This window comes from Nonomuraea composti (assembly GCF_012034275.1).
GTDB classification, from domain to species: Bacteria; Actinomycetota; Actinomycetes; order Streptosporangiales; family Streptosporangiaceae; genus Nonomuraea; species Nonomuraea composti.
On record NZ_JAATEP010000019.1, the window covers coordinates 55,760 to 166,708 of the forward strand.

A 110,949-nucleotide genomic window follows, 5' to 3' on the forward strand; every position below is an offset into this window, starting at 1 on the left:
GAGTCGCCCAGGCTGAGGGAGCTGGCGGCCCGCGTGGACGCCGGGCAGGCGGCGCCGTCCTCCCGGCTGGTGCCCCTAGGGCATGCCGAGGACGGCTCGCCGGCGTCCCACGGGCGCGTGGCGCAGGGGCCGCCGGTGTTCTGCTGGCCCGGGCTCGGTGGTTATCCGATGAACCTGCGCGCGCTGGCCCGCCACGCCGCCCCCGGCCGCCCGTTCCACGGTGTCCAGGCGTACGGGCTGAACCCCGGCGAGGAGCCGTACCCGTCGATCCAGGAGATGGCCGCGGCGGACGTGGCCGAGATCAGGCGCGTGCGGCCTCGGGGGCCGTACACGCTGTGGGGGTACTCGTTCGGCGCGCGCGTCGCCTTCGAGGCGGCCAAGCAGCTCGAACGGGCCGGTGAGCGCGTGGACGAGGTCGTGCTGATCTGCCCCGGCAACCCGCGCGTGGCGGCCGGGAGCCGGGAGCGGGCGGCGTCCTACGCCGACCCCGCGTATGTGACGATCCTCTACTCCGTCTTCACCGGCACGGTCGCGGGCCCCGGCCTGGAGCGCTGCCTGGAGCAGGCCAGGGACGAGGAGAGCTTCGTCGCGTTCGTGCACGGCCTGCTGCCCGAGCTGGACCGGCCGCTGATCCGCCGGATCGCCCGGCTGGTGGCCAGGACCTACGCCTTCCCGTACCCGTTCGACGGGCTGGCCGCGCCCGTGACCGTCATCAGGGCCGCCGGCGACGAGCAGCCGCACATCGACGGGAAGGTGTTCGAGCTGGCCGCCGACCACTACGGCGCGCTCAGGGAGCCCGGCGTCGCGGAGCTCGCCCACACCATACGCACGAGCACGAACGCCACCCGCACGAGCACCAAGGAGTCGTGATGCCGCACGTCACCATCCAGCACTTCCCCCTCGACCTGGCCCCGGAGCGGAAGCGGCGCCTGGCCGACGCGCTGACCGCGCTGGTCGTGCAGGAGTTCGGCACCTACGAGGGAGCCGTGTCCATCGCGCTCGAACCGGTGGACCCCGGCGACTGGGCCGCCGCCGTGTACGAGCCGCGCATCGCCGGCCGCCCCGAACAGCTGATCAAGGCGCCGGAGTACCGCCGTTGAGCGGCATCCCGCTGGTGGTCGCGGAGGAGGTGGCGCAGGCGCTGGCCGAGGGCCGGGCGGTGGTCGCGCTGGAGTCGAACGTGATCACGCACGGCCTGCCGTACCCGGACAACGCCGCCACCGCCGTCGAGGTGGAGTCGGCGGTGCGGAAGGGCGGGGCGGTGCCGGCGACGATCGGGGTGGACGGCGGCCGGCTGCTGATCGGCATGGGCGAGGCGGACATCGAGCGGTTCGCCGCGACCCCCGGCATCCCGAAGGCCGGCAACCGGGACCTGCCGGTGGTGCTGGCGCGCGGCGGGCTCGGCGCCACCACCGTGGCCTCCTCGCTGGTGGCGGCCGAGCTGGCGGGCATCCCGTTCTTCGCCTCCGCGGGCATCGGCGGGGTGCACCGGGGCGCGCAGGCGACGATGGACGTCTCCGCCGACCTCATCCAGTTCACCCGTTCCCGGGTGGCGGTCGTCTGCGCCGGGGCGAAGAACATCCTCGATCTCGGGCTGACCCTGGAGTACCTGGAGACGCAGGGGGTGCCGCTGGTGTCGTACCGGTCTGACGACTTCCCCGCCTTCTACTGCGCCTCCAGCGGCCTGCGCAGCCCGCACCGGATCGACGATCCGGACGTCGTCGCCCGCGTCGTCGAGCACCACTGGGCGGCGGGCGGCCGCGGCGTCGTCGTCACCAGCCCGCCCCGCCCGGAGGACGCCGTGGACCCCGAGGTGGCCGAGAGCGCCGTGCGCGCGGCGCTGGCCGCCGCCGAGCGGGACGGCGTCAAAGGCAACGCGATCACGAAGTACCTCATGCGGGCCGTGGACGAGGCCACCGGCGGGCGGACCTCGCGGGCCAACATGGCGGTCCTCGTCAGCACGGCAGAAACCGGCGGCGTGCTCGCCGCCGCGCACGCCCGCCACCGATCCGCTCTCCGATAAGGACGTCTGACATGCCCGTGGAGTTTCTCGGCATCGCCTACACCAACAACGCCTCGGAGACCACGGCCCGTTCCGGGCTCTCCTTCGACAAGGACTACACGCTCAGGCTCGCCCGCGCCCACGAGGACCACGGCTGGGACCGGGTCCTGTTCGCCTACGGCTCGGACACGCCGGTCCCGACGCCGGCGGCGGGCTGGCTGGCGGCGAAGGTGGAGCGGCTGCAGATCCTGCTCGCGCACCGGCCGAACGTGTCCTACCCGACGTACGCGGCCCGCTCGTTCGCGACGCTGGACCACATCGGCGACGGGCGGCTGACCATCCATTTCATCACCGGCGGCAACGACCACGAGCAGCGGCGCGAGGGCGACACGCTGACCAAGGACCAGCGTTACAGCCGGACCAGGGAGTACATCCAGATCGTCAAGAAGGTGTGGACGCGCAGGGAGCCGTTCGACCACGAGGGCGAGCACTACCGCTTCCACGACTACGTCAGCGACATCTTCCCCGTGCAGGACCCGCACCCGGGCGTCTCCTTCGGCGGCTCCTCCCCCGCCGCGTACGCCGCCGGCGGCGCGGAGGCGGACATCTACTGCCTGTGGGGCGAGCCGCTGGCCGACACCGCCCAGCAGATCGAGTCGGTGTGGGCGGCGGCGCGCGCGGCCGGGCGGCGCGACCGGCCGCGCATCCAGGCGGCCTTCCGCCCGATCATCGCCCCGACGGAGGAACTGGCCTGGGAGAAGGCGCACCGCACGGTCGAGGCCATCCGGGTGCGGCGGGCGGTCAGGCAGCCGCCGCGCGGCCATGCGCCGGACGGGCCGGAGAACACCGGCGCGCAGCGGCTGATCGCCATCGCCTCCAGGGGCGAGCGCTTCGACCGGGCCCTGTGGACGCCGACGTCGGCCGCCACGGGCGGCGAGGGCAACTCCAACGCCCTGGTCGGCACCCCGGAGACGGTGGCGAAGGCGCTGCTCGACTACTACGACCTGGGCGTGGACATCATCTCCGCCCGCGGCTACGACCTGCTCGGCGACGCCGTCGACTTCGGCCGGCACGTCATCCCGATCGTCCGGGAGGAGGTGGCCAGGCGCGACCGGGAAGACGCCGAGCGCGGTCCGCACCTGCTGGAGAAGATCACCGCCGGGATCTGAGGTCCGGGCGCCCGCGCTCGGAGGCGTGGACGCCCGGCCCTCCAGGCGTCCACGCTTCGGCTCGGCGGCGCCGGCGGAGGTGGTGCCGTCCCCGAGGACTCAGCGTCGCGGCGCGCGTGACCCGCGTTCAGGACTGGCCGGGAAGGAGGGGCACGCGCAGGCGGGTGCGCAGGTGGCGGCGCAGGGCGCCGAAGCCGGGGCCGTGCGGGGGGCCGCGTCAGGGCCGCGCAGGCCGAGCGCGATGTTGCCGGCGACGCGTTTCCACGGCAGCAGCCGGTGCTCCTGGAACACCACGGCGGCGCGGCCGCCGGTGCGCACCTCGCCGTCCGCGCCGGAGTCGAGACCGGCCAGGACGCGCAGCAGCGTGCTCGTGCCGGAGCCGCCGGCGCCGGAGGGCGAGCATGCCCGCCACGCCCAGGAGCACCCGTGGGGTCATCGGTCGCGCCCGTGCGGCAGGTCCCAGCCGGCGGGCAGGCCCTCGGTCGTCTCGCGGAAGGCGGGCAGCCGGTACAGGTCGCGGGCGTAGGGCCACAGGTGCTCGAAGTCGCGCAGCTCCCGCTCGCTGATCAGATGTCCGCGGTTGTACGTGGCGTCGAAGCGGGCCGGCGTCACCCACAGCCGCACGTCGGCCTCGGTGACCGTGTCGCCGGGTGGACGACGCGGGCGAGCGGGTGTTCTTCACGCTGCCGCGCGACCGGGAGGGCCTGGAAGGCCGCCGTGGTCGGCTCCCCGGCCACGTGGCCGAGCGCCTGGACGGGCTGCCGCAGCAGGAGTTCGCGGGCAGGACCGTGGTGCCCGTCGTCACCGGCGGCGCGCAGGCGCACCGGCCGGCCGAGGAGCTGCGGCCCCGGCTGCGGGCACTGGCCGACGAGGTGAACGCGGCCCCGCTGCGCGCGGTGGCCTGACACCGTTCGCACATCCGGCCACGGCGTTGGCTAGCCGCCGGAAACGCACGGGACCGGCAGGGCGGGGAACGGGTTGTCGGGCAGGAGCAGGACGCGGCGTGCCCGGTCGGGCTGGCCGGCCGCGTCCAGGTGGAGCAGGGCCGACCCGATGCCCGCCGCGCCGACCATGTAGCCGGTGTCCGCGCTCACCTCGCCGGGCCGCACCCGGCGATACGCCTGGTACCAGCGGTAGCCGCGCCCGTCGTGGTCGTCGGCCCTGGCCACCAGGTCGGCGGCGAGCGTGCGGGCGAACTCCAGGCAGGAGGCCCGCCCGGTGACCGCCCACAGCCCCACGAACAGCTCCACCAGGCCGGCCGTGCCGCAGCACTGGCAGGCCGAGTTCCAGTAGCCGGGCGTGCGGCGGGGCGGGGCCGAGCTGTCGACCACGCCGTGCGCCAGCCGCTCCACCCAGTCCAGGTCTTCGAGGTCGCCGCTCACCCGGTGCAGCTCGTAGAACATCCTGGCCACCCCGGCGGCGCCCGAGCAGAACCCGGCGTAGTACAGCTCCCCGGAGCGCGGCACGTGGTGCGGGACCAGGGCGCGGCCGTCGCCCGTCACGCTCACCTCGCGGACGAAGGCGGCTCCGCTGCGGGCGGCGCGCAGGAAGCGTTCGTCGGCGGTCACCCCGTACAGGCGGGCCAGGAGGAAGGCGATGCCGGCCGAGCCGGTCAGGAAGCCGGGGGTGATCGCGTCGGAGGGCAGGCCGTCGAGGCCGCCGTGCCGGTGGCCGGGCACGGGCAGCCCGGCGATGCGCAGGCCGGCGCTGACGGCCGCGGCCTCGTACGCGGGCTCGCCGAAGCGGGCGGCGGCGCGCAGCAGGCCCAGCACGATGCCGCCGTCGCCGCGCTGGGCGGGGTCGAACGTCCAGCCGAAGCCGTCCACGCGGGTGTGCCCGCTCGCCACGATCAGGTCGGCGATCGCCGCCGCCTCCGCGTCGAGCCGGTCGTGGCCGAGCGCCCAGCCGGCCTCCATCAGCGCGATCATGGTGCCGGTCAGCCCGTGGTGCAGCGTCAGGTCGCTCTCCCGCCGCCAGGTGGCGGCCAGCCACCGGGCGCCGCGCCGCGCGTCCTCCAGGTACGCCTCCTGCCCGGTGGCGGCGGCCAGCTCCAGGAAGAACAGCACGATCCCGGCCGCTCCCGAGTACAGGGACCGGGGCCGCGGCGGCAGCGCCGACCTGCCGTGCCGGTCGGGGTTGGCCCGCCAGTGCGTGCCGTGCTCGTCGTCCACGGCGGCGGATCTGATCCAGCGCGCGGTCGAGATGGCGGCCGTCATCGGAGAGTGGGCACGAGCGCTCATGGGGCGGATCTCGTCCAAGCTCATGACGAGACTCTGGCACATCCAGGGGGAGATTGCAGGGTTTTCCGATTATTTCCATAGGTTTTGTTGGGAACCTTTGACCGGCAGGCGGGCGAGCGGGACGTGGTGCTGGCCCGCGTGCATGTCCCGGTCGCGCAGCGAGCCCTGGGCGAGGGGCCGCGGGAAGGAGATCTTCACGACGTTCAGCGACGGGATCCGGAAGATCTGGACCGTGCCCTCCTCGACCCGGTACAGCTCGGCGATCACCCGCTCGTTCAGGAACGACTCGTCCGCGGCGATGCGGTAGCCGGCCGCGTCGCGCATGAACAGCTCCATGGTGACCCAGAACGGGCCCGCGTTCTTGGAGCGCACCTCGTGCGCGAGGTCGGCCAGGGTGATCTCAGGCATCGGCGTGCTCCCCCATCTCGACGCGGAACAGGCTCGCCGGGTCGGCGCAGTCCACGACGTGGTTGAGCGCGAACTCGTACGCCGCGCCGCGCTCGACCTCGGCCGGCGAGAACGGGAACGCCAGGCTCGGCAGGTAGCCCATCGCCGGGGTCGGCAGGTGCAGCATCAGCGGGTTGGCGACCTTGGCGATCGCGGTGGCCGTCGCCTGGTCGGGCGCGTTGACCAGCAGCATCACGCCCACCTCCCGGGGCGGCCCGGTCTCGGGCTCCAGCTCGCCCAGCACCGCGTTGTGGCCGTAGAGGCGCAGGTCGAAGGCGTACTCGTCGTCCGCCAGCCCCAGGGTCTGGCGCACTCGCCGCCTGATCATCGTGCGCATCAGGTCCGCCCAGGCGTCGATGTCGGCGAGGATGAGGGGGTCGCGGATCGCGGTGAACGACAGGGTCTCGTAGCCGGTGACCCGGGCGCCCTCCAGCTTGATCGTGTACTGGCCGGCGGGGTGGAAGCGCGAGCCCTCGACGCGGACGATCCGGTCGTCGAGCGCCACGTAGCGCGCGTCCCGGACGTCGAGGGTGCCGGCGGGCTCGCGCATCTCGAACGGGTTCGCGCTCTCGTAGAGCATGTGGGCGGCCACCGTGATCGGCGTGCAGGACACGGCCGGGTCGAGCGGCTCGATGGTGAAGCCGCCGGCGTCGATGGTGGCGAGCACGCCGCCCGCGCGCGGGTCCGTGGTGCACTGGCCGCCGCACTCGACGATCTTGGCGGCGTGCCACGCCGGTCCGGCGGGCATGCCCTTCATGAGCGGGTAGGCGGCGGCCACGGCCGTGTCGGTGGCCCGGCCGGCGAGCACGACCTGGGCGCCGGCGCGCAGTGCCGCGACGATCGGCTCGTGGCCCATCGCGCCGACGATGTGGGTGCAGCTCTCGAGCGTCTCGGCCCGCAGCGGCCCCATCGGCGGCAGCGGATGGATCCGGCCCGCGTCCAGGTGCTCCTTCAGCTCCGCCGCGCTCTGCTCGCTGTAGACGCGCGCGACCTTCAGGCTCAGGCCCTCCCGCGCCATCACCTCGGCGGCGATCCCGGCGACCCAGTCGACGCCGCTGTCGGTGCCGCTCGTGCCGCAGGAGCCCACGATCACGGGTATGCCCGCGCCGGCGGCGGCCGTCAGCAGGCTGCGCAGGTCGCGGGCCACCGCCTCGGCCGTCGTCTTGGGGGTCGAGGAGCCGAGGTAGTACGGGCCGGAGTCGGTGGACCCGGCGTCGATGCTGATGACGTCGGCGCCCAGCGCGATGCCGCGCTCGATCGTCGCGTGGTCCCAGCCGGCGCCGAGCATGCCGCTCGGCGCCAGGACCCGGACCTGCTTGACGGGTTCGCTGCCCATGTCCTTCTTTCTCTCTGTGTCATCGGTCTCTCTGTGTCATCGGTTCAGGGGGAGCCGTGCCCGGCTTCCGAGCGCCGCCGCAGGGCGCTGACGCGCGCGACCACCAGCACGGCGACGGCCGCGAGGATCGAGACGTGGATGAGCATCAGTGACCAGCTCGTCAGGTCGACCATGCCGCCGACCACGGCCGGGCCGAGGAAGCCGCCGCCGACCCAGCCGACGGTGTAGAGCCCGGTGTAGGTACCGACGACCCCGCCGGACGGGGCGAGGTTCCACAGGACGACGACGGCGTTCACGAGGAACGCGGACGCGCCCGCCGCCGCGACGCACAGGCCGAGCATGACACCGGTGGGCGTGTGCACCACGGTGCCGAGCACCAGCCCGGCGGCGAACACCGTCATCCCGGCCATCATCACGCGCAGCCGGCCGAAGCGCTCGGCGAGCACCGCCACCGGGTAGGCGGCCACGATGAAGGCGACCCCGCTGGGCAGGGTCAGCCCGCCCGCGTCGCCGCGCGACAGGCCCAGCGCCTCCATGCCGTACGGGGTGATGAGCGCCCGGGAGGCGGCCCAGGCGCCGCCGAAGACGAGGATGGACACGATGAGCAGCAGCCGGCTGCGGTCGGGGTCGCGCACGATGTCGAGCACGACGTCCCGCACCCGGGCCTGCCGGGAGGCGGCGCGGGGCCGCTCGCGGTCCTCCGCGAGCGCGGCCTGGTAGCCCGGCGAGCGGCTGTCGCGCAGCTTCAGGCCGAGCACGGCCGCAGAGGCCACCATCAGGGCCGCGGGGATCGCGAACGACGCCGCGGGGAAGTCGTCGATCAGGAAGATGCTGATGAGCGCCGCGACCATCACCGTGAGGCTCGACGCGATCTTGACCACCGCGTTGGCCCGGCTCCGCCGCTGCGGCGGGATGAAGTCGGGCAGCAGGGACTCGGCGATGGGCTTGAAGGAGTTCGCGGTCAGCGCGTAGGCGAACATCACCAGGATGAGCGGCGGCAGCGCGGCCGCGGCGTGCGGGATGGCGAGGAACAGCAGCGCCGCCAGCGGCATCCCGACGACGAGGTACGGGATGCGCCTGCCCCACGCGGTCCGGGTGTTGTCCGACCGGTTGCCCATCCACGGCTGGATGAAGATGCCGAGCAGGTTGTCCATCCCCATGAGCAGGCCGACGAGCGCGGCGCTGGTGATGTGCTCGCGCAGCAGGGGCGGCACCTGCGAGTCGTAGAGGTTCCACGTGGATTCCTGGGCGAAGACCGCCAGGGAGATGAAGAAAGTGATCCGCCCTGTTCGCGTGCGCGGGCCGCTCGTCGTCGCCATGGGACGCCCTTCCGACTGCCGGTGTGGCGCGCACCACACTAGTTTTGCTATAGCAAAACCGTCAAGCATCGCAATCCAGCTTTGCCATGGCAGATAGACTGCCGGTATGGCGGACACGACCTTGCAGGGCCTGACGACCAGCACGCTCGCCGACCGCGCGTACCGCGCCATCCGTGACGCGATCACCACGGGAGAGCTGCGTCCCGGCCAGAAGGTCACCGAGCGGGGGCTCGCCGAGCGGCTGTCGGTCAGCCCGACGCCGGTGCGCGAGGCCATCCGGCGCCTGGAGCAGGACGGCCTGCTCGAACGCACGGGCCCGCGCACCGTGCAGGTGGCGACCTTCGGCGACGTCGCCGTCCAGGACCTCGCCGAGGTCGAGGTGGCCCTGCGCGGCATGGTGGCCCGCTTCGCCGCCCGGCGCGCGACCCCGGAGCAGCTCGACCGGCTCGACGCCATCCTCGACGAGGCCGACGACCTGCTGATCCTCATCAAGCAGCGCCACCAGGGCGGGCAGCAGCCGTCGCGGCACCTCGGCCGACTGCTCGACGCCATGCAGCGCTTCAACGAGGTCGTCGAGTCCTGCGCCGGCAACCCCGTCCTCGTGCGGCTGCTCGACCAGACCCGCGTGTTCTCCTGGCCCGAACGCCGGGCCAGGCTGCTCGAACGCATCAGCCACGACGCCGAGTTCGGCCTGCACCGCTACACCAGCCATCGCGCGCTGGTGCGGGCGTTGCGGGCGGGCGACTCGGCGGCGGCGGAGGCGCTCGTCATCGACGACGCCCGCGGCGGGCTCGGCGACCTCCTGGCCGCCCCCGCGGCGAAGGCTTCCGTCGCCTCCCCCTGAAGACCTTCGACGCACCGCCAGGAAACCAGACGCGGCAAGCTTTTCGCCGGCCACCGAGCCCCGCACCTCTCTGCCCGGCCTCCCCCACCTCGCCACCTGGTGGTCCTGCCGCTCGGCGTCCTGGCGGTCATGGCGACGGTGACGTGCGGCGAGCCGAGGTCACGCGGCGTACGCAGGTACGCGGTTCAGGCGGGGTACGCCGGTACGCGCATCACCCGCCCTGGGCCGGCACCTCCACCGACAGCCGGAAGCGGCCGTCGCGGGCACCGGCCTCGAACGAGCCGGAGGCGGCTTCGGCCCGCTCGGCCACCCCGGCGAGCCCTGAACCCCGCTGCGAGCCGTGGCCGGTCTCGCCGCGCACACCGTCGTTGACGATCTCCAGCCGCACTCTCCCGCCCTGCTGAGAGAGCGTGAGGGTGCAGGAGCCGGCCTCGCTGTGGCGCAGCAGGTTCGTGGTGCCCTCGCGGACGGCCCAGGCCAGGGCGTTCTGGGCGGGCGCGGGCAGCGGCGGCAGGTCGGCCACGTCCAGCCGGGTGTCCACTCCCGCCGCGCCGAGCAGGGCCGCGGCCCCGTCGATCTCCGCGCGCAGCGACACGGTGTGCTCGTCGCGCGTGATCGCCCGTACGCCGTGCAGCGCGTCGCGGGCCACCCCCGTCAGGCTCTCGATCTCGGCGTGGGCGGCGGCGCTGTCCTTGGCGAGCAACCGCAGCGCCAGGTCGCCCTTGAGGGAGATCGCCGACAGGCTCTGGCCGAGCAGGTCGTGCAGGTCGCGCGAGACCCGGATCCGCTCCGCGCCGACCGCCGTCGCGGCCAGCTCCGTACGGGCCGTTTCCAGCTCGTCCACCAGCCGCACCAGCCGGGCCCCGCCCGCCAGAGCCACGGCGAACAGGGTGGGGACGATCACGGCGTACAGCTCCAGGATGACGATCTGCCAGACGCTGAACCCCGGTGTCGGCAGCGTCGCGACGAGCTGGAGGGCCGCGAAGACCGACAGCTGGGCGGCGGCCGCCACCAGTCGCGGCAGGCCGCGCAGGAGCATCAGCGTCGAGGCCATGGTGAGGGTGCTGATGCTGACCCAGTTCAGGCCCAGCGCCCAGACCGGGGCATAGGTGAGCAGCAGCACCGCCGTGAGGCTCCAACGCCATCCCGCGGGCCGCTCGCCCCGGGCGTCGGCCAGGCTGTGCCGCAGTTGGAGCGCGAGGATCACGGCGGCGAGCAGGATCGCGGGCAGCGGGCCGGTGGGCGGCGAGCCGTCGGCGCCAAGGCTGGTGTAGACGGGCGCCTGGGCGGCCAGCGGCACGTGCAAGGCGATCAGGAGCCGTCGCGGATGCCGCAGCACCCATCGCGGCGGGATCGAGGCCGTCACGCCCGCACCTCTCGCGACGTGATCGAGGCGATCACGCACCGCACCTCACGCGACGCGATCGAGGCGACCACACCCCGCACCTCACGCGACGCGATCGAGGCCGTCATGGCCGTACCTCGATCGTCTCGGTGGTGTCGCCGGCACGCACGACGAGTCGCACCCGGCCGTTCAGGGTGGTCGCCGTGATCGTGCAGGTGCCGGCGGGTGTGGCGCGCAGGAGGCGGGTGAGCGTCGCGCGCAGGGCGCCTCGTGAGCTCGGGGCGATGGTGTCGGGGACGCCGCCGCGTGGCAGGTCCAGGCGGGTGACGATGCCGGCCGCGGTCAGCAGGCTGGCGGCGGTCTCCAGTTCGGCGCGCAGCGATGGCTGACGGTAGCCGCGCACCCGCCGCCTGGCCTCGGCCAGCGTGCGCCGGGACTCGTCGGCGAGCCCGGTCAGATCCTCCGCCGCGGCGGCCGGCTCACGCTCGGCGACCTTGCTCGCCGCCCGGTCGCCGCGCGCCGCGATCGACTCCAGCGCGCCGCCGAGGCTGTGGCGCAGGTCGTCGTCGATCCTGCGCCGCTCCTGCATGACGGCCCGCTGGGCCAGCGCCTCCCTGGCCGCCTGCAACCGGGTCAGTGCGGCGGCCAGCCACGTGAGCAGCAGCAACGCCGCGCTGCCGCCCAGCACCGAGAACGTCAGCCACGGCGCGGCCGCCCACGACAGCCCGAGCGCGTGGGCCACCGGCGCCGTCGCGCCCACCACCGCCACGTATCCCAGGTACGACCATGGCGCGGGCAGGACCAGCAGGAACGACACCACCAGGGCCGTGTACGCCCGCGGCCACATGTTCCCGGCCAGCGGGGTGGCCCCGAGGACGACCACGGTCATCGCCGCCAGCGACCAGCCGCCGAGGGGTGGCCGGTGCGCCCGGGCGGCGTACCGGACGTGGCGCAGGTGCAGCGGCAGGTAGGCCGCGGTCGCCGCGAGGCTCCACAGGCCGGTGCCGACGCCGTTGCCCACGTAGCTGAACGCCAGCCCGACCTGGACCAGCGGCAGCAGGGCGCTGCAGGCGACCGCGCCGGCCGGAGCCAGCCGGACGAGGCGCTCGGACCTCCACAGCTCCGCCACTCCCCCACCCGCCTGTCGTCGTTGCCCGGGTGACCAGAGTAGAGGCCGCGTCCGGGTGCGGGACGCGACCCGGGTCGAGGTCGCGGCCGGGCGGACATTCCGATGACCTGGAGCGCGCGCCACGAGCCCGCGCGAGACCGGCGGCGGCCCTCACGCGGAGGGCCGACGTTTCCAGGTTTGCTGATGTGTCCGGCAGGGCCGCAGGCGCGCCCGTAGGCTCCCCGCGCAAACGATCTGACCGTACATCTGGAGACATGTTGCACGCCTGGCATGGAGCGCTCGCCGTGACCCTCGGAGCCGTCCTCACCCTGCACGGCACACCGGCGCCCGTTACAGCGCAGAGGGCCGCCGCGGCCGGGTGCGCCGCGTTCGTCGTCGGCCAGCCGGAGGTGGCCGTGTCCGACGCCACCCGGGACCGGCTCGGCCTCGACGGCTGGCCCGACGGCCCGTTCGGCGTCACCGCCCTGGGCGGGGGCACGTACTACTTCCACATCGCGGCGGCGTTCGGCGGCAGCGTCGCCTCGCGCCCGCAGCGCAATGTGACCGTCAAGGGCACGCTGGCCGACCCGGTACGGGACGGCGTCGCCTTCTCCACCCAGCTCCAGGGCGTGCCCACCGGTTACATCTGGGCCGGCGGCGGCGCGGTCTACCGTGATCCCGGCACCGGGATCGTCCTGCAGACCCTCCACCTGGAGCGGCGCGTCGCCGGCGACCAGTTCTACGCCGAGCTCCACCTGGGCCGCCTGAACCCGGCCACCGGCGTGACCACGTACCTCGGCAAGGTGGTGCAGCCGGACATCCCGATCGACCGGGCCACCTGGAACGCCGACCTGGGGATCCCGCAGCTCACCGTGGTGGAGGGCGGTGACGGGGTCGCGTACCTGCACCTGTACTTCGCCGACCACCGCCTGGCCGACGGGCAGCAGGTGCCGGCCGGCCTGTCGGTGGCCCGCGCGCCCCTCAAGGACGTGGTCGCGGCCGCCCAGCAGGGCACGGTGGTGCCGTGGCACAAGTACAGCGGCGGCGGCAGGTGGGACGAGCCGGCCTGGGGCGGCTCGTCGGCCGACATCAACCCGGGCCGGCCCATGGCGTGGGGCCCGCAGGTGGTCCGTAGCAAGGCGATGAACGCGTACGTCATGGCCGCCGGCGTCTCGGAGCGCGAGATCGTCCTGTCCACGTCCGGCGACGGCCTGGACGGCTGGTCGGAGCGTTTCCCGGTGGCGCGCGACCCGGGCTACTTCAACGCGTACGTGACGCCCGTCGGCAACGGCCCCGACCCCGCCGACCTGGGCACCGACTTCTCCCTGTACTACCTGCAGTGGCCCAGCCTGCAGCCGAACTGGGACAACGCCCGCGTCATGCGCCGCAAGGTGACCTGCGCGGACGGCGAGACGCCGGTGCGCAAGCCGTTCACCCGGTACGTCAAGGACCACCGCCACCTCGTCACCACCGGCACGCCGCCCGCCGGCTACACCCGGGAGGGCAACTGGACGCTGTGGTCGGCCCCGCAGCCCGGCACCCGCGCCCTGTACAACTGCCGGGCGGGCGCCAATGACTACTTCATCTCCGTGGACCCCGGTTGCGAGGGCAAGCAGACCACGATCGTGCAGACGGAGGGCTGGATCCACGAGACGCGCCCGTCGAGCGCGTACGTGCCGCTCTACCGCTGCCACATCCCCGGCTTCGGCGACCATTTCGTGTCGGCGGCGCCCACTTGCGAAGGTACGGGCGTCACCAACGAGGGCCTGCTCGGCTACGCCCCGCCGGCGGCCTGACCCCGGGCTCTGGGCCGGCGCGCGGAGCGTGCGGCGGACGGCGTCGCGCAGCCGGCGGTGCGCTCCGTCGGCGGCCTGGCGGGGGTGCCAGGCCCTGCCGATGGTCAGGGGCGGCAGCGGCAGGGGGATGTCGAGGAGGCGCAGCCCGAGGTCGGTGGCGGTGTGGGTGAGAGGTGACTCGGGCTCGCCGGGGGGCGCGGCGGGCACGAGGCAGACGACGTCGCTGCGGGCCGCCGGCGCCATCGCCGCCAGGTGGCTGGGCAGGACGGCGGTGACGCGGCGGTAGAGGTTCCGCTCGGCCAGGGCGGCGTCGAGGGGCCGGTGAAGCGGTCGCGCCGGCTGACCACGACGTGTTCGGCGGCGGCGAGCCGGGCCGCGTCCAGCGGCCGGCCGGCGAGGGGGTGTCCGGGGCGGACGGCGGCCGTCATCCCGAGCGTGACCAGCTCTTCGACCTGGGTCTCCGGGTCGACGTGGTCGATGGAGCCGACCTCCAGGTCGATCCGGCCGTCGCGGAGGGCGGGGCTGGCCTCCCCTTCCTCGGCGAGGAGCCGGAACGAGACGCCGGGCGCCTCCTGCCCGGCCAGGCGCAGCAGCCCGGGGGCGAGCGCCGTGCCGGCCAGGTCGGCGGCCTGGAGGGTGCGGCGGAGGCGGGCGAGGGTGCGGCTCATGGCGGCCGGTGAGGTGGGTAGCCGGGCCGCGGCGCGGGTGACGCTCTGCTCGGTCAGCGGGGCGTCGAGGGCGACGGCGAGATTCGCGTCGAGGGCCGCGTGGGGGCTGTCCACCAGCATCATTCCATTTCGAGCAACAATCCCTTCGTCATCACTGCCCCCACCGGGAACATCGGCCGTCACCTGCTCACCCGGCTCACCGGCTCACCGGCTCACCCGGCTCCTCGGCTCCGGCGAGAAGCTGCGCGTTATCGTGCGCGACCCCGCGCGGCTGCCGGACGCGGCACGCGGGCGCGTCGAGGTGGTCACCGGCTCGCACGGCGACGCCGCGGTGGTCGAGCGGGCCTTCGAGGGCGCGGACGCCGTCTTCTGGCTCGTCCCCCCGGACGCGTCCCTGACGCCGGAGCAGGCCTGGGCCGGCTTCACCCGCCCCGCCGCGAAGGCGCTGGCCGCCCAGCCGGGCACCGGCCAGGGGCGGGGCCGGCGCGTGGCCCGCAGCCGGGCGCGCAGCTCGTCCAGCTCCGCGTCGCTGACCGTGATGACGGGTGTGGTGCTCGGCATGGGCTCTCCTCGGTGTGCCGGGTTCAACGGGCCTCGGGGACGCCGCTGCCTTCGTAGGAGCCGAGGCCCTCGACCAGGCCGAGGAGCCCGGGGTGGTCGGCGCTGCTCAAGGAGATCCGGCTCGGACTCGACGTGCCGTGGGTCGGCACGCCGCACCGCGAGGCCGGCCCGCGTACCGCCGCGAACGCCGACCCGTACGAGCTGCTCGACAGGTTCCGGCCGGCCCGGTTCAAGGCGTCCGGGGTCATCTTCGAGCGCGCCATGGCGCGCGGCGAGCTGCCCGCCGGCGCCCTTCAGGAGAAGTCGAGGGCCGTGCCGTACAGGCGGGACACCTTGATCTTGATGATCACGCGCTCCTCGCGGGCCTGCTGCTCCAGGAAGGCGGCCGGATCCGGCTGCTCGCCCGCGAAGGCCAGCAGCTCGTCCGGATCGGCGGACACTTCGGCCTCGCCCTCGGCGACGGCGAAGGACCAGACGTCGGGGCCCTGCACGTGCAGGGAGACGTGCGGGTCGTTACGCACCTGGCGCGCCTTGAGCCGGCCGGCCGTCGTGGAGATCCTGATGATCCGGCCGGCCGGGTCCCATCGGTACAGGACCGTGGACATGGCGGGGTGGCCGCTGCGCTTGACCGTCGCCAGCACGCCGAACTGCTGGCCGTCGAGCAGCTTCACCAGCTCCTCGTCGGTGAGTGCGCGAGGGGCGGGCCCCGACTGGTTCTCGTCCATGTCCTCTTCCTCATCATCCGGAGACGGAGTGCGATCTCTCAAACAAGGACCTTAGCGGATAGTTCCGTTGCAGACAACTTCCGTGGTGATGCGGCGTTTTCGATCACCGATCGGCGCCGGCCGGGGCGGCAGCCGCCTTCCCGTCGCGCTCGCGAAATCGGCGCCATCCGGCGAGTGAGACGGTGGTTGTTGAAATCACCGCGGCTGAGGACAATCGATGAGCAAGCGCTTGGGAGCGCTCCCATGCTCCAGGAACGACTCGTCACCGATCGAGCCCCGGAGGAATCGTGCGCCATCGTCTCGCCCGCGTCTCACTGATCGCAGCCCTCGCCCTCGGCCTCACCGGACTGGGCGGCGCCCTCGTCTCCACACCCGCGTCCGCCGACACCCAGCTCACCCTGATCGGCTCCCACCTCCAGTACGAGAGCTGCCGGATCACCGGCGAGCTGGGTCAGCGCGCCGGCTGGTGGACTGTCTGGTGGTGCAGCTACGTCGATTACAGCACGCCCGCCGGCTACGAGCTCTGGGCGTACAAGGTCGTCTGACCGGCCCTCGTTCACGGAAGGGCGCCCTGCCGAACGGGCGCCCTTCGCCCCGCCGGGAAATGCGCGTCAGCAGAGACCGATGTACCAGGCGTTATCGGCGGTCTGGCGTTCCGCGATGTACTTGTCCTCCCACGGGTCCACGCACGTGTATTGGTTGGGCCCGGAGATGTTGTCTATCTCGATAAAGATTCTGGTGTCGCCGCAGTGGTAATAGCGCAGATCCGCGCCCCACGCCTCACCCGTGAGGTAAGCGCCGCACCGTGCACCGACGGGTGCCGAAAGGACGCCCACGTCCCCTGACGTCTGCGCGGTCGCGGCCGTGGCAGGGGTGAGTGAGGCGGCGAGCATTCCGCCGGCAAGAAGCAATCCACCCAAGGCGCGTCTGAAAGTAAGCACAGTTATCTCCTTGACCGCAGTATCGATGGGCTCTTCTGAGCCGAAAGGCCCGAGGCCGACCCCGCAATGGGGGTCCTGCGCCCTCCTTAAGCGTTCGGGATTCCCTTTCACGGCCGGGCCCGCCTCCATAAGAAGATCAGCACGCGGCCCTTTACGCAATAGGGTGAACCTGAATGGGCGGCACCGCCCGCACCGTCAATCACGCCGGCACAGGGACCACGAAGCACATGGAGGTGCAGCGATGGACACATCCGCGTACTTATCAGCAGTTGTCGAGCAGACGAACATTCTCGCCGATTGGCTGCACGACAGGGACGCGACGGCCCCGGTGCCGACCTGCCCGGAGTGGACGCTGGCCGACCTGGTCGACCATGTCGGCGGTACCCAGCGGATGGTGGCGATGCTCGTGGGCGAGCAGCTGGCCGAGCCGAGCAAGGCGTTCGCCGCCTACGTCCCGGCTCCGACCGATTCGAGCCAGTGGCGCGCCTGGCTGACCGACGGCGCGGCCGAGGCGAAACAGGCGTTCGCCTCGGTCACGGACGACACACCGGTGTGGGATCCGTCGGGCGCCGCCGCGGGCGTGCCGTTCTGGTCGCGTCGCCTGTTCGGCGAGGCTTGCGTGCACCGCGCCGACGCGGCGGCGGCGCTCGGCCTGCCGTACGAGCTGGCGCCGGAGCTCGCCGTCGCGGCGCTCGAGGACTGGCTGGACACCCTGACGTCCCGCGGCTACTGGGAGAACCGGCCCGGCTTCGCCGACGCGATGCGCGGGAACGGCCAGACCCTGCACTTCCACGCCACCGACGCACCGGGCGAGTGGGTGGCGCGCCGGGAGCCGGACATGGTCGTCCTGGAGCACGGGCACACCAAGGCGGACGTCGCGGTACGCGGCCCGGCCACCGACCTTCTGCTCGTGATCAGCAGACGCCGCCCGCTGGACGCGACGCCCACCCTTGACGTGCACGGAGATCGGGCCCTGTTCGTGCACTGGATCGAGCACATGGACTGGGTCACCGGCGACTGACGCGGACGAGGGAGCATCGACATGAGCGAGCCAGGCATGGACGGACGCCTCGAAAAAGCCAAGCTGTCCTACGAACGGGCCGTCTTCGCCGGCGACATCGGCGAGCTGGCGGCGGCGGAACAGGACCTCGACCAGGTCGAAGCCGACCTCGCTCTGGCCCGCGGACGTATCCTGCACGCGCGCTTCCTGCACGACCGGCGCGAGGACCCGCGCGAGTTGCCCCTGTTCGAGCGGGCGACCGATCTGTACCGGACGCTGGGCGACGCGGCCGGCGAGGCGGAGTCAGTGTTCTGGCAGGGCTGCTACCACCAGGTCGTACGCGACGATCCCGGCCGCGCCGTCCCCCTGCTGCGGCAGTCGTACGACCTGGCGACGGCGGCCGGCAACCGCCACACCCAATCGGAGGCCCTGCGGCACCTGGGAATCGCCGACCACGCGGCGGGCCGCCTGGACGCCGCCCGCGAGCACCTGGAGACCTCGGCCCGCCTGCGCCGCGAGATCGGGCTCCTGGCCGGGGCCGCCGCCGACCAGGTGGGCCTGATCTACATCGCCACTGCCCAGGGCCGCTTGGACGACGCGCTGGCCCTGGCCGAAGAGGCGTACGCCACCGCCGAGGCGTGCGGGGCCCGCCGCATCATGCGGCAGGTCGAGGAGGCCCGCGACCAGATCAGGCCGCCGGCCGGGGATCACGGGACGGGCTCGGAAGGAACGGCCGTGCTCACCGAGGAGTGACCCGGCGGCGCTGGGCCGCGAGCTGCCGCCCGTCCTGCGCGAGGAGCTGTTCGCCGCGTTCAGACGCACGTCCAGCGATACATCCCGCGGCTGAGCCGCACCGCCTCGCGGGCCAGGTCCCGCAAGGCGGTGATGCGCTCCACCTCGTACGGGTGCAGCAGCTCGTCCTCGGCGTACTCGCGCACCCGCTCGTCCGGCACGGCGGCGAGCGCGGCGACCGTCTCCGGCATCACCCGGTCCACGCCCGACGCCTCACACCCCCATGGCCGAACACCTTATCGAGACGATCCCCGTGCCCGGCGGTTCGCCGTCGTCCGCGATCAACCGGCGCGCTGGGCGAGGCACAGGACGCTCAGGTAGCGGCGGGCCACCCGGTCGCCCATGCGCGTGCGGACGCGTTCGGCGACGGCGTCGAGCAGGGGCTCGCGGACGCCGGGGTCGAGGGCGCGGTACAGCGAGGTCGTGCGGAGGAGGTCGGCCAAGCCGGCTCCGTCGAGCCACTGGACGGTCGGGTAGCGGCGCACGAGCGGCGGGCCGAACAGGTCGCCGGGCGCGTGCCAGCCCTGGTCGGTGGTGCGGGCGTCGTCCTCCAGCGGCGGGTGGCCCCAGCCGGGGTTGCCCGGGCTGAAGCGCTCGTGGAGGTCGGCGGTCTCGGCGTACATCTCGGGTTCGCCGGGCCGGCGGACGACGACGTGGCTGAGCAGCGCCGTCCAGCCGCCGGGGCGGAGGACGGCGTGCGCCCGCCGCCAGCCGATCTCCGGGTCGACCCAGTGCCATGAGGACGCCGCCACGAGGAGGTCGAAGCGCCGGCCGTGGTCGTCCCATTCCTCGAACGTGGATCTCTCGATGGTGACGTCGCCGGTGAGCCGCCGGGACGCGAGGGCGGCCAGCTCCGAGCCCGGCTCGATCGCGGTCACCGCGCAGCCGAGCGCCGCCAGCGAGCGGGTCGCCTGGCCGGTGCCGCAGCCCACCTCCAGCACCGGCGACCTCTCCCCCACCCCGGTGATGGCGGCGAGGTCGGCGAACAGCGCGTCGGGGTATCCGGGGCGGGCCCGGTCATACAGGTCGGGCACCTCGTTGAACACCCGGCCGAGGTCACGTCGGCCGGGGCGCGTCTGCGGGTCATCTGCCACGACCGACCACGCTACGGTGTGCGGCGCCGTAAAACGTCGGTCGTCAGGAATATCTTCACTGACCATGAGCACCCCCTACGCGTGGTCGGCCGTCTTCCCGGAGCGGGCCGGGTCCCCGAAGGTGCGGCGCCGTCGCCGACCGGCACCTACGCGCTGCGCCCGCCGGCCGCCGAGGCGGACGTCCGCCGGCTGGAGGAGCGGCTGGGGGGTGGGGCTGCCGCCGAGCTACCGGCAGTTCCTCCTGTTCGCCGACGGCTGGAGCGACGCCGGCGACGAGTACTGCCTGCGATCCACCCAGACCGTGGGCTGGTTCCGCGACCTCGAGCCGTGGTTCGTCGACTCCTGCTTACCCGAGGGCCACACTCCCCGGAGCGTGCCCGACGAGCTCTACTTCGTCTACGGCGACAAGCAGGACTGCGTCCACATCAGGGAGGAGTACCTGCCCGACCTCCTCCTGGTCGGGCACTGGGACGACGGCTGGGCCCCGCTCAACCCCCGTGTCACGACCGCGGGCGGCGAGTGGGAGGCCTGGTTCCACGCGCCCTGGCTGCCCGGTGCGAACCGCTACCGGTCCTTCTGGGACCTGATGGAGGACGAGAACCGCAGGCTCGCAAGCCGCTGACCGTGCCCGACCCGTTTGCGGCGCTGATGGTGTCCATCTCTATGAGACAGCGACAAGAGAGCACCAGGAGCCGACATGCGTGCGACACCGGCAGCAGCCACAGGCATCGATCCAGACGGGCGGGGCGGGGGTGCCGCCCTGCGCCGGTTGCACGTGGCCGGCGCGCCGCTGGTGGTGCCGAACGCCTGGGACGCCGCCTCGGCCCGGATGATCGAGGCGGCCGGCTTCCCCGTCGTCGCGACGAGCAGCGCGGCCATGGCCGCCGTGCTCGGTCACGACGACGGGGAGCGGGCGCCGGTCAGTGAGGTGCTGGCCGCGGCCGCGCGGATCGTGCGGGCGGTGCGCGTGCCGGTGACGATCGACTTCGAGCGCGGGTACGGGCTGGCGCCGGCCGAGCTGGTCGAACGGTTCGCCGCTACCGGGGCCGCCGGGTTGAATCTGGAGGATTCCCACCCGGCGAGCGGCGACATGATCGACGTGGCCGAGCAGGCGGACTTCCTGTCCGCGGTCCGCGAGGCGGCGGTCGCGCAGGGCGCGGACCTGGTGATCAACGCCCGTACCGACCTGTTCCTGCGCCGGTCCGGGCCGGCGCGGGAGCAGGTCGCGGGCACGCTCGCGCGCGGCGCCCGCTATCTGGAGGCCGGCGCCGACTGCGTCTACCCGATCGGGGCCGCGGACCCGGAGGTGATCCGTGCCCTGGCCGAGGGCCTTCCAGGGCCGGTCAACGTCGCGTACGGGAACGGAAGGTTGTCGCTGGCCCGGCTCGCGGAGCTCGGCGTGGCGCGGGTGAGCTTCGGACCGGCCCTGCAGCGGCACCTGTACGACACGTTCGGGTCCGTGATGCTCCCGGCCGTCGCCTCGGACCGGACCCCCTTCACGCGCTGGCGCCACGCCTGCATGCAACCTGGCCCCGGGCCGGCGGCATCTCCTCCTGTGAAGTCGTCGATCGGGGAGTCCGATGAGCGTGGATGAGGAGTACACCGCCCATGTGCGTGGCCGGTTGTCGTGGTCGTGGAAGATCGCCTGCTCGTTGTGCCAGGACCGGCACCGCGCGGACGACCTGGTCCAGGCGGAAGGGGGGCGGCCTTGCAGCGGATCTCCGCCTGAGGACGAGCGGGCCCTAGGCGGGCGCGTGCGGGGCCTCGTCGCCGGCGGGCGCGTCGTCCGCGGCTTCCGGGGGTTCGCCGGTGAAGTGGCGCAGCTCCCGGCTGAGGACGGCCGTGGCGGCGGTCAGGCCGAGCAGCCCGCCCAGCACGAGGAGTGCCCCCGCGCCGCCCAGCGCCGCGGCCAGCGCGCCGCCGATGACGGGCCCGAGGGGCTTGAGCACCATCCCGCCCATGCTCAGAACGGCGCCCATCCGGCCGAGCATGGCCTCCGGCACCATGCGGGCGATCACCACGTTCATCACGACGTTCAGGGAGGGCGTCGACAACGTGATGAACACCAGCGGGATCATCGGCCACCACGCGCCCCAGGGCAGCGCGGTGGCCGCCAGCGCGGCGCCGAAGACGGCCACGACGGCCGGCAGCAGCTTGCCGGGCGGCAGGAGCCGGCTGACGCGGCCCGACAGCAGCGCGCCGGCCAGCCCGCCGATGCCGAGGCCGGCCAGGACCGCGCCGGTGACGCGCGCGTCGCCGCCGCGCTCGCCGACGAGCACGATCAGCGGGATGAGGAACGCTCCGCCGAGCAGGTTGAGCACCATCACCGCGGCGGTGACCTCGCGCAGGCCGCGCCGATGCCACAGCCAGGCGACGGCTTCGGCCGCTTCCTTGCGCATGCTCCGCCGTTCCTCTTCCCGGGGGGTGACCGCGGGGCGGCGCGGGACCTTCGCGAAGGCGTACAGGAGCGTGGCGGCGAGGAAGGTGAGGGTGTCGACGACGAAGGGCACCGCCCGCCCCAGGCCGTACAGCAGGCCGCCGAGCGGCGGGCCGATCAGCCCGGCCGCGTGGGTGCGGGCCTCCTCCTGCGCGTAGGCGGCGTGCAGCTGGCCTGGGGGGACGATGCCGCGGATCGCCGTGTCCTGGACGGGGCCGATGAACGCGGCGCACAGCCCGTCCAGGACGGCCAGCGTGACGAAGTGCCAGAGCCGCACCTGACCGGTGACGATCAGCGCCGTCAGCAGCGCGGAGGCGGCCGCCTGGAGACCTTGAGCCGCCAGGAGCGTGCGGCGGCGGTCCCACCGGTCCACCCACACGCCGGCCGGCATCTGGACCGCGACGAACGCGACCGTGCGGGCGCCGGCCACGATGCCCGCCGCACCCGGCGAGCCGGTGAGCGCCAGCACCAGCAGCGGCATGGCGAGCCTGGTGAGCTCGGACCCGAGCTGGGAGATCGCGCTGCCGGCCCACAGCAGCTGGAAGCGCGCGTTCCTGCGCAGCGGGACGTGGTCGGTCACGAAATGTCTTCCTCGCGGGGCCGGGGGCACGCTCGATTCCAGGCGGGTACGGGCGGGACTCGGAGAAGATACCCGCCCGGGATGGCCCTGTCCATCGAAAGGGCGCGCGCTACCCTCGCCTCACCAGGTGACCGGCAGCTCGTGCAGCCCGTAGATGACGGCGTCGGTCTTGAACGGCAGGTCCTCGGCCGGCCCGGCCAGCCGCAGCGTGGGGATGCGGCGGAACAGCGTGTCGAAGACGATCTGCAGCTCCATCCTGGCCAGGTTCTGCCCGAGGCACTGGTGCGGGCCGAAGCCGAAGGCGAGGTGGTGGCGGGCGCCGCGCTCGACGTCCTCGACGGCCACCCGGTTGGTGACCCCGCCGGCGATGGTGAAGTAGCGCAGCAGCTCCTCCACGGCCATGGGCGTCCTGGCCCGGTCGGCTCTGATCAGGGCAGCTGGTCCGGGTGGGTGAGCAGGCCGGCCACGCCGAGGGAGATCATGTTCGCGGTGGTCTCGTGCCCGGCGGTCAGCAGCAGGAACGCCAGGCTCAGCAGGGCGCCGTGGTCGAGGGCGCCCTCCTGGCGCTGCCGGGCGATCTGCCGGCTGAGCAGGTCGTCCCCGGGCTCCGACTCCTTGCGGGTGACCAGGTCGTCGAGGTAGGCGCGCAGCTCGGCCATGCCTCGCCGGCGTTCCTCCAGCGAGGTGCGGCTCACCATCATGGCGGTGCGGCTCTGGAAGAAGTCGTGGTCGGCGTAGGGGACGCCGAGCAGCTCGCAGATCACCAGGGACGGCACCGGCAGGGACAGCGCCCGCACCAGGTCGACCGGTCGGGGTTCGTCATGGATGACCTTTCTGTCGGGGAAGGGAGAGGGGTTGGCGGGTCACCGCAGCGTGAGCGGGGTCTCGGAGGTGATGCGGGTGAGCTTGCGCGGGTTGCGGACGTAGTAGAGGCCGGTGATGCGGGCGTCCTCGACGCGGACCGCGATGACCCCGTCGAGCTCGCCGTCCACCCGCAGGAGGAGCGCCGGGTTGCCGTTGACCGTGGTGGGCTCGCTGGTGAGCGCGATCCTGGCCCTGCCGAGGCCGCCGACGATCAGCTGGGCGACCTTGCCGGCGCCGACGACCGGGTGCGGGGCGGCCTGCTTGACGCCGCCGCCGTCGCTCATCAGGACGACCTCGGGCGCGAGCACGTCCAGCAGCCCCTGGAGGTCCCTGGTTTCGAGCGCCCGCCGGAACGACGCCACGACCGCCCGCACCTGGCCCGGGGAGACCGCCTCGCGCGGCCGTCGGGCGTCGACGTGCCGGCGGGCGCGGTGCGCGATCTGCCGCACGGTCGCCGGCGTCTTGCCGACGGCGGCGGCGATCTCGTCGTAGCCGACGCCGAAGACCTCGCGCAGCACGAACACGGCCCGCTCGGTCGGCGCCAGTGTCTCCAGCACCAGCATCAGCGCCATGGACACGCTCTCGGCGAGCTCGGCGTCCTCGGCGACGTCGGGCGCGGTGAGCAGCGGCTCCGGCAGCCAGGGCCCGACGTAGTCCTCCTTACGGCGCTTCATCGTGCGCAGCCGGTCGAGGGCCCGCCGGGTGGTGATCCGGACCAGGTAGGCGCGCCGGTCGGCCACCTGGCCGAGGTCCACCTTCGTCCACCGCAGCCACGTCTCCTGGAGCGCGTCCTCGGCGTCGGCGGCCGATCCGAGCATCTCGTAGGCGACGGTGAACAGCAGGTTGCGGTGGCGGAGGAACGCCTCGGTCGCCGGGTCCGTCGTCGCTGCGCTGCGCTCGTTCATGCGTGGCTCCCGCCTGTTCGCCCGTCACTGCCGGTCCATGCACAAGGCGCCGGCGCCCGCCGCCGTGTGACAGCCGTGACGGATGACCCACGTCACATGAACGCTGTGTCACAAAGCCGGGGGCGCCGACGCCGCATGGTCGTCAGAACGGCGCGCACGCAACGACAGGAGTGAACGAGGTGGTCGTCGGGGACGGCCGGATCGTCGTCGATCGCACGATGCGCTCGCCCTCGCACCCGGACGTGTACGCCGCCGGCGACAGCGCCCACGCCATCGGCGACCACGGCCGGCCGTCGGCACCGCCTGCCGGCCGCCGCCCCGGGTGCCCGTGCGGTCGCGGCCGGCCCGGTCACGAGGCCGGCTGGCGGGGCAGGCCGGGCGGGTTGATCCGCGACTCGGGGATGGCCTCGTTGGCCAGCCCCCACCGTTCCAGCACCTGCTGGTACGTGCCGTTCCTGATGACCGTGTTCAGGGCTTCGTGCAGCGGCTCGACCAGGCCGTTGCCCTTCTTCGTCATGGCGGCGATGAGGCCCTGGAGGTCCGGCCCGGCCCCGGAGAACGTGCCGGCGATGCGGGAGCCGCCGCTGACGGCGATGTTGTAGGCGATGTTCGGGTTGGGGCCGAAGTACGCCTGGACGCGGCCCGACTTGAGGGCGAGCAGCACGTCGCCGTACTTCTCGTAGTAGAGGATCTCGGCCGGCTTGCGGCCGGCGGCGCGGTTCTGCCGGTCCCAGTCGAGCAGGATCTTCTCCTGGTTGGTGCCGGAGCCGACCGACACGCGCAGCCCGGCGATGTCGGCGGGGCCCTTGATGGCCTTGATGGGGCTGCTGTCGGGCACCTGCCAGGCGAGCTGGTCGATGCGGTACGTGGCGAAGTCGTAGGTGTCCTTGCGTTCCTCGGTGACGGTGACGTTGCTGAAGACGGCCTCGTACTTGCCGGACTTGGCGGCCAGGAACAGGTTCTCCCAGGAGCTGGACTGCGGGGTGAACTCCAGGCCGAGCACGTCGGAGACCAGCTGGGCGAGGTCGGTCTCGACGCCGATGAGGGTGGTGTCGTCGGTGGCCGGGGACACCAGCGGCGGCGAGCCGCTGGCGCTGAACCCGACGGTCAGCTTGCCGTCGGCGGCGATCTCCTTGGGCACCTTCGCCGCGATGGCCGTGACCTTCTGGGTGCGTACCCGGTTCTGCTCCGGGCTCAGGTTGATCTTCTTGCCGGCGACGACCGGGGGCGGGGCGGTGGTGGCCGGTTCGGTACCGCAGGCGGTCAGAACGGCGGCGGTGAGGACGGCGAGCAGGAGGGGCGAAGCGCGCATGGGTGGCGTCCTTGGGGTGTCAGAGGACCTTGGCGAGGAAGGCGCGGGTGCGCTCGTGGGCGGGGGCGTCGAGGACCTGGGCGGGCGGGCCGAGCTCGACGACGCGGCCGGCGTCCATGAACGCCACCGCGTCGGCCACCTCGCGGGCGAACCCGATCTCGTGGGTGACCACGATCATGGTGGTGCCGGCGCGGGCGAGGCCCTTGATGACGTCGAGCACCTCGCCCACCAGCTCGGGGTCGAGCGCGGAGGTGGGCTCGTCGAACAGCAGCAGCTTGGGCTCCAGGGCGAGCGCGCGGGCGATGGCGACGCGCTGCTGCTGGCCGCCGGAGAGCGTACGGGGGTAGGCGTCGGCCTTGTCGGCCAGGCCGACGCGGGCCAGCAGCCGCTCGGCCAGCGGCTCGACCTCGGAGCGCGGCCGGCGCTGCGCCGACAGGGGCGCCTCCATCAGGTTCTGCCTGACGGTGAGGTGCGGGAACAGGTTGAAGGACTGGAAGACGAAGCCGATCTGGGTGCGCTGGCGCAGCACCTCGCGTTCGGGCAGCTCGTGCAGGCGCTCGCCCACCTGGCGGTAGCCGAGCAGGCGCCCGTCCACCCGCACCGAGCCGCGATCCACCTTCTCCAGGTGGTTGATCGTGCGCAGCAGCGTCGACTTGCCGGACCCGGACGGGCCGAGCACCACCAGCACCTGGCCTCTGGGCACGTCGAGGTCCACGCCGCGCAGCACGTACAGGGGGCCGAAGCTCTTGTGGACGCCGCGCAGCTCGACCATCGCGCTCATGCCCGCCCCTTGCCGTAGTGGCGCTCGACGTAGTGCTGCGCGATCGACAGGACGGTGGTCAGGGCGAGGTACCAGAGGGCCGCGACCAGCAGCAGGGCCATGACGCGGCCGTTGCGGTTGTAGATCACCTGCACCTGGTAGAACAGCTCGGGCAGCGCCATGATGTAGACGACCGAGGTGCCCTTGACCAGGCCGATGATCTCGTTCCCGGCGTTGGGCACGATCGTCCGCATGGCCTGCGGCAGGATGATCCGCAACAGCCGCCGGCCCGGCGGCAGCCCCAGCGCGGCGGCGGCCTCCCGCTGCCCGGCGTCCACCGACAGCAGGCCGCCGCGGACGATCTCGGCGGCGTAGGCGGCCTGGTGCAGGGCCAGCCCGAGCACCGCCGCCGTCAGCGGCCCGACCAGGTCCATCGTGCCGAAGTCGAAGAACGCGGGGCCGAACGGCACCCCGACCGACAGCCGCGGGTAGAGCAGCGCCAGGTTGTACCAGAACAGCAGTTGCAGGATGAGCGGCACCGACCGGAACAGCCACACGTACCCGAAGGCCACCGACGACAGCAGCCGGTTGGGCGACAGGCGCATGAGCGCCAGCACCGTGCCGAGGGCGAAGCCGAGGCCGATGCCGAGCGCGGTCAGCTCCAGCGTCAGCAACACCGAGCGCACCACCGACGGCGCGAACAGGTACTGCCCGACCACCTCCCACTCCCAGGCCGGGTTCGTGATGAGGGCGCTGGCGGCCATCGCCAGCACCACGAGCACGCCGGCCGCGGCCAGCCAGCGCAGCGGGTGGCGGGCGGTCACCACCTCCAAGGGCCGCCGCGCCTCCTGCCGGGCGGGGGCCTCGACCTCGGGCAGCGTCATGACCGGCCCTCGATCCGGGCGGAGGCTTCGCCCCTGGGCGGCGTCATGACCGGCCCTCGATCCGTTCGCGTGCCGGCACCCGCACCGTGCGGAACTCGGTGGTGCGGCGCAGGCGGAAGCCGAGCCGTTCGTACAGGCGGATCGCGGGCGTGTTGGCGGCGGCGGCGTGCAGGAACGGCGTCTCGCCGCGCTCCCTGATGCCCGCGGCGACCGCCAGCACCAGCCGGGTCGCCAGGCCCCTCCCCCGGTGCGCGGGGTCGGTGCAGACGGCGCTGATCTCCGTCCAGCCCGGCGGGCGCAGCCGCTCCCCCGCCATCGCCACCAGCGCGCCGCCGTGCCGGATCCCCAGATAGGCGCCCAATTCGATGGTACGCGGCCGGAACGGGCCCGGCCTGGTCCGCTCGACGAGGTCCAGCATCTCGGGCACGTCCGCCGGCCCCAGCCGCACTACGCCCGGATCGTGCCTGCCTCCGATGTGTTCACCGGTGAGCTGGACGCCGGGAACGTTCCTCGCCTCCTGCCAGCCGGGCGGGGGCAGCAGCGCCGGGCCGGTCAGCGGCACCTCGCCGCCCTCGCCCGCCAGCGCCGCCGCGTCCCGCCAGTCGGCGGGGCCCGCGTCGGCCGGCATCGACAGGAACGGGGCGACCTCCACGGGGTAACGCAGCACCCGGCCGCGCCGTTCGGCGAGGTGGGCGTGCGCTCCGAGCAGCGCGGCCCGGACGGGATCGTTCAGCGCGTCTATGGGTGCGGCCGGTAAGGGACGGAATTCCACATGCATGAGCCGGGGCCTTTCTCACGTCCGTCAGCGGCCCCAGCTCAGCACAACGCGGAAAAACCGTCAAGTCCTACTGGTTTAGTTGGTTATTTTGGCAGGGTGGTGGACCCAGACGTTGGGCTCGGCGTAGACGGCGTGGCCGTGGGCGAGGCTCGCGTGCACGGGCACGAGCGCGCCGGGCACGATCACCTCCCCGTCGGTGTCGAAGGGCAGCCCGGTCCAGGCCCGCCACTGGGCGAGGGAGCCGGTGACGGTCATGGACGCGGGCGCGAGGCCGATGATGGTGCCGCCGGCGCGGACGTGGGTACGCAGCCACGGGTCGGCGGGCAGGCCGTCCTCGGGGCGGGTGCGGCGCGCGTAGTCGGCCATCGGGGTGCGGGGTTCGTGATGCTTGCGGGTCGGGCGGACGGGGGCGGCCACGTGGGCGAGCCCGGCCGCGCGGGCGGCGGTCTTCAACGCGTCCAGGAGGCGGGCGGGCAGGCCCGTGCCACGGTGGTCCGGCTGGACGGTGATGGCGAGCAGGCCCAGGGTGTCGGGCGGGGTGGCGTGCTGGAGGTCGGCATGAGCCCAGGTGAGCAGGTCGTCCCAGCCGCCGTCCGGGAGCTTGCCGCGCTCCGGCGTCATCAGCGCGAACGGCACGGCGGCGCCCCGGGCGACGACCTGGCCGTGGTCGTCGGTGGCCACGACGGCGAACTGAGGGAAGCGCTCGTGGAGCCTGACTTGGGCGCTCCACCTGGCGGCCAGGTCGTGGGCCAGGAAGAGCGGCAACTGCTGGGCCCGGCCCTGGTGGGCGGGCTGGTCCGTGATGGTGGGGGCGAGGTCGGGGCGTTCGGCCAGGGTGGTGATGCGCACGTCCGGTCGTCGCCGGGCCACTTGTGGTGCTTCGGCCGGGCGTTGGTGGGCGCCGCCGATGTCAGCGATGGCCGGCGGGCCGCCGGACATCGGGCGCGGCGGGGCGAGAGGCGGGCCGGGCGTGGCGCTCGCCGTGGCTCCCGGGTCGGCGAGCAGGTGGGCGGTGGCGGCGGGGAGGTCGAGGTAGCCGTTCAGGCAGCGGGCGGGCTTGCCGTGGGCCTGCTCGGCCGTGCAGGGGCGGGCGGTGGACAGCAGCGCGTCGCGCACCGCCAGGGCGTCCGGCCGGTGGCCGAGGTGGCGTTGCAGGCTGAGCAGCAGCGCGACGGCCCCGGTGACCAGGGCGACCGCGACGCAGGTGCCCTTCTGGGCCTTGATGCCGCCGTCCGGGTGCGGGCCGTAGACGGCTTCGCCGAGGGCGGTCAGGCCATGGCCGGTGTAGGCGGGGCCGTGGTTGCTGAAGAAGAACATGCGGCCGTCCGCGCGGTGCGCGCCCACCGCCAGGACGCCGGGCAGGTTGGCCACGGCGATGCTGTTCTCGCCGTAGTTGTTGCCGGCCGGGGCGGTGACGAGCACCCCCTGGTCGAGTGCACGGGCGACGGCGCGTTTGAGCAGGGGGTCGGCGTCGTCGGAGGCGGTGGAGAAGGCGTAGGTGACCTGGATGAGGTCGGCTCCGGCCTCTACCAGCTCGTCGATGGCGCGGGCGGCCGAGAGCGGGTCGGCCGGGTGCTCCTCGGACAGGTTCGGAGACAGGAACAGGGCCCGGCAGCGCGGGGCCAGGCCGGGCAGGATGCTCCCCGCCTGGCCGGACAGCACGCCGGCCGTCCAGGTGCCGTGCTCGACCCCTTGCGCGTCCGGCTCGGCGGGCGGCTCCCACCAGGCGGGCAGCCGCCGCACCCGCGCGCCGGCCAGGCTGGGGTGCGCCAGGTCGGGCACGCCGTCGATGACGCCGATGGTGATGCCCGGATCTCCGCCGCCGGTGCGCCGCCGCAGCTCCTCGATCCCGGGGATGGCTTGGGTGGGGTGGCGCGGCGGGCTGGACGGCGGGTCCGGGGCCGGCCGGGCCGCTGGTGGAGCGGCGGGTGCCACCGTGCCGGCCGTCGCCGGCGGGGCGGGCGGCGGGGCGGGCGGCATGGTCGCGGTTCCCGGCGCGGGGGTGGGGTGGGCATCGGCCATCGGCGTTTCTCTCCAGCGGCTCGGGCTTTCGACGGTTCCCGGCGGGTCAGGCGGCCGACAGCTTGGCCTGCTCGTGGGAGTAGGGGTTGAAGGCGGCCGGGTCGCCGGTGTTGGCGGCGAACAGCAGGTGGGCGCGGAGCCTGGCCCGCTCCTGCGGGGTGGCGGCGCTCAGGTCGACGGTGGCGTAGGGGTCGATCGGCTCGTCGCGGCGCACCGGCGGCACCTGCGGGGGACGGCTCATACGGGGTCTGCCTTTCTCGGACGGCGGCTGCGGGCGGATGCCGAGCCCCCGAGAGGGTGAGCGTGGGATCAGGCTTCGGGCCAGGAGCGGACCTGGCCGATGGTGACCGGCAGCACGTCCTTGACGTCGATGGTGAAGCGGTAGACGCGCTTGGCCCGCTTGCTGTTGTCGGGGTCGAAGAAGCGCAGCTTGACGTCCCAGCAGTCGGAGTCGGGGCGGCCGTACGGGCTCTTCTCGACGTCGATGTTCTGCAACGCCATGCCGCGGCCCAGGGCTTCGGCCAGCGTCTGGCGGGCCTGCACGGCGTTCGTGGCGGCGTAGTTGAGGGCGCGGTCGCGGCTGGTGGCGCCGAAGTTGCGCAGGTCGTAGTAGATGCGCTGGAGGAAGTCGGCGACCGCGCCCGCCAAGCGGTCCTGCTCGGGCACCGCGCCCGGCTGGTTGTGGGCGGGCACCGCGCACTCCGCGACCACCGCGTGCGCCAGGGAGGTGACCGACCAGCCGTACAGGCCGCGGGTCAGGTTCACCTCGATCACCGGCACGTGCTGCCCGTTGAACAGCCTGACGGTGCGGCCCGGAAGCGTGCCGGGGACGGAGATGCGGTCCACGAACTCGGGGTCGTCCTCGGCTCGAAGCTGGCGGTCCAGGAAGTCGGTCAGCCGCTCGTACACGCCGGGGCCGTAGCCGCCGACCGGCTCGATCGCGTAGATCGGGGTCAGGTCGAGGTTCAGCGTCCAGATCAGCGGGCGGGCCTCGGAGGGGTTGTCGCGCAGGTAGGCGACCATCTGGCGGGGGTCGTACGGGTTGGCGGGCACGCCCTGCCCGTCGATCTCGACGTCCGGCATGAGCTGCTTGAACGTGTCGCGGCGGGCCTCGGTGCCGAAGTCGTAGCCGAGCGAGCCGAGCGCGTACACCTGCCTGCGCGCCGCGGGCGCCGCCGGCTCGGCGGAGGGCGTCACGCCGGCGCCGAGCGGGGTGGCGGCCACCACCGGCGCGGGCGCGTACGTCTCGGCACCACCGCACCCGCACCCGGCCTCCGCCGCCGGGGAGGCACCGCACGACAACGCCACGGCGCTCTCGTCCGGCGGCGCGGCCGAGACATCCGTCAGGCCGGCGGGCGTGACGGGCGAGGAGGTGGTGGAGGGGGTCGCAGCACAGGTCTCGGCAGAGGTCTCGATGGAGGCCGTCACAGCAGTCACCGCTTTCGTGATGTCGAGTGTTCCGTTGAGATAGCGCGCACACGCGGCCTCAGGGCCGGCCTCGGGTCGGCCGGGCCCGGGCGGGGCGTGGGAGGTGCCGGCTGCACCGCCGTGAGGGCCGTCCGGACCGGTGGCGGGGTCGCACGGGGTGGCGGTGGCGCGCAGCAGCTCGCCGATCGCCGGCAGGTCGGGCTTGCCGCCCTGGCGCAACTGCAGGCAGGCGAGCAGCGCCGCCACGCCGGACACGACGGGGGCGGCCAGGCTGGTGCCGCTCATCGTCGCGGTGCCGCCGCCGGGCAGGGCGACCGGGATGTCGTGGCCGGGCGCGAGCAGGCCCTGGCGGCGGCTGCCGGGCCCGAAGTTGCTGGACGGCAGCACCCGGCCGTGGAAGTCGCAGGCGCCGACGGCCAGCACCCCGTCCAGCGCGGCGGGTACGTGATCGCACAGGCAGCCGTCGTTGCCGGCGGCGGCCACGATCAGCACGCCCTGGTCGCGGCAGCGGCGTACCGCCCGGGTCAGCACGTCCTCGGCCTCGGCGGCGTCGGCGAGCTGGCCGCCGCTGATGTTGACGACGTGCGCGCCGGCGTCGGCGGCCAGCTCGATCGCCCGCGCCAGATCCAGCTGGGACGTGCGCCGCCCCTCCGCGAACACCGGCACGCTCACCACCCGGCAGCCCGGCGCCACCCCGGGAACGGGCCCGTCGTGCCGGCCCAGCAGCACACCGGCCACCGCGGTGCCGTGCGCCACCTTACGGCCCGCCGCTTCCTCGCCCGGCCACAGGTCGCGGATCTGGGTCAGCTTGGCGCCGGTGAGGGCCGGATGCGTCTCGTCGACGAGGCCGTCCACGATGGCGATGGTGATCCGGTCGTCGCCGGTGGTGCGCCGCCACAGCGCTTTCAGGCCGGGGATCGCGGACAGTTCGGCCATGTCGCTCCTGTCGCTGAGGGGAGGTGCGGGGAGGTGCGGGGGCGTTCCCGGGCGGGCGGAGCGCCCGGCGCCGTCATCCGGCGGGCGGGCGAGGCGCCGGGCGCTCGCCCTTTCACCTGCTGTTACTCATCGCCCTCGCCCGCGAACGGGATGCGGTAGAAGTCGATGGACTGCTCGACGCCCGCGAACGGGATCCTCGGGTTCCCGTCCCAGGACTGCTCGACCCCGGCGGACGGGATGGGGATGCGGGGCCAGAGTCCGGACGCCTCGACGCCGGCCTGCTCGGCCGCCGGGACGCCGGTGATGGTGCGCTGGACGGGGGTGGATTGGATGGGCAGCGTCATGGTGCTTCCTTTCGGGTTGAGCGATGGCTCGCCGTGACGTTGTCTCGGAGCTGTCCGAGGCGGGCTACTCGTGGCCGTCGCCGGCGAACGGGATGTCCTTCCAGGTGACGCCGGCGAACAGGGACGGGGTGAGGCCGTCGGCCGCGGTCGCCGAGGCGGTGGGGAGGGTGCGTTCGACGGGGGCGGCCAGGCGCGGCGTTAACGTCTGCGGCATGGTGATGGGATCCTTCCGTTCGGGTGAGCTCCCTGTCGGCCCACACCAACGATGCGCACCTACCGTAATGAGCGAATTACGCTGAGTGATATAGCCATGTCAGCTAGGCCCTACTGGCGCGGAGCAGGCAGTTTTCGCTCCTTGTCAGGCGGGCGGCCATGTGCGGCCCAGCCCGTACGACACGCTCCGGGCTCGTTCGTCATCGACCTGCTGCGACGACCGTCCGCTCAGTCGCCGGCCAGGGCCGCGCCCAGCGGGGTGCGTGCGTAACGGACGGATCGGCCCGTGCGCGTCCGCGTGACCAGGCCGGATTCGCGCAGCACCGTCAGGTGGCCGCCGACCGCGCCCAGGCTGAGCCCCAGCTGCCGGACCAGTTGCGTGGTCGTCGCCGGCACCTCCAGCGCCCGCAGCACCTGCGCGCGGTGCGGGCCGACCAGCCGCGCCAGCGCCGCCGCGCCGCCCTCAGGGGGTGGCGGCGGTCCCAGCAGGCTCGCGACGCCGCGCGCCGGATACACCAGGGCGTACGGCCAGGGCGGCTCGACGTAGCTGATGAGGGTGCCGAAGACGGTCGGCATCAGCAGCAGGCCCTTGCCGCCCAGCCGGTGCCGCTGCCACGCGTCCCGGGGGCCGGTGCGCACCTCGATCACGCCGTCGGCGCCCTCGGAGCGCCAGCGCACCCGCGGATCCAGGTCGGACAGCGCCGCGGCCCAGCCGTACATGGCCAGGTGCCCGGCGCGGTGCACCAGGTCGCGTTCCAGCACCGTACGCAGGCGCGGCCAGTCCGGCTCGACCAGCGCGTGCCAGGTCGCCTCGATCGCGTCCGCCAGCCGGGTGAGCACGTCCGGGGCGGACAGGATCTCCTGGACGCGGCGCGGCGGCGCGGGCAGGCCCGCCAGGTTGCGGACGATCTCCGCGCGGGCCTGGTGCGGCGGGGTCGCCCGCACCACGGCGAGCTCGGCCGCGAAGTCGCCGCCGCGGCCCGGCGGCGGCGGATGGATGAAGTCGGCGTTGTAGGCCCCTCGGCGGAACAGCGCCGTCAACGCCGCGACCGCGGGCGTCTCGCGCAGCAGCCGCGCGTACCGGGGCGCGACACGCTCCGCCCAGGGCCGCAGCGGCCCGGCCGGCTGCTTGCCCGCCGCCACCCGCAACGCATTCATCGCCTCCCCGAGCGGCGAGATCGCGTAACGGGTGTGGGCCACGTCGACCGGCCCGACTTCGATGGCCAGCATCTTTCGCCTCCACACGAAACCCTAACGCCCGCGTCGGGCCTGCCCGGAGACTGGCCCGCGTGACGACGCTCCAGAACGCGCCCGATCCCGCACAGGGACTCGTGCCGCAGGCCGCCCCCGAGTCCGCACGGGAGCCCGCGCAGGGGTCCGGGCAGCGGGCCCCGCACGAGTGCGCGCAAGTGTCCGAGCAGGAGCCCACGCACGAGGCCGCACACCGGTCCGTGCACCAGCCCAGTCAGGTCCGCGCGTGTCGGCCGGTGCAGGAGGAGGCGCAGGTGCGGGCCGGCTACCGTGAGGTGTTCGCGGTCGGGCAGTTCCGTGTGCTGTTCTCCGGGTACGTGCTCTTCCTCGGCGGCGAGACCGTGAAGATGCTCGCGCTCTCGGTGACCGTCTACGCCGGCACCGGCTCGCCGCTGCTGGGCGCGCTGGCCTACGTCACCGGTTTCCTGCCTCACGCTCTTGGCGGGACGCTGCTGCTGGCCTACGCCGATCGGTGGCCGCCGCGGGCCGTGATGGTGGGTTATGACCTGATTCGGGCCGTGCTCGCCGCCGTGCTCGCCGCCGGCTTACTCTCTCCCGTCGGGATGCTGGTGCTGGTGTTCGTCGCCGGCGTGCCCGGCGCGGTCGCCTCCGCGGCGCGCGGCGCGTTGCTGCCCGAGCTGCTCGACGGCGATCGGTACGTGCTCGGCCGGGCCCTGTTCTCCATGGCCGCGGGTGGTACGCAGGTGCTCGGGTTCGCGGCGGGCGGGATGCTGATCGCGGTGCTCGGCCCGTGCGGTGCGCTCTGGGTCACCGTGGTGAGCTGTCTGCTGTCGGCCGCACTGCTGCGCCTGCGGCTGGCCGAGCGACCGCACCGCGCTGCGGCGACCGCGGAGGGCGGGGTGCGTGAGACGTGGCGGGTCAATCGTGAGCTGCTGCGCCGGACCACGGTGCGTTCGTCGTTGCTGGCCCAGTGGCTGCCGGCCGCGCTCGTGGTGGGTGCCGAGGGGGTGCTCGTTCCGTACGCCGACCGGATCGGCGTGCCGGGTGCGGCCGGGATGCTGTTCACCGCCGTAGCGCTCGGCATGCTCGCCGGTGATCTCGTGATCGGGCGGCTGGTCGCCCCACGATGCAGGGAGCGGCTGGCTGGGCCGCTGGCGTTGTTGCTCGGGGCGCCGTTGCTCGGGTTCGTGCTCTCGCCCGGGCCGGTTGTGGCCGCGTTGCTGCTGGCCGGGTCCGGGTTCGGGGTCGCGTACCAGCTGGGGCTGGCCCGGCGGTTCCTGGAGGTGGTGCCGGAGGGGAACCGCGGGCAGGCGTTCGGGCTGGCGTTGACCGGGACCATGACGGCGCAGGGGGTGTTCGCGGCGGGCGGTGGGGCGCTGGGTGAGGTGGCGGCGCCCGGGCTGGTCGTGGGTGCGGCGGGCGCGGCGTCCCTGCTGTCCGTCCTGGCGCTCTGGCGCGTGCTCACGTCATACCCCCGCGTCGCATCCTCGCGCCGCACCGCCGCGCCCCGGAAGTCCGGCGCGAGGCCGTGAGGATGGGGCGCGGCCGTGAGGATGGAGCCCGGCCGTGAGGATGGAGCCCGGCCGCGAGGATGGGCGCGGGCATCACGCCGGAGCGCCGCCATCACGCCGGAGCGCCGCCATCACGCCGGAGCGCCGCCATCGGGCCGGCGTGCGGCGGTGACCCCGGGCGCGGGCCATCCACCTGGACCGTCCCTCTCAGGACGGGCCGGAGTGCGGTCACGGACTGATGCGGGTCCAGCGTTGGTTGGTGGCGCCGCTGCAGGACCAGATCTGGAGCTTGACGCCGTTCGCCGTGGAGTAGTTGGGCACGTCCAGGCACTTGTTCGCCCCCACGGCGGTGATGCTGCCGTCGGTGTTGAAGCGCCACTGCTGGTTGCTCTGGCCGTTGCAGTCCCAGATGGCGACCCCGGCGCCGTCGGCGGTGCTGCGGTTGGACACGTCCAGGCACTTGCTGCCGTAGACGCGCAACTCGCCGCTCGCGGTGGGGCTCCACTGCTGGTTGGGCTGGCCGTTGCAGTCCCAGATCTGGGCTTGGGCGCCGTTCGTCTGGGATGCGCCGGTGACGTCGAGGCAGCGGCCCGAGCCGACGCCTCTGATGGCGATCGCGCCCGAGGGGTTGTCCCCGGGCTGGCCGATGCTGCCGGAGACGGACTGGAGTGCCGCGTACCAGGCGGCGGCCATCTTGTCGTAGCCGCCGGCGGTCGGGTGGATGCCGTCGATCAGGTCGGAGGTGGTGAGCTTGCTGTGCATGTCGACCAGGTGGACGTGCTTGCCGCTGCTCACCTTGCTCTGCACGATGCCGGGGATGGCGGCGTTGAACGTGCGGGCGGCGGCCTCCTGCCCGGAGTTGGACAGCGGGATGATGGTGGCGACGAAGACGTCCGCGGACGGCACGGCCGTGGTGATGTGGTCGATCAGGGCGGACAGCCGTTGCGGGGCGCCGGAGACGTTGTAGTTCTGCAGGATGTCGTTGGTGCCGATGTGGAGCAGGACGGTACGCGGCGTGTACGTGCGCAGCCAGCCGGCGATGTTGGCGTCGATCTGGTCGATGCGCCAGCCCGGGTGGCCTTCGTGATCGTGGTCGCCGAGGTTGCCGGGCCCGTTGAACTGGGAGCCGACGAAGTCGACGGTGTAGCGGCCGGCGGCGAGGCGTTGCCACAGGCCGATGCGGTAGCCGCCCGGCACCTGGGTGCCCTCAGTGATCGAGTCGCCGAGCGGCATGACGCGCACTCCCCCGTTCGACTCGGCGCCGGCGACCCCGGTGCCCAGCATCGTGCCGGTCGCGGCTAACGCCACCACCGTGAGCACGAGGGCCCACCATCGTCTCCAGGTCCGCGGTTCGCTTGGTCGCATGGGTCCGCCTCCGTTGTTAGCGCTAACAACCCGCTGAGCGGTCGAGCTCCCGCCTTCGGGTTGAGGGAAGTGGTGGCGGACGGAGCAAATCCGAGTCCGAAAGGTACTGTCAAGAGTGCCGTAGCTTGCGCGGGCCGGAGGGCGTCCTTCGGCTCGCACTCACCGTGGCTTACCGAGGTGAGATGCTTTCAGCCGGTGCATGCGTGCCCATGAAAGTTTCATGATCCCGCGCAGGGAGCGTCCGGCCAGAGCGTCACATGACGGCCGAAAGTTGCGGTCGCGATCTTGACAGTTTTCGGGGCGATCCTCACACTGATGGCCCTAAGTGATCTCGCCACGGAAGAGAACATGACTCACAGCGACGGAGGGGCGGGCTCGCCGGCCCCCGAAGAGGTTCCGAGCCCGAGGATCAACCCGCACATCCCCCACCCGGCTCGGATCTACGACTACCTTTTGGGCGGCAAGGACCACTTCGCCTCCGACCGCAAGGCCGCGGAAGCGCTCATCGAGGTGTCTCCGGGCACGCGCGAGGGCGTGCGCGCGCATCGCGCGTTCCTGGGCCGGGCGGTGGGCTATCTGGCGGCCGAGGCCGGGATCACCCAGTTCCTGGACATCGGCACCGGGATCCCCACCCAGGACAACACCCACACGATCGCCCAGAAGGCCGTGCCCGAGGCCCGGGTGGCCTACGTGGACAACGATCCGATCGTGCTGGTGCACGGCCGTGCGCTGCTGACCGGCGACCCCGCGGGCCTGACCGACATGATCGAGGCCGACCTGCGGCAGCCGGAGAAGATCCTGGCCGATCCCGCAGTTCGGCGGGTGATCGACTTCACCCGGCCGGTGGCCGTCATCCTGGCCGGGGTCATGCACTTCATCACCAACGAGGAGGACCCGTACGGGCTGGTCGAGCAGCTGAAGGCCGCGGTGCCGAGCGGCAGCCACCTGCTGCTGTCGCACATCACGCTCGACTTCGCCGAGCAGGTGCGCCGCGAGGACTTCACCAAGCCCTACGACAACAGCACCGCCCCCATGGTGCCGCGCACCTACGACGAGACGCTGCGGTTCTTCGAGGGCTGGGACCTGGTGGAGCCGGGCCTCGTCGAGGTGGTGACGTGGCGGCCGGACCTCACCGAGTACCAGGAGCAGATCCCCGGCGGCCACGCCTGGGCCTACGGGGGCCTGGCCGTCAAGCCGTGAGCGTTACTTCCGCGGCTTCTGCTTGACGGACTCCTGATAGACGTCCGCGTACGTGCGCGAGTCCTTGATGAGCCCGTCGGCGAAGGCGGCGACGTCGTCGCCGATGAGCTCCAGCACGCCCTTGCCGGCCGCCGCGCCCTCCTCGAAGAAGTCGACGAGCCCCGACAGCAGGTCTCCTTCGGTCAGTTCGAGCGGCCCGACCTTGAAGTAGTACCGCTGGATCTCCTTGTAGACGATCTGGTAGTCCGGCGGCAGCGCCTTGACCCGGGCCAGGTGCGCCCGCCACTGCCTCTTGCCTTCGATGATGTCCTGGATGCCCACGTCAGCCTCCCAGCCGGCCCAGTTTCCTTGCGACATTCCTGTTCAGCTGCGCGCGCCACCGGTCGCGAAAGGTGCGGGCGCCTTCTCCGCCGGCCAGTGCCGCGCAGAAGCCCGCGATGTCGTCGCCCAGCACGTCGTGAATGCTCTGCCCGTCGGCGGCCGTTTCTTCGAGCAGCCCGAGAGCGCCGTCGAAAATGGGCATCAGGTTCCGGCCGGTGAAATCGCCGTACAGGAAAAGGTGGCTCTTGATCTGTTCCCAGGCCGCCCGGTGATCGGGCGGCAGGGCCGCGGCCCGCGCTTCGAAGGCTTTCCATTCGCGGGTGAGATCGCTGCCGGTGATGGTTTCCCAGAAGCTCATCTTCCGCCCTCCTTGAGCTTGTCGATCCGCGATGAGACGTACTCCCATTTCGCCCAGAAGGTCGCCAGCTCTTTGCGCCCCGCGTCGTTGAGCGCGTAGAACTTCCGGGGCGGGCCCTGCTCGGACGGTCGTTTCGTCACCTGGACGAGCTTGTTCTTCTCCAGCCGCAACAGGATGGTGTAAACCGTTCCTTCGACGACGCCGTGGAAGCCGAGTTCGTTCAGCCGGCGGGTGATGGCGTACCCGTAGGTTTCCTCGCGGCCGATGATCTGCAGCACGCAGCCCTCGAGCGTGCCTTTCAGCATCTCCGTCAGGTCGTCCATCGTGGTCCTTTTCGATCTCTCCAGTGGTACTCGGTAGCACCAAGTACCACTACACAGTACCACAGAGTAGCGCGCTCGTACCGGCGCAGAAGGCACGAAACTTCCGCGCTTCGCGACCGGTGATCGCTAGGCTGCGGCAATGGAACCCGGAACCGGTGTGCCCGAGCGCCCCGTCAACGTACAGCGCCCTGACTGGATCACGCCCGTCACCGAGCCTCTCGACCCGGCGGTCGCGGTGAACGACTACGACAGCTTCGCCGAGGAGTACGCGGCGGAGAACGAGAACAGCCTCCTCAACGCCTACATCGAGCGGCCGGCGATGCTGGACCTCGCCGGAGACGTGTCCGGCCGCCGGATCCTCGACGCCGGCTGCGGCTCGGGCGCCCTCACGGCCCGGCTGCGCGAGCGCGGCGCCATCGTCACCGGCATCGACGCCAGCGCCGGGATGCTGGCGGTGGCCCGGCGGCGGCTCGGCGACGACGCGGACCTGCGGGTGGCCGACCTGCGGGAGCCGCTGCCGTTCGGCGACGACGAGTTCGACGACGTCATCGCCTCCCTCGTGCTGCACTACCTGGAGGACTGGGGGCCTACGCTGGCCGAGCTGCGGCGCGTGATCAAGCCCGGCGGGCGGCTGATCGCGTCGGTCAACCACCCGTTCGTGGAGTGGCTGTCGGAGGATCCCCGGCCCGTCTATCGCGACACCACCAGCTACACCGATCTGTGGACGTTCGGCGGGAAGCAGTACCCGCTGACCTTCTGGCGGCGGCCGCTGCACGCGATGACCGGCGCCTTCACCGACGCGGGCTTCCGCCTCTCCGCCATCAGCGAGCCGAAGACCGCCCCGGACGCCCCGGAGCCGTTCGACGGCATCAGCTTCATGTGCTTCGTCGTCGAGGTGCCGCAGTCGGCCGCGTGACCGGCGGGCAACTGCCGACTGCGGCAGGAGATCGACGGCCGCCTTCAGCATCGTCGCCGACGCGGTGACCCCCGGAGTTCGCGCACTCCGGGGGTCACCGCCGGCCTCGCGGCACCCGCACGGCGTCAAGGCGTGGGCGCTCGGTCCGGCCACCGCCCGGCGCCTCTGGGCGGTCTCGGCCGGCCCGGTCGGAGCCGGCCGCCGGGGCGCGCGTCAGGGCTGGGCATCGAGCCAGTCCTGGAAGGTGGGCCCGGCCAGCTTGGCGTGCGGGCCGGGCAGGAAGGCGCCGGCGGCGGCGAGCTCGGCGTCCGGCATGCCGGCGCCGTCGACGCCGACGACCTTGATGCCGCGCCGGGCGCCGAGCAGCCGGGCCGCCTCGGCCATGATCTCCTGGCGGGGCCCGGCGATCTCGGGGATCGGCGTGCCGGGAGCGGGCTCCTCGGGGGCCAGGGCCAGGGCGATCAGCTCCTCGGCGACGGCGCGGCAGGCCACGAGCTGGGTGGGCAGGGCCGGGACGTAGGCGACGTCCCCCTGCTGCCAGTCGAGGAGCTGGCCGACGAACTCGTGGAACTGCGCCGCCCGCAGGACGCGGACCGGCAGCGGGCCGGGCAGCAGGACCTCCTCGTGCACCTTCTTGGCGGCGAGGAAGCCGGCGGTGGCCTTGTCGGCGCCGATGATGGACGCCATCGCGATCCGAGCGGCGTGGGCTTTCTGCCCGCATTCGTGCAGGTTGCGGGCGGAGGTGCGGAAGAACTCGGTGGCCGCGTCCTGGTCGGAGTCGTGCCAGGAGGCGACGTCGATGATGACGTCGGCGCCGGCGAGCGCTGCGGCCAGGCCCTCGCCGGTGATGACGTCCACACCGGTGGCGCGCGACATCGGCACGGCGCGGTGCCCCTGCTCGGTCAGGACGTCGACGACGTGGCGGCCCAGCCGCCCGGTCGCGCCCGCGACCGCGACGGTGTAAGTGGTGCTCATGGTGGTGGTGCCTTTCTCAGTCGGTGTAGTTCTGGCCGGGCGGCATGCCGGGGATGGGCTTGGCGATGAGCGCGGCGGGGGTGAAGAAGCCGATGTGGGCGATCGCCATGATGAGCGACCACATGGCCCGGTGGTCGTAGTGCGCCGCCGCTCTGGCGTACATCTCGTCGGGCACGCGCTCCCCGGAGGGGTTCGAGGTGAGGGCCGCCTCCACCAGCTCCAGCGCGGCGCGCTCGGCGGGGGTGAAGCAGGTGGCGTCGCGCCAGGTGGCCACGACGGTGATGCGCTCCTCCGGCTCCTCGATCCGGCGCAGCCTGCTCGACATCCTCGCGCCGGACGTCGTCGCCCTGAGCGACGGCGGCGGAGTCAGGCACGCCCTGCTGCGGCCCGTCGTGGGCATCGAGAACGTGGCGCGCCTGCTGGCCGTCGGCTGGTGGAAGCGCGACGCGGACAGGTCGGTCGAGCTGGTGCAGATCAACGGCGGCCCGGGCCTGCTCGTGCGGGTCGACGGCGAGATCGACGGCGTGGTGGCGGTACGCGTGGAGAACGGCTACGTCACCGGCGCCTACCACGTGCGCAACCCCGAGAAGCTGTCGCGGGTGGAGCGGGAGATCGCGGTGACGCGCCGCGCGTGACGAGCCGCGAGATGACCCAGGTCAGGCTCGCCCCCCTGCGAGGGTCAGCCGCCGGGGCCGGTCCGCTGGATGGGGGCGCCGTCGCCGTTCTCGGGCAGGTCGCCGCGCCGCACGAGGCTCGGCGGGGGCGCCGGGGTGCCGCCGTCGCCGACGGCCGGGCGGGCGCCTTCCGCCGCCCGCTTCAGCACCGCCCGGTCCACCTGGCCGACGGGGCAGACGAGCTTGACGTAGTGGTCCTTGCGGACGGCGACGTACGCCTGCCGGCCCTCGTGCACGGTGTACCAGCCTCCGCCGTCGTCACGCTCGCAGGTGCCCACGCACTCGTACGGCGTGCGGTCCACCCGCAGCTCCACCTGCTCGCCTCCGGGCCCGGTGTAGACGGCACCGAAGCCGTCCTCGCCGACCCCGCCCACGGACTGCTCGGCCAGCTCGAAGCCGGGCAGGTCGACGACGTACATCAGCTCGGGCGCCACCCCCTGCGTCCGCGCCCGGTCGATGACCTCCTGGCTGAGCGCCGCGCCGCTGCCGCAGCCGGCCACGACCAGGGCGGCGGCGACGAGCGTGGCAAGGGACCGCGACGCCAGGCCGGCCGGCTCGGGATCCTGGTACCCGGCCGGCGGCCTGCCGCCGCCGTGCTCCTTGCCGGTCATGAGATCGCCGCCAGGTCTCGGGCCGTGACAGGGCGGAAGGTGGGCAGCGCCGCCACCAGGTCGGCCTGGGTGACGCCGGAGCCGTTGAGCATGACCAGCGCGCCGCCCGTCCGGGCGAACAGGGTGACCCAGCCGGAGTCGGCGCCGGTGCGAACCCAGCGGTCCCCCGGAAGGGCGGTGCAGTGCAGGGCCGCACCCAGGTTCTCGGTGACGGCCAGGCAGGAGTCGCGCGGGCTGCCGGCCGAGGCGGGCCAGACCGTGACCTGGATCTCGGAGAATCCCCGGTCCGGCGTGGCGTCCCGCCAGTACTCCAGCCACGTGGACGGCCGCGGGCCGACGGCGTTGAGATCCACGTGGACCAGCCGGTAGCCTCCGATCCGGGGAGCGATCAGCGGCACGCCGGACGTCTCGAAGCCGCGGACCTCGAGCCAGGCCCGGATCTGCGGCTCGCGCTGCGCCGCGCACCAGGACACGAGGGGCACGACGGTGACCAGGGCCACCGCCCACCAGCGTACGGGCGAGGTGAGCGACCACACCGCCAGCGCGAAGCCGGCCACGCCCCCGGCCACGTAGACGGGGACGACCAGGACGGGCAGGCGGCCGATCAGCTCCGACTCCGGCACCGGCGCCAGCACCGCGAGGGCGCCGATGAGCAGCCAGGCCACCGCGCCGCCGGCGGGACCGGTCACGCCCCAGCGCGGCAGCCGGGCCAGCCGCGCAGCCAACGCGCCCAGGCTCATCGCCGCGAGGAGCGTGACCGCCGGCAGAGCGGGCCCGCCGCGCTCTTCCCCCTGGAGGTCCGCGCTGATGACGGCCGCGGGAAAGGCCGTGATCAGCCCAATGAGGGCGGTGCGCCACATCGGGATGACCTTCGTCGATAAATCGTGCATGTCCCTACATTGTCGCGGCCGGCCATGCCGGGACGAGCGCGAAACGACTCAATCCGGCAGTGAGTAGTTCAGCCGCAGTGGACGTTGTTGAGCTTGACGCTCGTCCAGGACGGCGAGATGCCCTCGACGTCGATGCACTGGCCGGGCGCCGAGACGTAGACCGGGCCGGCGTAGTACTTGTAGTTGCCGGCGTCGCTGTCCTCGCCGCTGCCGTCGCCGCGCGAGATCACCACGCCCTTCCAGCTCGTGGTGTTGGCGTAGGGGCCGTCGCCGTAGGTGATGGCGCAGTTCTTGCCGGTGCTGGAGCTGTAGTACACCTCCAGGATGCCCGTGCGGTAGCCGTACTTCTCGACGCCGATGCTGTAGACGCCGACCCGGCTGTAGCTGCTGCCGCAGGGCCCGGCCGCACTGGCCGGGGTGGCGACGGCCGCCAGCGTGGTGGTGGTGACCAGGACGGCGCCGGCCAGGAGGGTCGCCGGCTTGCGTGTGCGCACGTGGTTCCTTTCGCTTGCCTCGATGCTGTGATCATGAGTACCACCGGCTCACGATCGCCATCCGGCGCTTCCGATCAATGTGATAGTTCACACATGGTCAACAAAGCGGTCATACCGGCCAATCGGGCGAGCGGCCGAGGAGGGTGAGGACGTCCTCGAAAGGCGAGCCACCCGTGCTGGGCAGCGCGGGCCTGAACGCCGCACCGGGCCGCAGCCGCGCCTCCCCGTCCGGTACGGCCCGCGCCACCTGCAGAGCGGCCTCCTGCACCTCGGCCGAGAAGCGCACGTCGATGCCCAGGGGCTTGGCCAGGTCCCAGGAATGCACGACGTAGTCGACGAAGTGGAAGCTGATCGCCCGCGCGGCCGGGAACGACCCGCCGAGCTCGGGCAGCGGGACCAGCCGGTCCAGCGCCCCGTCGGCGGCGAAGGCCGACAGCACTCGCTCGGCCGCGGCCCGGTAGGCGGCGGCCGGGTCGTCGCCGAGCGGCCGCACCTCCCAGTGGGCGAGGTCGTCGTCACCCTGGAACGCCGCGGCGAAGCCGTGGTGCTGGGCCGTCATGTGTGCCAGCAGGTCGCGCACGGTCCATCCCGCGCAGGGCGTCGGCAGGGACAGGTCGGCCGGCTTGAGCGTGGCCGCCACGTCGAGGCTGGTACGGACGGCCTCGGCGTCCAGCGCGACGAGGTTCGAGTTAGTAAGCATCTGCACATAATCTACACACGCTTATCATTTGGCAAGCCGGTATTTTGGGACGGGTGACCGAGCGCCCCGACCTCGCCGAGATGCTGCGTCCCGTCGTGCAGTCCCTGATCGCCGCCGAGCTGCCCGTGCTGGCCGCGCACGACGTCTCGATGTGGGGATATGTCGTGCTCGGCGCGCTCGACAACGGCACCGTCCGCACGCAGGCGTCCCTCGCCGAGGCCGTCGGCGCCGACAAGACCCGCATCATCGACACGCTCGACAAGCTGCAGGCGGCCGGGCTGATCACCCGCGAGCCGGACCCGCGGGACCGTCGCGCGCGGATCCTCGCGATCACCGCCAAGGGCCGCACGGTGCGCAGGGCCATCAGAGACCGGATCCAGGCCAACGAGAACCGGCTGCTCGAACGCCTGCCTCCGGCCGATCGCGAAGGTTTCCTCAACGCGGCGCGGGCGCTTCACCGGCTGCCGCGCGAGGAGTTCATGGGATGACGTCACCAGCCTTGACGGCGGCGGCGGTCAGGGCGTGGCGTGCCGCGACTCCGGTTCGCGGGCGGCGCGGCGGCGCTGCCGGTCGGCCGGGGCCGGGGTGCTGTGGAAGTGCAGGCCCAGCACCGATCCCAGGTCGGTCTGCTCCAGGGTGACCTGGTCGCACAGGTGCTGGATGATCCACAGCCCGAACCCGCGGCTGCCGGTCGGATCGACGTGCGCCGCCTTCAGGTGCTCGGGCGTCAGCCGGCCGCCGACGTCGGAGATCTCCACGGTGATGCCGTGCTCGTGGGCGCGGGCGGTGACCACGCCCGCCCTGCCGCCGTGGTCGAGCACGTTGGTGACCGCTTCGTTGACCGCCACGACCAGGTCCTCGAGCCGCTCGCCCGCCAGCCCGTGGTGGCGGCCGTGCAGCTCTACCAGGTCGCGGATGTAGCCCAGGTCGGGGCTGATGGGGCAGCGCAGCTCGAACTCCGCACTCATGATGACCGTGCCCGCGCGGGTCGGGGACAGAAGGTTGGGGGCGCGGGCTTCCTCTGACCGGCTTTCCGGCTGGGCGATCGTTAAACGGCACAGCCGGGCGAGCCCCGTGCGCCGGCCGCGGTCCGGGGCGGCTCCACCTCTGAGAAACCGCAGGCAGGACAGGCAGCGGCCGCGCGCGAAAGCGGGGCGGTGGCATAGATCCCGCCGGAGCGGGCAGCAAGAGTGGCTGACCCTCGTCAGCGAGTTGCGCCGGGCGCATCGGACCGACCTGGGATGGGTGGGTCGTCGGCGCCGGGCAGGAAGGCGGAAACGGCGGCCACATTGTTCGTCGGCTTTGTGCCTCGATGGACATCGAGGCACATCGAGGCACATCGACCCACCTCGGCGTACATCGACGCCGTTTCACCGGCCCGGGCGTCCCCCGCCCCGGCGCGTCTTCGCACCGCAGTGCCGCGCGGCGCCGCAGCGGCCTCCTCCGGCCCGTACCCGGCACGGGTCGTGAGCGCTGACCGATTGTTCCCGAGCACGTGGGAGGACCGATGACGGCCGAGACCGGCGCCGGCCATGTCTCCATCCGCCCCGTCGTGGACCCGCACGGCCTGAGCATCAGTGGTGAGCTGGACCGCGACGCCGCGCCCCTGCTGGCCCGCGCCCTGGCGTGGGCGGTGCGGAGCGGCACCGGCGACATCCATCTCGACCTCGGCGGGGTGACCTTCATCGACGTCGCCGCGGTGCGGCTGATCGCCCGTACCGCCGCCGAGCTGCCCACGCCGCGCAGGCTGATCGCCGACCCGCTGACGCGGCCGGCGAGCAGGCTGCTGCACCTGCTGGGCTGGCGGCTCGGCCAGGACAGGAACCTGTACGTGCCGCTCAACGGTGACGACCCGCCCTGCCTCGACCTGTACGGCGGCCGGCCGATCACCCCGCACGACCCGGCCCGGTGAGCGCGGGGCGCCCGCAGCGCGGCGAAGCCGTCATCATCGCGTAAGAATTGTCCCCGCCTCCGATCTTTAGGCTCACTCCATGCTTCTCACAGCCCGAGTGACAGCCGCCGTCGCCGCTTCGGCCGTGCTCCTGACCGCCTGCGGCACCGCGCCGGCGCGACCGTCCGCCACCACGGCGGGCGGCCAGGCGCCGGCGTCGGCCGTTCCGTCGGCGTCGCGGTTCACCGCCAAGACCCTGGACGGCCAGGAGTTCACCAGCGAGACCCTGAAGGGCAGGCCGGTGGTGTGGTGGTTCTGGGCGCCGTGGTGCCCCAAGTGCCGGTCCGAGGCTCCGCACGTCAAGGCGGCCGCCGCGGCCTACCGCGACGTGACCTTCGTCGGGGTGGCGAGCCTCGACAGTGAGGCGGCGATGAAGGAGTTCGTCCAGCAGACCGGCACCGGGGGCATCACCCACCTGTCCGACGAGAAGGGCGCGGTGTGGGCCGCGTTCGGTGTCGCCTCGCAGTCCACGTTCCTGTTCATGAGACCGGACGGCACCACCACCAAGGCCACCGGCCCCCTGGACGGCGAGGAACTGACCGCACACGTCGAGAAGCTGCGCACGGGATGACCGACCCGGCGATGAACGCCCTGCCCGCAAGCGCCCTGCCCGCAAGCGCCCTGCCCGTAAGCGCCCTGCCGGTGAACGCCCTCCCGCTGGACGACCTGCCGCTCGCGCTGGCCGTGACGGCGGGGAGCGTGGCCGCGTTCAACCCGTGCGGGTTCGCCCTGCTGCCCGCCTACCTGAGCATGCTCCTGGCCGGCGACCGCGGCGGCGTGCCGCGGTCGCTGGCCTTCTCGGCCGCGATGACCGCGGGCTTCGTCACCGTCTTCGGCCTGTTCGGCCTGGTCGTCACGCCGCTGGCGCTGTCACTGGGGCGTTACCTGCCGTGGGTGACGATCGTCATCGGCGTGGCGTTGCTGGTGCTGGGCGGCCGGCTGCTGGCCGGCCGCGAGGTGCTGCTGCGCGTGCCCGCCCTGCGCACGGGCACCCTGTCCGGGTACGGCTACGGCCTGTCGTACGCGGTCGCGTCGCTGTCGTGCACCGTCGGCCCGTTCCTCGCCATCACCTCCGCCTCCCTGACCAGCGGCGGCCTCCTGGGCGGCCTGGCGGTCTTCGTCGCGTACGCGCTGGGCATGGGCATGGTGATCACCCTGCTCTCGCTGGCGGTCGCGCTCGCGCGCGGCGCCGCCGTGCTGCGGATGCGCCGCGTGATGCCGTACGTGCCGCGCGTCAGCGGTGTGCTGCTCGTCCTCGCCGGCCTCTACGTCGCCTATTACGGCTGGTACGAGCTGCGCGTCTTCGCCGGAGCCGCCGCCGACGACCCGGTCATCGGCGCGGCGACCAGGCTGCAGGGCGTGCTCACCGGCTGGCTGGAGCTGCTCGGCCCGGCCGGGATCGCCGTCGCGCTCGCCGCGGTGCTGCTCCTGGCGGTCGGTACGCGCCGCGCGTTCCGCCGCCCCCGCGAGCCGCGCACGCCCGCCGGCGAATCCTGAGGCGGCTCTCGTGGGTCATCGGCCCGGTGTTCACCCCGCCTGCGTGCCGGCGGGGCTCTGGCAGGAAGTGGACCGCAGACCTGTGCAGCTCCGCTCCCCCGCGATCAGCAGCACGATGCCGATCATGAGCACGGCGCAGGTCAGCATCACCAGCATGCACCAGACGTGCAGCAGCGACCGGCCCCCGGCCGTGACGGGAAGCGGCTCCGTCTCTCCGGACGGCACGAAGTCCTCATCGTGCGGCGAGCCGGAGAGCATGACGTCCTCATCGTGCGGCGAGCCGGAGAGCATGACGTCCTCATCGTGCGGCGAGCCGGAGAGCATGACGTCCTCATCGTGCGGCGAGCCGGGGAGTATGGCGTCCTCGTCGTGCGGTGCTCCGGAGAGGATGGCGTCGAGCTCGGGCTCCTCCCGGATCAGGCGGCGTTCCAGCTCCGCCAGCGCCCGGCGCTCCGCCCGCGAAAGCCCCACGTCCCAGCCTCCCTCTCGCCCGCTGCTCACCCACCCCGGCGCGGCCACCCGCTGCGGCCCCCGGCTCGCCCGTCCCCACGGTCGTCGCAGCTCGGCAGGCGTCCATTCCACCCAGATCGGACCGGCGGGCCAAGAAACGCATGCACACTGCAACAAAGCTGTGATGCGGATCGCCGGCCCTTCCGCCCGCACCACCATGCACACTGCAAATCTTGCACAGGGCCATGAACATCCCGGGCCCGATGCCCCATGGCTGAGGGCGCCGTCCAGCGGGCTCCCCTGCCCGATACCCGAACCGTGTAGAACTGGTCGAATGAAAGACCGTTCCCCCGGCCGGATGGACACCGAGGATCTCCGAGCCGTCATCTCGGCTGTCCTCACGGGGTCGCGGCTGCTGGTCTCCATCGCGGCCCGCTCCCTGGCCGCCGTACAGGACCGGGTGACGCTCCCCCAGTTCCGCATGCTGGTCGTGCTGTCCGTACAAGGTGAGACGAACCTGGTCACCATGGCCGACGCGCTGGCCGTGAACAGCTCCACGGCGTCGCGCATGGCCGACCGGCTGGCGACGGCCGGGCTGATCGTGCGCGAGACCAACCCGCACAACCGCCGCGAGACGCTCATGCGCCTCACCCTGGAGGGCCGGCGCCTGGTGGACGACGTCATGACGCGCCGCAGCGAGGAGATCGCCGCCATCGTCTCCCGGATGACGCCGCTGGAGTCGCAGGCGCTGATCGCGGCGATGACCGCGTTCAACAAGGCGGGCGGCGAGCCACCGGCGAACCTGCGCTATCCCCTCGGCTGGCCCGACCGCTGAGCCTGACCCCTGAGCCGGTCACGGCACCACAGGTCAACCGGCGGGCCACCTTTCCGGCGCGCTGTTCCGGGGTTCCGTCGGCGAGCAACCATCCGGGTGGCCGGAGGTGAGGGGCTGAAGCAGTCTCGCGCCGCCGTTTGACGCCAAGACGGCTTGCGGTGGCGTCACCATGGCGTCACTATGGCGTCATGGACCTTGCGCCGTATGTGGATCGTCTCCGTCGCGAGCTGGCGATCGCGGCCGGAGCCGGCGGTGAGGAAGCCCGGGCCCTGGCCGAGCGGCTGGCCGCGACGCTCGATTCGGCCACCCGGCTCGCGCTGCTCGAAGCCCTGTCCGCCGCCGCGGACGAGATCACGCACGACCTGACGCCCGGATCGGTCGAGGTGCGCCTGCGGGGCCGCGATCCCGATTTCGTGGTGACGCCACCGCCGGCCGCGCCGCCGCCTCCGCACGAGGAGAGGCCGGCGCCGCCGCCTCCCGAGGCGGAGGAGGGGGGCACGGCCCGGATCTCGCTGCGCGTTCCGGAGCAGCTCAAGCCCCGCATCGAGGAGGCGGCGGCGCGGGACGGGCTGTCGGTCAACGCCTGGCTGGTCCGGGCCGTCGCCGCCGCGCTCGATCCCGGCGCCGCGAACGAGCGTTCCGGGCGGCGGCCCGCGCGGCAGTCGGGCAACCGCTACAGCGGCTGGGTGCGCTGATGACCACGACAACCCACGACGGGGGGATCGGTATGCCGACCTTCGACACCTCTGAGCCCATCACCGCCGTGCTCGACACGGCGACCGCCACCATCCGGATCGACGCGAGCGACCGCACCGACACGGTCGTCGAGGTGCGTCCGAGTGACCGCCACAACGACGCCGACGTGGAGGCGGCCCGGCACACCCGGGTCGAGTTCCACGACGGCAGGCTCGTGGTGCGCACCGAGAGGGAGTACTCCGGCCCGGGCGCCGACTGGGGGCTGTCGCTGGGCAAGCTCGTCGAGTCGCCCGCGGACTGGGCGCGCTCGCTGCTGCTCGGGCCCGGCTCGATCGAGGTGACGGTCGAGCTGCCGGCCGGCTCCCGGCTCGACGTCAAGACGGCGGGGAGCGTCGTGTGCCGGGGGCCGCTCGGCGAGGTGTCAATGTCCACCTCCTACGGCGACCTCCAGGTCGAGCAGGCCGGGCGGCTCCGGCTGAAGAGCACCTACGGCGAGGTCAGCGTGACCCGCGCCCATGGGCCGGCCGACATCACCGCGACGCACGGCGGCATCGACGTCGGGCTGATCGAGGGCGCCGCCGCGGTCAGCAGCGCGCACGGCCACGTGCACGTCCGGGAGGTGACCGGGGAGCTGCGGCTCAACAGCGCCCACGGCGACATCACCATCGACCGGGCGCTGGCCGGCGTCACCGCCAAGACCGCGTACGCCGACGTGCGCATCGGCGAGGCGGCCGGCGGCGCGATCGTCATGGAGACCACCGGCGGCGGCCTCGACCTGGGCATCCGGCGGGGCACCGCCGCCTGGCTGGACGTCAGCTCCAAGTACGGCACCGTCGACGTCTCCCTCGACCCGAGCGACGTCCCCGGCGAGGCGGACCCGGTCGTCGAGGTGCGCGCCCACACCCACTACGGCGACATCGCCGTCCACCGCTCCTGAGGAGGAGACCGTGACCGACGTGATCGTGGCCGAGGGCCTGGTGAAGAGGTACGGCGACGTCGCCGCCCTCGACGGGATGGACCTGGCCGTGCCCGAGGGCACCGTGTTCGGGCTGCTCGGCCCGAACGGCGCCGGCAAGACCACCACCGTGCGGATCCTGACGACGTTACTGAAGCCGGACGCCGGGCGCGCCGAGGTGGCCGGGCTCGACGTCGTTCGCGACGCCGCCCGGCTGCGGGCCCGTATCGGCGCGTCCGGCCAGTACGCCGCCGTCGACGACCACCTGACCGGCGCCGAGAACCTGGAGATGGTCGGCCGCCTCTACCACCTGGGCGCCAGGCGGGCCCGGCAGCGCGCCCGCGAGCTGCTGGAGCGCTTCGACCTCACCGGCGCCGCCGACCGCCCGGTGCAGGGCTGGTCGGGCGGCATGCGGCGGCGGCTCGACCTGGCGGGCGCGCTGGTCGCCGACCCTCCGGTGCTGTTCCTCGACGAGCCGACGACGGGCCTGGACCCGCGGGCCAGGGCGAGCCTGTGGGAGGTCATCGGCGAGCTGGTCCGCGGCGGCACCACGGTCCTGCTCACCACCCAGTACATGGAGGAGGCCGACCGGCTCGCCCACCGCATCGCCGTGGTGGACCACGGCCGGGTGATCGCGCTCGGCACCGCCGACCAGCTCAAGGACCAGGTCGGCGGCGACCGCGTCGAGCTGTCGGTGACGAGCGAGGCGGACCTGCGCGCCGCCGCGCGCACGCTGGCGCCGCTGGCGGCCGGCGACCCGCACGTGGACGCCGCCGCGCTGCGGCTGACGATCCCGGTCGCCGGCGGCGCGGGCGCGCTGACCAGCGCGCTCGGGCACCTGGCCGCCGAGCGGATCACGGTACGCGACGCCGGCCTGCGCCGGCCGACCCTGGACGACGTCTTCCTGACCCTCACGGGGCACGAGGCGGCCGGCGAGAAGGTGAAGGAGAGCGCCCGATGAACGGCCTGCGGATCGCCGTCGCCGACGGCATGACGATCACCAAGCGCAACGCGTTGAAGATCCGGCGCGCCCCCGACCTGCTGGGCGGCGTGGTCATGCTGCCGGTCGTGTTCGTGCTGCTGTTCACGTACGTCTTCGGCAGCATGATCGAGCTGCCCGGCCTGTCGTACGGCGAGTACCTGCTGCCCGGGATCTTCGTCATGGCGATCGTCACCAGCGCGCAGATCACCGGCTACACCCTGACGCTGGACCTGCGGAAGGGCATCTTCGACCGCTTCCGCACGCTGCCGATGTCCCCTTCGGCCGTGCTGACCGGCCAGACCGCCGCCGACCTGATCATGAACGTGACCAGCATCGCGACCATGGCGGTCGTCGGGCTGCTGGTGGGCTGGCGGGTGCACAGCTCGCCGGCGGAGGCCGCGCTCGGGTTCCTGATGCTGCTGCTGTTCGCGTACGCCTTCTCGTGGGTGACGGCGACGGTCGCGCTGGCCCTGCGCACGCCGGAGGTGTTCAACAACGTGGCGACGCTCCTGTCGTTCCCGGTGATCTTCCTGTCGAACGCGTTCGTGGACAGCGCGCGCCTGCCCGGCCCGCTGCGGGTGATCGCGGAGTGGAACCCGGTCTCCACGCTCGTGCAGGCGGCCCGCGAGCTGTTCGGCAACACGAGCGCGGCCATGCCGGCGCCGGACGCCTGGCCGCTGCGGCACGCGGTGCCGGTGTCGCTGCTGTGGCCGGTCGTGCTCCTGGCCGTGTTCGCGCCGCTGGCCACGCGGCTCTACAAGAGAGCGGTCAGCCGGTGAGCCGGGTCTCCGACCTCGACCGCGATCGGGCGGTGACGCTGGTCCAGCAGGCGTACGCGGTGGGCCGGCTCGACCAGGCGGAGCTGGAGGTGCGGCTCGAACGGGCGCTCACCGCCGTTTCTCCCGGCGACCTGGCGCCGGTCGTCGCCGACCTGCCCGGCGACGAGCCGGTCCGGCTGGAGACGGTCGGCGGGCGGGTCACGCGGACGGGCGACTGGCAGGTGCCGCAGCGGCTGCGCATCGAGTCCGAGTACGGCAGCGTGCGGCTCGACCTGTCCCGGGCGCACGTCCCGTACGGGCAGGTCGACATCGAGCTGCGGCTCGCGTACGGCCGGGCTCTGATCATCCTCCCTGCGGGGGCGACCGCGAACGCCGACGGGGTGCGCAGCGAGTGGGGGCGCGTGATCTGCCGGGCGGCGGGCAACCCCCGGCACGGCGGGCTGCACGTGCGGGTCACCGGCGAGCTGCCCTACGGCCGGCTGGTCATCCGCACCAGACGATGATCAGAATACTCAGAACGCTTAGAACCGGAAGCGGACGATGCGGGACGAGCGTTTCATGCCCGGCAGCAGGTTCAGGAGCCGGTACATGCGGCGGGTGCCCGCCGGCGCCTTGGCCATGAGGAGCGGCGAGTCGAACATGGGGGCCTCGCCGACGTAGCGCAGCCGCGGGTGCCACGCGGCCAGCGCGGCCGGGTCGTCGAAGCCGCAGTGGAAGCGGGTGCCGTACCTGCGCAGGGTGGGGTCCCACTTCGAGACGCGCCACGCCCAGACCGGCACCGTGTCGAGCTGGATCTGGCCGCTGGGGAAGGCGTCGGAGACGCTGGTCAGCAGGCGCCGGACATCCGGCTCGGTCAGGTACGGCACCAGCCCTTCGGCGATCATCAGCGCCGGCCGGTCGCGGGGGACGCGCTCCAGCCAGGCCAGGTCGGTGACGCTGGAGCCGATCATGGTGTAGTGGTCGCGCGGGGGCAGGAAGCGCCGCCGCAGCTCGATGACGGCGGGGTAGTCGAGGTCGTACCAGTCGACGGTGGCGGGCGGGTCGAGCCGGTGCACGCGGGCGTCGAGGCCGCAGCCCAGGTGCAGCACCACGGCGTCAGGGTGCTCGGCCAGGAACTCGCGGGCCCAGTCGTCGTGGGCCTTGCTGCGGACCACGGCGGCCAGGCCGAGCTGGCTGGTGCCGAATCTGCGCGTGTCGTAGCCGGGGTCGAGGCGGCGCATCACCTGCTCGGCGTAGGTGTCGCCGAGGATGGGGTCCGGCAGCCGGTTGTCCAGGGCCTTGGCCCTGAGGACGGGGCTGAGCGTCTTCTGCGCTCCGACGAGTTCGGTGTCCACCCCTCCGACACTACTCTCATTTCACGAAATTCGTGAAGTTCTTGAATGAGATAAACTGCAGGCTCCACGACGACGAGGAGGGAGTCCGCGGTGACGCGAGCGGACGAGGGCGCCATCGCGGGATACCGGGAGCGGTTCGCGCAGATCATGGTGGAGGCCGGGATGCCCCGGATGGCCGCGCGCGTGTACGCCGCGCTGCTGGTCACCGACTCCGGCCAGCTGTCGGCCGCCGAGCTGGCCGAGCAGCTCGAAGTGGGCGCGTCGGCGATCTCGGGCGCGGTCAAGTACCTCGTGCAGGTCCGGCTGGTCGAGCGCGGCCGCGAGCCCGGCACCCGGCACGACTACTGCCGCATCCACGAGCACACCTGGAGCCACTTCATCAGCCAGTCCGACCCGATGCTGGTCCGGGTGCAGGACGGCGCCGGCGAGGGCACCGCGATCCTGGGCCCTGACACCCCGGCCGGGCAGCGGCTGGAGGAGACCCGGCGGTTCTTCGCGTTCATGCGCGAGGAGATCAGGCAGTCGATGGCGAAGTGGTCACGCCTCCAGGCGGCCGGGCGCGAAGCGCGCTGAAGCGGGCGGGCACCCCGGGTCAGGGCAGGTGGGCGAGCAGCGGCTTGGTCAGGTGCCCGGGAGTGCGCAGCGGCAGCGCTGCCTGCCCGCGCTGCCGCCGGAGCTGCGGTGCCGGCGCGACGACATGGCGCGCACGCTGCTGGTCCACACCTGCGCCCGCCGCGAGCACACGCTGCCCGCCGACCCCGACACGGCCAGGGCGGCGTGGTCGGAGACGGCCGCCGAGCTGTTCGCCGCCCCGTCCGGTCGGTCCCGCGCCGATGACCCGCCGCGCCGCTCCCCGGGCGCGGCCATGACTCAGCGGCTCCCGAACCGGAAGGGCATCCATGGGGCACTCCTCGACGCCGCCCGCGCGTCTCACGGCCGCGGAGCTGGGCTTCGACCCGGACGAGCTGCGCGCGGCCGGCGTGGAGGGCATCCGGACGCTGGACGAGGCCGGCGACTTCGGCGGCACCTGGTACTGGAACCGCTACCCGGGCATCCACTGCGACTTCGAGTCGTCGATCTACCTGCCGCTGTTCGAAGAGGTCGGCTACCTGCCCACGATGCGGTACGCGCCGGGCGAGGAGATCCGCCGCCACGCCGTCGCGATCGGCTACACCGGCGGCTCGGCCGACGGCGGCCTGCACAAGCTCGCCGGCAAGCGCGTCGGGATCGTCGGCACCGGCGCCACCGGCATCCAGGTCATCCCGCACCTGGGCCGCGACGCCCGGCACCTGTACGTCTTCCATCGCACCCCCTCGACGGTCGACGTCCGCGACAACCGCCCCACCGACCCGGACTGGGCCGCCTCGCTCAAGCCGGGCTGGCAGCGGGAGCGGATGGACACCTTCCTCACCGTCGTCACCGGCGGCCACGCCGAGCAGGACCTCATCGACGACGGCTGGACCAGCACCGCCAGCCTGCAGCGCAACCTGATGACCGGCACCGTCGACACCTCCCTGCCGCCCGAGGAACGCGCCCACCTCGACGAGATCGCCTGCGTGGGCACGCGGGTGTTCGTCAACGAGATGATCCCGGGCGGCCGCGCGAGCCGGCCGGGCGGAGCGGCGTCGCCTCTTGATCGATCGGCGACGGCGGCCGACCATCGAGGCAGAGCTCCCGACCCCCCGGAGGAACCCCTGATGATCCGCCGCCTCCTGTTCGCCACCGTCCTCGCCCTGGCCGCTGTCACCACCGTCGCCACGGGCCCCGCACAGGCGCGGGCCTGCAAGTACAACTACACGTGCGTCACCGTCTTCTACAGCGACTCCACCCACACGACCGTCGTCGGCGAGAAGTACGAGGACTGCGTCGGCGAGGTGGACATGTGGGGCGTCCGCAGCGGCTACATCGAGTTCTACGAGAGCCCCTGCTGACCCTGACACGAACGCTCGGGGCGCCGGCCGGGGCGGTGGAGGCTTGACCCCCGCCGCCGACCGGCGCCCGTGAAGCTCCCGGCGGACGGACTCTTTCTCCCTCTTTGGGCCTTGTGTAATGCGCGCTGTCAACTTATGCTGCGCCGCAAGTTAAGAAAGTTTCCTAACGGCCATCCCCGGGAGAATCGGAGTCGTTCGTGAGGCGAAGTTCTTTGGCGAGCATCCTGACGATCGTGGCCGCGCTGGCGCTGGCGCTGCCGCCGGCCGGCGCGGCCGCCGCCGCGGACCCCTTGGTGTCGCAGGGCAAGGCCGTGACCGCCTCCTCCGTCGAGGCCGCCGGCCTGGAGCCGGGCAAGGCGGTGGACGGCAGCACGGCCACGCGGTGGGCCAGCGCCGAAGGCGTGGACCCGCAGTGGATCCGGGTGGACCTCGGCTCCGCCCACACCCTGTCGCGGGTGCGGCTGACCTGGGAGGCCGCCTACGCGACCGCGTACCGGGTGCAGACCTCCCCCGACGGCTCCGCCTGGACCGACGTCTACTCCACCACCACGGGCGACGGCGGCGTCGACGACCTGACGATCAGCGGCAGCGGCCGGTACGTGCGCGTCCACGGCACACAGCGCGGCACCCCCTACGGCTACTCGCTGTGGGAGCTGGAGGTCTACGGCGCTCCGACAGGCAGCGGCGGCGGCACGCCGGTGCAGGCCAACGGGCAGCTGCGCGTCTGCGGTCTCAAGCTGTGCAACGAGAACGGCAAGCAGATCCAGCTGCGCGGCATGAGCAGCCACGGCATCCAGTGGTACTACCAGTGCCTCAACACCGCCTCGCTCGACGCGCTGGCGAACGACTGGAAGGCCGACGTCCTGCGCATCTCGATGTACATCCAGGAGGACGGCTACGAGACGAACCCGCGGCTGTTCACCGACCGGGTGCACTCGCTGATCGAGATGGCCACCGCCCGCGGCATGTACGCGATCGTGGACTGGCACATGCTCACCCCGGGCGACCCCATGGACAACCTCGACCGCGCCAAGACGTTCTTCACCGAGATCGCCCAGCGGCACAACGGCAAGAAGAACGTCCTGTACGAGATCGCGAACGAGCCGAACGGCGACGCCGTCACCTGGTCCCGCATCCGCGACTACGCCCACCAGCTCATCCCGGTGATCCGCCAGTACGACCCGGACGCGCCCGTCCTGGTCGGCACCCGCGCCTGGTCGTCGCTCGGCGTGTCGGGCGGCGGCGACGAGAGCGAGATCGTGAACAACCCGGTCAACGCCGCCAACATCATGTACACGTTCCACTTCTACGCGGGCTCGCACGGCACCGAATACCTGAACACGCTGTCCAGGGCCGCCGACCGGCTGCCGATCTTCGTGACCGAGTTCGGCACGCAGAGCGCGTCCGGCGACGGGGCGAACAACTTCACGAGGTCGCAGCAGTATCTCGACCTGATGGCGCAGAAGAAGATCAGCTGGGTGAACTGGAACTTCTCCGACGACTTCCGCACGGGCGCCGTCTTCAAGACCGGGACCTGCCCGAACGGCTCGTTCGCCGGGACGGCCAACCTCAAGGAGGCCGGCGTGTGGGTCCGCGACCGGATCCGCACCGCCGACGACTTCTAGGAGCGGTCAGGGCACCGGGGAGAGGGCGGCGGCGTGCCAGGTCTCCTGGCGCAGCAGGTCGAGCAGGGCCGTCTCCGCCGGGCCCGCCCCGGCCCTGACCACCGCGATCACGGGCTGGGACACAGCGGGGGACACCGGCCGGACCAGGTGCTCGTAGCCGTGCGGCACCGCCGAGGCCGGGACGAGCGTGACCCCCAGCCCGTGGGCGGCCCACCGCACCGCCGTCGCCGTCTGCGACACGCGGGCGGCGGTGGCCGGGGTCAGGTCGTTGTCCCGCAGCACGGCCAGCAGCACGCCGTCGAGCGCGCTGTCGCGGTCGAACCTGATCCACGGCTCGCCCTCCAGCTCGCCCAGCTCGATCCGGTCCGCCGCGAGCAGCCGGTGCCCGTCGCCCAGCACCACGACGAACTCCTCGCCGCCGAGCCGGTGGGCGTTGGCGGGAGCGCGCTCGCACGCCGCCATCAGCGCGAGGTCCAGCACGCCCTTGCGGCACAGCCGGTCGAGCTCGGCGGAGCTGGGCTCCTCGAAGACGGTGACCTCCAGCCGGGGGAAGCGGCGGCGCAACGCGCCGAGCGCGCCGGGCAGCTGCCGGGTGCCGAAGCCCATCTGGGCCGCGACGACCAGCTCGCCCTCCAGCTCGCCGGCGCCGGCCCGCGCCGTCGCCCGCGCCCGCCTGGACGCGCGCACCGCGATCTCGGCCTCCCGCAGGAACGCGCGGCCGACGGCGGTGGGCACCAGGCCGGTCGGGGTGCGCTCGAACAGCTGGACGCCGAGGTCTCGCTCCAGGCCGCGGATCTGCTGGGACACCGACGGCTGGGCGACGTGCAGCAGCTCCGCCGCCGCGGTCACCGAGCCCTGCTCGGCCACGGCCAGGGCGTACTCGAACTGGCGAAGGCTCATCGGCTCGCGTTCCCTCCCCGCGGTGTAACGGCCGTCATAGTGTAAGCACCAATGTTCGGGCGCTGATCAGGGGTGCCGAACAATCGCGGCGCCACCCCGTACCGGCGAGTGCGGCGCCGGCCGCGCCGCCGCTCGACGGGGGCGCGGCCTGGTACCCGCGCGTCATCCGGCTGCAGCATGCCGACGCCGCCCACAACGGCCGCGTCCTCGCCGCCACGAACACGGGCGCCGGCGGCACCATCCACGAGAGCACCGGCGACGGGCGGACCTTCCGCAAGATCAGTCAGATCCCGGCCGCGCTCGCGCCGGGCGAGTTCTCGTGCTGCGCGGCCCTGTACGAGTTCCCGCGCGAGCTCGGCGCCAGCCCGGCCGGCACGCTCATCTGGGCCACCTCGATCAACACCGTGGGCGGCGGCGAGAGCGAGCCGGATCCGAACGCGCGGATCGTCGCCTGGACGAGCGCCGACCACGGCTACACCTGGACGCCGCTCCCGGCGCCGATCGTGACCGGCTCCACCGGGCACGGCCTGTGGGAGCCGGAGTTCTCCGAGGTGCCGGGGCAGCTCGTCATGCACTTCTCGGACAAGACCCAGCAGCCCGCCCACGGCCAGACGCTGGCGCGCGTGCGGTCCGCCGACGGCGGCCGCACCTGGAGCGCCAAGGTGAACACGGTCGCCTCGGACGTACCGGCGGACAGCCCCGGCATGCCCGTGGTCCGGCCCCTGCCCGACGGCCGGTACGTCATGGTGTACGAGTACTGCGAGCCGGCCCCGGTGGCCGGCGGGCACGGCTGCCGCGTCCACCTGCGTACCTCTGCTGACGGCTGGGACTGGGGCGACCCGCGCGACCCCGGCACGATCATCCGCACCGCGGACGGCAAGCACCTCGCGCACGCGCCCACCGTGGCGTGGGCGCCGGACGGCGGCCCGCAGGGGCGCCTCCTGGTGGTGGGCAAGCTGGTGCGCACCGGCGGCGACACCGGCCAGGCCGGCGTCCTGCCGGAGAGCGGCCGGACCGTGCTCGTCAACACCGCGAACGGCGCGGGCGCCTGGTACGAGATCGACGCCCCCGTCCGGGTCGGCATCGACCTCACGCCGCCCGACCCCGGCCTGTACCAGCCCTGCCAGAACTACAGCTCGCCGCTGCTGCCGTCCGTGGACGGGAGCCGGGTGCTGGAGATCGCCACCGACGTCGCCGACGGGACGTGCAAGGCGTACGTCGCCACCGGCCCCTCCTCCGGTACGGGCGACGCCGCCGGCGTGGCGGACGCGGCCGTCTACCGGGCCGTCAACCTCGGCAGCCGCCGGTGCCTGGACGTCAGCGAGGGGGCCGTCGCGAACGGCACCCGCATCCAGCAGTGGACCTGCGGCGGCGCGCTGGCCCAGCGGTGGCGGGCCGAGCGGCGGGCCGCGGGCGTGTTCTCCTTCGTCAACCCCAAGTCCGGCACGTGCCTGGACGTGCCCAACGGCAACATCTCCGTGGACCCGGGCGACAAGGTGCACCTGTGGACGTGCAACGGGACCGGCGCGCAGGACTGGCTGCCGGTCGCGGTGGGCAGGTCCGCGTATCTCGTGAAGCCGCGCAACAACCAGGCGCTGTGCCTGGACGTCGCGGACGGCTCCACGGCGGACGGCGCCGAGGCGCGGGTCACCCCGTGCGCGAACGCCGCCTCGCAGATCTGGCACCTCGGCGCGGCGGGATGACGTCAGCGGTCGTGATGCAGGTGAGCGCGGCGGGATGACGTCCGGGATCGTGATCAGGTGAGCGCGGCGGCCAGGGCGCGCCACTCCTGGCGGGGGAAGGCGTCGCCGTTCGCGGTGAGCACCTGCACGCACACGTGGTCGGCGCCCGCGGCACGGTGCTCGTCCAGCCGTCGGCCGATCGCCTCCTCGTCGCCCCAGGCGATCACGTCGTCGAACAGGCGGTCGCTCACCGACGCCAGGTCGTCGGGGGTGTAGCCGAGCCGCAGCAGGTTGTTGGCGTAGTTCGGCAGCTCCAGGTAGCCGCGCAGCCAGCCGTCGCCGATCGCGCGCGCCTCGTCCCTGCCCGAGCACAGGATCACGGTCTGCTCCGGGAGCAGCAGCGGGCCTTCGCCCAGCACCTGCCGGGCCCGCCGGGTGTGCTCGGGGGTGCCGAGGTAGGGGTGCGCGCCGCGCGCCCGCTTCGCGGCGAGGTCCAGCATCTTCGGGCCGAGCGCGGCCAGCACCCGGCTGTCCTCCGGGACGGGCGGGCCGGCCTGGTCGAGCTGGTCGAGGAAGGCCGTCATCGCCGCCAGCGGCCGGCGGTAGCGGCCCGGCTCCTCCCGGTCGACGGCCACCGCGTGGCTGACGCCGATGCCCATCAGGAAGCGGCGGTCGTAGGCGGCGGACAGGGACGCGAAGGAGGCGGCGACGTAGGCGGGGTCGTGCATCCAGAGGTTGAGGATGCCGGTGGCGACGACGATGCGGCGGGTGGCGGTCAGCAGGTGGGTGACCGCCTCGAAGACCGGGCCTCCCCCGTCGGGGAACCACAGCGCGCTGTATCCCAGCTCCTCGAGCTCCGCCGCCGCGTCCGCGGCCTCGCCCGGGTCGCCGAACCGCAGGAGGTGGCTCCACACGCCCACACCGGAGAGATTCATGACAGGGATCACATCGCTTCGCGTTCCCCGGAGTCAAGGCCCCGCGCCCCGGCCGGGCGACGGTCCGCCCGGCCGGGGCGCAGGGGGTCGTGGGAGCTGTCAGCGCGAAAGGGCGTAGGAGTCGAGGCTGCCGCTGCGGAGCCGGTCGGCCACCGACTCGACGATCTCGCCGACCCGGATCGCCGTGTTGGACAGCAGGGTCGAGGTGAGGCCGTGGGTGTGCTCGCTGGCGCCCTGCACGTAGATGCCGCAGCGCAGCTCCGGCGCGGTGACCACCCGGTAGTCGCGGTCCAGCCGCACGCCGCCGCCGGGCAGCCGCTCGCAGAGCCGGCCCGCCTCGCCGAGCAGGTTGAGCGGGTCGGCGGGCCGGTAGCCGGTGGCGTAGACGATGACGTCGGCCTCCAGCAGGGTGCGCTCGCCGGTGGGCAGGAACTCCACGGTGACGCGCACGCCGCTCCCGTCCCGCTCGACGCCGGTGAGCCGGGAGGCGTTGAGGATGCGCAGGCGCTCCTTGCCCTGCACCTTCTCCTGGTAGTGGCGGCGGTACAGCTCGTCGATCAGGTCGAGGTCCACCACGGAGTAGTTCGTGGAGGCGTGGTAGGCGCGCAGCCGCGCCTTCACCTCGTCGGGGGCGGTGTAGAAGTGGTCGACGGCCACGGCGTCGAAGATGCGGTTGGCGAAGGAGCTGTCGTCGGCCGGGGTGTAGCCGTACTTGCTGAAGACCGCGCACACCTCGGCCTGGGGGAAGGCGCCGTGCAGGTGCTCGGTCACCTCGGCGGCGCTCTGCCCGGCGCCGACGACCACGATCCTGCGCGGCTCGGGCAGTGACGGCAGCTTGTCGAGCAGGTCCTCGCTGTGCCAGACGCGCTCGTCGCTCACGACGCCCTCGGGCAGGACCGGTTCGAGGCCGGTGGCCAGGACGAGGTTGCGGGTGCGGCGGGTGACGAGCGTGCCGTCGGCCTGCCGGACGACCACGTCGAGCGCCTCGATCGCCCCGCCGGCCCCGTCGGCCTGGGCCGGGGTGACGGCGACGACCTCGGAGCCGTACTCCACCCGCTCGGACAGGCGGGCGGCGGCCCATTCGAGATAGTCGTGGAATTCCATGCGGGAGGGGAACATCGTCTTGTGGTTGATGAAGTCGAGCAGCCGTCCCTTGTCCTGGAGGTAGCACAGGAAGCTGAACGGGCTCGTGGGGTTCCGCATGGTGACCAGGTCCTTCAGAAAGGACACCTGCATGGTCGTGCCTTCCAGCAACATGCCACGGTGCCAGCCGAAGGCGGGCTGCTTCTCGAGGAAGACGGCGTCGAGCAGGTCGCCCGTCCGCTCCTGGCGCTCCTGCAACGCGATCGCCAGGGCGAGGTTGGACGGCCCGAAACCGATGCCTACGAGGTCGTGGACGTGCTGCTCCGCTGAGGACATGGATGCCTTTCCGCCGGGTTGTAACGGGGGTGGAGTCATGGCATAAATTAGGTTAGCCTTGCCTAATTAAGGCGAGCCTAACTTAATCTGATGCCCTCGACAAGGAGGCACCATGCGGGTCGTGATGTTCGGCTACCAGACCTGGGGCCATCGCACGCTCCAGGCACTGCTGGACTCGGCACACGAAGTCGTCCTGGTGGTCACCCACCCCAAGAGCGATCACGCCTACGAGCGGATCTGGAGCGACTCGGTGGCCGAGCTGGCCGAGGCACACGACGTCCCGGTGCTGCTGCGCAACCGGCCGGACGACGAGGAGCTCATGGTCCGCCTCAAGGAGGCCGAGCCGGACCTCATCGTCGCCAACAACTGGCGGACCTGGATCCCGCCGGAGATCTTCAACCTGCCCAGGCACGGCACCCTCAACGTGCACGACTCGCTGCTGCCCGCCTACGCCGGCTTCTCGCCCCTGATCTGGGCGCTGATCAACGGCGAGAAGGAGGTGGGGGTGACCGCGCACATGATGTCCGACGAACTGGACGCGGGGGACATCGTGGTGCAGCGGGCCGTGCCCGTCGGCCCCCAGGACACCGCGACCGACCTGTTCCACCGCACGGTCGACCTGATCGCGCCGATCGTCACCGAGGCGCTCGACCTCATCGACTCCGGGCGGACCGACTGGACCCCGCAGGACCGGTCGAAGGCCAGCTTCTTCCACAAGCGCTCGATCGAGGACAGCAACATCGACTGGAGCTGGCCGGCCGAGGACATCGAGCGGCTGGTCCGCGCCCAGTCCGACCCGTACCCCAACGCCTTCACCCACTACCGGGGCGAGCGCGTGCGCGTGCTCAAAGCCTCCGTGTCCCAAGGCATTTACGGGGGCACGCCCGGGCGGATCTTCATCAGGGAGGGCGACGGCGTGGTGATCGTGGCGGGCGCCGAGGCCCGCCGCGGCCGCAGTCACGGGCTGGTGATCGAGCGCGTGCGGACGGAGGACGGCACCGACCTGCCCGCCACCGAGCTGTTCAGGACCATGGGGGGCTACCTCACCCGCCGGCCGTGAGCGCGCGGCGGCCCGGCGGCGCGGCCGGGCCACCGCCGTCGGCGAGCGCCCAGGCGACGTCGCGGAGCAGGGCGTGCCGCCACCCGGCCCGGTCGTGTCCCGACGGGGAGCGCGAGACCCGCACCGTGGCGCCGGCCCGCTCCGTCAGCGTCTCGACGATCTCGCAGTGCGGCAGCATGCGCCGCTCGTGCTCCCCGACGTCGAACGCGACGCGCAGCCCGGACAGGTCGGGACGCTCCTCCCGCAGGCGCGCGGCGACGGCGCCCCCGGCCGGACCGCCCAGGGGGTCGGCCAGGTCGGGCGGGCCGGGCGCCCACCAGAACGACCCCGACTGGCAGGCCACCCTGGACACCAGCTCGGGGAACTCCAGCGCCGCGTACAGGGCGCTGAGCCCGCCGAGGCTCTGCCCGGCCACCACCATCCGGTCCCGGCCGGCGGGCACGCCGCTCTGCTCGACCAGCGGCAGCAGCTCGTCCCCGATCGCCTCCCACAGGGCGGGCGCGCAGGCGAGCTCGGCCTGCCGGTCGCCCGCGGGCACGAAGACGAGCGTGACGGGCGGCAGGTCGCCCTGGGCGACGGCCGAGTCGAACGCGGTCATGGCCGGATGCAGGTACAGCCAGTCGTCGCCGTCGAGCAGCAGGACGATCGGCCCGCCGCCGCCCGCCGGGTGCACGCGCACGGTGCGCCGGCCGCCGAGCCGCGCGCTGGTCCAGCGCAGGCGGGTGCGCGGCAGCGGCAGCACGTCGTCGGCGCCGACGGCGGGCCAGTGCGGCTGGGCGGGGGCGTCGGGGGTCGCGGCGATGGACCGCTCGCCGCCCGCGCCCACCGGGTTGAGCGGGTCGCCGTGCGCTCCGTCGGCGTCGAGGAGCTGGTACGTCACCCGCAGCCGCGCGGGCATGGGCACCTCGGCGTACCAGCAGTCCGTGCCGCCCCATCGGCGCAGCGGCACGGGCTCCGACCAGCTCTCGAACGCGACGGTGGCCGCGCAGCCGCGCCGCAGGAACAGGGCGGTCCAGCCACCATCGGCCCGGGGCGCGAACGCGGGCGTGGCCGCCGCGGCCCAGAACGCGTCGCTGCCCGGCTGCCCGGGTAATCCGTATCCGGCGAAGGTGTCGCCCATGTGCCTGCCCGTCCGTCCTGCCGTCGATCGGAAGTAGGAAGATAGGTTAGCCTTACCTAATCTTAGCGTGTTACGGTGGCAGCCGAGATCGCAGCGGACGAGCAAGGGACCCCGATGCCTGCACCAGGAACGATCCTGACGGCCCAACGGCGATCAGCGGCGGCGCCGCCCGTCGCGGCCGGGACGTGAGCGGCACCCAGGCTCGCCCCGCCCGTCGCGGCCAGGACGTGAGCGGCACCCGGGTACGCGCCGCCCTGCGCACGGCCACCGGACGCGAGGCCGCCCGATGGGTGAGCGCCGCCTGCCGCCGGGCACCCTGGCTGACGGCCGCCACCGCCGCCACCACCGTGGCGGGAGCGGCGCTCCAGGTGCTGCCCGTGCTGCTGCTCGGCCGGGTCGTCGACGGGGTGGTCGCGGGCGAGCCGCACACCATCCTCGTCACGATCGGCGTGCTCCTGGCGGGCGCGGCCCTGCTCGGCGCGGCGGCCACCGCGGCGTCGGCATACCTGATCGGGCGGCTCGGCGCGGAGCTGCTGGCACGGCTGCGCGAAGGCGCCGTGCGGGCCGTGCTGGGGCTGCCGAGCGCCCGGATCGAGCAGGTCGGCGCCGGTGACGTGCTCTCCCGCGTCGGCGACGACGTGGCCGTGGTGTCCAAGGGCATCCGGCAGGCGATCCCCACGGTGTTCTCCTCCGGGGTGCTCGTCGTCATCGCCACGGCCGGCATGTTCGGGCTGGACTGGCGGCTCGGGCTGGCGGGCGCCGGGGCGCTGCCCGCGTACGCGCTGGCGCTGCGCTGGTACCTGCCCCGCTCCGCGCCGCTCTACCGGGCGCAGCGCGAGGCCCAGGCCGACCGCGCGCAGGCGCTGATCAGTGGGCTGAACGGCATCGACACCGTCCGCGCCTACCGGCTGGAGAGCGTCTTCCGCGAGCGGGTCGGCCGCGAGTCGTGGCGGGTGCGCGACCTCGGCGTGGAGGTGTTCCGCTTCTTCGGGCGGTTCGTCGGCCGGGAGAACCGGGCCGAGTTCATCGGGCTGGTCCTGATCATCGTGGTCGGGTACGTGCTGCTGGAGGCCGGGGCCGTCACCCTGGGCGAGGCGTCGGTGGCGCCGCTGCTGTTCCACCGGCTGTTCAACCCGCTGGGCGCCATCATGTTCACCTTCGACGAGGCACAGAAGTCGGGCGCGAGCCTGACCCGGCTGGTCGGGGTGCTGAGCGAGCCGGCGGAGGAACGGCTGGTGGGCGAGCCGGCGCAAGAGCGGCCGGCGGGCGGCGCGGGTGCCACTCAGCCGACCGGCGCGGGTGCCACCAGGCCGACCGGCGCGGGGCCGTATCCGGTGGTGGTGAAGGGGCTGACGTTCGCCTACCCCGGGTCCGAGCGGCCGGTCCTGCGGGACGTGGACCTGGAGATCCCGGCCGGCGGGTCGCTCGCGCTGGTGGGCGCCACCGGCGCGGGCAAGTCGACGCTGGCGGCGCTGATCGCGGGCATCGGCGTCCCGCAGGCCGGGTCGGTGCGCATCGGCTCGACCGACCTGGCCGAGCTGGACGAGGCCGGGGCGCGGGTCCTGGTCAGCATCCTGACGCAGGAGACGCACGTCTTCTCCGGCCCGCTCGCCGACGACCTGCGCCTGGCCGCCCCGGACGCGACGGACGCCGAGCTGATGGACGCGCTGCGCACGGCCGGCGCCGGCCCGTGGGTGGCGGCGCTGCCCGACGGCCTGGACACGGTGGTCGGCGAGGGCGGCGAGCGCCTGGACGGCACGAAGGTCGCCCAGCTCGCCCTGGCCCGGCTGATCCTGGGCCGCGCGCCGGTCGTCGTGCTGGACGAGTCGACCGCCGAGGCCGGCAGCCAGGGCGCCGCCGAGCTGGAGCGGGCCGTGCTGGCCGCGTGCCGGGGCCGCACCGCGCTGTTCGTGGCGCACCGGCTGACGCAGGCGATGGCCGCCGACCGCATCGCCGTCCTGGACGCGGGCCGCGTCGTCGAGCAGGGCACCCACGAGGAGCTGCTGGCCCTGGACGGCCGGTACGCGCGGCTGTGGCGCGCATGGCGACAAGCCGCCTAGCCGGCGCCGCCGCCGCGTGCCGGACGGCAAGCGAGCGGTGGCGGCGCGCCGAGCGACAAGCGAGCAGTGGCGGCCCGTGGCACCGGCCAGCGCCGGTGACGCCGGGTGGCGAGCCAGTTGATCGACCGAAACCGAGGTGAACCGAAAGGGATGGCTGAGTCTGCGATGTTGGAACCAAGCCCTCGTCTCGTATCGCTTTCTTCCGCACGCCTGACCGGCCTGCGCCGGCGGACCGGTGACCATCCCGACCGGGCTCTCGTCGAAGCCTGCGCGATCGGGCTGGCGTACTGGGCGGCGGGCAGCAGCCCCGACGGCCTCGACCTCGCGCCCGGCACCCTGTTCACCGACGTGATCGGCTGGGCCGGCGCGGGCGGGCGCGCGCCGACGGGGTGGGAGGTCGCCGGGCGCGGCATCACCGTCCCCGAGGGCGTCGATCTGGCGGACGCGCAGCTCGCGCTGGACGACCTGGCCGACTTCCCCGACCGGCCGGTGAGCACGATCGGCCCGTCCAGCGTCGAGCAGCGGCTGCGGACCCTGGCCGAGTGGAACGACACCGGGGCGGAGCGGGACCGCCCGACGATCGTGCGGATGTTCCTCGACCAGGCCCGCGCCCGGCCGGACGCCGTGGCCATCGTGGACGAGCGCCGGTCGCTGACCTACCGCGAGGCCGCGACGCTGGCCGCCCAGCTCGCCCACCACCTGACGGCCAGGGGCCTGACCGCCGAGCAGACGGTCGGCATCTCGCTGGAGCGCTCGGCCGACATGGTGATCGGCCTGCTCGGCGTGCTCATGGCGGGGTGCGCGTTCGTGCCGCTGGATCCGGCCTGGCCCGCCGCGCGGCGGGCGGTCGTCATCGCGGACGCCGGGCTGGCGGCGCAGCTCAACCGCTCCGGCGAGCGCGCCGAGGGCGAGCCGGAGGCCGTGGCCGTCGATCTCGGCGACTGGCGGTTCGGGTCGTACCCGGCCGAGGCGCCCGAGCTCGACATCCCGGGCCCCGCCCTCGCGTACGTGATCTTCACGTCGGGCTCGACCGGGCGGCCGAAGGGCGCCATGATCCGGCACGAGGCGATCAGCGAGCGGCTGCTGTGGCAGGCCGGGGAGATCCTGGGCTTCGGCCCGGACGACGCGTCGCTGTTCAAGGCGCCGCTGTCGTTCGACATCTCCATCAACGAGATCTTCCTGCCGCTGGTGCGCGGCGGCCGGCTGGTGGTGCTGCGGCCCGGCGGCGAGCGGGACCCGCACCACCTGCTGAGCGTGATCGCCGAGCGGCGCGTCACCTTCACGTACCTGGTGTCGTCCATGCTGGACGTGCTGCTGGAGATGGCGGGCGACTCCGGCCGGCTGGGCAGCCTGCGGCACGTGTGGTGCGGCGGCGAGGTGCTGACCCCCGAGCTGTACGAGCGCTTCCGCACCCGGCTCGGCATCCCCCTCTACCACGGTTACGGCCCGGCCGAGACGACGATCGGCGTCTCGCACGTCATCTACCGGGGCGCGGCGGAGCGGCTGTCCACCTCGATCGGCAGGGCCAACCCGAACACGCAGCTGTACGTGCTGGACGACGAGCTGCGCCCGGTCCCGGTGGGCGTCGGCGGCGAGCTGTACGTGGGCGGGTTCCTGCTGGGCCGCGGGTACGTCGGCGCGCCGGGCCTGACCGCGTCCCGGTTCGTGGCCAACCCGTTCGCCTCCGACGGCTCCCGCCTGTACCGGACGGGCGACCTGGCGCGGTTCGCCCCGGACGGGTCGCTGGACTTCCTCGGCCGGGCCGACAACCAGATCAAGATCCGCGGCATGCGGCTGGAGCTGGAGGACGTCGAGGCGGGCCTGGCCGAGCATCCCGGCGTGCGGCACGCCTGCGTCGTCGCCAAGAGGAACACGGCGGGCGGCACCTACCTGGTCGGGTACGTGATCCCGGCGGCGGGCAGCGAGGATCTGCGGCCGTCGGACGTCACCGCGTGGGCCGCCGGGAACATGGTCGACTACATGGTGCCGGCGCACGTCGTCGTCATGAAGGAGTTCCCGCTCACCGAGAACGGCAAGCTGGACCGGCGCGCGCTGCCCGAGCCCGCGGTCGAGGCGGGGCCGCTCGTGGCGCCCGCGACCGAGAACGAGCGGGTGGTGTGCGCGGCGGTCGCGGCGGTGCTGGGGCTGGACGAGGTCGGCGTGGACCAGAGCTTCTTCACGCTCGGCGGCGACAGCCTGCTGGCGATCTCGCTGCTGAGCGCGCTGCGCGAGGCGGGGCTGCGGGTCACGGCGACGGACATCTTCACCGCCCCCACCGTGGGGGCGCTGGCGGCGGCGGCCCGGCGGGACGAGGGCGCCGTCGCCGACCTGGAGGACGTCGCGACCGGCCCGGTCACGGGCTCGCCCATCGTGCGCTGGCTCGGCGAGACCACCGACGCGATCGACGGCTTCGTGCAGTCGGTGGTGCTGAACACCCCGGCCGGCCTGACCCCCGAGGCGCTCGACAGGCTGCTCGGCGCGCTGCTCGACCGGCACGACATGCTGCGGGCCAGGCTGGTGCGCGGCGACCGCTGGGGCTTCGACGTCCCGGCCCCCGGCGGGGTGGCGGTGCAGCGCGGCTTCGACGTCCCGGCCCCCGGCGGGGCGGCCGTCCGGTGGGAGGAGAGCGACCTGCCGCTCGACGCGTGCGTCTCGCTCGCCGCCTCCGGCCTGGACCCGGACGCGGGCGTGATGCTCGGGGCGGTCTGGCGGCGCGCGGCCCGGCAGCTCGTCCTCGCCGCCCACCACGTGGTGATCGACGGCGTCTCGTGGCGGATCCTGATGGACGACCTGGCCACCGCCTGGCGGCAGCTCGCCTCGGGCGCGCCGATCGAGCTGCCGCCGGCCGGCACGTCGTTCCGGCGCTGGACGCAGCTGCTCGAACGCACGCCGTTCGAGCAGGACCTCGACCACTACCGGCGCCCCCTGCCGGGGCCGGACCTGCCGCTCGGCCGGCGCCGCCTGACCGGGGCCGACACCGTCGCCCGCGAGCGGTCGCGCGTCGTCACGGCCGGGCCCGAGGTGACCGCCGCGCTGCTGGGCGAGCTGCCCGCGCGCTTCCACGCCGGCGTCAACGACGTGCTGCTGACCGCGCTCGCCGTCGCCCTCGCCCGGCGGCGCCGCGACCTGGGGCAGGATCAGACGTTCGCGCACGTCGAGCTGGAGGGGCACGGCCGCGAGGGCCGGTTCGTGGCGCAGGCGGCCGGGTTCGAGCCGGAGCTGTCGCGGACCGTGGGCTGGTTCACCACGCTGTTCCCCGTGACCGTGGACCCGGGCGCGGCCGGCGACCTCACCTCGCCCGCGTACCTGACGGCCGCGCTCAAGGCCGTCAAGGAGGGTCTGGCCCGGGTACCGGGCAACGGCCTGTCCTACGGCGTGCTGCGGCACCTGGCCGGCGCCGCGTTCGACGCGCCCGCGCCGCAGGTGCTGTTCAACTACCTGGGCCGTTACGACGCGGGCGGCTCCGGGGACTGGCAGCTCGCCGGCGCCACCACCGGGCAGCTCGGCGAGCGGCGCGACCCCGGGATGCGGCTGCCGCGCGCCCTGGAGTTCAACGCGATCGCCGAGCCGGGCCCGACCGGCGCGTACGAGCTGGTCACCACCATCTCCTGGCCGGAAGGCGTGTTCACCGACGACGACGTGGCGACGATCGGCGACTACTTCCTGGCGGCCCTGTCCGGGCTGGCCGCGCTCGACGGCGGCGGCCACTCCCCCAGCGACTTCCGCCCGCTGTCCCTCACCCAGGCCGACGTGGACGCGCTCGACGGCCCGGCGCTGCTCGACGTCCTGCCGCTGACCCCGCTGCAGGAGGGCCTGTACTTCCACTCCGTCTTTGACGACGACTCGGCCGGCAGCTACGTCGAGCAGCAACTGCTCACGCTGGAGGGCGAGGTGGACGCCGGCCGGCTCGCCGCGGCGGCCACCCGGCTGCTCACGCTGTACCCGAACCTGGCCGCGCGGTTCGTGGCGCTGGCCGACGGCCGCGTGGTGTCGGTGCTGGAGAGCGGCGCGACGGCGCCGTTCCGCACGATCGAGCTGGCCGACGACGAGATCGGCGGCTACGCCGAGCGGGACCGCCGCGCCGGGTTCGACCTGGCGGCCGGGCCACTGATGCGCTACACGCTCGTCCGCACCCGCTCCGGCGGGCACGTCCTGGTGCAGACCGTGCACCACATCATCGCCGACGGCTGGTCGGTGCCGGCGATGCTGCGCGCGCTGCTCGCCGAGTACCACGCGCCCGGCAGCGGGTACCCGCGCGCCGGCTTCCCCGGCTACGTCCGCTGGCTGGCCGGGCAGGACGACGACGTGAGCGACCGGGTGTGGCGCGAGCAGCTCGCCGGGCTGCCCGGCCCCGCCCTGGTCGCCGAGGGGCACACCCCGTCCGGCCGGTTCGCCGACACCGCCGTGCGGCCGGACGGCGACCTCGACGAGGCCGCCAGGGCGGCGGGCGTGCCGCTCAGCGTCGCCGTGCACAGCGCGTGGGCGGTGACGCTCGGCGGGCTGCTGCGGCGCTCCGACGTCGTCTTCGGCTCCACCGTGTCCGGCCGCGACGCGCCGGTGCCCGGCATCGACGACATGGTGGGCCTGTTCATCAACACGATCCCCGTCCGCGCGCGGTGGGACGCCGCCACCACGTCCCGCGCGCTGCTCGGCTCCGTGCGGGAGCACCAGAGCGCGGTGCTGCCGCACCAGCACGTCTCGCTGGCCAGGATCGGCCGGCAGGCCGGGAGCGGGCCGCTGTTCGACACGCTCGTGGTCTTCGACGTGGCCACCGACGTGGACAGCCTGCGCCTGCCGGGTCACTCCCTCGCCATCACCCGGGTCGTGAACGAGGGCGCGCCGCACTACCCGCTGACCCTGGTGGTGGAGCGGGCGGCGGACGGCGGGGCGCGCTTCAACCTGATCTATGACGGTGAGCTGCTGCGGGAGAGGGGTGCCCGGGCGATCCTGGACACGTTCACCCGCGCCTTGACCGGGCTGCTGACCCGGCCGGACGCCCTCGTGCGCGACCTGGCCTCCGGCGACGCGCCGCAGGTCGTCCCTGCGACTCTGGGTGAGCTGTTCGACGCCGCCGCGCGCCGGGACCCGGCCGCCGTCGCCGTCACGCAGTGCGGGCTGGACGGTGGCAGCCGCTCGCTCACCTACGGCGAGCTGGCGGCGGCGAAGGACCGGCTGGCCGCCGTGCTGCGCGCGGCCGGGGTCGGGCCGGGCGAGCGGGTCGCGGTCGCCGTGCCGCGCTCCGTCGAGCAGGTCGTCGCCCTGGTCGCCGTCGTCAGCGCGGGCGGCGCGTACGTGCCGCTGGACCTGGCCTACCCGGACGAACGGCTCCGGTACGTGCTGTCGGACGCCGCCCCGCGCGTCGTCCTCGTGGACCGGGAACACCGCGACCGCCTCGCCGGGCTGGCGAGCGGGGCGCGGGTGCTCGTCCTGGGGGATGAACCGCTCCTGGAGACGACGGCGGGCCCCATCTGCGAGGCCCGCCCGCACGACCCCGCCTACGTGATCTACACCTCCGGCTCCACCGGCCGCCCCAAGGGCGTCGTCGTCCCGCACTCCAGCGTGGTGGCGCTGCTCGCCAACACCCGCGCCGACATGGGCTTCGGCCCGGACGACGTGTGGGTGCAGTTCCACTCCTCCTCCTTCGACTTCGCGGTGTGGGAGCTGTGGGGCGCGCTCGCGCACGGCGGCGAGCTGCTGGTGCCGGACTACGCGCTGACCCGCTCCCCCGTCGACTTCCACCGCCTGGTACGCGAGCGCGGCGTCACCGTGCTCAACCAGACCCCGTCGGCGTTCTACCGGTTCATCGAGGCCGACCGGCACGCCGGCGAGCCGATCACCTCGCTGCGCCGGATCATCTTCGGCGGCGAGGCCCTGGACCTGGAGCGGCTGCGCGGCTGGGTCGAGCGGTACGGCACCGCGTCGCCCGAGCTGGTCAACATGTACGGCATCACCGAGACCACCGTCCACGTCACCCACCGGGTGCTGACCGGCGACGACTTCACCGGCGACGACTTCGCCGGCGGCGGCTCCCCCATCGGCGGCCCCATCCTCGGCCTGGTCACGTACCTGCTGGACGACCGGCTCCGGCCGGTGCCGCCGGGGCGGGTGGGCGCCATCTACGTCGCCGGCGACCAGGTGTCGCTCGGCTACCTGGGCAGGCCGGCCCTGACGGCGGGCCGTTTCGTGGCCGACCCGTTCGCGGGTGACGGCTCGCGCATGTACCACACGGGCGACCTGGCCCGCCGCACGCTCGACGGTGAGCTGGTCTTCGCCGGGCGGGCCGACGACCAGGTGCAGCTCAAGGGGTTCCGGATCGAGCCGGGCGAGGTGGAGAGCGCGCTCAGGGAGCTGGACGGCGTGGTGGACGCGGCCGTCACGGTGGCCGGCAGCGGCGATCACCTGGTGGCGCACGTGGTGGGCGAGGTGCCCGGCGACCTGGCCCGGTCGCTGGGGGCGAAGCTGCCCGCGTACATGATCCCGGGGCGCGTGCTGCGGGTGGACGCCCTGCCGCTGACGGTCAACGGCAAGCTGGACCGCCAGGCCCTGATCGAACGCGCCGCCGCCGAGCCGGAAGCCGACGCCCCGACGCCGACGGCGCCGGAGAGCGGGCCGCCGGCGGCTGAGCAGGCGGTTGCCGCGCTCGCGGCGATCTTCGCCGCGGTGCTGCCCGGCTCCGAGGCGGACGGGGACACCGACTTCTTCCGGGCCGGGGGCGACAGCATCGTCGCCATCACCGTCGTCAACCGCGCCCGCGCGCTCGGCCTGCGGATCACCCCCAAGGACGTGTTCCTGCACCGCACGCCCCGCGCCCTCGCCGAGCACGCGGGCACGAGCACCCCACCGGCGCCGGCGCCGGCCAGGCACGAGGACGGCCCGGTGACGCCCACGCCGATCATCCTGCGCCGCCGCGAGCTGGGCGGCTCGCTCGCCCGCTTCGCCCAGGCCAGGACGCTGGCGGCGCCGGACGGCACCGGGTTCGCCGACGCCGAGCGGGCCGCGAACGCCGTCGTGGCCGCCCATCCGGCCCTGCGCCTGCGCCTGCACGTCGAGCACGGGGTGTGGACGCTGCGCACCGGCCCGGCCCCGCGCGTCGCCGTCACCCGGGCGGAGGCGATGAGCCCGGCGGAGGCGGCGAACGCGGCCGTGGACCGGCTCGACCCGGGGGCCGGGCGGATGGTCGCGTTCACCTGGCTGGAGGCGAGCCGGACGCTGGTGATCGCCGCCCATCACCTCGCCATCGACGCGGTGTCCTGGCTGATCCTGCTGGACGACCTGGCCGCCGCCATGCGCGGAACGCCCCTGGCGGCGCCCACGACGTCCTACGCCGAGTACGCCGACGCCCTGGCGACCGGCGCCGCCCAGGCGACCGGCACCCTCGGCCACTGGCTGCAGACGCTCGAAGCACCCGCGCTGCTGCCCGCGGTCGGGGGACAACGCGAGGCCACGGTGGAGATCCCGCCCGAGCTGACCACGCTCCTGACCAGGGCCGCGCCGGCCGCGCTCGGCGTCGGTCTCACCGAGCTGCTGTGCGGGGCGCTGCGGGCGGCGCTGACCCGGATCCAGCCGGAGCCCGCCGACCTGGCCGTCGAGCTGGAGCGCCACGGCCGGGTCCCGGTGCTCGGACACCACGACTACACCCGTACGGTCGGCTGGTTCACCGCCGTCGCGCCGGTGCGCCTCAGCGCGCACACCGACCCGGTCGCCGCCGCGCGCGAGGTCGCGGACCGGCTGCCGGACGAGCGCGGGCACCTCACGTACGGCCAGCTCCGGTACCTCAACCCGCAGACGGCCCCGCTGCTGCGCGCCCGCCCGCAGGTGCTGTTCAACTACCTGGGCCCGGCCAGCGAGTCCCGGGCGCTGCCCGTCGCCGGCGCGGACGGCCACGGCAGCCCGTACGCGGTGGAGGTCAACGCCTGGCTCGACCCGGACGCCGGGACCCTGCGTGCCGCCTTCACCCTGGCGGACGGCGTCCCCGACGAGCTGACCGGCCACTGGCGGCAGGCGCTGGAGCGGATCGCCGCGGCCGCCACGACGGCCGAGCGGACGGCGCCGGTGACGCCGCTGCAACGGGGCCTGTTCTTCCAGGCGCAGCTCACCGGCCCGGCCGGGCACTACGTCGCCCAGAGCTATTTCACCTTCGAGCGCCGGCTCGACGCCGATGCCCTGGCCGAGGCGATGGCGTACGTGATCGCCCGGCATCCGGTGGCGGGCGCGGGCTTCACCACCGACGCCGCCGGCGACCCGGTCCAGGTGCTCGCGGCGGGCCGGCGGGTCGATGTTCGTACGGTGGAGGTGGCGGGCGAGGCGGAGGCCGAGGCGCTGCGCGCCCGCGACCGCGACACGGGCTTCGACCCCGGCGAGCCGCCGCTGATCCGGCTGACGGTGGTGCGCCTGCCCGGCGGGCGGGACGGCCTGCTGCTCAGCTACCACCTGCTGCTGTGGGACGGCTGGTCGCGCGAGATCGTGCTGCGCGACCTGTTCGACGCGTACGCGGCGATCGTCGCGGGCGAGCCGCCGGTCCCGGTCCCGGCCACGCCCTCCTTCGAGGACCACTGCCGGGCGCTGGCCGCCCGGGACACCGCCGCGTCCGAGCGCTTCTGGGCGGAGCACCTGGCCGGCCTGCCCGGCCCGACGCTGCTGGCCGGCCCCGCCCCCGCGCTCCCGGACGAGCTGCCGCGCGCGCTGGTGCGCACGCTGTCCGCCGAGCAGTCGGAGCTGCTGCGCGCGGCGGCCAGGGCGCACGGCGTCACCCTCAACGCGGTGCTGACCGGCGCGTTCGGGCTGCTGCTCGGCGCGCACACCGGCCGCGCCGACGCGGTGTTCGGCGTGACCGTCTCGGGGCGGGAGGGCGAGGGGCTGTCCGGTATCGTGGGCGTGCTGCTCAACACCGTGCCCATGTGGACGCGGCCCCGCCCAGGAGACCCGGTGCGGGCGTACCTGGCGGAGGTGCAGGCGGCCAGGGTCGCGGCGATGGAGCACGAGCACCTGGGGCTCGGCGAGATCCAGCGCGCCGGCGGCCACGACACGCTGTTCGACAACCTGTTCGTGCTGCAGAACTTCCTGGACCTGGACGCGCTGGCCGCGCTGAACGCCCGGCACGGCATCACGGAGGTGCGGGCGGAGGACTCCACGCACTACCCGTTCACCTGGGTCGTCACGCCCGGCGAGCGGCTGACGGTCAAGCTGGAGTACCGCGACGGCGACACCGGGCGCGCCGGCCGCCTCCTGGACGACTACCTGCGGGTGCTCGGCGACCTGGCCCGGTGGAGCGGGCCCGTGGGCGCGCTGCCTGGGCTGGGGCCGGAGCCGGTGCCGGCCGGGCGCACGGACATCGGCACGGACACGGTGGTCGACCGGTTCGACCGGGCGGCGGAGCGGGATCCGGACCGGGTCGCGCTCGTGGCGCACGGCCGCGGCATGACGTTCGCCGAGCTGCGGGAGCGCAGCCGGGCGGTGGCGGGGGTGCTCGCCGGTCGCGGCCTCGGGCCGGGGGCGACGGTGGGGCTGGCGATCCCGCGCTCGCTCGACTCGATCGTGGCGCTGTTCGCCGTGCTGCGGACCGGGGCGGCGTACGTGCCGCTGGAGCTGGACCACCCGGACGAGCGGATCGCCGCGATCGTCGCGGACGCCCGCCCGCAGGTGATCCTCACCGTCAGCTCCGTCGCGCCGCGCCTCACGGGTGACCTGATCGAGCTGGACCGGCCGCTGCCGGCGGCGGAGCCGTTCGTGACGTTCGCGCCGGACGACCCCGACCGGTTGCGGCACCCGGCGTACGTGATCTACACCTCCGGCTCGACCGGCCGGCCGAAGGGCGTGGTGACGGAGTACGCGGGGCTGACGAACATGCTGATCAACCACCAGCGGCGGATCTTCGAGCCGGTGCTCGCGCGGCACGGGCACCGGGTGTTCCGGATCGCGCACACGGTGTCGTTCGCGTTCGACATGTCGTGGGAGGAGCTGCTGTGGCTCGCGGACGGCCACGAGGTGCACATCTGCGACGAGGAGCTGCGGCGGGACGCGCCCCGGCTGGTGGAGTACTGCCTGGAGCACCGGATCGACGTGATCAACGTGACCCCCACGTACGCGCAGCAGCTGGTGGCCGAGGGCCTGCTCGACGACCCGGAGCGGCGGCCGCCGCTGGTGCTGCTGGGCGGTGAGGCGGTCACCCCGGCGTTGTGGCGGCGGCTGGCGGAGACCGAGGGGACGGTCGGCTACAACCTGTACGGTCCCACGGAGTACACCATCAACACGCTGGGCGTCGGCACGTTCGAGTGCGCGGACCCGGTGGTGGGGGTGGCCATCGACAACACCGACGTGTACGTGCTGGACCCGTGGCTGCGGCCGGTGCCGGACGGGGTGCCGGGCGAGCTGTACGTGTCGGGCATCGGGATCGCGCGCGGCTATCTCGGGCAGCCGGGGCAGACCGCGCACCGGTTCGTGGCGTGCCCGTTCGGCGAGCCTGGGGAGCGCATGTACCGTACCGGTGACCTGGTGCTGCGGCGGCCGGACGGGAACCTGGCGTACCTGGGCCGCACCGACCAGCAGGTCAAGATCCGGGGGCACCGGGTGGAGCTCGGCGAGGTGGAGGCGGCGTTCGCGGCGCATCCGGCGGTGCGTTTCGCCGCCGCGGTCGCCCAGCCCGACCCGCAGGTGGACGGCGCCTACCGGCTGGCCGCCTACCTGGTGCTGGACGGCGCCGGCCTGGCGCAGGTCGCCGCCGAGGTGGGCGCGGGCCTGCCCGACTACCTGCGCCCCAGCCACTACGCCCAGGTGGCGGCCATCCCGCTGACCGTGAACGGCAAGGCCGACACCAAGGCGCTGCCGGAGGCGAGGCCGCTGGGCGCGCTGACGACGTCGGCCGAGCGCGGCCCGGCGACGGAGACCGAGCGCGCCGTGTGCGAGCTGTTCGCCGAGGCGCTGGACCTGGACGACGACGAGGTGAGCGCGGTGAGCGACTTCGTCGCGCTCGGCGGCCACTCCATGCTGGCGGTGCGGCTGGCGGGGCTGCTGCGCCGCGCGTACGGCCCCGTCATCACCATCCGTGACCTGTTCGCCCTGCGGACCCCCGAAGCGATCGCCGGGCACCTCGATGAAACCCACTGACGTCCAGGAGCCCCGCACGGGCTCCGCCATCCTGCGCACGGCGCTGCGGCGCAACGCGGGCGCCATGGCCTGGGGCACCGTCCTCATGGGCCTGTACCAGGCGGGCGAGACCGCGTTCCCCATCGCGCTCGGCCTCATCGTCGAGCACACGTTGCGGGAGCGCAGCCTCGCCTCGCTGGCCTGGTCGGTCGCGGCGCTGGCGGTGATCATCACGACGGTGTCGCTGTCGTGGCGGTTCGGGATGCGCATCCTGCAGAAGGCCAACACGACCGAGGCGCACCGCTGGCGGGTGCGGGTCGCCGACTGCGGGCTGCAGCCGGTGGCCAGGGACGTGGACCTCAAGTCCGGCGAGGTCCTGACCATCGCCACGGAGGACGCCGACCAGACCGCCGACATCATCGAGGTGGTGCCGCTGCTGATCAGCTCGCTGGTCGCGGTGCTGATCACGGCGGTCGCGCTGGGCGTCGCCAGCGTCTGGCTGGGCCTGCTGGTGATCGTGGGGACGGTCGCGATCCTGTCGATCCTCAGCCTGCTGTCCAAGCGCATCGGCGACGGCACCCGCGAGCAGCAGGCGCGGGTGGCGCGGGCGGGCGCCAAGGTCGCCGACCTGATCAGCGGTCTGCGTCCGCTGCACGGCTTCGGCGGCAACCACGCGGCGTTCCTGTCGTACCGGAGGGTGAGCACCGAGGCGAGGAACCAGGCGATCACCGTCGCTAAGGTGAACGGCGCCTACGCCGGGGCCGCGCTGGCGCTGAACGCGATCCTCGCCGCGGCGGTGACGCTGGCGGCGGGCTGGCTGGCCTTGGACGGCCGGATCACGATCGGCCAGCTCGTCATGGCCGTCGGGCTGGCGCAGTTCATCATCGAGCCTCTCAAGCTGTTCTCGGAGATGCCGAAGTACGTGATGATCGCGCGGGCGTCGGCGGAGCGGATGGCGCTGGTGCTCGCCGCTCCCCCGGTGACGACGCCGGGCGGCGGCCGCCCGTCCCCGGGCGGGGACCTGGAGGTGGACGGCGTCCGGTACGGGTCGCTGCGCGAGCTGAAGCTGCACGTGCCGGCGGGCGAGTTCGTGGCGATCGCCGCCTACCATGCGCGCGAGGCGGCCGACCTGGCCGCGATCCTCGCCGTGAAGGTGCCGCCGGACGCCTACGAGGGCGTGGTGCGGATCGGCGGCCACGAGCTGAAGGACCTCTCGGTCGAGGCGGTCCGCGAGCACCTGCTGGTCAACCCGTACGACGCGGAGATCTTCGCCGGCACCCTGCGCACGAACATCGACCCGGCGGGCACCGGCCGGAGGGTGGCCGAAGCCGTCGAGGCGTCGCTGCTGACCGACGTCGTCGCCCTGCACCCCGACGGCCTCGACCACGAGGTCCGCGACCGCGGCGCGAACCTGTCGGGCGGCCAGCGCCAGCGCCTCTCGCTGGCCCGCGCCCTGGCCGCCGACCCGGACATCCTGGTGCTGCACGACCCGACGACGGCGGTCGACGCCGTCACCGAGCAGCTCATCGCCCGCAACCTCGCGCGGCTGCGGCGCGGCCGAACCCTGATCGTCATCACCGGCAGCCCCGCCCTCCTGGACGCCGCCGGCCGCGTCCTCGTCCTCGACGGCGGCGCCGTCACCGCCGAGGGCACCCACCGCGACCTTCTGGCCACCGACGACACCTACCGGCGAGCCGTGGCTCGCTGACCACCCAGCTAGGGAAAGGACCTGACATGACCAACCCCTTCGACGACCCGGACGGCCGCTTCCTGGTGCTGGTCAACGCCGAGAACCAGCACTCGCTGTGGCCCGCGTTCGCCGAGGTGCCCGGCGGCTGGACCGTCGTCCTGCCGGAGAGCAGCCGGGCCGCGTGCCTCGACTACATCGAGCGCCACTGGACCGACCTGCGCCCGCGCTCACTGGCCGAGCGGGCCGACCTCGGCGGGTGACAGGCCGTCCAGCAGGGCGCACAGCTCGCCCGTGACGTCGTCGAGCGAGCCGGAGCCGTCGACCACCAGGTCGGGGTGCTCCGGCGGCTCGTAGACCTGGCCGAGGCCCGTCATGTTCGGCAGCCGGCCCGCCTTCGCCTGGGCGTACAGGCCCTTCGGGTCCCGGCGCACGCACACCTCGGCCGGGGTGTCCACCCACACCTCGGCGAAGTCGCCCGGCGCGAACAGGCTCCTGGCCGCCGCCCGGTCCGCCCGGTACGGCGACACCAGCGCCACGATCACGATCAGGCCGGCGTCCAGCAGGATGCGGGCCAGCTCGGCGACCCGGCGCACGTTCTCGGCGCGCCCCTCGGGGGTGAACCCGAGGTCCTTGTTCAGCCCGCTGCGCACGTTGTCGCCGTCGAGCACGTACGTGTGCAGCCCCATGCCGTGCAGCCGCCGCTCCAGCGCGTTGGCGATGGTCGACTTGCCGGCGCCCGGCAGGCCGGTCAGCCACAGGACCCTGGCCCGCTGCCCCTTCAGCCGCTGCCGGGCCTCCCGGTCCACGGTGTAGGCGTGGGGGACGACGTTGCGGCCGCGCCGCAGCGCGTGCCGGACCATGCCGGCCGCGACGGTCTCCTTGGTGACGCGGTCCACCAGCAGGAAGCTGCCGGTGTCGCGGCACTCCTGGTAGGCGTCCAGGCTGACGGGGGTGTCGGTGGTCAGCTCGACGGTGCCGATGTCGTTGAGCCCGAGCGTACGGGCGGCGAGCTGCTTGCCCGACACCACCTCCATCCGGCCGCGCACGGACGTCACCATCGCGGGCACGCCGCGGGAGCCGGCGAGCAGCAGGTAGGAGCGGCTGTGGCGGAGCGGCTCCGCGGCGGTCCAGACGAGCGTGGCGGAGTAGGCCGTCGCGGGGGCGAGCCCGTCGCGCAGGGCGTCCGGCGTGGTGAGCAGGTCGCCGCGGCGGACGTCCACGTCGTCGGCCAGCGTCACCGTCACGGGCGTGCCGGGGCCGGCCTCGCGCAGGTCGTGGCCGCCGGGGCCGAGCAGCCGGTCGATCCTGGACGCGCCGCCGCCGGCGACCGCGACGGGATCTCCCTGGCGGACGGGGCCGCCGGTCACGGTGCCGGCGAAGCCGCGGAAGCCGTCCGCGCGGATCACGTACTGGACGGGCAGCCGGTAGTCGCCGGCCGTCTCCGCGGGTGGCGGCTGCCAGGTGGCCAGCGCGTCGAGCAGGGTGGGGCCGTCGTACCAGGGCAGGCTCGGCGAGCGCTCGACGACGTTGTCGCCGCTGAGCGCGCTGGCGGGCAGCACGCTCGCGGTGACGCCGTACCCGTCGGCCGCCGCCCGCACCTCGCTCGCGAGCCGGTCGAACACGGCCTGGTCGTAGTCCAGCGCGTCGAGCTTGTTGACCACGGCGATGACGGCCCGCACGCCCATCAGCGCGCAGATGGCCAGGTGCCGGTGGGTCTGCTCGCGCACGCCCTTGGTGGCGTCCACGAGGAGCACGGCGACGTCGGCGGTGGACGCCGCGACCGCCATGTTGCGCGTGTACTGCTCGTGCCCCGGCGCGTCGGCGATGATCACGCGCCGGCCGGACGGCAGGTCCAGGAACAGGTAGGCGACGTCGATCGTGATGCCCTGCTCGTGCTCGGCCTCCAGGCCGTCGGTCAGCAGCGAGTAGTCCACCGCCCCGGCGGGGATGGTGGAGCCGCCGCGCCGGGTGCGCCGGGCGTAGTCGAGCTGGTCCTCGGTGGCGCTGCCGGTGCCGGCGAGCAACCGGCCGATGAGGGTGGACTTGCCGTCGTCGACGGAGCCGCAGGCGATCACTCGAAGCATCGGCTTCATCAGAAGTACCCCTCCGACTTCTTGCTCTCGATGGAGGTGCCGCCCTCGCCGTCGATGAGCCGGCCCGCCCGCTCGGACCTGCGGTCGCGCCGCATCTCGTCGATGACCTCGTCGAGGGTCTCGGCCTTGGACTCGACGGCGGCGGTCAGCGGGTAGCAGCCGAGGGTGCGGAAGCGGACGTGGCGCGGCCGCGGCCGCTCGCCGGGCGACAGGGGGAAGCGGTCGTCGTCCACCATGATCAGGGAGCCGTTCCGCTCGACGACGGGGCGCGGCGCGCTGAAGTACAGCGGCACCACCGGGATGTCCTCGCGCTTGATGTAGTGCCAGACGTCCAGCTCGGTCCAGTTGGACAGCGGGAAGACCCGCATCGTCTGGCCTTCGGCCAGCTCGGTGTTGGCCGACCACCAGAACTCCGGGCGCTGCGAGCGCGGCTCCCAGCGGTGGTGCGGCTCGCGCAGCGAGAAGATCCGCTCCTTGGCGCGCGAGCGCTCCTCGTCGCGCCGCGCCCCGCCGATGGCGGCGTCGAACCCGCCGTCGTCGAGCGCCCGCCGCAGGGTGACGGTCTTCATGATCCGGGTGTACTCGTGGGCGCCGTGCGTGAACGGCGTGGCCCCCTCGGGGTTGGTGTGCACCCGCAGGTCGAGCCCGAGCCGGCGGGCGGTCTCGTCGCGGAAGGCGATCATCTCGCGGAACTTCCAGCCGGTGTCCACGTGCAGGACGGGGAACGGCAGCCGGCCGGGCGCGAACGCCTTGATCGCCAGGTGCAGCAGCACCGAGGAGTCCTTGCCGATCGAGTACAGCAGCACCGGCCGGCGAAAAGCCCCGGCGACCTCGCGCAGCACGTGGATCGCCTCGGCCTCGAGCATGTCCAGGACGTCTTCTTCGGCCAAATCTCGGCCCTCCGTCGTCGTGGGTGAGCAGGGGGATTCCCATGAGCGATGCGGCTATGCTGCCCTTGAGTAACCCGTAAAAACCTCATAACGGTTATTCTCTGGGATGCAGTGTCCCGCTCCTCCGGGGAAAGGAACCGGAGACTCCCGACCAGATTGGCGGTGCGGTGATGAACGCTCGCGGCAAGCGGAGCTCCCTGACGGTGAAGGAGCTGTCCAAGAAGACGTGGAGCGACTTCGAGACGGTGCTCGGCGACAACGGAGGGGCCCGCGGGTGCTGGTGCATGCACTGGCGGCTGTCCATCTCGGAGTGGATGGAAGGCAAGGGCGAGGGGAACAAGAAGGCGATGAACCGGCTCGCCCAGCGCGATCCGGCGCCCGGCGTCATCGTCTACGACGGGGACGAGCCGGTGGCGTGGTGCTCGCTCGGGCCGCGCTCGGCGTTCCCGCGGCTCGAACGCTCGCCGATCCTGGCCGACCTCGACGACACGCCGGTGTGCGCGCTGGCGTGCGTCTTCGTGCACAAGAAGCGCCGGGGCTCCGGGCTGCTGCCGGACATCCTCGAGGCCGTGTGCGGGTACGCCGCCGACGCCGGCTACACGACCGCCGAGGGCTACCCGGTCGAGCCGCGCGACGGCAAGCGCGCGGGCGCCGACACGGCCATGACCGGAATCGCCAGCGCCTTCCTCAAGGCCGGCTTCTCCGAGGTGGCCCGCCCGCGCAAGGACCGCCCGGTCATGCGCCGCAAGCTCGGCTGACGTACGTCGTGATGAGGCGCGCGGCCGTCACTGCGGGGCCCGGCTCTGGCGGTGGCGGCGCGCCTTCTCGCGGTTGCCGCAGATGCTCATGCTGCACCAGCGGCGGCGCCCGCCCCGCGAGGAGTCCAGGAACAGCCAGCCGCACCGGCCGCAGGCCCTGATCCGGTCGTGCGGCAGCGTGAACACCGCATTCACCACCAGCAGGGACAGGGCCGCGGGGATCGCTCCCGGCGCCGACCAGTCGGCGGTGAAGCGGTGCGGCGCGGCGCCGTCCGGCTCGACCTGCCGGGCCCGCACGCCCGCCCCGGCCCGTTCCAGCAGCAGGCCGAACGGCTCGGGCGGCACGGGCGCGCCGTGCGCGATCGCGTCGAACACCGCCCACGCCTGCTCGCGCACGGCCCGCACCTCCGGAACGAGAGCGTCCGCGCCGGCCAGGGGCGGCACCGTATCAGTCGGCATCGTGTCGGCCAGACCCGCGGACACGCACCACGTCAGCACGTCGGAGGGGTCTTTCAGCAGCTCTCCGTCGGCGACCGGCTGGTGCCGGTCGTAGACGGTATTGGTGAGGTCCAGCGCCGGATGGCCGCCGACGAAGTGGGCGTCCTGCCACGGCGCCTGGACCCTGGTGGCCAGAGTAACCATCTAACCCAATGTAAAGGGTTTCTACGGCGTTGGCTAGTCTCCCTGGAACCGCCTGCGCAGCAGCACGGTCGTGGCGATCGCCGCGACCGCGAACCCGACCGAGCACCACAGGGCCCAGCGCCAGCCCTCCAGGGTGGCCGCCTCGGGCCCGCCGGCGCCGGCGGCGAAGTGCGCCGCCACCGAGGTCACCACGCCGACCCCGATGGCCAGCCCGAGCTGCTGGGAGACGTTGATCAGGGCGCCGGCCGTGGCCTGCCGCCCCTCCTCGGCGCCGTTCGTGCCCGCGATGCTCGTCGTGATCAGCGCGATGATGTGGCCGAAGGCGTTCACGGACGTGCCGATCAGGACGAGCGCGAGCCCGTACCCCTCGGGCAGCCCCACCATGACGAGGATGCCGATCGTCTCGACGACGATCCCGAACAGCAGCACGCGGTAGAGCCCGAACCGCTCGACGAACCGGCCCGCGTAGATCCCGGTGACGATCGCGATCGCGCCCGAGACGGCGAACGTCAGGCCGGTCGGCAGCGCGCCCAGGCCGAGATGCGTCTGCAGGTAGAGGGTGAGGATGAACAGCATGCCGCCGTAGGAGCAGATCAGCAGGACGTTGATCAGGTTGGCCGCGCCGATGGCGGCGGTGCGGAAGATGGAGATCGGCACGAGGGCGTGCCGCTTCCTCGACTCCACCCAGACGAACAGCGCGACGGCGGGCACCGCGACCACCGCGGCGAGCAGGATCGGGGCGGACGTCCAGCCGTACCGCTCCCCCTCGGTGAGGGCGAACACGAGCGCGACCATGCCCGTGGTGATAAGGGCGACGCCGGTGAGGTCGAGGTCGCGGGAGGCGTGCCGGTCCCGGCTCTCGTCGAGGTGGGCCTTGGCCAGCAGGCCGAAGACCAGCACGATGGGCACGTTGATCAGGAAGACGGAGCGCCAGCCGGCGAACTCGGTGAGCACTCCCCCGAGCACCATGCCGGAGACGAACCCGGCCGACAGCGCCGACCCGTACACGCCGAGCGCCCGCTCGCGTTGCGGCCCTTCCGGGATGGCCGCCTGGAGCAGCCCGAGCCCGGCCGGGGCGATGAACGCGGCGGCGACCCCTTGCAGGGCGCGGCCGGCGATGAGCGCGGACGGGGACCAGGCCAGGCCCGCCAGGAGCGAGGCCAGCAGGAAGCCGGCCAGGCTCCAGATGAACACGCGCTTCCTGCCGTACAGGTCGGCGACCCGGCCGCCGAGCAGGAGGAAGCCGCAGAAGGCGAGCGGGTAGGCCGACAGCACCCAGGCCAGGCCGCCCCCGGAGGAGAAGTCCATGGACTCGCCGATGCTGGGCGCGGCGACGTTGATGATGGAGTAGTCGAGCGCGACCAGGAACTGGGTGCCGCAGATGACGGTGAGCTGCCAGAACTGGCGGGACCGGAATCCGCTCTCAACGGTCGCTGGTGACGATTCTTGTTGCTTCATTTCCGCTCCTTTCGCTCCTGCCGGCCGTCGGCTCCCTGACGGGCGTGCGGGTGTCCGCGACGGAGCCGAGGAACAGGCGGTGCACGTGCGTCACCGCGTCGAGGACGTCGTGCTCGGCGCACGTGATGGAGATGCGCCGGGCCTGGACGGTCAGGTCCCGCACCATGACGCCGCGGCTCCTGAGCGTCTCCAGCAGGAGGCGCACCTCGGGCTGGTGGCGGCAGAAGCCGCGGCCCACCAGCGACACCCGGCCCAGCGGCCCGGACCAGCGCCGCCCGGCGAAGGCGCCGGCCGCGCACAGGTCGGCGAGCACCGCGTCCACGCGGTCCCGCCCGGCGGCGTTGACGAGGAAGCGCAGCGAGCCGGGCGGGCCGGCCTCCAGGTGGCCGAGCAGGTCCACGGGCAGCATCGGGTCGGCCAGCCGGGCGGCCAGCGTGCCCAGCGCGGCCGGGTCGACGCCGTCGAGCCGGCAGTGCAGCTGGCCGGTGCGGTGCACGACGCCGACGGCGGTGGACCGCTCGCCGCCGAGCGCGGCCGCGTGCAGGTCGGTCACCCACGTGCCGGGCGTGTCGGCGGTGCTGGAGCGCACGTGGACGGGGACCCGGTGGATGCCGGCGTACTCCACGCTGGAGTGGGCGAGCACCGTGGCGCCGCACGCGGCCAGCTCCGCCATGTCCTCGTAGGACAGGTGGTCCCATTTACGGGCCTCGGCGACGTGCCGGGGGTCGGCGGTGAACACGCCCTCGACGTCGGTGAAGATCTCGCACGCCGTGGCGCGCAAGGCGGCGGCCAGGGCGACGGCGGTGGTGTCGGAGCCGCCCCGGCTCAGCGTGGTCAGCTCGCCGCTGTCGGCGGCGATGCCCTGGAAGCCGGTCACCACGGGCACCACGCCGGACTGGACGCACGCGCGGATCGGGGCGGGATCGACGTTGACGATGCGGGCGCAGCCGTGCACCCCGTCGGTGATGATGCCGCCGTCGTGGGCGCTGAACGAGCGGGCGGGCACGCCCAGCTCGTGCAGCGCCAGCGCGAGCGCCGCCGCCGACGCCTGCTCACCCGTGCTGAGCAGCAGGTCCAGCTCCCGCGCGTGCGGGCTGTCGGTCAGGTCGCGGGCCAGGTCGAGCATGGAGTCGGTGGTGCGGCCCATCGCGGAGACCACGGCGACCACGGGCTTGTCCGCGGCGGCGATGCGCCGTGCCGCGCGGCGGATCCTGCTCGCGTCACCCAGTGATGTTCCGCCGTACTTCTGAATCACCAGGTCCATCGGTCTTCTCTTCCTGCGCCACATCGGTGGTCACGGTCGCCGTCATCGCCTGCCGTCCCAGCTCTCGCGGCGCAGCCGGTGCGGCGTGCCGAGCCGCACCGACTCGACCGCCGCCCGCCGGTAGTACAGCTGGGCGTCGTTGTCGGAGCGCATGCCGGCGGCGCCGTTGACCTGCATGGTCCGCGTCGTGACGGTGCGGGCCAGGTCGGAGGCGGCCGCCAGGCACGCCGCCGCGTGCGCGGTCGCGCCGGGGTCGTGCACCAGCAGGCGGGTCGCGTCGATGTGCATGGACAGCTCGCTGAGCCGGAACGCCACTCCCTGGAACTTCCCGATGGGCTGGCCGAACTGGCGGCGCGTCCTGGCGTGCTCGACGGCGTGGTCGAGCGCGGCCTGCGCCAGGCCCACCAGGTACGCCGCCTGGCGCACCCGCGCGCCGGCCAGCGCCGCCGGCCATTCGGTGGCGGAGCCGGACCACGCGGCCACGGGCGTGCCGGCGAACTCGACCTCGTACGCCTCGCCCCGGCCCGCCTCCTCGTAGCGCCGCATCGTGATGGACGGGTGGCCGGCCCGCACCAGCGCCGGTCCCGGCCCGCCGCCGCTCACCAGGAAGTGCTCGACCTCGGCGGCGAACCCCACGAAGGAGCACCGCGCGGAGATCGCGCCGTCGCGCTCCCGCCACGGCTCGTCCGTGACGGCCAGCGCCACCGGCTCCTGGCCGAGGACGTCGCCCGGCACCAGCTCGCGGGCCGTGAGCGTGTCGAGCAGCGGCCCCTGGTAGAGCACCGAGCCGAGCAGCTCCGCCAGCCGCACGGTGTCGGGGGTGCCGAGGGCGTCGAGCCCGACCAGCCCCTCCCACACCATGGCGCGGACCTCGCGGCCGTCGCCGTCGTCCGCGTCCTGGGTGCGCGGCCGGTCGGCCATGCGCCGGACGATCGGCGCCAGCTCCTCGTCGAAGAAGCCGGCGATCTCCGTGATCTGCGTCCCGGTCATGACGGCAACCCCAGTTTCGATGTGGCGACGAAGAAGAGCATGATCTCCGAGGAGCCCTGGGCGAGCGTGAGCCCCGGCGCCTCGCGGAAGCCGGCGTCGAAGACGCCCTCGGCGATCGCGGCGGGGTCGCGCGCGTCCAGCAGCGCCCGCGGCCCGAGCAGCTCGACGGCCGCCACCGCCACCTCCTTGGCGGTCTCGGAGGTGTACCACTTGGCGGTCGCCGAGTGCACCTCGTCGGGCCGTCCCTCGTGCAGGTTGGTCACGCACCGCCAGGCCAGCAGCCGCGCCGCGCGCACCCGCGTCTCCAGCTCGACCAGCCGCTCCTCGCAGCCGGGCGGCGCGTGCTCGCGCAGCGCGGCCAGGGTGCGCTCGGCCTTGGCCGAGTGGTCAAGGCCGGTCCGCTCCAGCGGCAGCACCTTGCCCAGCACCTGCCAGCCGTCGTCGACCTCGCCGAGCACGTCCTCGGGCCCCACCCGGATCCCGTCGAGCGTCACCAGGTCGAAGCGCTCCTCCGACAGGTTCCACACCGGCTCGATGAGCACGCCCATGCTCCGCAGCGGCACCAGGAACAGCGTGATGCCGGCGAAGCTCACCGGGCCGGTGGACGTGCGGGCCGCGCACAACGCGAAGTCGCTGTGCTGCGCCTTCATGTTGTAGATCTTGCGGCCGTGCAGGCGCCAGTGGTCGCCGTCCGGCTCGGCGCGGGTGGCCAGCGAGGCCAGGTCGGAGCCGACGTCCGGCTCGCTGAACAGCACGTTCGCGGTGATCTCGGCGCGCGCCAGGCCCGGCAGGAAGCGCTGCTTCTGCTCCTCGGTGCCGAACAGGTGGATGGCGTTGCCGACGATGTCGATGCCCAGGGAGTGCACGTTGTCGGGCACGCCGTGGCGGATCATCTCCTCGGTGAGTATCGCCTTCTCCACGATCGTGGCGTCCGAGCCGCCGTACCGCTCGGGCCAGTTGATCGCCAGCCAGCCGAGCTTGCCGAGCCGCCGGTGCACCTCGAGCAGGCCGCTCTCCTCCCCGTACGGCAGCCGCCTGGACTGCGCGATCTCCGCGCGCACCGCGTCCTCGCACAGCAGCTTGCAGACTTCCTCCCGGAAGCCATCCTGTTCCGGCGTGAAGGCCGGCATCATCGGGCACTCACCTCGCTCGTCCGGTCGCGCATGACTCGCGCCAGCGCTTCGATGTGCGGGGGGCGGAGCATCGTGTAGTGGTCGCCCGCCACCACGCGGGTCTCGTCGGCCCAGGCCCGCCAGCGCTCGGCCTTGCCGGGCCCGGACCCCTGCGCGCACAGCGCCACCACCCGGGCCCGCACGCGGGGCGGGCGGAAGGTCAGCAGCGCGCGCACGTTCGCGGCGAACACGGGGAACCGCTCGGCCAGCCCCGGGTCGCCGGGGTCGGCGCCCATGGCGGCCACGTCGGCGTCGAACCAGGCGCGCAGCTCCTCCTCGCCCGGCTGAGCGGGCTCGCCGGGGATGGCGGTGTCGTCGCGGGTCGCGGCGTCGTCAGGGGTCGCGGTGTCGTCGGGGATGGCGGTGTCGTCGGGGATGGCGGTGTCGTCGGGGATGGCGGTGTCGAGCACGAACGTCAGGGCGACGTCGCCGTCCTGGCGGGCCATCTCCAGCGCGACCGCGCCGCCGACCGACCAGCCGCCCAGGTGCAGCGGCCCGTCGGGCCGGACCTCGCGGATCGCCGCCAGGTAGGTTGCCGCGAGGTCGGCCAGGCTCCGGCCCTCGGTGGGGGCGCCGTGCAGGCCGGGGTCCTCCAGCGCGTGCACGGGCCGGTCGTCGCCCAGCAGCGGGGCCAGCGGCACGTACGGCGCGACCGAGCCGCCCGCGGCGTGCACGAGGAACAGCGGCGGCCTGGTGCCGGCCGGCTGGAGCGGCACGAGCGGGGAGCCGGGGCGCCCGTCCGGCGCGGCCTGACGCTGCCGGGCGAGCGCCTGCTCCCGTTCGCGCCGCAGCCGCAGGCGCAGCACCGCGCGCCGTTTCTCGGCCAGGTCGGCGGTCATCAGCTCGACTCCTTCAACAGCCGGTCCAGCTCCTCCTCGGACAGACCGGCGACCTGGGCCTCCAGCTTGGCGACCTCGTCCTCGCCCAGCAGGGCGCGCTGCGCGTCGTCGATCTGGGCGGCGAACTGGCTGAGCAGCGGGTAGCTGAACAGCCGGCGCGGGTCGAGCGTCACCTGGAAGGCGTCGCGCACCCGCGAGATCATCTGCGTGACCTGGAGGGAGTTGCCGCCGAGGACGAAGAAGTTGTCCTGCGCGCCGACGCTGCCGGGCTCGAGGCTGAGCAGGCTCTGCCAGATCTCGGCCACGCGGCGCTCGGTGTCGGTGCTCAGCTCGGCCTGCCCGGTGCCGCCGCCGGGGCGCGGGTCGGGCAGCCGGGCGTGGTCCACCTTCCCGGTCGCGGTCAGCGGGAGCTGCTCCAGCCGGACGTAGTCGGCAGGCACCATGTGCAGGGGCAGCAGCCCGCTCAGGTGCTCGCGCAGCGCGTCCTGCTCGAAGTCGCCCACCACGTACGCGGCCAGCCAGGCCGACGGCGTGCCCTGGTCGCGCACGGTCACCACGCACTGGCGCACGCCGTCGAAGGTCTCGATGGCGTGCTCGATCTCGCCCAGCTCCACGCGCAGCCCGCGCAGCTTCACCTGGCGGTCGACCCGGCCCAGGAACTCCAGGTTGCCGTCGGCGTTCCAGCGCACCAGGTCGCCGGTGGCGTACATGCGCTCGCCGGGGGTGGGGGCGAACGGGTCGGGCAGGAACTTCTCGGCCGTCTGGCCCGGCCGCCCGAGGTAGCCGATGGCCAGGCCGGCGCCCGCCATGTGCAGCTCGCCGGGCACGCCGACCGGCACCGGGCGCAGCGCCCGGTCCAGGACGTAGGCGCGCTGGTTGGCCATCGCCCGGCCGATCGGCGGCGGGCCGTCCAGCGGCTCCGGCGGGCACAGGTAGTCCACGCAGGTCACCGTGACCTCCGTCGGCCCGTACCCGTTGTGGAACTCGCGGCCCGGCTTGCTCCACCGGTTGACCAGGTCGGCGCCGAACGGCTCCATGCCGATGAAGCACACCCGCAGGTCGTCGAGCGATGCCGGGTCGAGCAGCCCCAGCACGGCGGGCGGGATGTCCACCATGGTCACCCGCTCGCGTTCCAGCAGCCCCTGCAGCCGCTCGGGGTCGAGCAGCTCGGAGCGCGGCGCGCCCACGATGGTGGCGCCGGCGGTGAGCGTCGAGAACACGTCCGACACGCTCACGTCGAAGGCGGGGTTGGAGAACTGCAGGATCCGGTCGTCCGGCGTGACCGAGAACATCCGCTGGAAGGTGGTGCAGAAGTTGACCACCGCCCGGTGCGGCACCATGACGCCCTTGGGGGTGCCGGTCGAGCCCGAGGTGTAGATGACGTACGCGGTGTCCTCCTGCGCCACGTGCACCTTCGGCGGCGACGCCGGCCGGCCGTCGAGCACGTCCGTGTCCAGCAGGAGCCGCGCCACGTCGGCGGGCACCCGGTCGGCCAGGTCGGACGTCGTCACCACGGCCGCCACGTCGGCGTCGCCGAGCTGGTAGGCCAGCCGCTCCGGCGGGTACTGCGGGTCGAGCGGCAGCCACGCCCCGCCCGCCTTGAGCACGCCGAGCTCGGCGGCCGGCAGGTCGAAGCCGCGTTCGAGCAGCACGCCGACCACGCGGCCCGGCGTCACCTTGAACTCGTCGACGAGCACGTGCGCGAGCCGGTCGGAGCGCTCGTCGAGCTGCCGGTAGGTGAGGTCCTCGCCCGCGAACCGCATCGCGACCGCGTCGGGCGTCTCGGCGGCACGCGCGGTGAACAGCTCGTGCAGCAGCCGCCCGTCGACCTCGCCCGGCTCGGGGTTCCAGGCGGTCAGCACGCGCAGGTACTCCTCGTCGGGCATGATGTCCAGCGCGTCCACGCGGGCGTCCGGCCGCGACAGGGCGTCGGCCATGACCGTGGTGAAGTGCTCCACCAGCCGCTCGATGCGTTCGTGGTCGAACAGCTCGGAGGAGTACTCGATCCACACGCCCAGCCCGCCGTCCGGCAGGTCGTTGATCTGGAAGGTGATGTCGAACCGGGTCGTCTCCGGCTGCGGGGTCAGCATCTCGACCTCGACGCCGGGCAGCCGCCAGCGGGCGATCATCGGCTCGGGCAGCAGCGTGAACAGGTGCGCGACCAGGGGGTTGCGGCCCGGCAGCCGCTCCGGCTTCAGCTCCTCCACCAGCCGGCCGAACGGCACGTCCTGGTGGGCCATCGCCTCCAGGATGTGGTCGTTGGTGGCGTGCACCAGGTCGCGGAAGACGGGGTTGCCGCGCAGGTCGCCGCGGACCACCACCGTGTTGGCGAAGAAGCCCATCATGGGCTCGATCTCCGAGCGGGTCCGCCCGGACAGGACGGAGCCGAGCGCGATGTCCTCCTGGCCGGTGTAGCGGTTCAGCAGGACCTGGTAGCCGGCCATCGTCAGGGCGAGCAGGGACACGCCTTCGGCCTTGGCCGTCTCGCGGATGCGGCGGGCGAGGTCGTCGGGCAGGCGGGTCTCGTGGATGCGGCCGGCCCCGGTGGGCGCCGAGGGGCGCTGCCGGTCGGTCCGCCACTCCAGCGGCTCCATGCCGTCCACCGCGGAGTGCCAGTACTCGATCTGCTTGGCCGGCTCCTCGCTGAGCAGCCACAGCCGCTGCCACGCCGCGAAGTCGGCGGGCTGCAGGGTCAGCTCGGGGAAGTGCGCGCCCTGCGGGTCCTCATAGCGGGCCGTCAGCTCCTCGGCGAACTGGCGCGAGGACCAGCCGTCGATCACGATGTGGTGCCACACGATGGACAGCACGTGGTCCTGCGGGCCCAGCCGCAGCAGGCCGAAGCGGTAGGGCGGGCGGTTGCGCAGGTCGAACTCCTCGCGCACCTGCGCGTCGATCCACTCTTGGATCTGCTGCTCGGTGCCGTCGGTGACCGGCAGCTCCCACGTCTCGGGCGGCGGATCGACCGTCTGGAACGGCACGCCGTGCTCGTCGCCGAACCGGGTGCGCAGGCTCTCGTGCCGCGCGACGATCCCGCGCAGCGCCTCCGAGAGCCTGGGCACGTCGAGCGGGCCGCGCAGGCGCATCGCGAACGGCACGTTGTAGACCGGCGCGCCCGCGACCATCTGGTGCAGGAACCACAGGAACCGCTGCTGCTCGGCGATGGCCATCTTGCCGGTGCGCGGAACGGGGACGATCTTCTCCCGCTCGGCCTTCTCCGCCACGCGCTGGCGCACCTTCCGCTCCAGCAGGGCGCGCCTGATGTCGGCCGCATGACGTTCGGTGGGTGCGGACATGATCTCGGTCTCCTCCTTACCGTCGCACGCTGATCGGGCGCAGATCGGTCCACACCCGGGCGATGTGCTCCAGGCACTCGCTCTTGCCGCCCTCGACGCCGGCCGCGCGCCAGCCGTTCGGCAGGTCACGGCCGGCGGGCCAGATCGAGTACTGCTCCTCGTGGTTGATCACCACGACGTACTGCGCTTCCATGGCGCTCACCTCTCCTGGGGTGCGAAAGTCTCCTGGGGTACGAAAGCGGGGATGCCGGTCAGCTCGCCGAGGTAGCGGTCGAGCATGGTGAGCCCGTCCGCCGCCGGGGGGCGGGCGTGCCGGCTGAACCGGCGGGTGTCGAAGTGCCGGGTGCCGTCGGTGAACAGCCGGTCGAACTCCTCCGGCGCCGCGCCGTCCCGGTCGCCGCTCGCCGGCGGCAGCAGGAGCGACAGCCTGACCAGCCGCTCCTCGGAGCCGGCGATGGCGTCCAGGCGCTCGCGGAAGCGCGCGTAGCCGACCCGGTCGAGCCCCGACCGCTCGGCCAGCACGCCGAACGCCTCCGCGAAGCGCAGCCGGGCCGGGCACAGCACGTGCATCGCGCCGTCCGGCACGTCGAGCTCGCCGGTCGCGGCCCGCGCCACGAACGCGCCGACCACGTCCACCGGCGTCACGTCCGTCTCCGCCGCCGTGGGGAAGACGCAGCCGGTACGCGCGCACGCGTACAGCAGGTTGTGCGCCAGCGAGTCGGGGTTGGCCACGCCGATCTCCCGGTGCGGCCACACCTCGCCGAGCCGGTACACCACGGACCTGACGCCCAGCCGGTGCGCGTCGGCCAGCACGCTCTCCGCGACGTACTTCGAGCGGTTGTAGCCGTCGGCGGCGACCTGGTCCATCTCCGGGATGCGGTCCTCGGTGATGGGCGGGGCGCCCGGGCCGGGCGGCGGGAAGATGCTCAGCGTGGACAGCGTGTGCAGGCGGGCGCCGCCCGCGGCCAGCTTGATGAGCTCCTGCACGCCGAGCACGTTGGCGGGCCGGTGGTCGAGGTAGCCGGACAGGAAGTTCACCGCGCCGGCCGCGTTGACGACGCCCGACACGGACGAGGCGATCGCGTCGAAGCGCCACTGCGGCAGGCCCAGCAGCTCGCTGCCCAGGTCGCCCGGCACCACCTCGACGCGGCCCGTCTTCAGCGCCATGGGCAGCGCCTGCCAGGCGGCGGTCAGGCCGTACTGGTCGAGGACCTCCGTCAGGCGGCGGGCGCCGTCCGGCGGGTCGCAGCAGCGGACGAGACAGACCAGCTCGGCATTGGAGCGGGTCAGCAGCTCGGCGAAGATGTGCGCCCCGACGAAGCCGGTCGCGCCCGTGAGCAGCAGGGTCCGCGGCGGGCGCCACGCCAGGTCGTGCCTGATGTAGGCCAGCTCGGCGCTGTCGTCGTCGACGCCCCTGGTCAGGCGGGCCGCCTGAGCGCGCACGGTGGAGGCCACGAGCAGGTCGCGGGGGCGTACCGGCTGGCCCAGCCGCTCGCTGATCGCGGTGGTCAGCCGGTACGCCAGCAGCGACGTGCCGCCGTAGTCGGCGAACGGCACCGTCACCGACACCTGGTCGCGTTCGAGCACCTCGCACCACGCCGCGCCGACCAGCTCCTCCATGGGGTCGGCCGGCGGCTCGACCCGCTCCTCCTGGCCCGTCCCCTGGGCCGTCCCGGCGACGAGGAGCGCGGCCAGGGCCTTGCGGTCGGCCTTGCCGTTGTGGTTGAGCGGCAGCGCGTCGAGCACCACGATCTGGTGCGGCACCTGCTCGGCCGGCAGCTTCTCCGCCGCGTACCCGCGCAGCCGCTCCGCCGCCGGCGGGTCGGCCGGCGAGCGCGGGGTGACGCAGCAGACGAGCGTGGAGGCGGGCGGCTCGCCGAGCACGAGCGCCACCGCGCTGCCCACGAGCGGATGGCCGGCCAGGGCCGAGGCGACGTCGCCGAGTTCCACCCGCACCCCGCCCACCTTGACCTGCTCGTCGAGCCGGCCGTTGTAGTACAGCAGGCCGTCCTCGCCGAGCCGGGCCAGGTCACCGGTCCGGTACAGCTTCTCCCCCGGGATCTGGGGGAACGGGTTGGGCACGAACACCCGCTCGGTGCGGCCGGGGTCGTCGAGGTAGCCCGCGCCGACGCACTCCCCGCCGAGATACAGCTCGCCGGGCGTGTTCACCGGGACGGGCCGCAGGTCCTCGTCGAGGACGATCGCGGCGGTGTTGTCGATGGGGCGCCCGATCGGGATCCGGTCGGCGTCGGCGTCGGTGACGTCGTGGAAGACCGACCCGATCGAGCACTCCGTCGGCCCGAACGTGTTGGTGACCGCCAGCCCCGGCAGCAGCGCGCGCAGCCGGTGCACCGCGCCGGGGCCGGCCGCCTCCCCGCCGATCAGCATGCGCCGCAGGCTCGACGCCGCCACGCGCAGGTCCTCGCGCACCTCCAGCAGCGACACGAACGCCTCCAGCACGGACGGCACGAAGTCGGTCATGGTGACGCCGTAGCGGCCGATGGTCAGCGCGGTCTGTTCGAGGTCGAGGATGCCGTCGCGGTGCGGCAGCACGACCTGCCCGCCCGACACCAGCGGCCACAGCACCTGCCACATCGAGGAGTCGAAGGTGGAGCGGCTGTTCTGCAGCGTGACGTGGCCGGCGCCGTCACCGAACCGGCGCGACATCGTGGTCAGCCTGTTGACCAGGCCGCGGTGGCGGTTCAGCGCGCACTTGGGCGTGCCGGTCGAGCCGGAGGTGTAGAACCCGTAGATCAGGTCCTCCGGCCCCGGCCGGCGGCCGGCCGGCAGGGGTCTCCTGGCGGCCGGGTCGTCCGCCGCCCGCGCGCAGTCGACGACGACCGCCTTCGGAGCCCGCTCCAGCTCTTCGAGAGCCGCTACGGTCGCCGGCGACACCACGACGGCGGGCGGCGACAACTCGGCCATGATCGCGGTCAGCCGGTCGATCGGCCACGCCGGATCCAGCGGCACGAACGCCGAGCCCGCCTTCATCACCCCGAACAGCGCCGCCGGGAACTCCGGGCCGTCCGCCACCAGCACGGGTATCAACTGACGGGCCCGCACGCCGTTGCCGATCAGCCGGTGAGCCGTCATAGTGGCTGCGGCGTCGAGGTCCGCATAGCTCATCGTGGTGTCACGGTGGCGAATGGCGGGGCGGTCGGGGCCCCGCTCTTTCTGCGTACAGAACAGGTCGAGGACCGTGCTGTGCCGGGGAAACACATGCTGCGGCCCCAGAGATAAGGTCAGGACGTCTTCGCTCAGTCGCGGGTATTCATGGCGTGGCATCGTGCTCCCAACAGATCCTCGTTTCCGGCGAGTTTCCTGCGCAATCGGCTGATATTCAGGACGACGCTTTCCGGGCAGCCTGGACAGCCTCGGAGAGTCGCTCGGATAAATGCGGGCACGGCTCCGAACAAATGGCCGTGCAGCGCGGGCACGAAAAAGAGAGGGCGCGGCAGGACACGGCCCGGGGCGGTGCTTTACGCGTGCCGCCGAACTGTCTTGATGAGTGGCGCCCGGCGTTCCCGGGCACTCGGGGACGTGCCGCCGGCGCTCCTAGGCGCTCCGGTGGCGGGCCGCCGGTGCCGCGTGATAGCTCGTGACGTGCTGGTCGGCGCGTGCAGTGACGAAGCGTTCCCCCCTTCCTCCTGGGCCTGGGTGCCGCACGTGCGATCAAAGTAACCTATATCAGGCTGATAACGGGTTACTCACATCTTGGAACACGGAACCGGGATCCGCAACCCCGCCCGGCCCCGCTCCCGGCCCGGCCGCCGCCGCGCGGGGCGGCATGGCCTGCGGGAATGGGAAGGTGCCTGACACCGAAATTCGGATGGAGCCGGGCGAGCGCCGCACAGAGGCGGCGCGAGTGGCATACCCGGCGTTACCCCCGGCGGGTCCCGCCAATCCGGTACCGCCGCCCTTTGTGACAACTTGCCGAAGCCCACGAATGGTCGGCCGGACGCCGCTCGGCAAGGAACCACATAAGTGCGCACCCGGCCCACCGAATCGGACCGGAAGAAAATCGGGCACCGAATATCGGGCGGCCGCGCATTTTTCCGGATTTGCGTCCGGCGGGAGTGATGGCGGGCAATCCGTGGGTAGGGTCGCTGACCGCCGGCGCATCGAAAGGCCGGCATCGCACCCAATTCACCGAGGTAAAGGGGGAGCCGTGCGGCCGGTCCAGGAGAACGTACGCGCCGGACTATTCCAATCGGGCGGCCTTTCCGCCCTCGCGGTCGGGATCTGGCTCCGGGAGACGGCCGGGCCGGCGCGGCACTACATCGCCGACCTCGGCCAGGCCGATCGCGCGAAGCTGGACGCGCTCGCCGCCCGCCTGCGCGAGCTCGGCGACGAGGCCGTCGTCGTCGACCTGCGCCCGCCGATGGCCGCCGTCGCCTCGGACCTGCTGCGGTACGGCGCCCGGCACGACGGCGGCTACTGGAACACGACCGGCGCCGCCCGCTTCGTGCTCGTCAGCGAGCTCACGCCGGTGATGCGCGCCGACGGCTGCCGGGCCTTCGTGCACGGCTGCGTCGGCGGCGGCAACGACCAGCGCCGCTTCGCCCGCTACGGCGCCCAGCTCGCGCCGGAGCTGGCGATCGTCGAGCCGTGGACGCTTCCGCAGGCGCTCGACCGTTTCCCCGACCGGCACGCGATGCTGGCCGCCGTCACCGAGCACGGGCTGCCGCTCGACCCCGGCAGCGGCGCCGGGCGCTCCACCGACGCCTGCCTCGCCGGCGCCTCCCACGAGTCGGCGGAGCTGGAAGACCTCACCACCCCGGTCACCCGCCTCGACCCGCGCTGGAGCACCTGGCCCGGCCAGGCCCCGGCCGACCCCGAGACCGTCACCGTCACCTTCCTCGACGGGCGCGTCACCGACGTCGGCGGCAGCGGGCCCGACCCGGTCGCGTGGATGGCCCGCGCCAACGCCGTCGGCGCCCGGCACGGCGTCTGGCTGCGCGACGTGGTCGAGCGGCGCATCATCGGCACCGTCTGCCGGGGCATCTACGAAGCGCCCGGCCTGGAAGTGCTCGGCCCCGCCTGGACCCGCATGCTGCAGGCCGGCCTCGACGCGGCCGGCCGCGACCTCTACGACCGGATGGCCGCCGTGCTCGGCGCCGCGATGTACGAAGCCCGCTGGCTCGAACCGGCCGCGCGGGCGGCGCGGGCGGCGATCGACCGGCTGGTCGGCGACATCAGCGGCAGTGTGACGCTGTCCGTGCACCGGGGCGTCGTCCGGATCGAGCGGACGGAGATCACCGGCCGGGTGGAGCAGCAGACGCGGTTCGGCTCGGGCGGCAACCGCTGGAGCGAGACGGCCACCACCGCCGCCCCAGCGGCGGGCGCCTTCCCGCCAGAGGACACCGCCGTCTCAACGGCGGGCCCGTTCTCGCCAGGGGGCACCGCCGTCCCGCCCCTTGGCCGCCATCGTCCGGACATGAACTCGACAGGGAGGAGAACTCATGCGTGAGCGCCGATTCGGCCGGCTGGGCTGGAAGGTCAGCGAGGTCGGCTACGGCATGTGGGGCATCGCCGGCGGGGAGGGCGGATGGACCGGCGCCGACGACGCGACCGGCGACGCCGCGCTCGACGAGGCCGTCCGGCTCGGATGCACCTTCTTCGACACCGCCTGGATCTACGGGCGCGGCCACAGCGAGCGGATGCTCGGGCAGCTGCTCAAGCGGCACCCCGACCGCCGCCTCTACCTCGCGACCAAGCCCCCGCCCAAGGACCGCACCTGGCCGTCCACCCGCGACTCCAAGCTGGCCGACGTTTACCCGCCGGACCACCTGTGGGAGTACCTGAACCGCAGCCTCGAAGGGCTGGCCCTGCCGTCGGTGGACCTGTTCCAGTTCCACGTCTGGGAGGACTCCTGGGCGCACGACCCGTCCTGGCAGGACACCGTCACCGAGATGAAGGACCGCGGGCTGATCGGCGGGGTCGGCATCAGCGTCAACCGGTGGGAGCCCTGGAACGTGCTGCGGACGCTGGAGACCGGGCTGATCGACGCGGTGCAGGTCATCTACAACATCTTCGACCAGGCCCCCGAGGACGAGCTGTTCCCCGCCTGCCGCGAGCTGGACGTCGCCGTGATCGCCCGGGTGCCCTTCGACGAGGGCACGCTCACCGGCACCCTCACCCGCGACAGCCGCTGGCCCGAAGGCGACTGGCGCAACACGTACTTCGTGCCGGAGAACCTCGTCCCGAGCGTGGAGCGCGCCGAACGGCTCGCGCGGATCGTGCCCGAGGGCATGACCATGCCCGAGCTCGCCCTGCGCTTCATCCTCGCCAACCCCGACGTCACCACCGTCATCCCCGGCATGCGCAAGCCCGCGCACGTGCGCGCCAACCTCGCCACGAGCGACGCCGAGCCGCTGAGCGACGAGCTGATGGCCGCGCTGCGCGAGCACCGCTGGGACCGCCGGCCCACGGAGTGGTCGCAATGAGCGCCGCCGCAGCCAGGCCCATCGTGCTGTGGGCGGTCCCCCGGTCGCGGTCCACGGCGTTCCTGCGCATCATGCTCGAACGCGGCGACCTCGAAGTGCTGCACGAGCCGTTCTCCTACCTCCAGGCGGACGGGCACTTCGAGGTGGCGGGCCGGCGCGTCACCTCGCCGACCGCACTGCTCGACGCGATCCTCGACCTGAACGCCGGCGGGCGCCGGGTGTTCGTCAAGGAGACCTCCGACTACACCTACACGCCGCTGCTCCAGGACGAGCGCCTTTACACCGAGGTCGTCAACACGTTCATGATCCGGGAGCCGCGGGCGGCGATCTCCTCGCACTACGCGATGAACCCCGGCGCCACCCTCGACGAGTACGGCTTCGAGTACCTGCACGTCATCTTCGACGCCGTCCGGTCGGCCACCGGCGAGATCCCGCTGGTGATCGACGGCGACGACCTCGTCTCCGCCCCCGAGGCGACCGTCCGCGCCTACTGCGAACGCGTCGGGCTCGCCTTCAAACCGCAGGCGCTGCGCTGGGACCCGGGGCAGCGGGCGAACTGGCGGCGTACGGACCGGTGGCACGCGGAGGTCGCGCGGAGCAGCGGGCTGGAGGCCAGGACGCCGCAGCGGCGCGAGACCCCCGACACGAACCCGCACCTGCGCCGCGTCGCCCAGCACCACCAGCCCTTCTACGACGCCCTCGCCCGCCACCGCCTGGCCGGCTGACACCGACGCCCGCGCGCCCGCTCCGCCCGCCGCACGGGCCCCTAGGTCAGCACGTGGATGGCTGGTCGCCGGCGGGGCGGCAGGTCGGCGCGGGGCGCCGGTCGGCCGGGTCGGTGGGCTGCGGTTCGGGTGCCGTGCCGAGGGGACTCGGGGTCTGGCGAGGTGACGGGGTGCCGGTCGCGGGGGCGCCTGAAGCGCCGGGCGTGGCCGAGGGCGCCGGGGCCGGAGTGGGGTCGGCGGCCGGCGTCGTGATCGTCGCGAGGGTCGCGCTCACGACCGGTGCCGGGGTGAAAGGGGAGACGTCCGCCGGGGATTCCGGCGGGCTCGGGGGTGGGCTCGCCGAGCGGGTCGCCGCCGTCCGCAGCGGGCGGTCGGGGACGTCGAGGCCGGCGCCCGTGCCCTTGACGACCTGCGGCTTGGGGCGGGCGGCCGGACGGGCGGGCTTGCCGGTGAGCTGCTCGGCCACGGTCCGGTCGGTGACGGTCTGGTACGCCAGGATGCCGCCCATGCTGACGGCGAACACCACTCCGGCTGCGGCGGCCACCCTGCCCCACGGCACCCTCTCGCCCCGTGCCGGCTCGGCCTCCATGACCGCGACGGCCGGCGCCTTCGCGGCGGTGTGCCCGCGCTGGGCGTTCTCCGTGTGCTGCTTGACCTTCTGGTGGGTGCGTTCGAGGTAGTGCGCGTACACGGTGGTGCCCACCGTCGTGCCGACGCTGACCAGCGCCGCGCCGATCACGGTGCCGGCCACTCCGAGGCAGGAGGCGGCGACCGCGGCGGTGGCCCCGGCCAGCGCGCTGCCCGCGATCTGCGGTCCGGTCAACTCGAACTTCCGCTGAACGTCGCCCATCCCGGCCCAGTTCCCTTCTTGATTGATCGATTTGTGCAAAAGCCGAGTAAGGGCGACGAACAACGCATGCGGGAACGAGCGGAGTTGGTGCGCCCACCAGGCTGGGCAGATCCGGGGGGTTCGTGGTGATGAGTCTAGGTTCGTCACCTGGGCGGGCCCCGCCGACCCGCCGCCGAATGGGCGGATCTTTACCGGCGAGCGCACCACCTTTGGCCCCGGACAGGTTTGCCGACGCGCGGACGGATCCCGGAAGCGGCCACTCGGTGACGAAAGCTCACCCATCGTAACGGACCCCAGGACGAGCGCTCACCCCGGGGCGGGAGCGCCCGGGTGAAAGGTTCACGGGCGGGACGGCTCGGGGCGCTGGTGGCGGCAGGCGCGGCGGCAGCGGGCGTTGACAGCACCGGCCGCACCGCAAATCATCGTCGCCGGAGCCGATTGGGAGCGCTCCCACCAGACGAACCAGGAAGGTGAGCGACGCATGACTCGTCCCCCTGTGGCCATGGACCGTCCCGCGGCCGTGCGGTTGTGGATCGCCGCCGCCTGCGCCGCGGTCCTGGCGCTCGCCGGCCTCGTCGTGACCGTCCCCGCCGCGGCGGAGACCGGCTGCCGGGTGGACTACACGGTCAACCAGTGGCAGGGCGGCTTCACCGCTCAGGTGAAGGTGACCAACCAGGGGCCGGCGCTGAGCGGATGGCGGCTGCGCTGGACGTACACCGGAGGCCAGCACGTCACCGGCGGGTGGAACGCCCAGGTGGAGCAGAACGCCACCGTCGTCACGGCGGCCGGCCTCGCCTGGAACGCCTCCCTGCCCACGGGCGGCGCCGTCGAGTTCGGCCTCCAGGGCACCTGGTCGGCGGCGAACCCGGCGCCCACCGACTTCGCGCTCAACGACACCCCCTGCAACGGCGCCCCAACCCCGACCGTGACCCCCACGGTGACTCCCACCGTGACTCCCACAGTGACCCCCACGGTGACCCCGACCGTTCCGCCGGGCTGCGGGGACGCGCCGATCTGCTCCGGGTTCGAGGACCAGTCGGGCACCCCGTCCGGCGAGTGGCAGGTCACCACGCCGAACTGTTCCGGCACCGGCACCGCCACCATCGACACCTCCGTCGCCCGCAGCGGGTCCAAGTCCCTGCGCATCCAGGGCGGCGCGGGCTACTGCAACCACGTCTTCGCCGCCACCACCCGCGACGTCTCCAAGATCGGCCCGGTCGTGCACGCCCGCGTGTGGATCCGCCACACCACGGCGCTGCCCGCCACGCACATCAGCATGATCACCATGGCCGACGCCAACGACGGCAACCGCGACCTGCGCATCGGCGGCCAGAACGGCGCCCTGCAGTGGAACCGCGAGTCCGACGACGCCACCCTGCCCGAGCAGAGCCCGGCGGGCGTCGCCCTGAGCACCCCGCTGCCGGTCGGCCGCTGGATCTGCCTGCGCTACGAGATCGACACCACGCAGCGGTCGATGCGCACGTACGTCGACGACCAGGAGGTGGCGGGCCTGCGCGTGGACGGCGTCCCCACGCAGGACGTGGACGCGCAGTGGCTGCGCCGCGCCGCCGCCCCGCGCCCGGCCACGCTCCGGCTGGGCTGGGAGAGCTACGCCAACGACAGCGACACCCTCTGGTACGACGACCTGGCCGTGAGCTCGTCCCCGCTGTCGTGCTGATCCGGGCCCTCGCCCGCTGTCAGGCCAGGACGGTGACCGGGTCGCCGAGGCGCAGCTCGCCCCGGCCCCGGGGCACCAGGCGGATGCCGAACCAGGTCTTGCCGTCCCAGCGGCGGTGGCGGGCGAGGGTGCGCAGGGGCTCCTTGCCCCGCGCGAAGGTGACCGGGTCGTAGGTGGTGGCGGCGCAACGATCGCAGTGCTCGGTGACGCGGAAGGTGAGCGGGCCGATGCGCAGCTCGCGCCAGTCGTCCTCGGCGTACGGGGGTGCGCCGTCGATCACGAGGTTGGGGCGGAACCTGGCCATGTCGAGCGGGGCGGGCGGGTCCTCCCCGCGTTCCGCGGCGCCTTCGAGGATCCACTCGTCCAGGCGGCGCAGGGAGGAGCGGGAGGTGAGCAGGACGGGGGCGTCGCCGGCGAGGTGGACGACGTCGCCGGGCAGGCCGCCGTGGGCGGCCGGGACGGCGCAGCGGCGGGGGTCGTCGAGCCAGACCAGGCGGGCCGGCTTGCCGAGCAGGCGGGTGAACCAGGCGTGCGCGTCGGGGTGCGCGAGCACGACGTCGTCCACTTCGGCGAAACCGATCGGGACCCTCTCCCCGGCGGCCGGGGGCACCTTCAGCGGGGGCATGCCCGGCGCGTCGAGCAGCAGCCCGTCCTCGTCGGTGACGGCGGCGACGACGGACAGCAGCCGGGGGTTCTCGCCGAGCCAGTGGACGCCGCCCTGCTCGTCGACGACGGCCCAGCGGCGGTCCTCCGCGAGCCCCCAGGGCTCCACGACCGTCGCCGCCACCGCCCGCCCAGAAACCGACTTGACCGGATATTTCCGGATCTCAGCAAGCTGCACCCCGCCACCGTACGCCGCACGAAGCCCCCTTCACGAGAGCCCGGCGATCACGCCGAGAGGCCGCCCGCCCGACCCGGGCGGATGAGCTTCCGCGACGTGGCCGCCGCAAGAAGCCGCCCCCGATCAGGGCATGAAACGTTCATGGACGCCGTCCTCCAGGACGCGGTCGAGCCGGATCGGCAGCGTCCGCACGCGGGTCCCGGTGGCGGGCCAGACGGCGTCGGCGATCGCCGCCGCCGTGCCGACGTTGCCGATCTCGCCCACGCCCTTGATGCCCAGCGGGATGCCCGGCTCGTGATCGTCCACGAACCCGGCCTCGACGTCGGGCACGTCGGCGTGCGCGGCGATGTGGTAGCCGGCGAAGTCGGCGTTGACGTGCCGGCCCGAGACGGGGTCGCGCACGCCCTCCTCGTGCAGGGCCGGTCACCTCGGCGAAGACGGCGCTGAAGGAGTGCCGCTCCAGCGCGGCCAGCCCCGCGAGCGAGCCCGTGGTGTCGGCGGTGACCGTCACCGGCCGGTCCGGGTCGCGCGGCCGGGCGCGCAGCCCGGCCGCCGCCTCCGTGATGGCCCACGCCCAGGACGTGGTGCCGCGCGAGCCGCCCGCGCCCCACGCCGGGCCGAGCTCGCTGTCGGAGATGCGCAGGCGGATCCGCTCGACGGTGGTGCCCAGCGCGCCGGCGGCGATCGCGGTCAGCGCCGTGCGCGCGCCCGTGCCGAGGTCGGTGGCGCCGACGAGCACGCTGTACGTCCCGTCCGGCTCGGCGGTGATCGACGCCGTCGACGACCTGCTCGGTCATCGGCCTCATGGCGGTCGCCAGGAACACCTGGGCGCGGGTCAGCGTCACCCGTACCGGCCGGCGGAACAGCGTCGCGGCCATCGCCGAGAGGATGAGCTGCGGGCCGCACATGCCCTTGGAGCCGAACCCGCCGCCGACGTGCTCCGTGCGCACTCGCACCCGTGCCGGCTCCAGGCGGAACAGCGCGGCCAGGGCGCGCGCCACGGCGAACGGCCCCTGGTCGGAGTTGATGGCCTGCAACCGCTCGCCCTCCCACCACACGGTCGCCGAATGCGGCTCCATGGCGCCGCGGTGCTCCTCCGGCGTGCGGTACCGCTCGGCGACGACCACCTCGGCGCCGGCCAGCTCCGCCGTCACGTCGCAGGTGCGCCTGCAGCACGCCCGGCTTCTGCTGGCCACCTGCCCGCAGGACGTCACCGCCGTCGCGCACCGCGTCGGCTACGACAGCCCGTCCCGGTTCAGCCGTGAGTACCGCCGCCAGTACGGGCTGCCGCCCAGCCGCGACGCCGCGCGCCTCCAGCCGGCCGCCTCCTGACCCGGCCACCGGTGCCCTGAGCTGCTGTTTCCCGGTGAAGTCATCTCCCGGTAAATACCACAGCCCCGCCCTCTATCGCCACAAATTGTGACGTTAGAGTGACGTACTGTGAACGATACTAAGCATGTGGAAATCTCGTGGCCCGGCATCGGCATCACCGTGGCCGCCGAACTCGACCAGCGCAACCCCTCCCTGGCCCAGGCCCTGTGGGAGGGGCTGCCCTACCGCAGCCTCCAGGGGCACGCCCTGGTGGCCGGATACCACCTGTACCACGTCGCTCCGGTGCACTCGCTGCTGCACACCCCGGCCGAGTACAAGGTGGACCGCCGCACCGTGCCCGACGGCACGCTGTTCTGCTCCAGGCTGCAGCACCTGGGCATCAAGTACGGCGAGCTGACCGAGCCCATGTCCGCCACGCCGATCGGCAAGGTCGTCGACTCCGATCTCGACGCCCTCGCCCAGGCCGGCCAGGAGGTGTGGCGCTCGGTCTACGAGACCAAGCAGCCCGTCATCGCCGAGGTCCGCCGCGCCGGCGAGCCCGGCGGCCACGTCCTGCCCCGCCTGCCCATCGGCGACCCCGAGCTCAACCGGCTGGTCACCGAGGTGCACGCCGAGACCGAGCGCATCTGGCTCACCCCGCCGCAGGAGCTGCTCGACCTGCACTCCGGCCGCATCCCGTCGCGCGCCGGCAGCTACGAGACGGTCCTGACCACGCTGCTGTTCGTCAACGGCGAGACCCGCCCGCTCGGCTACAGCTGTTACGGCGGCCTCGTCCGCGCCGCCCTGGACGGCATGCCGATGCCGTGGCTGCGCCAGATGACCAGGCAGCTCGCCCACACGCCCGCCGAGTTCCTCGGCTACTGCGGCCTCGACCGCCTGTGGGACTTCACGCAGCGGCTGCTGTCGGGGCTGGAGCGGCTCGACGACCACGAGGACTTCGTCGCGGTCATGGCCCACATGGCCCTCTACTGCAACTGCCTCGGCGGCTGGAACTCGCACCTGTTCCCGTGGCAGGCGGGCGACCACCTGCGCAGAACGGTGGCGGCCACGTGAGCGCGCGCTCCAAGGTGGTGGTGATCGGCGGCGGCGTCATCGGGCTGTCGATCGCCTTCCACCTGGCCGAGGCCGGCGTGGAGGTGACGCTGCTGGAGCGCGGCGAGCTCGGCTCCGGCGCCTCCCGCGCCACCGCCGACGTGGTCCGCTCCTACTTCGCCGGCAACCCGATCAGCTCCGCGCTGGCCGTGCGCAGCCTGGAGGCGTACCGGGCCTTCCCCACCAGGCCGGGCGCCGAGCTGCCGCTGCGGCAGGTCGGCTACCTGGTGCTGTTCACCGAGCCCGACCAGGTGGCCGCGTTCAACGCCGACCTGGCCGCCCAGCGGGCCGCCGGCGTGGACGTCGAGCTGATCAGCGCGGAGGAGGCCAGGCAGCGCAACCCGCTCATCGGGGACCTGCCGCTGGCCGCCGCCGCGTACTCGCCCGACGCCTACATCTCCGACACCACCGCCATCGTCACCGCCTACGCGCAGGCGGCCGAGCAGGCGGGGGCGGCACTGCGTACCGGCTGCCCCGTCACCGCCATCGACGCCGAGGCCGGGCTCGTGCGGATCGCCGACGGCGAGCTGTCCGCCGACGCCATCGTGTGCGCCGCCGGCGCCTGGTCGGCCTCGCTGGTCCGGTGCGCGGGCGTGGACCTGCCGCTGACCGAGCCGATCGAGCAGGAGCTGCTCACCACCGACCCGCTGCCGCCCGGCACGCCCGAGATCCCGGTCACCCTGCACGCCGCCAGCGGCCTGCTCATCCGCACGCGCGGCGACCGGCTGCTCATCGGCATGGGCTACCCGGGCGCCGACCGGGAGGCGTGGCGCCGGGACGTGGCCGCGCGGATCGCGGAGACGTACCCGAGCCTGGCCGGCATCCCGCTGCACACCGCCGTCACCGGCCTGCGCGACGCCAGCCCCGACAAGACCGCCTTCATCGGCCACCAGCCCGGCCCGCCGGCCTTCCTGTACGCCACCGGCTTCTCCGGGCACGGCCTGTGCAACGCGCCGGCCGCCGGCGAGCTGGTCCGCGACCTCTACCTCGACCGGGACCCCGGCATGGACGTGGCCGCGCTGGCGATGAGCGCACGACGGACGGGATGACCGCCATGACCGACCAGCACTCCGAGCACGCGCACCGCTTCAACCCGGCGGGCTACTCCGACCCGTCCGACGGCGACGACCGCCTCGACCAGACCGGCCGCACCGCCGGCGGCGACCGTACCAGGCGCGCCGACCGCCCTGACGACCGCCCTGACGACCGCCCTGACGACCGGGCGGGCGAGGGCGGGCAGGAGCGGTTCGTGCTCGATCCGGCCACTCCCGATCTGCACGGCGACAACGAGCGGCTGCGGCAGGCCGGCCCGGTCGTGCCCGTCACCGCCGAAGGCGTGCCCGCCTGGGCCGCCACCCGGTACGACACGCTGATGACCGTCCTGACCCACCCCGACCTGACCAGGGAGCTGCACCACTGGTCGGGACGCGACGCGCTGCCGCCCGGCACGGCCATCGACCGCATCGTCACCGACACGTCCATGCTCAACGCCGAGGGCGAGCGGCACCGCCGCCTGCGCATGCCGCTGACCACCGCGTTCTCACAGCGGCGGCTGAACGGGCTGCGCCCGCGCATCGAGGAGCTGACCGCCCGGTTGATCGACCGGCTGGCCGGGATGCCGCCCGACGAGCCGGTGGACCTGCGCCTGGAGTTCGCCTACCCGCTGCCGCGCGAGGTCATCTCCGAGCTGATCGGCATCCCGGAGGCGCACCAGGACGACCTGCACCGGCTCACCGACGCCGTCGCCCAGGTCGGCGGCCTGGAGGACTCGCCGGAGCTGCGCAAGGAGCTGCGCGAGCTGCTCGACCGGATCATCGAGGAGCGCCGCGGCACGCCCGGCGAGGACCTCATCAGCGACCTGTTCGCGCTGCACGAGAAGGACGGCGGGCGGCTGTCGGAGGACGAACTGTTCGCCACCATCGAGCTGCTGTTCATCGCCGGGCACGTCACCACCGTCAACCTCATCACCAACGCGATCGGCGCCCTGCTCACCGAGCGCGGGCAGCTCGACCTGCTGCGTTCCGGGCAGTGCCCCTACAGCGCCGCCGTGGAGGAGACGCTGCGCTGGGACTCGCCGATCGCCTACTTCCCGATGCGCTACGCCAAGCGCGAGGTCGAGATCGACGGGGTGCGGCTGCGTCCCGGCGAGCCCGTCCTGGCCTGCTTCGCCTCCGCCAACCGGGACCCGCGCCAGTACGGCGAGGACGCCGGCGTCTTCGACGTCACCCGGCCGCAGTTCACGCACCTCGCCTTCGGGCACGGGCCGCACTTCTGCCTGGGGGCGCCGCTGGCCAGGCTGGAGGGCGAGATCGCGATCAAGGCGTTGTTCGAGGCGTTCCCGGAGATGACGCTGGTCCGGCCGGTGACGGAGCTGCCGCCACTGGACACGCTGCTGGGCAACAGCACCCGCACCATGCCGGTCCTGCTGGGCCCGCGCGCCGGCTGAACTCTTCTGTTCAGCCCGCCGCAGCAGCCCTCGGCTCACGGTCGTAGTGGCGCAGGAACAGCTCCTCCAGCGTCGGCGGCCGGCTCACCAGGCCGCGCACGCCCGCGGCCGTGAGCCGGCGCAGCACCGGGTCCAGCTCCGCCGTGTCGACCGTGAACCGCACCCGGTCACCGGCCGGCCCGCCCGTGACGGTCAGGTCGTGCACTCCCGGCAGGTCCGCCAGCCCGTCGGGGGGCCCGGCCAGGTCGGCCTCGATCGAGGTGCGGCTCAGGTGCCGCAGCCCGGCCAGCGTGCCGGTCTCGACCGTGCGCCCGTCACGGATGATCGTCACGCGGTCGCACAGCGCCTCGACCTCGGCCAGGATGTGGCTCGACAGCAGCACCGTACGGTCGCCGCGGCGCTGCTCCTCCCTGACGCATTCGCGGAACACCTCCTCCATCAGCGGGTCGAGCCCCGAGGTGGGCTCGTCGAGCACCAGCAGCTCCGCGTCGGAGGCCAGCGCCGCCACCAGCGCCACCTTCTGCCGGTTGCCCTTGGAGTAGGCGCGGCCCTTCTTGCGCGGGTCGAGGTCGAAGCGCTCCAGCAGCTCGGCCCTGCGCCGCCGGTCGAGCCCGCCGCGCAGCCGGCCCAGCAGGTCGATGGTCTCGCCGCCGGTCAGCGCCGGCCACAGCGTCACGTCGCCGGGCACGTACGCCAGGCGCCGGTGCAGCTCGGCCGCGTCGGCCCACGGGTCGCCGCCCAGGAGCCGGGCGGTGCCGGCGTCGGCGTGCACCATGCCGAGCAGGATGCGGATCGTGGTGCTCTTGCCCGCGCCGTTCGGGCCGAGGAAGCCGTGCACCTCGCCCGCGCGCACGGTGAGGTCGAGCCCGTCGAGCGCCGTGCTCCGGCCGAACCGTTTGCGCAGCCCGGAGACGGCGATGGCGTCGGTCATGGTCATGCCCTTCCTGTGGTGGCGCCCTTTTCGAGGGCGGCGCGGGCCGTGGCGGCCTCTTCGGGGGTGAGCAGCGGGTGGGAGTAGACGTACAGCAGGGTGCGCAGCAGTTCGTGCTGGCCTTCCGTGGTCTCCAGCGACACGCCCAGCCCGCGCTCGACGTGCCGCGTCAGCACGGTGAACGACAGCGACATCGCCGCGATCACGGTCGCGCGCGCCCGCGCCGGGACGTCCGGCGGCTCCGGCAGGTCCTTCTCCGCCTCCTCGAACCACTGCACCCCGATGCGCACCATCTCGTCGAAGAACGGCGCCGCCCACCCTTCGGTCAGCGCCCGCGCCAGGTAGTCGCGATAGGGCCCCATGGCGGCGACGGGGTTGAGCCCGCTGAGCGGCCGGCTCGCCGCCTCCTCGTGCAGCCGGTGCATGACCTTCATCAGGTGCTCGTCGCACGCCTCGCGCAGCGCCTGCTTGGAGCCGAAGTGGTGGCGCACCAGGCCCAGCGACACGCCCGCGGTCTCGGCGATGCCGCGGATCGTGGCCCGCTCGAAGCCGTGCTCGCCGAAGTGGCGCAGCGCCGCGTCCCTGATGCGGGCGCGGGCCGTCAGGTCCTCCGGGTCCGGTGCGGTGGTCGTCACCCCACCCCTCCTGTTCGCTCGTACAGCCTACTGTTCCTGTGAAAAGCAAACTATATCCACGTATAGTCGCTCGTCCAGCACCCGGCCACGCGCGCGACACCTTCACGTTCTACGCTCCACACGACGACGATTGGAGCCACCGCCGTGCCACACGCCACGCCCATGCGCCTGGCCACGACCATCCGCCCCTACGACTGGGGCTCGGTCACCGCCCTGCCCGAGCTGTTCGGCACCGAGCCGACCGGCGAGCCGCAGGCCGAGCTCTGGATGGGCGCCCACCCCGGAGCGCCCTCGACCGCCGACGGCGTCCCGCTGAACGAGCTCATCGCCCGCGACCCCGCCGCCACGCTCGGCGAGCGCTGCGCCGAGCGGTTCGGCCCCGTCCTGCCCTACCTGTTCAAGGTCCTGGCCATCGAGCGGCCGCTCTCCCTCCAGGTCCACCCGACGAGCGCGCAGGCCGAGGCCGGGTTCGCCGACGAGAACGCGCGCGGGATCCCGCTGGACGACTACGCCCGCACGTACAAGGACGCCTCGCACAAGCCCGAGATGGTCTGCGCGCTGACCCCCTTCCACGGCCTGTGCGGCTTCCGCCCGCCCGCCGCCACCGCCGGCCTGCTCGACCGGCTCGGCGTGCCCGGCCTGCGCCCCTGGATCGAGACCCTGCGCACCGGGGAGCCGGGGCAGGCCCTGCGGGAGGTGTTCGCCGCCATGCTCGGCGACGCCGCCCGCCCCCTGCGCGCCGAGACCGAAGCCGCCCTGCTGGAGTCGCGGGACCCCGATCTCGCCGCCTACGCCGGCATCGCCCGCGCCTACCCCGGCGACCCCGGCATCGTGGCCGCCCTCCTGCTGCACCACGTCACGCTCAGCCCCGGCGAGGCGCTCTACCTGGGCGCCGGCGTCCCGCACGCCTACCTCGGCGGCATCGGCGTCGAGATCATGGCCAACTCCGACAACGTGCTGCGGTGCGGCCTGACCTCCAAGCACGTGGACGTGCCGGAGCTGATGCGCGTGGTCGACTTCACCCCGTCGGCCCCGCACCGGGTCGAGCCGGCGGCCGACGGCTCGGGCGCCTACGACTACCGGCCGCCCGCCCCCGAGTTCGCCCTCACCCGCTACGACCTCGCGGGGGCCCACGCCCTGCCGGGCGGCGTGCCGGCGATCGTCCTGTGCGTGGAGGGCGAGGCCTGCGTG

Annotated in this window: 106 protein-coding genes and 4 pseudogenes (2 of these 110 only partly in view); 46 read left to right on the forward strand and 64 right to left on the reverse strand. The window is 73.4% G+C overall.

Going from position 1 to position 110,949, the window contains the following annotated elements:
• The 4 genes in view from HCN51_RS25895 to HCN51_RS25910 are tightly spaced (at most 11 nt apart) and all read left to right on the forward strand, a layout consistent with a single transcriptional unit that may run on beyond the window.
• Positions 1 to 870, forward strand: the 3' end of a protein-coding gene (locus tag HCN51_RS25895) for an amino acid adenylation domain-containing protein (protein WP_206067800.1). 2,979 nt of this gene lie to the left of the window's left edge; the window shows 870 of its 3,849 coding nt (coding positions 2,980-3,849); its start codon lies off the left edge, out of view; it ends in the stop codon at positions 868 to 870.
• Positions 870 to 1,100 (forward strand): tautomerase family protein, encoded by a 231-nt coding sequence (locus tag HCN51_RS25900; RefSeq protein WP_168012444.1) that lies wholly within the window; start codon positions 870 to 872, stop codon positions 1,098 to 1,100. The genes HCN51_RS25895 and HCN51_RS25900 overlap by 1 nt, the downstream gene beginning before the upstream one ends.
• A complete protein-coding gene (locus HCN51_RS25905; protein ID WP_168012446.1) occupies positions 1,097 to 2,023 on the forward strand; it encodes a pseudouridine-5'-phosphate glycosidase in 927 nt (308 codons plus the stop codon). Before HCN51_RS25900 ends, HCN51_RS25905 begins: the two co-directional genes overlap by 4 nt.
• Before the next feature lie 11 nt (positions 2,024 to 2,034).
• Complete coding sequence (locus HCN51_RS25910; protein WP_168012448.1) at positions 2,035 to 3,171, forward strand: LLM class flavin-dependent oxidoreductase; 1,137 nt, start codon at positions 2,035 to 2,037, stop codon at positions 3,169 to 3,171.
• Positions 3,172 to 3,270: 99 nt separating this feature from the next.
• Here the strand turns inward: HCN51_RS25910 and HCN51_RS62375 are convergent, their stop codons facing one another.
• Together HCN51_RS62375 and HCN51_RS25920 are read right to left on the reverse strand one after the other, a co-directional pair.
• Positions 3,271 to 3,489 (reverse strand): hypothetical protein, encoded by a 219-nt coding sequence (locus tag HCN51_RS62375; RefSeq protein WP_206067802.1) that lies wholly within the window; start codon positions 3,487 to 3,489, stop codon positions 3,271 to 3,273.
• Positions 3,490 to 3,603: 114 nt separating this feature from the next.
• Positions 3,604 to 3,795 (reverse strand): hypothetical protein, encoded by a 192-nt coding sequence (locus tag HCN51_RS25920; RefSeq protein WP_206067803.1) that lies wholly within the window; start codon positions 3,793 to 3,795, stop codon positions 3,604 to 3,606.
• Between the two features lie 26 nt (positions 3,796 to 3,821).
• Here HCN51_RS25920 and HCN51_RS25925 point away from each other — a divergent pair, with 26 nt between their 5' ends.
• The gene (locus tag HCN51_RS25925) at positions 3,822 to 4,076 is read left to right on the forward strand and encodes an NADPH-dependent FMN reductase family protein (RefSeq protein WP_168012450.1); all 255 of its coding nucleotides are present in this window, start codon (positions 3,822 to 3,824) and stop codon (positions 4,074 to 4,076) included.
• A gap of 30 nt (positions 4,077 to 4,106) precedes the next feature.
• Here HCN51_RS25925 and HCN51_RS25930 read toward each other — a convergent pair whose 3' ends face one another.
• Genes HCN51_RS25930 through HCN51_RS25945 form a run of 4 tightly spaced genes read right to left on the reverse strand, consistent with a single transcriptional unit; the run spans position 4,107 to position 8,513 of the window.
• Positions 4,107 to 5,435 (reverse strand): lanthionine synthetase LanC family protein, encoded by a 1,329-nt coding sequence (locus HCN51_RS25930; protein WP_240973253.1) that lies wholly within the window; start codon positions 5,433 to 5,435, stop codon positions 4,107 to 4,109.
• 45 nt (positions 5,436 to 5,480) lie between these two features.
• Positions 5,481 to 5,819, reverse strand: coding sequence for a DUF4387 domain-containing protein (locus HCN51_RS25935; RefSeq protein ID WP_168012452.1), 339 nt, complete (start codon positions 5,817 to 5,819; stop codon positions 5,481 to 5,483).
• Entirely contained in the window at positions 5,812 to 7,194 is a 1,383-nt protein-coding gene (locus HCN51_RS25940) for an acyclic terpene utilization AtuA family protein (RefSeq protein WP_168012454.1), read from the reverse strand. Before HCN51_RS25940 ends, HCN51_RS25935 begins: the two co-directional genes overlap by 8 nt.
• Before the next feature lie 44 nt (positions 7,195 to 7,238).
• Positions 7,239 to 8,513: an MFS transporter gene (locus HCN51_RS25945; RefSeq protein WP_168012456.1), complete on the reverse strand. Its 1,275-nt coding sequence runs from the start codon at positions 8,511 to 8,513 to the stop codon at positions 7,239 to 7,241.
• 106 nt (positions 8,514 to 8,619) lie between these two features.
• Between HCN51_RS25945 and HCN51_RS25950 the strand changes: the two genes are divergently transcribed.
• Positions 8,620 to 9,357 carry a GntR family transcriptional regulator gene (locus HCN51_RS25950; protein WP_168012458.1) on the forward strand — a complete coding sequence of 246 codons (738 nt, stop codon included), beginning with the start codon at positions 8,620 to 8,622 and terminating at the stop codon, positions 9,355 to 9,357.
• Between the two features lie 211 nt (positions 9,358 to 9,568).
• Here HCN51_RS25950 and HCN51_RS25955 read toward each other — a convergent pair whose 3' ends face one another.
• Both HCN51_RS25955 and HCN51_RS25960 read right to left on the reverse strand, forming a co-directional pair.
• Positions 9,569 to 10,723 (reverse strand): histidine kinase, encoded by a 1,155-nt coding sequence (locus tag HCN51_RS25955; protein ID WP_168012460.1) that lies wholly within the window; start codon positions 10,721 to 10,723, stop codon positions 9,569 to 9,571.
• Positions 10,724 to 10,826: 103 nt separating this feature from the next.
• Positions 10,827 to 11,831, reverse strand: coding sequence for a sensor histidine kinase (locus HCN51_RS25960; RefSeq protein ID WP_168012462.1), 1,005 nt, complete (start codon positions 11,829 to 11,831; stop codon positions 10,827 to 10,829).
• A gap of 284 nt (positions 11,832 to 12,115) precedes the next feature.
• Between HCN51_RS25960 and HCN51_RS25965 the strand changes: the two genes are divergently transcribed.
• The gene (locus HCN51_RS25965) at positions 12,116 to 13,606 is read left to right on the forward strand and encodes a hypothetical protein (RefSeq protein ID WP_168012464.1); all 1,491 of its coding nucleotides are present in this window, start codon (positions 12,116 to 12,118) and stop codon (positions 13,604 to 13,606) included.
• 104 nt (positions 13,607 to 13,710) lie between these two features.
• On the opposite strand, the gene HCN51_RS25970 is transcribed toward HCN51_RS25965, so the two are convergent.
• Positions 13,711 to 14,388: a LysR substrate-binding domain-containing protein gene (locus tag HCN51_RS25970; protein ID WP_206067804.1), complete on the reverse strand. Its 678-nt coding sequence runs from the start codon at positions 14,386 to 14,388 to the stop codon at positions 13,711 to 13,713.
• On the opposite strand from HCN51_RS25970, the pseudogene HCN51_RS63050 reads away from it, so the two are divergent.
• A pseudogene (locus tag HCN51_RS63050) lies at positions 14,273 to 14,608 on the forward strand (hypothetical protein); the annotation flags it as partial. The gene HCN51_RS25970 and the pseudogene HCN51_RS63050 sit on opposite strands and share 116 nt — an antisense overlap.
• Positions 14,609 to 14,858: 250 nt before the next feature.
• On the opposite strand, the gene HCN51_RS59745 reads toward HCN51_RS63050, so the two are convergent.
• Both HCN51_RS59745 and HCN51_RS25990 read right to left on the reverse strand, forming a co-directional pair.
• Positions 14,859 to 15,098, reverse strand: a complete 240-nt coding sequence (locus HCN51_RS59745) for a hypothetical protein (RefSeq protein WP_168012466.1) — start codon at positions 15,096 to 15,098, stop codon at positions 14,859 to 14,861.
• Between the two features lie 30 nt (positions 15,099 to 15,128).
• A complete protein-coding gene (locus HCN51_RS25990; RefSeq protein ID WP_168012468.1) occupies positions 15,129 to 15,560 on the reverse strand; it encodes a pyridoxamine 5'-phosphate oxidase family protein in 432 nt (143 codons plus the stop codon).
• 287 nt (positions 15,561 to 15,847) lie between these two features.
• On the opposite strand from HCN51_RS25990, the gene HCN51_RS25995 reads away from it, so the two are divergent.
• Positions 15,848 to 16,105: a hypothetical protein gene (locus HCN51_RS25995; protein ID WP_168012470.1), complete on the forward strand. Its 258-nt coding sequence runs from the start codon at positions 15,848 to 15,850 to the stop codon at positions 16,103 to 16,105.
• Positions 16,106 to 16,171: 66 nt separating this feature from the next.
• Here HCN51_RS25995 and HCN51_RS26000 read toward each other — a convergent pair whose 3' ends face one another.
• Positions 16,172 to 16,501: a DUF6355 family natural product biosynthesis protein gene (locus HCN51_RS26000; RefSeq protein ID WP_168012472.1), complete on the reverse strand. Its 330-nt coding sequence runs from the start codon at positions 16,499 to 16,501 to the stop codon at positions 16,172 to 16,174.
• A 241-nt stretch (positions 16,502 to 16,742) separates the two neighbouring features.
• Between HCN51_RS26000 and HCN51_RS26005 the strand changes: the two genes are divergently transcribed.
• Positions 16,743 to 17,522, forward strand: coding sequence for a maleylpyruvate isomerase family mycothiol-dependent enzyme (locus HCN51_RS26005; RefSeq protein WP_168012474.1), 780 nt, complete (start codon positions 16,743 to 16,745; stop codon positions 17,520 to 17,522).
• A gap of 21 nt (positions 17,523 to 17,543) precedes the next feature.
• On the forward strand, positions 17,544 to 18,254 hold the full coding sequence (locus HCN51_RS26010) for a tetratricopeptide repeat protein (protein WP_206067806.1): 711 nt from the start codon (positions 17,544 to 17,546) through the stop codon (positions 18,252 to 18,254).
• A gap of 59 nt (positions 18,255 to 18,313) precedes the next feature.
• Here HCN51_RS26010 and HCN51_RS26015 read toward each other — a convergent pair whose 3' ends face one another.
• The gene (locus HCN51_RS26015) at positions 18,314 to 18,496 is read right to left on the reverse strand and encodes a hypothetical protein (RefSeq protein WP_168012476.1); all 183 of its coding nucleotides are present in this window, start codon (positions 18,494 to 18,496) and stop codon (positions 18,314 to 18,316) included.
• Between the two features lie 78 nt (positions 18,497 to 18,574).
• Positions 18,575 to 19,387 carry a methyltransferase domain-containing protein gene (locus HCN51_RS26020; RefSeq protein WP_206067807.1) on the reverse strand — a complete coding sequence of 271 codons (813 nt, stop codon included), beginning with the start codon at positions 19,385 to 19,387 and terminating at the stop codon, positions 18,575 to 18,577.
• Between the two features lie 64 nt (positions 19,388 to 19,451).
• Between HCN51_RS26020 and HCN51_RS26025 the strand changes: the two genes are divergently transcribed.
• Positions 19,452 to 20,009 (forward strand): SMI1/KNR4 family protein, encoded by a 558-nt coding sequence (locus HCN51_RS26025; RefSeq protein WP_168012480.1) that lies wholly within the window; start codon positions 19,452 to 19,454, stop codon positions 20,007 to 20,009.
• Between the two features lie 75 nt (positions 20,010 to 20,084).
• Positions 20,085 to 20,981 (forward strand): isocitrate lyase/PEP mutase family protein, encoded by an 897-nt coding sequence (locus HCN51_RS26030; protein ID WP_168012482.1) that lies wholly within the window; start codon positions 20,085 to 20,087, stop codon positions 20,979 to 20,981.
• Positions 20,982 to 21,129: 148 nt separating this feature from the next.
• On the opposite strand, the gene HCN51_RS26035 is transcribed toward HCN51_RS26030, so the two are convergent.
• The 14 genes from HCN51_RS26035 to HCN51_RS26095 all read right to left on the reverse strand — a co-directional run bounded on the left by HCN51_RS26035 (position 21,130) and on the right by HCN51_RS26095 (position 34,080).
• Positions 21,130 to 22,404: an MFS transporter gene (locus tag HCN51_RS26035; protein WP_346433799.1), complete on the reverse strand. Its 1,275-nt coding sequence runs from the start codon at positions 22,402 to 22,404 to the stop codon at positions 21,130 to 21,132.
• 120 nt (positions 22,405 to 22,524) lie between these two features.
• On the reverse strand, positions 22,525 to 22,806 hold the full coding sequence (locus HCN51_RS59750; RefSeq protein ID WP_240973255.1) for a cytochrome P450: 282 nt from the start codon (positions 22,804 to 22,806) through the stop codon (positions 22,525 to 22,527).
• 26 nt (positions 22,807 to 22,832) lie between these two features.
• Positions 22,833 to 23,201 (reverse strand): cytochrome P450 family protein, encoded by a 369-nt coding sequence (locus HCN51_RS59755; RefSeq protein WP_240973256.1) that lies wholly within the window; start codon positions 23,199 to 23,201, stop codon positions 22,833 to 22,835.
• Between the two features lie 66 nt (positions 23,202 to 23,267).
• Entirely contained in the window at positions 23,268 to 24,173 is a 906-nt protein-coding gene (locus tag HCN51_RS26045; protein ID WP_168012486.1) for an RNA polymerase sigma-70 factor, read from the reverse strand.
• A 349-nt stretch (positions 24,174 to 24,522) separates the two neighbouring features.
• Positions 24,523 to 25,485, reverse strand: coding sequence for an ABC transporter substrate-binding protein (locus HCN51_RS26050; RefSeq protein ID WP_168012488.1), 963 nt, complete (start codon positions 25,483 to 25,485; stop codon positions 24,523 to 24,525).
• A 19-nt stretch (positions 25,486 to 25,504) separates the two neighbouring features.
• Positions 25,505 to 26,266, reverse strand: coding sequence for an amino acid ABC transporter ATP-binding protein (locus tag HCN51_RS26055; RefSeq protein ID WP_277350093.1), 762 nt, complete (start codon positions 26,264 to 26,266; stop codon positions 25,505 to 25,507).
• Positions 26,263 to 27,129 (reverse strand): amino acid ABC transporter permease, encoded by an 867-nt coding sequence (locus HCN51_RS26060; protein ID WP_168012490.1) that lies wholly within the window; start codon positions 27,127 to 27,129, stop codon positions 26,263 to 26,265. Before HCN51_RS26060 ends, HCN51_RS26055 begins: the two co-directional genes overlap by 4 nt.
• Positions 27,130 to 27,172: 43 nt before the next feature.
• The gene (locus HCN51_RS26065; protein ID WP_168012492.1) at positions 27,173 to 27,907 is read right to left on the reverse strand and encodes a GNAT family N-acetyltransferase; all 735 of its coding nucleotides are present in this window, start codon (positions 27,905 to 27,907) and stop codon (positions 27,173 to 27,175) included.
• A gap of 75 nt (positions 27,908 to 27,982) precedes the next feature.
• Entirely contained in the window at positions 27,983 to 29,929 is a 1,947-nt protein-coding gene (locus HCN51_RS26070; RefSeq protein WP_168012494.1) for a S8 family serine peptidase, read from the reverse strand.
• 46 nt (positions 29,930 to 29,975) lie between these two features.
• Complete coding sequence (locus HCN51_RS26075; RefSeq protein ID WP_168012496.1) at positions 29,976 to 30,170, reverse strand: cyanobactin biosynthesis system PatB/AcyB/McaB family protein; 195 nt, start codon at positions 30,168 to 30,170, stop codon at positions 29,976 to 29,978.
• 68 nt (positions 30,171 to 30,238) lie between these two features.
• Positions 30,239 to 32,293, reverse strand: coding sequence for a PatA/PatG family cyanobactin maturation protease (locus HCN51_RS26080; protein ID WP_168012509.1), 2,055 nt, complete (start codon positions 32,291 to 32,293; stop codon positions 30,239 to 30,241).
• Between the two features lie 122 nt (positions 32,294 to 32,415).
• Entirely contained in the window at positions 32,416 to 32,637 is a 222-nt protein-coding gene (locus HCN51_RS26085; protein ID WP_168012511.1) for a hypothetical protein, read from the reverse strand.
• Positions 32,638 to 32,701: 64 nt separating this feature from the next.
• Positions 32,702 to 32,851 carry an anacyclamide/piricyclamide family prenylated cyclic peptide gene (locus HCN51_RS26090; RefSeq protein WP_168012513.1) on the reverse strand — a complete coding sequence of 50 codons (150 nt, stop codon included), beginning with the start codon at positions 32,849 to 32,851 and terminating at the stop codon, positions 32,702 to 32,704.
• Positions 32,852 to 33,078: 227 nt separating this feature from the next.
• The gene (locus HCN51_RS26095; RefSeq protein WP_206067809.1) at positions 33,079 to 34,080 is read right to left on the reverse strand and encodes an ArsR/SmtB family transcription factor; all 1,002 of its coding nucleotides are present in this window, start codon (positions 34,078 to 34,080) and stop codon (positions 33,079 to 33,081) included.
• 59 nt (positions 34,081 to 34,139) lie between these two features.
• Between HCN51_RS26095 and HCN51_RS26100 the strand changes: the two genes are divergently transcribed.
• A complete protein-coding gene (locus tag HCN51_RS26100; protein ID WP_346433800.1) occupies positions 34,140 to 35,594 on the forward strand; it encodes an MFS transporter in 1,455 nt (484 codons plus the stop codon).
• 207 nt (positions 35,595 to 35,801) lie between these two features.
• On the opposite strand, the gene HCN51_RS26105 is transcribed toward HCN51_RS26100, so the two are convergent.
• Entirely contained in the window at positions 35,802 to 36,893 is a 1,092-nt protein-coding gene (locus HCN51_RS26105) for a lectin (protein ID WP_346433801.1), read from the reverse strand.
• Positions 36,894 to 37,286: 393 nt separating this feature from the next.
• Between HCN51_RS26105 and HCN51_RS26110 the strand changes: the two genes are divergently transcribed.
• On the forward strand, positions 37,287 to 38,138 hold the full coding sequence (locus tag HCN51_RS26110; RefSeq protein ID WP_168012515.1) for an SAM-dependent methyltransferase: 852 nt from the start codon (positions 37,287 to 37,289) through the stop codon (positions 38,136 to 38,138).
• A gap of 3 nt (positions 38,139 to 38,141) precedes the next feature.
• Here HCN51_RS26110 and HCN51_RS26115 read toward each other — a convergent pair whose 3' ends face one another.
• The 3 genes from HCN51_RS26115 to HCN51_RS26125 are packed head-to-tail and all read right to left on the reverse strand — an operon-like array spanning position 38,142 to position 39,140.
• Positions 38,142 to 38,459, reverse strand: a complete 318-nt coding sequence (locus tag HCN51_RS26115) for a DUF1048 domain-containing protein (RefSeq protein WP_080038095.1) — start codon at positions 38,457 to 38,459, stop codon at positions 38,142 to 38,144.
• Between the two features lies 1 nt (position 38,460).
• Positions 38,461 to 38,817, reverse strand: coding sequence for a DUF1048 domain-containing protein (locus HCN51_RS26120; RefSeq protein ID WP_168012517.1), 357 nt, complete (start codon positions 38,815 to 38,817; stop codon positions 38,461 to 38,463).
• On the reverse strand, positions 38,814 to 39,140 hold the full coding sequence (locus HCN51_RS26125; RefSeq protein WP_080038093.1) for a PadR family transcriptional regulator: 327 nt from the start codon (positions 39,138 to 39,140) through the stop codon (positions 38,814 to 38,816). Before HCN51_RS26125 ends, HCN51_RS26120 begins: the two co-directional genes overlap by 4 nt.
• A gap of 139 nt (positions 39,141 to 39,279) precedes the next feature.
• On the opposite strand from HCN51_RS26125, the gene HCN51_RS26130 reads away from it, so the two are divergent.
• Positions 39,280 to 40,056, forward strand: a complete 777-nt coding sequence (locus HCN51_RS26130) for a class I SAM-dependent methyltransferase (RefSeq protein ID WP_168012519.1) — start codon at positions 39,280 to 39,282, stop codon at positions 40,054 to 40,056.
• Between the two features lie 213 nt (positions 40,057 to 40,269).
• Here the strand turns inward: HCN51_RS26130 and HCN51_RS26135 are convergent, their stop codons facing one another.
• A complete protein-coding gene (locus HCN51_RS26135; protein WP_168012521.1) occupies positions 40,270 to 41,031 on the reverse strand; it encodes an SDR family oxidoreductase in 762 nt (253 codons plus the stop codon).
• A 16-nt stretch (positions 41,032 to 41,047) separates the two neighbouring features.
• Positions 41,048 to 41,305, reverse strand: coding sequence for a carboxymuconolactone decarboxylase family protein (locus HCN51_RS26140; protein ID WP_206067815.1), 258 nt, complete (start codon positions 41,303 to 41,305; stop codon positions 41,048 to 41,050).
• Here HCN51_RS26140 and HCN51_RS26145 point away from each other — a divergent pair.
• Positions 41,298 to 41,666 (forward strand): sigma-70 family RNA polymerase sigma factor family protein, encoded by a 369-nt coding sequence (locus HCN51_RS26145; protein ID WP_206067818.1) that lies wholly within the window; start codon positions 41,298 to 41,300, stop codon positions 41,664 to 41,666. The genes HCN51_RS26140 and HCN51_RS26145 overlap by 8 nt on opposite strands.
• 44 nt (positions 41,667 to 41,710) lie before the next feature.
• On the opposite strand, the gene HCN51_RS26150 is transcribed toward HCN51_RS26145, so the two are convergent.
• The 4 genes from HCN51_RS26150 to HCN51_RS26165 form a co-directional block, all read right to left on the reverse strand.
• The gene (locus HCN51_RS26150; RefSeq protein ID WP_168012523.1) at positions 41,711 to 42,316 is read right to left on the reverse strand and encodes a hypothetical protein; all 606 of its coding nucleotides are present in this window, start codon (positions 42,314 to 42,316) and stop codon (positions 41,711 to 41,713) included.
• Positions 42,313 to 43,206 (reverse strand): hypothetical protein, encoded by an 894-nt coding sequence (locus HCN51_RS26155; protein ID WP_168012525.1) that lies wholly within the window; start codon positions 43,204 to 43,206, stop codon positions 42,313 to 42,315. The genes HCN51_RS26150 and HCN51_RS26155 overlap by 4 nt, the downstream gene beginning before the upstream one ends.
• Positions 43,207 to 43,274: 68 nt before the next feature.
• Positions 43,275 to 43,700, reverse strand: a complete 426-nt coding sequence (locus HCN51_RS26160; protein ID WP_168012527.1) for a serine/threonine protein kinase — start codon at positions 43,698 to 43,700, stop codon at positions 43,275 to 43,277.
• Positions 43,701 to 43,809: 109 nt separating this feature from the next.
• Entirely contained in the window at positions 43,810 to 44,400 is a 591-nt protein-coding gene (locus HCN51_RS26165) for a TIGR03086 family metal-binding protein (RefSeq protein WP_168012529.1), read from the reverse strand.
• Between the two features lie 53 nt (positions 44,401 to 44,453).
• Between HCN51_RS26165 and HCN51_RS26170 the strand changes: the two genes are divergently transcribed.
• A complete protein-coding gene (locus tag HCN51_RS26170; RefSeq protein WP_346433802.1) occupies positions 44,454 to 44,888 on the forward strand; it encodes a MarR family winged helix-turn-helix transcriptional regulator in 435 nt (144 codons plus the stop codon).
• Positions 44,889 to 44,915: 27 nt separating this feature from the next.
• Here HCN51_RS26170 and HCN51_RS26175 read toward each other — a convergent pair whose 3' ends face one another.
• Positions 44,916 to 45,368, reverse strand: coding sequence for an ATP-binding protein (locus tag HCN51_RS26175; RefSeq protein ID WP_168012531.1), 453 nt, complete (start codon positions 45,366 to 45,368; stop codon positions 44,916 to 44,918).
• A 539-nt stretch (positions 45,369 to 45,907) separates the two neighbouring features.
• On the opposite strand from HCN51_RS26175, the gene HCN51_RS26180 reads away from it, so the two are divergent.
• From HCN51_RS26180 to HCN51_RS26190, 3 genes are all read left to right on the forward strand, one after another.
• Positions 45,908 to 46,312 carry an STAS domain-containing protein gene (locus HCN51_RS26180; protein ID WP_168012533.1) on the forward strand — a complete coding sequence of 135 codons (405 nt, stop codon included), beginning with the start codon at positions 45,908 to 45,910 and terminating at the stop codon, positions 46,310 to 46,312.
• A 79-nt stretch (positions 46,313 to 46,391) separates the two neighbouring features.
• The gene (locus tag HCN51_RS26185) at positions 46,392 to 46,922 is read left to right on the forward strand and encodes a TlpA family protein disulfide reductase (protein ID WP_168012535.1); all 531 of its coding nucleotides are present in this window, start codon (positions 46,392 to 46,394) and stop codon (positions 46,920 to 46,922) included.
• Entirely contained in the window at positions 46,919 to 47,848 is a 930-nt protein-coding gene (locus HCN51_RS26190) for a cytochrome c biogenesis CcdA family protein (protein ID WP_240973257.1), read from the forward strand. The genes HCN51_RS26185 and HCN51_RS26190 overlap by 4 nt, the downstream gene beginning before the upstream one ends.
• A gap of 30 nt (positions 47,849 to 47,878) precedes the next feature.
• Here HCN51_RS26190 and HCN51_RS26195 read toward each other — a convergent pair whose 3' ends face one another.
• Entirely contained in the window at positions 47,879 to 48,319 is a 441-nt protein-coding gene (locus HCN51_RS26195) for a DUF3040 domain-containing protein (protein ID WP_168012537.1), read from the reverse strand.
• 313 nt (positions 48,320 to 48,632) lie between these two features.
• On the opposite strand from HCN51_RS26195, the gene HCN51_RS26200 reads away from it, so the two are divergent.
• From HCN51_RS26200 to HCN51_RS26225, 6 genes are all read left to right on the forward strand, one after another.
• Entirely contained in the window at positions 48,633 to 49,133 is a 501-nt protein-coding gene (locus HCN51_RS26200) for a MarR family winged helix-turn-helix transcriptional regulator (protein ID WP_206067820.1), read from the forward strand.
• Between the two features lie 188 nt (positions 49,134 to 49,321).
• On the forward strand, positions 49,322 to 49,828 hold the full coding sequence (locus HCN51_RS26205; protein WP_168012539.1) for a toxin-antitoxin system HicB family antitoxin: 507 nt from the start codon (positions 49,322 to 49,324) through the stop codon (positions 49,826 to 49,828).
• The gene (locus tag HCN51_RS26210) at positions 49,828 to 50,766 is read left to right on the forward strand and encodes a DUF4097 family beta strand repeat-containing protein (protein WP_168012541.1); all 939 of its coding nucleotides are present in this window, start codon (positions 49,828 to 49,830) and stop codon (positions 50,764 to 50,766) included. Before HCN51_RS26205 ends, HCN51_RS26210 begins: the two co-directional genes overlap by 1 nt.
• Positions 50,767 to 50,776: 10 nt before the next feature.
• On the forward strand, positions 50,777 to 51,745 hold the full coding sequence (locus HCN51_RS26215) for an ATP-binding cassette domain-containing protein (protein ID WP_168012550.1): 969 nt from the start codon (positions 50,777 to 50,779) through the stop codon (positions 51,743 to 51,745).
• Positions 51,742 to 52,545 (forward strand): ABC transporter permease, encoded by an 804-nt coding sequence (locus HCN51_RS26220; RefSeq protein ID WP_168012552.1) that lies wholly within the window; start codon positions 51,742 to 51,744, stop codon positions 52,543 to 52,545. The genes HCN51_RS26215 and HCN51_RS26220 overlap by 4 nt, the downstream gene beginning before the upstream one ends.
• Positions 52,542 to 53,048 carry a DUF1707 SHOCT-like domain-containing protein gene (locus HCN51_RS26225; RefSeq protein ID WP_346433803.1) on the forward strand — a complete coding sequence of 169 codons (507 nt, stop codon included), beginning with the start codon at positions 52,542 to 52,544 and terminating at the stop codon, positions 53,046 to 53,048. The genes HCN51_RS26220 and HCN51_RS26225 overlap by 4 nt, the downstream gene beginning before the upstream one ends.
• Before the next feature lie 18 nt (positions 53,049 to 53,066).
• Here HCN51_RS26225 and HCN51_RS26230 read toward each other — a convergent pair whose 3' ends face one another.
• Complete coding sequence (locus tag HCN51_RS26230) at positions 53,067 to 53,879, reverse strand: class I SAM-dependent methyltransferase (RefSeq protein ID WP_168012556.1); 813 nt, start codon at positions 53,877 to 53,879, stop codon at positions 53,067 to 53,069.
• A 90-nt stretch (positions 53,880 to 53,969) separates the two neighbouring features.
• Between HCN51_RS26230 and HCN51_RS26235 the strand changes: the two genes are divergently transcribed.
• Entirely contained in the window at positions 53,970 to 54,452 is a 483-nt protein-coding gene (locus HCN51_RS26235; protein WP_168012558.1) for a MarR family transcriptional regulator, read from the forward strand.
• Positions 54,453 to 54,500: 48 nt separating this feature from the next.
• On the opposite strand, the gene HCN51_RS26240 is transcribed toward HCN51_RS26235, so the two are convergent.
• On the reverse strand, positions 54,501 to 54,746 hold the full coding sequence (locus HCN51_RS26240; protein ID WP_168012560.1) for a hypothetical protein: 246 nt from the start codon (positions 54,744 to 54,746) through the stop codon (positions 54,501 to 54,503).
• A gap of 32 nt (positions 54,747 to 54,778) precedes the next feature.
• Here HCN51_RS26240 and HCN51_RS63055 point away from each other — a divergent pair, with 32 nt between their 5' ends.
• A complete protein-coding gene (locus HCN51_RS63055; protein WP_428981550.1) occupies positions 54,779 to 55,810 on the forward strand; it encodes a DUF6289 family protein in 1,032 nt (343 codons plus the stop codon).
• A gap of 212 nt (positions 55,811 to 56,022) precedes the next feature.
• Complete coding sequence (locus HCN51_RS26255) at positions 56,023 to 57,435, forward strand: cellulase family glycosylhydrolase (protein ID WP_168012562.1); 1,413 nt, start codon at positions 56,023 to 56,025, stop codon at positions 57,433 to 57,435.
• A gap of 6 nt (positions 57,436 to 57,441) precedes the next feature.
• Here HCN51_RS26255 and HCN51_RS26260 read toward each other — a convergent pair whose 3' ends face one another.
• Entirely contained in the window at positions 57,442 to 58,335 is an 894-nt protein-coding gene (locus tag HCN51_RS26260) for a LysR family transcriptional regulator (protein WP_168012564.1), read from the reverse strand.
• Between the two features lie 404 nt (positions 58,336 to 58,739).
• Here HCN51_RS26260 and HCN51_RS58205 point away from each other — a divergent pair, with 404 nt between their 5' ends.
• The gene (locus tag HCN51_RS58205; protein WP_206067823.1) at positions 58,740 to 60,038 is read left to right on the forward strand and encodes an RICIN domain-containing protein; all 1,299 of its coding nucleotides are present in this window, start codon (positions 58,740 to 58,742) and stop codon (positions 60,036 to 60,038) included.
• A 53-nt stretch (positions 60,039 to 60,091) separates the two neighbouring features.
• On the opposite strand, the gene HCN51_RS26270 is transcribed toward HCN51_RS58205, so the two are convergent.
• Positions 60,092 to 60,952, reverse strand: coding sequence for an LLM class F420-dependent oxidoreductase (locus tag HCN51_RS26270; RefSeq protein WP_168012566.1), 861 nt, complete (start codon positions 60,950 to 60,952; stop codon positions 60,092 to 60,094).
• 99 nt (positions 60,953 to 61,051) lie between these two features.
• Positions 61,052 to 62,371 carry a lysine N(6)-hydroxylase/L-ornithine N(5)-oxygenase family protein gene (locus HCN51_RS26275; RefSeq protein WP_168012568.1) on the reverse strand — a complete coding sequence of 440 codons (1,320 nt, stop codon included), beginning with the start codon at positions 62,369 to 62,371 and terminating at the stop codon, positions 61,052 to 61,054.
• A gap of 112 nt (positions 62,372 to 62,483) precedes the next feature.
• Here HCN51_RS26275 and HCN51_RS26280 point away from each other — a divergent pair, with 112 nt between their 5' ends.
• A complete protein-coding gene (locus HCN51_RS26280; RefSeq protein WP_168012570.1) occupies positions 62,484 to 63,431 on the forward strand; it encodes a methionyl-tRNA formyltransferase in 948 nt (315 codons plus the stop codon).
• Here the strand turns inward: HCN51_RS26280 and HCN51_RS26285 are convergent.
• The gene (locus HCN51_RS26285; protein WP_168012572.1) at positions 63,415 to 64,551 is read right to left on the reverse strand and encodes an alpha/beta hydrolase-fold protein; all 1,137 of its coding nucleotides are present in this window, start codon (positions 64,549 to 64,551) and stop codon (positions 63,415 to 63,417) included. The genes HCN51_RS26280 and HCN51_RS26285 overlap by 17 nt on opposite strands.
• A 185-nt stretch (positions 64,552 to 64,736) precedes the next feature.
• Between HCN51_RS26285 and HCN51_RS26290 the strand changes: the two genes are divergently transcribed.
• From HCN51_RS26290 to HCN51_RS26305, 4 genes are all read left to right on the forward strand, one after another.
• Positions 64,737 to 66,611, forward strand: a complete 1,875-nt coding sequence (locus HCN51_RS26290) for an ABC transporter ATP-binding protein (protein ID WP_346433804.1) — start codon at positions 64,737 to 64,739, stop codon at positions 66,609 to 66,611.
• 165 nt (positions 66,612 to 66,776) lie between these two features.
• Complete coding sequence (locus HCN51_RS26295; RefSeq protein WP_168012574.1) at positions 66,777 to 77,714, forward strand: non-ribosomal peptide synthetase; 10,938 nt, start codon at positions 66,777 to 66,779, stop codon at positions 77,712 to 77,714.
• Positions 77,701 to 79,401: an ABC transporter ATP-binding protein gene (locus HCN51_RS26300; RefSeq protein ID WP_168012576.1), complete on the forward strand. Its 1,701-nt coding sequence runs from the start codon at positions 77,701 to 77,703 to the stop codon at positions 79,399 to 79,401. The genes HCN51_RS26295 and HCN51_RS26300 overlap by 14 nt, the downstream gene beginning before the upstream one ends.
• A 26-nt stretch (positions 79,402 to 79,427) precedes the next feature.
• Positions 79,428 to 79,643, forward strand: a complete 216-nt coding sequence (locus HCN51_RS26305) for an MbtH family protein (protein WP_080038057.1) — start codon at positions 79,428 to 79,430, stop codon at positions 79,641 to 79,643.
• On the opposite strand, the gene cysC is transcribed toward HCN51_RS26305, so the two are convergent.
• Together cysC and cysD are read right to left on the reverse strand one after the other, a co-directional pair.
• Positions 79,611 to 81,467: an adenylyl-sulfate kinase gene (gene cysC, locus HCN51_RS26310; protein WP_206067825.1), complete on the reverse strand. Its 1,857-nt coding sequence runs from the start codon at positions 81,465 to 81,467 to the stop codon at positions 79,611 to 79,613. The two genes, HCN51_RS26305 and cysC, sit on opposite strands and share 33 nt — an antisense overlap.
• An 8-nt stretch (positions 81,468 to 81,475) precedes the next feature.
• A pseudogene (cysD, locus tag HCN51_RS26315) lies at positions 81,476 to 82,384 on the reverse strand (sulfate adenylyltransferase subunit CysD); the annotation flags it as partial.
• A 152-nt stretch (positions 82,385 to 82,536) separates the two neighbouring features.
• Between cysD and HCN51_RS26320 the strand changes: the two are divergent.
• Positions 82,537 to 83,124: a GNAT family N-acetyltransferase gene (locus HCN51_RS26320; protein ID WP_080038054.1), complete on the forward strand. Its 588-nt coding sequence runs from the start codon at positions 82,537 to 82,539 to the stop codon at positions 83,122 to 83,124.
• 27 nt (positions 83,125 to 83,151) lie between these two features.
• Here the strand turns inward: HCN51_RS26320 and HCN51_RS26325 are convergent, their stop codons facing one another.
• Genes HCN51_RS26325 through HCN51_RS26365 form a run of 9 tightly spaced genes read right to left on the reverse strand, consistent with a single transcriptional unit; the run spans position 83,152 to position 96,067 of the window.
• Positions 83,152 to 83,766, reverse strand: coding sequence for a CGNR zinc finger domain-containing protein (locus tag HCN51_RS26325; protein ID WP_168012582.1), 615 nt, complete (start codon positions 83,764 to 83,766; stop codon positions 83,152 to 83,154).
• Positions 83,767 to 83,799: 33 nt separating this feature from the next.
• The gene (locus HCN51_RS26330) at positions 83,800 to 85,224 is read right to left on the reverse strand and encodes an MFS transporter (protein ID WP_168012584.1); all 1,425 of its coding nucleotides are present in this window, start codon (positions 85,222 to 85,224) and stop codon (positions 83,800 to 83,802) included.
• On the reverse strand, positions 85,190 to 86,488 hold the full coding sequence (locus HCN51_RS26335; RefSeq protein ID WP_168012586.1) for an aspartate kinase: 1,299 nt from the start codon (positions 86,486 to 86,488) through the stop codon (positions 85,190 to 85,192). Before HCN51_RS26335 ends, HCN51_RS26330 begins: the two co-directional genes overlap by 35 nt.
• 42 nt (positions 86,489 to 86,530) lie before the next feature.
• Positions 86,531 to 87,478: an acyl-CoA dehydrogenase family protein gene (locus HCN51_RS26340; protein ID WP_168012588.1), complete on the reverse strand. Its 948-nt coding sequence runs from the start codon at positions 87,476 to 87,478 to the stop codon at positions 86,531 to 86,533.
• Positions 87,475 to 88,611: an acyl-CoA dehydrogenase family protein gene (locus HCN51_RS26345; protein WP_168012590.1), complete on the reverse strand. Its 1,137-nt coding sequence runs from the start codon at positions 88,609 to 88,611 to the stop codon at positions 87,475 to 87,477. The genes HCN51_RS26340 and HCN51_RS26345 overlap by 4 nt, the downstream gene beginning before the upstream one ends.
• Entirely contained in the window at positions 88,608 to 89,489 is an 882-nt protein-coding gene (locus HCN51_RS26350) for a thioesterase domain-containing protein (RefSeq protein WP_168012592.1), read from the reverse strand. The genes HCN51_RS26345 and HCN51_RS26350 overlap by 4 nt, the downstream gene beginning before the upstream one ends.
• Positions 89,489 to 92,782, reverse strand: a complete 3,294-nt coding sequence (locus HCN51_RS26355; RefSeq protein WP_168012594.1) for a non-ribosomal peptide synthetase — start codon at positions 92,780 to 92,782, stop codon at positions 89,489 to 89,491. The genes HCN51_RS26350 and HCN51_RS26355 overlap by 1 nt, the downstream gene beginning before the upstream one ends.
• A gap of 16 nt (positions 92,783 to 92,798) precedes the next feature.
• On the reverse strand, positions 92,799 to 92,975 hold the full coding sequence (locus HCN51_RS26360; protein ID WP_168012596.1) for an MbtH family protein: 177 nt from the start codon (positions 92,973 to 92,975) through the stop codon (positions 92,799 to 92,801).
• Between the two features lie 5 nt (positions 92,976 to 92,980).
• The gene (locus HCN51_RS26365) at positions 92,981 to 96,067 is read right to left on the reverse strand and encodes a non-ribosomal peptide synthetase (RefSeq protein ID WP_277350094.1); all 3,087 of its coding nucleotides are present in this window, start codon (positions 96,065 to 96,067) and stop codon (positions 92,981 to 92,983) included.
• An 883-nt stretch (positions 96,068 to 96,950) separates the two neighbouring features.
• Between HCN51_RS26365 and HCN51_RS26370 the strand changes: the two genes are divergently transcribed.
• From HCN51_RS26370 to HCN51_RS26380, 3 genes are read left to right on the forward strand one after another with little or no spacing between them, the layout of a single operon-like run.
• A complete protein-coding gene (locus HCN51_RS26370; protein ID WP_168012600.1) occupies positions 96,951 to 98,252 on the forward strand; it encodes an argininosuccinate synthase domain-containing protein in 1,302 nt (433 codons plus the stop codon).
• Positions 98,245 to 99,228, forward strand: a complete 984-nt coding sequence (locus tag HCN51_RS26375; RefSeq protein ID WP_168012602.1) for an aldo/keto reductase — start codon at positions 98,245 to 98,247, stop codon at positions 99,226 to 99,228. The genes HCN51_RS26370 and HCN51_RS26375 overlap by 8 nt, the downstream gene beginning before the upstream one ends.
• Entirely contained in the window at positions 99,225 to 99,953 is a 729-nt protein-coding gene (locus tag HCN51_RS26380) for a sulfotransferase (RefSeq protein WP_168012604.1), read from the forward strand. The genes HCN51_RS26375 and HCN51_RS26380 overlap by 4 nt, the downstream gene beginning before the upstream one ends.
• Positions 99,954 to 99,999: 46 nt before the next feature.
• Here the strand turns inward: HCN51_RS26380 and HCN51_RS26385 are convergent, their stop codons facing one another.
• Entirely contained in the window at positions 100,000 to 100,803 is an 804-nt protein-coding gene (locus tag HCN51_RS26385; RefSeq protein WP_168012606.1) for a hypothetical protein, read from the reverse strand.
• A gap of 481 nt (positions 100,804 to 101,284) precedes the next feature.
• Here HCN51_RS26385 and HCN51_RS26390 point away from each other — a divergent pair, with 481 nt between their 5' ends.
• Positions 101,285 to 102,481 carry a cellulose-binding domain-containing protein gene (locus HCN51_RS26390; protein ID WP_206067828.1) on the forward strand — a complete coding sequence of 399 codons (1,197 nt, stop codon included), beginning with the start codon at positions 101,285 to 101,287 and terminating at the stop codon, positions 102,479 to 102,481.
• Positions 102,482 to 102,500: 19 nt separating this feature from the next.
• Here HCN51_RS26390 and HCN51_RS62380 read toward each other — a convergent pair whose 3' ends face one another.
• The 4 genes and pseudogenes from HCN51_RS62380 to HCN51_RS63065 all read right to left on the reverse strand — a co-directional run.
• Positions 102,501 to 103,322, reverse strand: a complete 822-nt coding sequence (locus HCN51_RS62380) for an MOSC domain-containing protein (protein ID WP_168012608.1) — start codon at positions 103,320 to 103,322, stop codon at positions 102,501 to 102,503.
• 123 nt (positions 103,323 to 103,445) lie between these two features.
• Positions 103,446 to 103,724, reverse strand: coding sequence for a hypothetical protein (locus tag HCN51_RS59770; RefSeq protein ID WP_240973260.1), 279 nt, complete (start codon positions 103,722 to 103,724; stop codon positions 103,446 to 103,448).
• Positions 103,725 to 103,857: 133 nt separating this feature from the next.
• A pseudogene (locus HCN51_RS63060) lies at positions 103,858 to 104,094 on the reverse strand (molybdopterin cofactor-binding domain-containing protein); the annotation flags it as partial.
• Positions 104,095 to 104,173: 79 nt separating this feature from the next.
• Positions 104,174 to 104,518, reverse strand: a pseudogene (locus tag HCN51_RS63065) (molybdopterin cofactor-binding domain-containing protein); the annotation flags it as partial.
• Here HCN51_RS63065 and HCN51_RS63070 point away from each other — a divergent pair.
• The 4 genes from HCN51_RS63070 (at position 104,400) to HCN51_RS26420 (ending at position 108,192) form a co-directional block, all read left to right on the forward strand.
• A complete protein-coding gene (locus tag HCN51_RS63070) occupies positions 104,400 to 104,654 on the forward strand; it encodes a helix-turn-helix domain-containing protein (RefSeq protein WP_428981551.1) in 255 nt (84 codons plus the stop codon). The pseudogene HCN51_RS63065 and the gene HCN51_RS63070 sit on opposite strands and share 119 nt — an antisense overlap.
• Before the next feature lie 126 nt (positions 104,655 to 104,780).
• Entirely contained in the window at positions 104,781 to 105,707 is a 927-nt protein-coding gene (locus tag HCN51_RS26410; protein ID WP_346433805.1) for a cucumopine synthase-related protein, read from the forward strand.
• The gene (locus HCN51_RS26415) at positions 105,704 to 106,795 is read left to right on the forward strand and encodes an FAD-dependent oxidoreductase (protein WP_168012612.1); all 1,092 of its coding nucleotides are present in this window, start codon (positions 105,704 to 105,706) and stop codon (positions 106,793 to 106,795) included. The genes HCN51_RS26410 and HCN51_RS26415 overlap by 4 nt, the downstream gene beginning before the upstream one ends.
• Positions 106,796 to 106,800: 5 nt before the next feature.
• On the forward strand, positions 106,801 to 108,192 hold the full coding sequence (locus tag HCN51_RS26420; RefSeq protein ID WP_168012614.1) for a cytochrome P450 family protein: 1,392 nt from the start codon (positions 106,801 to 106,803) through the stop codon (positions 108,190 to 108,192).
• A 10-nt stretch (positions 108,193 to 108,202) separates the two neighbouring features.
• Here the strand turns inward: HCN51_RS26420 and HCN51_RS26425 are convergent, their stop codons facing one another.
• Both HCN51_RS26425 and HCN51_RS61485 read right to left on the reverse strand, forming a co-directional pair.
• The gene (locus tag HCN51_RS26425; protein WP_168012683.1) at positions 108,203 to 109,123 is read right to left on the reverse strand and encodes an ABC transporter ATP-binding protein; all 921 of its coding nucleotides are present in this window, start codon (positions 109,121 to 109,123) and stop codon (positions 108,203 to 108,205) included.
• A gap of 2 nt (positions 109,124 to 109,125) precedes the next feature.
• Positions 109,126 to 109,758: a TetR family transcriptional regulator gene (locus tag HCN51_RS61485; RefSeq protein ID WP_168012616.1), complete on the reverse strand. Its 633-nt coding sequence runs from the start codon at positions 109,756 to 109,758 to the stop codon at positions 109,126 to 109,128.
• A 144-nt stretch (positions 109,759 to 109,902) separates the two neighbouring features.
• Between HCN51_RS61485 and manA the strand changes: the two genes are divergently transcribed.
• A protein-coding gene (gene manA / locus HCN51_RS26435) for a mannose-6-phosphate isomerase, class I (protein WP_346433806.1) crosses the window boundary here: on the forward strand, positions 109,903 to 110,949 show its 5' portion. Its footprint extends 165 nt past the window's final position; the window shows 1,047 of its 1,212 coding nt (coding positions 1-1,047); the start codon lies at positions 109,903 to 109,905; its stop codon lies off the right edge, out of view.

What these genes read in the sequence shown, in the direction of transcription:
- HCN51_RS25900 (WP_168012444.1), top strand. Translation starts at nt 870, where the DNA reads ATGCCGCACGTCACCATCCAGCACTTCCCCCTCGACCTGGCCCCGGAG.
- HCN51_RS25910 (WP_168012448.1), top strand. Translation starts at nt 2,035, where the DNA reads ATGCCCGTGGAGTTTCTCGGCATCGCCTACACCAACAACGCCTCGGAG.
- HCN51_RS25930 (WP_240973253.1), bottom strand. Translation starts at nt 5,435, where the DNA reads ATGAGCTTGGACGAGATCCGCCCCATGAGCGCTCGTGCCCACTCTCCG.
- HCN51_RS25935 (WP_168012452.1), bottom strand. Translation starts at nt 5,819, where the DNA reads ATGCCTGAGATCACCCTGGCCGACCTCGCGCACGAGGTGCGCTCCAAG.
- HCN51_RS25940 (WP_168012454.1), bottom strand. Translation starts at nt 7,194, where the DNA reads ATGGGCAGCGAACCCGTCAAGCAGGTCCGGGTCCTGGCGCCGAGCGGC.
- HCN51_RS25945 (WP_168012456.1), bottom strand. Translation starts at nt 8,513, where the DNA reads ATGGCGACGACGAGCGGCCCGCGCACGCGAACAGGGCGGATCACTTTC.
- HCN51_RS25950 (WP_168012458.1), top strand. Translation starts at nt 8,620, where the DNA reads ATGGCGGACACGACCTTGCAGGGCCTGACGACCAGCACGCTCGCCGAC.
- HCN51_RS59745 (WP_168012466.1), bottom strand. Translation starts at nt 15,098, where the DNA reads ATGGCGCGCTCGAAGATGACCCCGGACGCCTTGAACCGGGCCGGCCGG.
- HCN51_RS25990 (WP_168012468.1), bottom strand. Translation starts at nt 15,560, where the DNA reads ATGGACGAGAACCAGTCGGGGCCCGCCCCTCGCGCACTCACCGACGAG.
- HCN51_RS26005 (WP_168012474.1), top strand. Translation starts at nt 16,743, where the DNA reads ATGGACACATCCGCGTACTTATCAGCAGTTGTCGAGCAGACGAACATT.
- HCN51_RS26010 (WP_206067806.1), top strand. Translation starts at nt 17,544, where the DNA reads ATGAGCGAGCCAGGCATGGACGGACGCCTCGAAAAAGCCAAGCTGTCC.
- HCN51_RS26025 (WP_168012480.1), top strand. Translation starts at nt 19,452, where the DNA reads ATGAGCACCCCCTACGCGTGGTCGGCCGTCTTCCCGGAGCGGGCCGGG.
- HCN51_RS26030 (WP_168012482.1), top strand. Translation starts at nt 20,085, where the DNA reads ATGCGTGCGACACCGGCAGCAGCCACAGGCATCGATCCAGACGGGCGG.
- HCN51_RS59750 (WP_240973255.1), bottom strand. Translation starts at nt 22,806, where the DNA reads ATGGCCGTGGAGGAGCTGCTGCGCTACTTCACCATCGCCGGCGGGGTC.
- HCN51_RS26045 (WP_168012486.1), bottom strand. Translation starts at nt 24,173, where the DNA reads ATGAACGAGCGCAGCGCAGCGACGACGGACCCGGCGACCGAGGCGTTC.
- HCN51_RS26050 (WP_168012488.1), bottom strand. Translation starts at nt 25,485, where the DNA reads ATGCGCGCTTCGCCCCTCCTGCTCGCCGTCCTCACCGCCGCCGTTCTG.
- HCN51_RS26055 (WP_277350093.1), bottom strand. Translation starts at nt 26,266, where the DNA reads ATGAGCGCGATGGTCGAGCTGCGCGGCGTCCACAAGAGCTTCGGCCCC.
- HCN51_RS26060 (WP_168012490.1), bottom strand. Translation starts at nt 27,129, where the DNA reads ATGACGCTGCCCGAGGTCGAGGCCCCCGCCCGGCAGGAGGCGCGGCGG.
- HCN51_RS26065 (WP_168012492.1), bottom strand. Translation starts at nt 27,907, where the DNA reads ATGCATGTGGAATTCCGTCCCTTACCGGCCGCACCCATAGACGCGCTG.
- HCN51_RS26070 (WP_168012494.1), bottom strand. Translation starts at nt 29,929, where the DNA reads ATGGCCGATGCCCACCCCACCCCCGCGCCGGGAACCGCGACCATGCCG.
- HCN51_RS26075 (WP_168012496.1), bottom strand. Translation starts at nt 30,170, where the DNA reads ATGAGCCGTCCCCCGCAGGTGCCGCCGGTGCGCCGCGACGAGCCGATC.
- HCN51_RS26080 (WP_168012509.1), bottom strand. Translation starts at nt 32,293, where the DNA reads ATGGCCGAACTGTCCGCGATCCCCGGCCTGAAAGCGCTGTGGCGGCGC.
- HCN51_RS26085 (WP_168012511.1), bottom strand. Translation starts at nt 32,637, where the DNA reads ATGACGCTGCCCATCCAATCCACCCCCGTCCAGCGCACCATCACCGGC.
- HCN51_RS26090 (WP_168012513.1), bottom strand. Translation starts at nt 32,851, where the DNA reads ATGCCGCAGACGTTAACGCCGCGCCTGGCCGCCCCCGTCGAACGCACC.
- HCN51_RS26095 (WP_206067809.1), bottom strand. Translation starts at nt 34,080, where the DNA reads ATGCTGGCCATCGAAGTCGGGCCGGTCGACGTGGCCCACACCCGTTAC.
- HCN51_RS26110 (WP_168012515.1), top strand. Translation starts at nt 37,287, where the DNA reads ATGACTCACAGCGACGGAGGGGCGGGCTCGCCGGCCCCCGAAGAGGTT.
- HCN51_RS26120 (WP_168012517.1), bottom strand. Translation starts at nt 38,817, where the DNA reads ATGAGCTTCTGGGAAACCATCACCGGCAGCGATCTCACCCGCGAATGG.
- HCN51_RS26125 (WP_080038093.1), bottom strand. Translation starts at nt 39,140, where the DNA reads ATGGACGACCTGACGGAGATGCTGAAAGGCACGCTCGAGGGCTGCGTG.
- HCN51_RS26130 (WP_168012519.1), top strand. Translation starts at nt 39,280, where the DNA reads ATGGAACCCGGAACCGGTGTGCCCGAGCGCCCCGTCAACGTACAGCGC.
- HCN51_RS26135 (WP_168012521.1), bottom strand. Translation starts at nt 41,031, where the DNA reads ATGAGCACCACTTACACCGTCGCGGTCGCGGGCGCGACCGGGCGGCTG.
- HCN51_RS26150 (WP_168012523.1), bottom strand. Translation starts at nt 42,316, where the DNA reads ATGACCGGCAAGGAGCACGGCGGCGGCAGGCCGCCGGCCGGGTACCAG.
- HCN51_RS26155 (WP_168012525.1), bottom strand. Translation starts at nt 43,206, where the DNA reads ATGCACGATTTATCGACGAAGGTCATCCCGATGTGGCGCACCGCCCTC.
- HCN51_RS26165 (WP_168012529.1), bottom strand. Translation starts at nt 44,400, where the DNA reads ATGCTTACTAACTCGAACCTCGTCGCGCTGGACGCCGAGGCCGTCCGT.
- HCN51_RS26175 (WP_168012531.1), bottom strand. Translation starts at nt 45,368, where the DNA reads ATGAGTGCGGAGTTCGAGCTGCGCTGCCCCATCAGCCCCGACCTGGGC.
- HCN51_RS26180 (WP_168012533.1), top strand. Translation starts at nt 45,908, where the DNA reads ATGACGGCCGAGACCGGCGCCGGCCATGTCTCCATCCGCCCCGTCGTG.
- HCN51_RS26185 (WP_168012535.1), top strand. Translation starts at nt 46,392, where the DNA reads ATGCTTCTCACAGCCCGAGTGACAGCCGCCGTCGCCGCTTCGGCCGTG.
- HCN51_RS26190 (WP_240973257.1), top strand. Translation starts at nt 46,919, where the DNA reads ATGACCGACCCGGCGATGAACGCCCTGCCCGCAAGCGCCCTGCCCGCA.
- HCN51_RS26200 (WP_206067820.1), top strand. Translation starts at nt 48,633, where the DNA reads ATGAAAGACCGTTCCCCCGGCCGGATGGACACCGAGGATCTCCGAGCC.
- HCN51_RS26205 (WP_168012539.1), top strand. Translation starts at nt 49,322, where the DNA reads ATGGACCTTGCGCCGTATGTGGATCGTCTCCGTCGCGAGCTGGCGATC.
- HCN51_RS26210 (WP_168012541.1), top strand. Translation starts at nt 49,828, where the DNA reads ATGACCACGACAACCCACGACGGGGGGATCGGTATGCCGACCTTCGAC.
- HCN51_RS26220 (WP_168012552.1), top strand. Translation starts at nt 51,742, where the DNA reads ATGAACGGCCTGCGGATCGCCGTCGCCGACGGCATGACGATCACCAAG.
- HCN51_RS26240 (WP_168012560.1), bottom strand. Translation starts at nt 54,746, where the DNA reads ATGGCCGCGCCCGGGGAGCGGCGCGGCGGGTCATCGGCGCGGGACCGA.
- HCN51_RS63055 (WP_428981550.1), top strand. Translation starts at nt 54,779, where the DNA reads ATGGGGCACTCCTCGACGCCGCCCGCGCGTCTCACGGCCGCGGAGCTG.
- HCN51_RS26260 (WP_168012564.1), bottom strand. Translation starts at nt 58,335, where the DNA reads ATGAGCCTTCGCCAGTTCGAGTACGCCCTGGCCGTGGCCGAGCAGGGC.
- HCN51_RS26270 (WP_168012566.1), bottom strand. Translation starts at nt 60,952, where the DNA reads ATGAATCTCTCCGGTGTGGGCGTGTGGAGCCACCTCCTGCGGTTCGGC.
- HCN51_RS26275 (WP_168012568.1), bottom strand. Translation starts at nt 62,371, where the DNA reads ATGTCCTCAGCGGAGCAGCACGTCCACGACCTCGTAGGCATCGGTTTC.
- HCN51_RS26280 (WP_168012570.1), top strand. Translation starts at nt 62,484, where the DNA reads ATGCGGGTCGTGATGTTCGGCTACCAGACCTGGGGCCATCGCACGCTC.
- HCN51_RS26285 (WP_168012572.1), bottom strand. Translation starts at nt 64,551, where the DNA reads ATGGGCGACACCTTCGCCGGATACGGATTACCCGGGCAGCCGGGCAGC.
- HCN51_RS26295 (WP_168012574.1), top strand. Translation starts at nt 66,777, where the DNA reads ATGTTGGAACCAAGCCCTCGTCTCGTATCGCTTTCTTCCGCACGCCTG.
- HCN51_RS26300 (WP_168012576.1), top strand. Translation starts at nt 77,701, where the DNA reads ATGAAACCCACTGACGTCCAGGAGCCCCGCACGGGCTCCGCCATCCTG.
- HCN51_RS26305 (WP_080038057.1), top strand. Translation starts at nt 79,428, where the DNA reads ATGACCAACCCCTTCGACGACCCGGACGGCCGCTTCCTGGTGCTGGTC.
- cysC (WP_206067825.1), bottom strand. Translation starts at nt 81,467, where the DNA reads ATGCTTCGAGTGATCGCCTGCGGCTCCGTCGACGACGGCAAGTCCACC.
- HCN51_RS26320 (WP_080038054.1), top strand. Translation starts at nt 82,537, where the DNA reads ATGAACGCTCGCGGCAAGCGGAGCTCCCTGACGGTGAAGGAGCTGTCC.
- HCN51_RS26325 (WP_168012582.1), bottom strand. Translation starts at nt 83,766, where the DNA reads ATGGTTACTCTGGCCACCAGGGTCCAGGCGCCGTGGCAGGACGCCCAC.
- HCN51_RS26330 (WP_168012584.1), bottom strand. Translation starts at nt 85,224, where the DNA reads ATGAAGCAACAAGAATCGTCACCAGCGACCGTTGAGAGCGGATTCCGG.
- HCN51_RS26335 (WP_168012586.1), bottom strand. Translation starts at nt 86,488, where the DNA reads ATGGACCTGGTGATTCAGAAGTACGGCGGAACATCACTGGGTGACGCG.
- HCN51_RS26340 (WP_168012588.1), bottom strand. Translation starts at nt 87,478, where the DNA reads ATGACCGGGACGCAGATCACGGAGATCGCCGGCTTCTTCGACGAGGAG.
- HCN51_RS26345 (WP_168012590.1), bottom strand. Translation starts at nt 88,611, where the DNA reads ATGATGCCGGCCTTCACGCCGGAACAGGATGGCTTCCGGGAGGAAGTC.
- HCN51_RS26350 (WP_168012592.1), bottom strand. Translation starts at nt 89,489, where the DNA reads ATGACCGCCGACCTGGCCGAGAAACGGCGCGCGGTGCTGCGCCTGCGG.
- HCN51_RS26355 (WP_168012594.1), bottom strand. Translation starts at nt 92,782, where the DNA reads ATGTCCGCACCCACCGAACGTCATGCGGCCGACATCAGGCGCGCCCTG.
- HCN51_RS26360 (WP_168012596.1), bottom strand. Translation starts at nt 92,975, where the DNA reads ATGGAAGCGCAGTACGTCGTGGTGATCAACCACGAGGAGCAGTACTCG.
- HCN51_RS26365 (WP_277350094.1), bottom strand. Translation starts at nt 96,067, where the DNA reads ATGCCACGCCATGAATACCCGCGACTGAGCGAAGACGTCCTGACCTTA.
- HCN51_RS26375 (WP_168012602.1), top strand. Translation starts at nt 98,245, where the DNA reads ATGCGTGAGCGCCGATTCGGCCGGCTGGGCTGGAAGGTCAGCGAGGTC.
- HCN51_RS26380 (WP_168012604.1), top strand. Translation starts at nt 99,225, where the DNA reads ATGAGCGCCGCCGCAGCCAGGCCCATCGTGCTGTGGGCGGTCCCCCGG.
- HCN51_RS26385 (WP_168012606.1), bottom strand. Translation starts at nt 100,803, where the DNA reads ATGGGCGACGTTCAGCGGAAGTTCGAGTTGACCGGACCGCAGATCGCG.
- HCN51_RS26390 (WP_206067828.1), top strand. Translation starts at nt 101,285, where the DNA reads ATGACTCGTCCCCCTGTGGCCATGGACCGTCCCGCGGCCGTGCGGTTG.
- HCN51_RS63070 (WP_428981551.1), top strand. Translation starts at nt 104,400, where the DNA reads ATGGCGCCGCGGTGCTCCTCCGGCGTGCGGTACCGCTCGGCGACGACC.
- HCN51_RS26420 (WP_168012614.1), top strand. Translation starts at nt 106,801, where the DNA reads ATGACCGACCAGCACTCCGAGCACGCGCACCGCTTCAACCCGGCGGGC.
- HCN51_RS26425 (WP_168012683.1), bottom strand. Translation starts at nt 109,123, where the DNA reads ATGACCGACGCCATCGCCGTCTCCGGGCTGCGCAAACGGTTCGGCCGG.